The sequence below is a fragment of the Serratia sp. J2 genome (assembly GCF_046269175.1).
Taxonomy (GTDB): Bacteria; Pseudomonadota; Gammaproteobacteria; order Enterobacterales; family Enterobacteriaceae; genus Chania; species Chania fonticola_C.
This window is the reverse complement of record NZ_JBKABN010000016.1, coordinates 1-115343: the sequence shown is the minus strand read 5'-3', so window position 1 is coordinate 115343 and position 115343 is coordinate 1. Positions and strand designations below refer to the sequence as shown.

The 115343-nt window shown below is 52.5% G+C and carries 87 protein-coding genes and 1 tRNA gene (1 of these 88 running past the window's edge); 26 read left to right on the top strand and 62 right to left on the bottom strand.

The features are described from left to right. The 4 genes in view from gspF to gspC are tightly spaced (at most 18 nt apart) and all read right to left on the bottom strand, a layout consistent with a single transcriptional unit that may run on beyond the window. Positions 1 to 918 carry the 5' portion of a type II secretion system inner membrane protein GspF gene (gene gspF, locus ACKWMY_RS17185; protein WP_308870778.1) on the bottom strand. Its footprint begins 306 nt before the window's first position, so 918 of the gene's 1224 nt are visible here — the first part of the coding sequence; the start codon lies at positions 916 to 918; the stop codon falls past the left edge of the window. Between the two features lies 1 nt (position 919). Continuing rightward, positions 920 to 2425 carry a type II secretion system ATPase GspE gene (gene gspE / locus ACKWMY_RS17180; protein ID WP_409486669.1) on the bottom strand — a complete coding sequence of 502 codons (1506 nt, stop codon included), beginning with the start codon at positions 2423 to 2425 and terminating at the stop codon, positions 920 to 922. Further along, positions 2422 to 4386 (bottom strand): type II secretion system secretin GspD, encoded by a 1965-nt coding sequence (gspD, locus tag ACKWMY_RS17175; RefSeq protein WP_024530058.1) that lies wholly within the window; start codon positions 4384 to 4386, stop codon positions 2422 to 2424. Before gspD ends, gspE begins: the two co-directional genes overlap by 4 nt. Positions 4387 to 4404: 18 nt before the next feature. Next, on the bottom strand, positions 4405 to 5217 hold the full coding sequence (gspC, locus tag ACKWMY_RS17170) for a type II secretion system protein GspC (RefSeq protein WP_409486668.1): 813 nt from the start codon (positions 5215 to 5217) through the stop codon (positions 4405 to 4407). A gap of 507 nt (positions 5218 to 5724) precedes the next feature. Between gspC and pulA the strand changes: the two genes are divergently transcribed. Then, positions 5725 to 8988 carry a pullulanase-type alpha-1,6-glucosidase gene (gene pulA, locus ACKWMY_RS17165; RefSeq protein ID WP_409486667.1) on the top strand — a complete coding sequence of 1088 codons (3264 nt, stop codon included), beginning with the start codon at positions 5725 to 5727 and terminating at the stop codon, positions 8986 to 8988. A gap of 210 nt (positions 8989 to 9198) precedes the next feature. Continuing rightward, positions 9199 to 9753 carry a type II secretion system assembly factor GspB gene (gene gspB, locus ACKWMY_RS17160; RefSeq protein WP_024530056.1) on the top strand — a complete coding sequence of 185 codons (555 nt, stop codon included), beginning with the start codon at positions 9199 to 9201 and terminating at the stop codon, positions 9751 to 9753. 49 nt (positions 9754 to 9802) lie between these two features. Here the strand turns inward: gspB and gspS are convergent, their stop codons facing one another. Further along, positions 9803 to 10195 (bottom strand): type II secretion system pilot lipoprotein GspS, encoded by a 393-nt coding sequence (gene gspS, locus ACKWMY_RS17155; protein ID WP_029711496.1) that lies wholly within the window; start codon positions 10193 to 10195, stop codon positions 9803 to 9805. Between the two features lie 666 nt (positions 10196 to 10861). On the opposite strand from gspS, the gene ACKWMY_RS17150 reads away from it, so the two are divergent. From ACKWMY_RS17150 to ACKWMY_RS17120, 7 genes are all read left to right on the top strand, one after another. Continuing rightward, a complete protein-coding gene (locus ACKWMY_RS17150; RefSeq protein WP_409486666.1) occupies positions 10862 to 13561 on the top strand; it encodes a GH32 C-terminal domain-containing protein in 2700 nt (899 codons plus the stop codon). A 761-nt stretch (positions 13562 to 14322) separates the two neighbouring features. Next, complete coding sequence (locus ACKWMY_RS17145; protein ID WP_233169484.1) at positions 14323 to 15933, top strand: ABC transporter permease subunit; 1611 nt, start codon at positions 14323 to 14325, stop codon at positions 15931 to 15933. Positions 15934 to 15947: 14 nt separating this feature from the next. Next, the gene (locus ACKWMY_RS17140) at positions 15948 to 16739 is read left to right on the top strand and encodes an ABC transporter ATP-binding protein (RefSeq protein WP_074028114.1); all 792 of its coding nucleotides are present in this window, start codon (positions 15948 to 15950) and stop codon (positions 16737 to 16739) included. Between the two features lie 46 nt (positions 16740 to 16785). After that, complete coding sequence (locus tag ACKWMY_RS17135; RefSeq protein ID WP_409486685.1) at positions 16786 to 17862, top strand: porin; 1077 nt, start codon at positions 16786 to 16788, stop codon at positions 17860 to 17862. Between the two features lie 770 nt (positions 17863 to 18632). Then, positions 18633 to 19421, top strand: coding sequence for an ABC transporter ATP-binding protein (locus tag ACKWMY_RS17130; protein ID WP_409486665.1), 789 nt, complete (start codon positions 18633 to 18635; stop codon positions 19419 to 19421). Between the two features lie 166 nt (positions 19422 to 19587). Then, positions 19588 to 20280: an MgtC/SapB family protein gene (locus ACKWMY_RS17125; RefSeq protein ID WP_143182182.1), complete on the top strand. Its 693-nt coding sequence runs from the start codon at positions 19588 to 19590 to the stop codon at positions 20278 to 20280. 59 nt (positions 20281 to 20339) lie between these two features. Beyond that, positions 20340 to 21215, top strand: coding sequence for a LysR family transcriptional regulator (locus ACKWMY_RS17120; protein WP_309048121.1), 876 nt, complete (start codon positions 20340 to 20342; stop codon positions 21213 to 21215). A 232-nt stretch (positions 21216 to 21447) separates the two neighbouring features. On the opposite strand, the gene ACKWMY_RS17115 is transcribed toward ACKWMY_RS17120, so the two are convergent. The 12 genes from ACKWMY_RS17115 to ACKWMY_RS17060 form a co-directional block, all read right to left on the bottom strand. Next, a complete protein-coding gene (locus ACKWMY_RS17115) occupies positions 21448 to 22467 on the bottom strand; it encodes a LacI family DNA-binding transcriptional regulator (protein ID WP_024530047.1) in 1020 nt (339 codons plus the stop codon). 163 nt (positions 22468 to 22630) lie between these two features. Further along, a complete protein-coding gene (locus tag ACKWMY_RS17110) occupies positions 22631 to 23983 on the bottom strand; it encodes an MFS transporter (protein ID WP_024530046.1) in 1353 nt (450 codons plus the stop codon). A gap of 111 nt (positions 23984 to 24094) precedes the next feature. Next, positions 24095 to 25138: a sialidase family protein gene (locus ACKWMY_RS17105; protein WP_409486664.1), complete on the bottom strand. Its 1044-nt coding sequence runs from the start codon at positions 25136 to 25138 to the stop codon at positions 24095 to 24097. A gap of 14 nt (positions 25139 to 25152) precedes the next feature. Beyond that, positions 25153 to 26094 carry a dihydrodipicolinate synthase family protein gene (locus tag ACKWMY_RS17100; RefSeq protein WP_409486663.1) on the bottom strand — a complete coding sequence of 314 codons (942 nt, stop codon included), beginning with the start codon at positions 26092 to 26094 and terminating at the stop codon, positions 25153 to 25155. Positions 26095 to 26101: 7 nt separating this feature from the next. Next, entirely contained in the window at positions 26102 to 27748 is a 1647-nt protein-coding gene (locus tag ACKWMY_RS17095) for a signal transduction protein (protein WP_024530043.1), read from the bottom strand. A 932-nt stretch (positions 27749 to 28680) separates the two neighbouring features. Further along, on the bottom strand, positions 28681 to 29172 hold the full coding sequence (locus tag ACKWMY_RS17090) for a hypothetical protein (RefSeq protein WP_409486662.1): 492 nt from the start codon (positions 29170 to 29172) through the stop codon (positions 28681 to 28683). A 217-nt stretch (positions 29173 to 29389) separates the two neighbouring features. Then, on the bottom strand, positions 29390 to 29938 hold the full coding sequence (locus ACKWMY_RS17085; protein WP_409486661.1) for a hypothetical protein: 549 nt from the start codon (positions 29936 to 29938) through the stop codon (positions 29390 to 29392). Between the two features lie 61 nt (positions 29939 to 29999). Further along, entirely contained in the window at positions 30000 to 30320 is a 321-nt protein-coding gene (locus tag ACKWMY_RS17080; protein ID WP_409486660.1) for a hypothetical protein, read from the bottom strand. A gap of 8 nt (positions 30321 to 30328) precedes the next feature. Further along, entirely contained in the window at positions 30329 to 30871 is a 543-nt protein-coding gene (locus tag ACKWMY_RS17075; RefSeq protein ID WP_179253186.1) for a recombinase family protein, read from the bottom strand. A gap of 346 nt (positions 30872 to 31217) precedes the next feature. Then, positions 31218 to 31571: a DUF2787 family protein gene (locus tag ACKWMY_RS17070; protein WP_409486659.1), complete on the bottom strand. Its 354-nt coding sequence runs from the start codon at positions 31569 to 31571 to the stop codon at positions 31218 to 31220. Next, complete coding sequence (radC, locus tag ACKWMY_RS17065) at positions 31568 to 32002, bottom strand: RadC family protein (RefSeq protein ID WP_409486658.1); 435 nt, start codon at positions 32000 to 32002, stop codon at positions 31568 to 31570. The genes ACKWMY_RS17070 and radC overlap by 4 nt, the downstream gene beginning before the upstream one ends. 421 nt (positions 32003 to 32423) lie before the next feature. Continuing rightward, positions 32424 to 32888, bottom strand: coding sequence for a hypothetical protein (locus ACKWMY_RS17060; protein ID WP_409486657.1), 465 nt, complete (start codon positions 32886 to 32888; stop codon positions 32424 to 32426). Positions 32889 to 33042: 154 nt separating this feature from the next. Between ACKWMY_RS17060 and ACKWMY_RS17055 the strand changes: the two genes are divergently transcribed. Next, a complete protein-coding gene (locus ACKWMY_RS17055) occupies positions 33043 to 33288 on the top strand; it encodes a hypothetical protein (protein ID WP_409486656.1) in 246 nt (81 codons plus the stop codon). A 226-nt stretch (positions 33289 to 33514) separates the two neighbouring features. Here ACKWMY_RS17055 and ACKWMY_RS17050 read toward each other — a convergent pair whose 3' ends face one another. The 7 genes from ACKWMY_RS17050 to ACKWMY_RS17020 form a co-directional block, all read right to left on the bottom strand. Further along, the gene (locus tag ACKWMY_RS17050) at positions 33515 to 34756 is read right to left on the bottom strand and encodes a type II restriction endonuclease (RefSeq protein WP_409486655.1); all 1242 of its coding nucleotides are present in this window, start codon (positions 34754 to 34756) and stop codon (positions 33515 to 33517) included. Beyond that, complete coding sequence (locus ACKWMY_RS17045; RefSeq protein WP_409486654.1) at positions 34753 to 35199, bottom strand: very short patch repair endonuclease; 447 nt, start codon at positions 35197 to 35199, stop codon at positions 34753 to 34755. The genes ACKWMY_RS17050 and ACKWMY_RS17045 overlap by 4 nt, the downstream gene beginning before the upstream one ends. Before the next feature lie 5 nt (positions 35200 to 35204). Further along, positions 35205 to 36470 carry a DNA (cytosine-5-)-methyltransferase gene (gene dcm / locus ACKWMY_RS17040; RefSeq protein ID WP_409486653.1) on the bottom strand — a complete coding sequence of 422 codons (1266 nt, stop codon included), beginning with the start codon at positions 36468 to 36470 and terminating at the stop codon, positions 35205 to 35207. 211 nt (positions 36471 to 36681) lie between these two features. Beyond that, positions 36682 to 36945 (bottom strand): hypothetical protein, encoded by a 264-nt coding sequence (locus ACKWMY_RS17035; RefSeq protein ID WP_409486652.1) that lies wholly within the window; start codon positions 36943 to 36945, stop codon positions 36682 to 36684. Between the two features lie 244 nt (positions 36946 to 37189). Next, complete coding sequence (locus ACKWMY_RS17030; protein WP_409486651.1) at positions 37190 to 39034, bottom strand: phage/plasmid primase, P4 family; 1845 nt, start codon at positions 39032 to 39034, stop codon at positions 37190 to 37192. Next, positions 39024 to 39665, bottom strand: coding sequence for a hypothetical protein (locus ACKWMY_RS17025; RefSeq protein WP_409486650.1), 642 nt, complete (start codon positions 39663 to 39665; stop codon positions 39024 to 39026). Before ACKWMY_RS17025 ends, ACKWMY_RS17030 begins: the two co-directional genes overlap by 11 nt. A 53-nt stretch (positions 39666 to 39718) precedes the next feature. After that, positions 39719 to 40336, bottom strand: a complete 618-nt coding sequence (locus ACKWMY_RS17020; protein ID WP_409486649.1) for a hypothetical protein — start codon at positions 40334 to 40336, stop codon at positions 39719 to 39721. A 200-nt stretch (positions 40337 to 40536) separates the two neighbouring features. Here ACKWMY_RS17020 and ACKWMY_RS17015 point away from each other — a divergent pair, with 200 nt between their 5' ends. Continuing rightward, complete coding sequence (locus ACKWMY_RS17015; RefSeq protein WP_409486648.1) at positions 40537 to 41598, top strand: hypothetical protein; 1062 nt, start codon at positions 40537 to 40539, stop codon at positions 41596 to 41598. On the opposite strand, the gene ACKWMY_RS17010 is transcribed toward ACKWMY_RS17015, so the two are convergent. The 6 genes from ACKWMY_RS17010 to ACKWMY_RS16985 form a co-directional block, all read right to left on the bottom strand. Then, a complete protein-coding gene (locus ACKWMY_RS17010; RefSeq protein ID WP_409486647.1) occupies positions 41575 to 42747 on the bottom strand; it encodes a DUF6538 domain-containing protein in 1173 nt (390 codons plus the stop codon). The genes ACKWMY_RS17015 and ACKWMY_RS17010 overlap by 24 nt on opposite strands. 84 nt (positions 42748 to 42831) lie before the next feature. After that, positions 42832 to 42919 (bottom strand) — tRNA-Ser (locus ACKWMY_RS17005). Between the two features lie 157 nt (positions 42920 to 43076). Then, positions 43077 to 43406, bottom strand: coding sequence for an osmotically-inducible lipoprotein OsmE (gene osmE, locus ACKWMY_RS17000; RefSeq protein WP_409486646.1), 330 nt, complete (start codon positions 43404 to 43406; stop codon positions 43077 to 43079). Between the two features lie 79 nt (positions 43407 to 43485). Then, entirely contained in the window at positions 43486 to 43902 is a 417-nt protein-coding gene (locus ACKWMY_RS16995; protein WP_024530041.1) for a VOC family protein, read from the bottom strand. Between the two features lie 154 nt (positions 43903 to 44056). Continuing rightward, entirely contained in the window at positions 44057 to 45172 is a 1116-nt protein-coding gene (gene ompC / locus ACKWMY_RS16990) for a porin OmpC (protein WP_409486645.1), read from the bottom strand. A 536-nt stretch (positions 45173 to 45708) separates the two neighbouring features. Beyond that, positions 45709 to 46014, bottom strand: a complete 306-nt coding sequence (locus tag ACKWMY_RS16985) for a hypothetical protein (RefSeq protein ID WP_074028101.1) — start codon at positions 46012 to 46014, stop codon at positions 45709 to 45711. Between ACKWMY_RS16985 and ACKWMY_RS16980 the strand changes: the two genes are divergently transcribed. The 3 genes from ACKWMY_RS16980 to rcsB are packed head-to-tail and all read left to right on the top strand — an operon-like array spanning position 46013 to position 50531. Continuing rightward, positions 46013 to 47164 carry an MFS transporter gene (locus tag ACKWMY_RS16980; RefSeq protein ID WP_211136573.1) on the top strand — a complete coding sequence of 384 codons (1152 nt, stop codon included), beginning with the start codon at positions 46013 to 46015 and terminating at the stop codon, positions 47162 to 47164. The two genes, ACKWMY_RS16985 and ACKWMY_RS16980, sit on opposite strands and share 2 nt — an antisense overlap. Positions 47165 to 47185: 21 nt before the next feature. Continuing rightward, the gene (gene rcsD, locus ACKWMY_RS16975) at positions 47186 to 49888 is read left to right on the top strand and encodes a phosphotransferase RcsD (protein ID WP_409486684.1); all 2703 of its coding nucleotides are present in this window, start codon (positions 47186 to 47188) and stop codon (positions 49886 to 49888) included. Then, positions 49881 to 50531 carry a response regulator transcription factor RcsB gene (rcsB, locus tag ACKWMY_RS16970; RefSeq protein ID WP_021178490.1) on the top strand — a complete coding sequence of 217 codons (651 nt, stop codon included), beginning with the start codon at positions 49881 to 49883 and terminating at the stop codon, positions 50529 to 50531. The genes rcsD and rcsB overlap by 8 nt, the downstream gene beginning before the upstream one ends. Positions 50532 to 50612: 81 nt before the next feature. On the opposite strand, the gene rcsC is transcribed toward rcsB, so the two are convergent. Next, a complete protein-coding gene (rcsC, locus tag ACKWMY_RS16965) occupies positions 50613 to 53486 on the bottom strand; it encodes a two-component system sensor histidine kinase RcsC (RefSeq protein WP_409486644.1) in 2874 nt (957 codons plus the stop codon). Positions 53487 to 53653: 167 nt separating this feature from the next. Beyond that, a complete protein-coding gene (gene gyrA / locus ACKWMY_RS16960; protein WP_024529616.1) occupies positions 53654 to 56305 on the bottom strand; it encodes a DNA topoisomerase (ATP-hydrolyzing) subunit A in 2652 nt (883 codons plus the stop codon). A 222-nt stretch (positions 56306 to 56527) separates the two neighbouring features. Here gyrA and ubiG point away from each other — a divergent pair, with 222 nt between their 5' ends. The 4 genes from ubiG (at position 56528) to yfaE (ending at position 61437) form a co-directional block, all read left to right on the top strand. Beyond that, positions 56528 to 57253, top strand: a complete 726-nt coding sequence (gene ubiG / locus ACKWMY_RS16955; RefSeq protein WP_021178493.1) for a bifunctional 2-polyprenyl-6-hydroxyphenol methylase/3-demethylubiquinol 3-O-methyltransferase UbiG — start codon at positions 56528 to 56530, stop codon at positions 57251 to 57253. 432 nt (positions 57254 to 57685) lie between these two features. Then, positions 57686 to 59974 (top strand): class 1a ribonucleoside-diphosphate reductase subunit alpha, encoded by a 2289-nt coding sequence (gene nrdA, locus ACKWMY_RS16950; protein WP_065683116.1) that lies wholly within the window; start codon positions 57686 to 57688, stop codon positions 59972 to 59974. A gap of 71 nt (positions 59975 to 60045) precedes the next feature. After that, a complete protein-coding gene (nrdB, locus tag ACKWMY_RS16945; protein WP_409486643.1) occupies positions 60046 to 61176 on the top strand; it encodes a class Ia ribonucleoside-diphosphate reductase subunit beta in 1131 nt (376 codons plus the stop codon). Next, the gene (gene yfaE / locus ACKWMY_RS16940) at positions 61177 to 61437 is read left to right on the top strand and encodes a class I ribonucleotide reductase maintenance protein YfaE (RefSeq protein ID WP_021805960.1); all 261 of its coding nucleotides are present in this window, start codon (positions 61177 to 61179) and stop codon (positions 61435 to 61437) included. It begins immediately after the preceding gene. A gap of 222 nt (positions 61438 to 61659) precedes the next feature. Here yfaE and ACKWMY_RS16935 read toward each other — a convergent pair whose 3' ends face one another. Further along, positions 61660 to 62856 (bottom strand): nicotinamide mononucleotide deamidase-related protein YfaY, encoded by a 1197-nt coding sequence (locus ACKWMY_RS16935; RefSeq protein ID WP_409486642.1) that lies wholly within the window; start codon positions 62854 to 62856, stop codon positions 61660 to 61662. Between the two features lie 245 nt (positions 62857 to 63101). Between ACKWMY_RS16935 and tyrP the strand changes: the two genes are divergently transcribed. Then, positions 63102 to 64310 carry a tyrosine transporter TyrP gene (tyrP, locus tag ACKWMY_RS16930; RefSeq protein ID WP_372513694.1) on the top strand — a complete coding sequence of 403 codons (1209 nt, stop codon included), beginning with the start codon at positions 63102 to 63104 and terminating at the stop codon, positions 64308 to 64310. A 51-nt stretch (positions 64311 to 64361) separates the two neighbouring features. On the opposite strand, the gene ACKWMY_RS16925 is transcribed toward tyrP, so the two are convergent. Further along, positions 64362 to 64901, bottom strand: coding sequence for a YfaZ family outer membrane protein (locus ACKWMY_RS16925; RefSeq protein ID WP_024529611.1), 540 nt, complete (start codon positions 64899 to 64901; stop codon positions 64362 to 64364). A 337-nt stretch (positions 64902 to 65238) separates the two neighbouring features. Here ACKWMY_RS16925 and katA point away from each other — a divergent pair, with 337 nt between their 5' ends. Continuing rightward, positions 65239 to 66675, top strand: a complete 1437-nt coding sequence (gene katA, locus ACKWMY_RS16920; protein WP_024529610.1) for a catalase KatA — start codon at positions 65239 to 65241, stop codon at positions 66673 to 66675. 56 nt (positions 66676 to 66731) lie between these two features. On the opposite strand, the gene menE is transcribed toward katA, so the two are convergent. The 6 genes from menE to menF all read right to left on the bottom strand — a co-directional run bounded on the left by menE (position 66732) and on the right by menF (position 73946). Then, a complete protein-coding gene (menE, locus tag ACKWMY_RS16915; protein ID WP_409486641.1) occupies positions 66732 to 68114 on the bottom strand; it encodes an o-succinylbenzoate--CoA ligase in 1383 nt (460 codons plus the stop codon). Continuing rightward, positions 68102 to 69085 (bottom strand): o-succinylbenzoate synthase, encoded by a 984-nt coding sequence (menC, locus tag ACKWMY_RS16910; RefSeq protein WP_024529608.1) that lies wholly within the window; start codon positions 69083 to 69085, stop codon positions 68102 to 68104. The genes menE and menC overlap by 13 nt, the downstream gene beginning before the upstream one ends. Next, entirely contained in the window at positions 69085 to 69942 is an 858-nt protein-coding gene (gene menB / locus ACKWMY_RS16905) for a 1,4-dihydroxy-2-naphthoyl-CoA synthase (protein WP_024529607.1), read from the bottom strand. The genes menC and menB overlap by 1 nt, the downstream gene beginning before the upstream one ends. Then, positions 69926 to 70714 (bottom strand): 2-succinyl-6-hydroxy-2,4-cyclohexadiene-1-carboxylate synthase, encoded by a 789-nt coding sequence (gene menH / locus ACKWMY_RS16900; protein WP_199062416.1) that lies wholly within the window; start codon positions 70712 to 70714, stop codon positions 69926 to 69928. Before menH ends, menB begins: the two co-directional genes overlap by 17 nt. Further along, positions 70714 to 72387: a 2-succinyl-5-enolpyruvyl-6-hydroxy-3-cyclohexene-1-carboxylic-acid synthase gene (gene menD / locus ACKWMY_RS16895; protein ID WP_199062417.1), complete on the bottom strand. Its 1674-nt coding sequence runs from the start codon at positions 72385 to 72387 to the stop codon at positions 70714 to 70716. The genes menH and menD overlap by 1 nt, the downstream gene beginning before the upstream one ends. Before the next feature lie 257 nt (positions 72388 to 72644). Beyond that, positions 72645 to 73946 carry an isochorismate synthase MenF gene (menF, locus tag ACKWMY_RS16890; protein WP_211135524.1) on the bottom strand — a complete coding sequence of 434 codons (1302 nt, stop codon included), beginning with the start codon at positions 73944 to 73946 and terminating at the stop codon, positions 72645 to 72647. A gap of 288 nt (positions 73947 to 74234) precedes the next feature. On the opposite strand from menF, the gene ACKWMY_RS16885 reads away from it, so the two are divergent. Next, the gene (locus tag ACKWMY_RS16885) at positions 74235 to 82886 is read left to right on the top strand and encodes a GH36-type glycosyl hydrolase domain-containing protein (protein WP_409486640.1); all 8652 of its coding nucleotides are present in this window, start codon (positions 74235 to 74237) and stop codon (positions 82884 to 82886) included. Between the two features lie 199 nt (positions 82887 to 83085). Here ACKWMY_RS16885 and elaB read toward each other — a convergent pair whose 3' ends face one another. The 4 genes from elaB to ACKWMY_RS16865 all read right to left on the bottom strand — a co-directional run bounded on the left by elaB (position 83086) and on the right by ACKWMY_RS16865 (position 86513). Next, positions 83086 to 83397, bottom strand: a complete 312-nt coding sequence (gene elaB, locus ACKWMY_RS16880) for a stress response protein ElaB (protein ID WP_024529602.1) — start codon at positions 83395 to 83397, stop codon at positions 83086 to 83088. Between the two features lie 143 nt (positions 83398 to 83540). Then, positions 83541 to 84035, bottom strand: a complete 495-nt coding sequence (locus ACKWMY_RS16875; RefSeq protein WP_024485129.1) for a DUF1097 domain-containing protein — start codon at positions 84033 to 84035, stop codon at positions 83541 to 83543. 235 nt (positions 84036 to 84270) lie between these two features. Further along, positions 84271 to 85512, bottom strand: coding sequence for an MFS transporter (locus ACKWMY_RS16870; RefSeq protein WP_409486639.1), 1242 nt, complete (start codon positions 85510 to 85512; stop codon positions 84271 to 84273). 137 nt (positions 85513 to 85649) lie between these two features. Next, entirely contained in the window at positions 85650 to 86513 is an 864-nt protein-coding gene (locus tag ACKWMY_RS16865) for a DMT family transporter (RefSeq protein WP_024529599.1), read from the bottom strand. A 247-nt stretch (positions 86514 to 86760) separates the two neighbouring features. Between ACKWMY_RS16865 and ACKWMY_RS16860 the strand changes: the two genes are divergently transcribed. Beyond that, on the top strand, positions 86761 to 87627 hold the full coding sequence (locus ACKWMY_RS16860; RefSeq protein ID WP_074028090.1) for a LysR family transcriptional regulator: 867 nt from the start codon (positions 86761 to 86763) through the stop codon (positions 87625 to 87627). A 56-nt stretch (positions 87628 to 87683) separates the two neighbouring features. Here ACKWMY_RS16860 and nuoN read toward each other — a convergent pair whose 3' ends face one another. The 14 genes from nuoN to lrhA form a co-directional block, all read right to left on the bottom strand. Next, positions 87684 to 89141 carry an NADH-quinone oxidoreductase subunit NuoN gene (gene nuoN, locus ACKWMY_RS16855; RefSeq protein ID WP_021805986.1) on the bottom strand — a complete coding sequence of 486 codons (1458 nt, stop codon included), beginning with the start codon at positions 89139 to 89141 and terminating at the stop codon, positions 87684 to 87686. 6 nt (positions 89142 to 89147) lie between these two features. Next, positions 89148 to 90677, bottom strand: coding sequence for an NADH-quinone oxidoreductase subunit M (gene nuoM, locus ACKWMY_RS16850; protein WP_024529597.1), 1530 nt, complete (start codon positions 90675 to 90677; stop codon positions 89148 to 89150). A 98-nt stretch (positions 90678 to 90775) separates the two neighbouring features. Then, positions 90776 to 92623: an NADH-quinone oxidoreductase subunit L gene (gene nuoL, locus ACKWMY_RS16845; RefSeq protein WP_024529596.1), complete on the bottom strand. Its 1848-nt coding sequence runs from the start codon at positions 92621 to 92623 to the stop codon at positions 90776 to 90778. Next, positions 92620 to 92922 (bottom strand): NADH-quinone oxidoreductase subunit NuoK, encoded by a 303-nt coding sequence (gene nuoK / locus ACKWMY_RS16840; RefSeq protein WP_021178516.1) that lies wholly within the window; start codon positions 92920 to 92922, stop codon positions 92620 to 92622. Before nuoK ends, nuoL begins: the two co-directional genes overlap by 4 nt. Then, entirely contained in the window at positions 92919 to 93479 is a 561-nt protein-coding gene (gene nuoJ / locus ACKWMY_RS16835; protein ID WP_024529595.1) for an NADH-quinone oxidoreductase subunit J, read from the bottom strand. Before nuoJ ends, nuoK begins: the two co-directional genes overlap by 4 nt. A gap of 13 nt (positions 93480 to 93492) precedes the next feature. Then, positions 93493 to 94035 (bottom strand): NADH-quinone oxidoreductase subunit NuoI, encoded by a 543-nt coding sequence (gene nuoI, locus ACKWMY_RS16830; protein WP_021178518.1) that lies wholly within the window; start codon positions 94033 to 94035, stop codon positions 93493 to 93495. A 14-nt stretch (positions 94036 to 94049) separates the two neighbouring features. Continuing rightward, positions 94050 to 95027 (bottom strand): NADH-quinone oxidoreductase subunit NuoH, encoded by a 978-nt coding sequence (gene nuoH, locus ACKWMY_RS16825; protein WP_021805990.1) that lies wholly within the window; start codon positions 95025 to 95027, stop codon positions 94050 to 94052. After that, positions 95024 to 97759 carry an NADH-quinone oxidoreductase subunit NuoG gene (gene nuoG, locus ACKWMY_RS16820; RefSeq protein ID WP_409486638.1) on the bottom strand — a complete coding sequence of 912 codons (2736 nt, stop codon included), beginning with the start codon at positions 97757 to 97759 and terminating at the stop codon, positions 95024 to 95026. The genes nuoH and nuoG overlap by 4 nt, the downstream gene beginning before the upstream one ends. Before the next feature lie 98 nt (positions 97760 to 97857). After that, entirely contained in the window at positions 97858 to 99210 is a 1353-nt protein-coding gene (gene nuoF, locus ACKWMY_RS16815) for an NADH-quinone oxidoreductase subunit NuoF (protein ID WP_021805992.1), read from the bottom strand. Further along, positions 99207 to 99758 (bottom strand): NADH-quinone oxidoreductase subunit NuoE, encoded by a 552-nt coding sequence (nuoE, locus tag ACKWMY_RS16810; RefSeq protein WP_021178523.1) that lies wholly within the window; start codon positions 99756 to 99758, stop codon positions 99207 to 99209. Before nuoE ends, nuoF begins: the two co-directional genes overlap by 4 nt. Positions 99759 to 99760: 2 nt before the next feature. After that, positions 99761 to 101557 carry an NADH-quinone oxidoreductase subunit C/D gene (gene nuoC / locus ACKWMY_RS16805; RefSeq protein ID WP_024529593.1) on the bottom strand — a complete coding sequence of 599 codons (1797 nt, stop codon included), beginning with the start codon at positions 101555 to 101557 and terminating at the stop codon, positions 99761 to 99763. A 96-nt stretch (positions 101558 to 101653) separates the two neighbouring features. Continuing rightward, positions 101654 to 102328, bottom strand: a complete 675-nt coding sequence (locus ACKWMY_RS16800) for a NuoB/complex I 20 kDa subunit family protein (protein ID WP_024529592.1) — start codon at positions 102326 to 102328, stop codon at positions 101654 to 101656. A gap of 15 nt (positions 102329 to 102343) precedes the next feature. Further along, positions 102344 to 102784, bottom strand: coding sequence for an NADH-quinone oxidoreductase subunit A (locus ACKWMY_RS16795; protein WP_024529591.1), 441 nt, complete (start codon positions 102782 to 102784; stop codon positions 102344 to 102346). A 703-nt stretch (positions 102785 to 103487) separates the two neighbouring features. Beyond that, complete coding sequence (gene lrhA, locus ACKWMY_RS16790) at positions 103488 to 104426, bottom strand: transcriptional regulator LrhA (RefSeq protein WP_024529590.1); 939 nt, start codon at positions 104424 to 104426, stop codon at positions 103488 to 103490. A gap of 837 nt (positions 104427 to 105263) precedes the next feature. Between lrhA and ACKWMY_RS16785 the strand changes: the two genes are divergently transcribed. Together ACKWMY_RS16785 and yfbR are read left to right on the top strand one after the other, a co-directional pair. Next, entirely contained in the window at positions 105264 to 106478 is a 1215-nt protein-coding gene (locus ACKWMY_RS16785; RefSeq protein ID WP_074028088.1) for a pyridoxal phosphate-dependent aminotransferase, read from the top strand. 89 nt (positions 106479 to 106567) lie between these two features. Beyond that, complete coding sequence (yfbR, locus tag ACKWMY_RS16780) at positions 106568 to 107167, top strand: 5'-deoxynucleotidase (protein WP_025122801.1); 600 nt, start codon at positions 106568 to 106570, stop codon at positions 107165 to 107167. 441 nt (positions 107168 to 107608) lie between these two features. On the opposite strand, the gene ACKWMY_RS16775 is transcribed toward yfbR, so the two are convergent. The 4 genes from ACKWMY_RS16775 to yfbV all read right to left on the bottom strand — a co-directional run bounded on the left by ACKWMY_RS16775 (position 107609) and on the right by yfbV (position 111355). Further along, a complete protein-coding gene (locus ACKWMY_RS16775; RefSeq protein WP_161712405.1) occupies positions 107609 to 109441 on the bottom strand; it encodes an SLC13 family permease in 1833 nt (610 codons plus the stop codon). Positions 109442 to 109537: 96 nt separating this feature from the next. After that, positions 109538 to 110194, bottom strand: a complete 657-nt coding sequence (locus ACKWMY_RS16770) for a sugar phosphatase (protein ID WP_098930389.1) — start codon at positions 110192 to 110194, stop codon at positions 109538 to 109540. Between the two features lie 21 nt (positions 110195 to 110215). Then, entirely contained in the window at positions 110216 to 110710 is a 495-nt protein-coding gene (locus ACKWMY_RS16765; protein WP_021178532.1) for a YfbU family protein, read from the bottom strand. A 189-nt stretch (positions 110711 to 110899) separates the two neighbouring features. Further along, entirely contained in the window at positions 110900 to 111355 is a 456-nt protein-coding gene (gene yfbV, locus ACKWMY_RS16760; RefSeq protein ID WP_024485138.1) for a terminus macrodomain insulation protein YfbV, read from the bottom strand. Positions 111356 to 111758: 403 nt separating this feature from the next. Here yfbV and ackA point away from each other — a divergent pair, with 403 nt between their 5' ends. Continuing rightward, positions 111759 to 112961 (top strand): acetate kinase, encoded by a 1203-nt coding sequence (ackA, locus tag ACKWMY_RS16755; RefSeq protein ID WP_065683095.1) that lies wholly within the window; start codon positions 111759 to 111761, stop codon positions 112959 to 112961. 101 nt (positions 112962 to 113062) lie between these two features. Then, positions 113063 to 115222: a phosphate acetyltransferase gene (gene pta / locus ACKWMY_RS16750; RefSeq protein WP_024529584.1), complete on the top strand. Its 2160-nt coding sequence runs from the start codon at positions 113063 to 113065 to the stop codon at positions 115220 to 115222. Positions 115223 to 115343 lie beyond the last annotated feature (121 nt).

The following is a 115343-nucleotide window of genomic DNA, read 5'->3' as shown; positions in this document are numbered from 1 at the left end:
GCGCGCATATTCATTGGTTAATACCTCTCCGCTGATGCGCATCGCTTGCAGCAAGGGCACTGCACTGGCATTGAGAATGCTCAGCGTTCTGGCGTAACGGGCAGTATTGAGCCCTCGTGCGATGCGTCCGATCACCGGGAGGCGCAGCAACTGCCGATGGAAAGCAATGCGCCGCGCTTCTTGGCGCAGCCACAGGCGCATCAGCATCGGCGCCAATAACAGCAACAACAGCACCCAAGGGCCAAAAGCTCGAACTCCGTCACTCAGCCCCATCAGCACACGCGTTGATAGCGGAAGTGCCTGCTTCATGTGAATAAACTGTTCCACCACCTTGGGCACGACGGCGGAAAGTAAAATGGCGATCACGCTGATGGCTACCACCGTCAGCACGCAGGGGTAAATCATCGCCTGCAGGATACGAGCTCGCATTTGCTGGCGCTGCTCGGTGTAATCCGCCAACCGGTTCAGAACCAGATCCAGGTGACCAGAAGCCTCACCCGCCGCCACCATCGCACAGTACAGCCGCTCAAAACTGGTGGGATAACCGCTCATGGCCTCCGCCAGGGAATGTCCCTCCAGTACTTTGGTGCGCACTGCGGCCATCAGGCTGCGCTGCCGGGGTTTTTCACTCTGTTTTGCCACGGTCTCAAGCGCCTCCTCCAAGGGTAAGGAAGCGGCAACCAAGGTCGCAAGCTGACGAGTCAACAACGCCAGATCGGCACTGCTAATCCCCCGCCCCCATGAAAGACGCCGCCCGCTTTGGGCCTGCTGGCGTTCATCCTGTCCTTCGTCCAGGCTTACAGGGACCAACCCCTGCTCGCGTAAAAGTTGACGGGCATGGCGGGCTGAATCCGCTTCCTGCACTCCCCGCCGTTTTTTGCCGCGCTCGTCTAACGCCTGATAATGAAATAAGGCCATGTCATCCCTCTTCCTGAGACTGGCTTTCGGTCACGCGGATCACCTCTTCCCAACTGGTCTCGCCCGCCAATACTTTTTCCAATCCCCCCTGGCGCAATGTTTTGTATTCATTACGTAATTGACGAGCAATCGTGAACTCACTCTCTCCCTGGTGGATAGCCGTACGCACTCGGTCATCAATCAACAGCAGTTCATGAATACCAGTACGCCCACGGTAACCGGTAAAATTACACTGCGAGCATCCCTTCGGTTGCCATAATGGGGTTCCGGGTAAAATCCCCATCTGATCGGCCAGGACCGGATCGGCTGCATAAGTTTGACGACAATCGGGGCAGAGTGTACGAACCAGTCGCTGTGCCAATACGGCCAGTAATGAGGTGGAGAGCAAAAAAGGCTCAATGCCCATATCCTGCAGCCGCGATAAGGCCCCCAGCGCGCTGTTGGTGTGCAGCGTGGAGAGTACCAGGTGCCCAGTCAGTGAAGCCTGAACCGCAATCTGAGCGGTTTCGCTGTCGCGGATCTCCCCAACCAGCACCACATCAGGATCCTGACGCAGAATGGCCCGCAAACCGCGAGCAAATGTCATATCTACCTTGGGGTTTACCTGCGTCTGGCCGATACCCTCGAGTTCATACTCGATCGGGTCTTCGACCGTCATGATATTGCGTTCGCTGGCATTGAGGCGGCTCAATGCTGCATAGAGGGTGGTGCTCTTACCCGACCCTGTCGGACCGGTGACAAGGATAATGCCATGTGGCCGCTGGATCAGTTCATCGATCTGCCGCCGATTAGGTGAAGACATGCCAAGCGCGGCGAGATCCAGACTGACGCTGTTTTTATCCAGTAAACGCAGAACAATTCGTTCACCATAATTAGACGGTAAGGTCGAAACCCGCACATCAATGGCTCGGCCACCGATTCGCAGTGCCATGCGCCCATCCTGCGGGATCCGCTTTTCGGCAATATCCAGCCGTGCCATGACTTTGATGCGAGAGATCAATAAAGAGGCCAACCGCCGCTGAGGGCGCAGAATTTCACGCAATACGCCATCGACCCGGAAACGGATCTGCAAGTGGCGTTCATAGGTTTCGATGTGGATATCCGATGCTTTATCCTTGATGGCTTCAGTCAGCATCGCATTGATCAGGCGGATAATAGGGGCATCATCATCGGCATCCAGCAAGTCGTCGCTGTCGGGTAGCTCTTCTGCCAAGGTATAAAAATCCATTTCATTGCCGATATCGGTCATCATGCGTCGCGCCTCTTTCGAATCGCGCTGGTAGCTGATCACCAGTTGTTTCTCAAACTCGTCACCCGATACCGTGCTGATAGTCAGCCCACACCCGGCAACCCTACGTGCCTCAAGCAATGCTGTGGCGGTGGTTTCCGCCAGACGGAGCACACGGCACCCAGCATGATCCCGCAACAGCAAAATGCGTTGCGCACGCGCATAGGCAAATGGCAGCTGCGGGCGCAATTCACTCAGGTCCTCTGGGAGGGTATTCATCGTCCCCCCGTTGAATAGAATGCGCTGATCGCGGCATTAACCTGGCGGAAAGTGGCACCGTTTTGATCGGGTGGCAACTTCAATACCTCATTGTTCAGCGTGGCTACGCTCCCTTGTTTGCCGCGCTGTTGGTCTTGTTCCTGATTAAAGGCCTGATACTTTTCTGAGGAGGCATGGCGATACTGGTCACGATCCCGGATAATCGATGGGCGGATGAACAGCATCAGGTTGCGCTTGGAAACCTGTTTGCTGTTGGAGCGGAACAGATAGCCCAGCACCGGAATATCCCCCAACACCGGAACCTTGTCGCTGCTGTCGCGAACGGTTTTATCCAGCAAGCCACCCACTACCACGGTTTCGCCGCTGCCTACCAGCACCGCGTTATTGACCGTGCGGGTATTAAAGGTCGCCCCCAGATTAGCGCTGCTGCTGGAAGCCGCATCAGCCACACTGGAAACCTCCTGCTCGATCTCCAGCAGCACGGAATCCCCTTCGTTGATCTGCGGTTTGACCTTCAGCTTAATGCCGACGGTTTTACGCTCCACCGTGTTGAAGATATTATCGCCCGACGTCGTTTGCGAGCCGGAGAGGACAGGAACTTCCTGGCCGACATTGAACGTCGCCTCCATGTTGTCAAGCGTGACAATGCTCGGTGTCGCCAGAATGTCATTCTTGCTACTGCTGGAAAGCGCGGTCAGCAGCATAGCCCAATTGCCCTGATAAAAACCGGCAGCAATACCGTTAAAACTGCTGAGAGCGCTGGCCAGGGTACTATTAACCGTCCCGTCCTGATTGTATTGATTGGCTCCGGCAATCGCCGTGGTGATAGGCAAACCGGTATTGGTGAACTGCGTCACTCCGGCATTCTTGTTAGCCCACTGTATTCCCAGGTTCAAACCATCGGCGTCTTGTACCTCTGCGATAATCGCCTCTACCAGTACCTGTGCACGGCGAATATCCAACTGAGCTATCACCTTCTCCAGATCTCGCATGACATCCGGAGCCGCCGTCAGTATCAGTGAATTGGTTTGCTCATGGGCTTTGATGGTGATGTCTTTACGCAGTGCTTCCGCTGGCTTGGCATTCTGTTGCTCACTTTGAATACTGGTACTGACGCCAGTCAACACCTCAACCAGATCGGTGGCTTTGGCATACTTCAGGTAAATCACTTTGGTATTACCTTGCACGGCCTGCTCACGATCCAGTTGCTTGATCATGGCGATAATCCGCTGGCGGGAGTTGGGTTCTCCGCTGACCAAGACCGAGTTGGTTCGCTCATCCGCAACAAGATTGGCTACCATCAGGCTTGGCATCGCTGATTTGCTGGCATCCTTGGTTAATTCGGTGACCAGCTTGACGACTTCAGCAGCAGACGCATAGGCCAGCGGTACCGTGACCACACTACGGTCACCGACCTTGTCAACGCGTTCAACAATCGCCATCAAGCGTTTGATGACCGCTGCACGCCCGGTCATCAACAACACGTTGGAAGGCTCATAATGCACAACACTGCCAGCCCCGGCGTTATCGTTCAATTGACGGAGTAACGGGGCAAGATCGCGTGCCGCCACGTTATTGACCGGCACGACACGTGTCACCACTTCATCACCCTCGCCCGGCTGGGCATCGCTGGCTACCGGCACCGCCGCAGTTTTCGCATCCTTGGAACGCACCACTTTCAACACGCCGTTACGCATATCCACCACGGCAAAGCCATAAACGTCCAGCACGCTGAGGAAGAACTGGTAATACTGCTCCTCATTGAGCATGTCATAGCTGCGTACCGTGATAGTGCCGCGTACGGCAGGATCGATAATCACCGTTTTATTCAGGTTTTTGCTGACCGTGTTGATAAACTCCTGAATATCCGTTCCCTTGAAGCTGGCAGAAAACTCGGCACTCCAGCCCTGCCGAGTACCAAGCAGCATCACCGCCAGTAGCACAATGCGTAAGCTCCTGATTATTTTTGTATTCAACAATTAGTCATCTCCAAGAGCCAAATAGATATCCTGTAACTGACCGCCACGCTCAACGGTAAGATTCAGTTCACTGAGTTCTGAAAGCTGTTTCAATGCCTGTTGAGCCTGCTGTGCATCGCGCAGATCCAGGCCATTAAGCGCTACGGCAAGATCGTTTTCATGCAGCCCGACCTTGCGGAATAACTCCCCTTCTTTGCCCGGATTGAGCCGATAGCCGATGAGTTTGTCATCCACCATCACCGGTGAGATATTCAGGTAATTGAGAATGCTTTGCGGCTGCTTTTGCAACTGTGCCTTGAGCTGCGACGCTAAGGGTTTTTTTTCACTTTTAGCGGCCTCGGGTTGCTCGCTGAACAGCAACAACGATTCATAATTGCCCTGATAGGAGATCACGATACGATCGGCAAAAATTGACGCAATTCGGGCGTCATAACCAGGCACCTGCTCCCCCACGCCAAGGCTGAACTGTTTGCTATCTTTGGCGATAATGGCGATGGAACGCTCTGAACTGGGGCTGGCGACAATGCCGGTCAGGTTTAGCTTGAGAGAAGAAGGCGGTGCATTACGCAGGGTTTGGTCAGAGACCGAATGCTCAGTGGCGGAAGATGAGGGTGCCGAAGTACCAAAGAGGGTGAAGCGGTAACGTTCAGACTCACCTCCACCTCCCGTTGTTACTGGTGCAAAGTCTGCTTTGGATAAGCGTACGGGGGATATTTCAGGGGGCAGGAGCCCATGCCAGGTAAGCAAGGCGAGTTGATTGCAAATCAACAGTGACAGCACGCATAAAGCCCATCGCGGCGTTAACAGCCTCAAAGTAGCCTCTCTGCACACCGATAACATTACAGAAAATCGCATCTTGCCTTCCTTTGCCTGCTTCTCTGTTTACGCCAGCTAGAAGTTCACCGATATCAGTCAATCGGTGGGCATATCGTTGGGGGCATTGTCGTTTGAGAATATGTAAGATTATGACTAAAACCTTACAACTCATTACCGCTGTCAGCCCTTACGTTTCTGAATACATCCTCTCAGAACTGTTTACTTTATACATACTCCCCTAAATAATAAATCATTATTTTTGCTTATCGAAATAATTTATCTTTCTGTTTTTATAGCTATTTATTTCTTAATCTCGCTAGCATAAAAGCGCTTTAACCTGTTTTATCTCCCTCCTCTAAACTTCGGTTCCTCCTTCCACCTACGCCCCTCCTCCTCCTAAAGCAGGAGGATGCTCCTCCTCATCATGCAATATCTAATACCACTGCTTTACACATTGATACCATTTTTTACTTTCTATAATGTAAGCCTGATAGGGAATTTAGAATGCTGAAAAATACCTGTAATGCCCTACTTTTCGGCTCGCTTGTCATATTAAGCGGCTGTGATAATAATAATTCTTCAGACGTTAGCCCTGACACCAACAACCAAGAACCGATTGCACGCCTACCTGACATTGCGATGCCTAGCGAAGCCGTCATGGCAGGTGAAAACCAGGCGGTAATTCATCTGGTCGATATTGCTGGTATCACCAGCGGCTCCGCCGCTGATTACAGTACCAAGAACCTGTTTTTATGGAATAACGACACCTGTGACGCCCTGGATAACCCCTCTGGGGACTGGAATGACACCAGTACAACACCGACAGGCAGCGACAGTTATGGCCCGTATTGGGTGCTCCCACTGACCAAAACGACTGGATGTATCAACTTCATTTTGCGTGATGGCACCAACAAGCTGATTGATGCGGATATGCGTTTATCGTTCAGTGACTTTCCGGACAGGACCGTTTCTACCCTTGCAGGTAGCAGCACGCTTTATGATACCCGTGCAGAAGCTTTCCGCGCGGCCTTTGGGGTAGCTCTGGCTGAAGCCCATTGGGTAGATAAACACACCCTGCTATGGCCAGCCGGGGAAGGGAAACCTATCGTACGTCTGTACTATAACCACAGTGGCAAAGTGGCCGCCAACAGCGAAGGGAAATTTACCGATCGCTATCTTTCTCTGACACCGACCAGCATCAGCCAGGAACTGGGATCGCGTTTCCCTCACCTTTCAGGTTATGCCGCCTTCAAGTTGCCGGATAATGCAAAAGTCGACGAACTGCTTAGCGGCGAGACCGTCGCCCTGGCTGCCAATCAGGACGGTATTCTTATTTCAGCGACTCAGGTACAGACCGCTGGCGTGCTCGATGATCGCTTCTCAGCCGCTGCGGAAAGCCTGGAATATGGTGCTCTGCTGACCGATTCTGGCGTCACTTTCCGAGTCTGGGCACCAACGGCCCAACAGGCAGAACTGGTGATCTACAGTGCGGATAAAAAAGTCATTGGTAGCCATCCGATGACCAGGGATAACGATTCCGGTGCCTGGTCATATCAAGGAAGTCACGACCTTAAAGACGCTTTTTATCGTTACGCCCTGACCGTTTATCATCCACAATCGCGCAAAGTAGAGCAGTATGAGGTCACCGACCCTTACTCCCATAGCCTCTCCACCAACTCCGAATACAGCCAGGTTGTGGATCTCGATGACAGCGCGTTGAAACCAGAAGGCTGGGACAGCCTGACCATGCCACACCCGCAGACCAGCCAGGCTGATATTGCCAAAATGGTCATCCATGAGTCGCATATCCGCGATCTTTCCGCCTGGGATCAGACCGTTCCTGAACAGGTGCGGGGCAAATATCTGGCGTTGACTGCCACCGATAGCAATATGGTGCAGCATCTCAGGCAGCTTGGGCAAGCTGGCGTAACCCACATTGAATTGCTACCGGTGTTCGATCTGGCAACCGTCAATGAGTTCAACGACAAAGTGGCGGATCTCACCCATCCATTCAGTCGGCTTTGTGAACTGAACAGCGCCGTTAAGCAAAGCCGTTTTGCCGGCTACTGTGGAAGTTCAACCTCCATCGGAGATGTACTAGAAGAACTGAAACAGAATGACAGCCAGGACAACCCGCAGGTGCAGGAATTGAATGGCTATGTGGCTCAGACTGACTCCTACAACTGGGGTTATGATCCGTTCCACTACACGGTGCCTGAAGGCTCTTACGCTACCAATCCCGAAGGCACTGCCCGCATCAAAGAGTTTCGTACCATGGTGCAGACCATCAAGCAGCAACTGGGCATGAACATCATCATGGACGTGGTTTATAACCACACCAATGCGGCTGGCCCAACGGATCGTACCTCGGTGCTGGATAAAATCGTGCCCTGGTATTATCAACGCTTGAACGAAACTACGGGCAGTGTAGAGTCGGCCACCTGCTGTTCCGACTCAGCCCCCGAACACCGTATGTTTGCCAAACTGATTGAAGATTCTCTGGTGGTCTGGAGCCGAGACTACAAGATTGATGCATTCCGCTTTGACCTGATGGGCTATCATCCGAAAGCACAAATCCTGGCTGCCCGGGAGAAAGTAAAATCGGTGAATCACAGCGTTTATTTCTTTGGTGAAGGTTGGAATTCTGGTCAGGACGATCGCTTCGAAATCGCTTCGCAGATCACGTTAAAAGGTACCGGCATTGGCACCTTCTCCGATCGCCTGCGTGATGCTGTTCGTGGAGGCGGCCCGTTTGACTCTGGTGATGCCTTGCGTCAAAACCAGGGGGTGGGTAACGGCGCTGGAGTATTGGCTAACGAGTTAACCCAGCAAAATGAGGATACCGTGCGCCATCTGGCCGATCTGACCCGTCTGGGCATGGCTGGCAACCTGGCTGAATTCCTGTTGATCGATAAAGATGGCTCCGTCAGGAAAGGCAGCGAAATTGACTATAACGGGGCGATTGGGGGTTATGCCAACGATCCGACCGAAGTGGTCAACTATGTTTCCAAACACGACAACCAAACCTTATGGGATATGATCAGTTACAAAGCCGCACGTGAAGCCGATCTCACCACTCGCGTCCGCATGCAGGCGGTGTCACTGGCCACGACGTTGTTGGGTCAAGGGCTGGCATTCGATCAACAAGGTTCAGAACTCTTGCGTTCCAAGTCATTTACCCGTGACTCATATGATGCTGGGGACTGGTACAACCGTGTGGATTACAGCTATCAAGACAACAACTTCAATGTTGGTATGCCACGCATCAGCGATGATGGTGACAACTATTCGCTGATCGCCAGCGTAAAAGATGCGGTTGCCACACCTGGTCAAACAGAGATCGCGCAGATGACCTCGTTCTATCAGGAACTCACCCAACTGCGCCAATCTTCGCCTCTGATTGCCTTGGGTAGCGGCCATGAAGTGATGAAGCGTGTCGATTTCCGTAACACAGGTGCAGAACAGCAACTTGGCTTACTGGTGATGACCATTGATGACGGGGTTCAGGCCGGAAACGATCTTGATCCCCAAGCCGATGCGTTAGTCGTTATCATCAACGCAGCGCCGGAAGCCAGAACGCTCAATGACTTTACCGGTGAAAACCTCACCCTGAGCACGATCCAACAAAACCTGGGAGACCGCTCACTCGCCTCCGGTGTCAACATTACCGCAGAGGGCAGCGTTACAGTACCAGCCTGGTCGGTGGCCTTGTTGGTCAAACAACAAGTCGCAGCCCAAGGCTCAGGATTGCCTGTAAGCAGTAAATAAAACGGTCCGCTTCGGGTCACTATCAGGTGGCCCGAAACGAAAGGTTAAACCAACGGAGTCACATCAATCCTGAATATAAGTACAAAGCTATTGACCCGAGTTTTCTGGCAGGATATACCCTTCATACTTTGGCGTTGCCACAGTATTGGCGACACGCCAATAAAACAACCTCTGGCTGTAGAAATCAGCGTTAATTAAAGGTTCAGGGATGTGGACAATAAATCGATAGTAGAGCCAGAAGTCAGCGTCCAGCCAGCCAAGGGGCTGTTTATTCCCCGCTATCTGCTGCCAGTATATGCATTGTTGTTAATAGCGATAGGTTGGTTTTCCGCACAGCACTGGCGTAACAACGAAGCTTTCGCAGCCCCCGCGTTAGCTCAAGTTGCCCCCTCTGCCGCGGTAAAAACAGTGGTGTCCAGGCAGACGGTCCCCAACGCTGATATAGAAACAGTGCATGATAAAAATAAACCGGCGCAACAAGTGGGATCAGATAAAAAAGCCTCCCCCTCCTTAGCCAGTGATGAATTAGCCCCTTTAAGATATAGCGCGCACATTTACGCATCGGAAGATGACAAACGCAGCATCACGCTGAACGGTCAGCGTTATCAGGAAGGCGACAGCCCGGCCCCCAACCTTACGATTGAGCAAATACAACAGGACGTGACTATCTTTAACTTCAATGGCGAAGTATTCACACTTGACGCGCTCGAGGATTGGCCGGGCGGCAAGGTTGATAGAGAAAGCACCGCCGAAGGATCAGAATAAACCTTACCACCATCCCGTCACTTGGCGCAGGATATCAAGTTGGTCTTCACTAACTGCTGCTGTCTGCACGCAGTTCGGCGGTAAAAGGTGCTAACAGGCTGTTAAAGCTGCTGCACTTGGTTTGTTCCGGCGTGTTGTCTCTCATCAGGCTTTGATAAATTTCCTCACTACGCTGCGGCAAAGCCCCGTAGCTAGAGCTATTCCAGCCCCGTTGCTTGGCGACTTTGTAGGCAACCTTGTCAATGACCGCATCGCTGGGTAAATCACTACGATTGCACTTATATTTTAAATACTTGGTACCAGCAACCACCGACGCCAGCTGTTCTACCTGTTCATTAAGGGGGGTCGGACCCTTTTGCAGAGAAGAACGTGGTTGCTGACACCCCGCAGTGGCCAGCAAAAACAACACGGGGACAAGACGAAAAACCAGAGTTAACTGCATGATAATAATAATCTTATTTTGATTAAGTGGTTCTATTTTAACAAATCCCTCAGCACTGTCACTGGCTAGAGAGAAAAGTTTTCCTTATTGCGATCCCGCTTGCAGATTCATTTTCAGTGCTTTGCATTTTACCTCGTCGCCACACAAGTAGAGCACTGCGCGCCAGGATTAACGATATCTATGATTGAGCGGTTATTAATCCACAGCGTCAATGGCTGACACTGAAAAAATGGCTTCAGCTCCTTTTCATTCAAGGTACTACATCTCTACATGACAAGATTGAAGCCTAATGGCCGCCCTTTTCTATCATAAAAGGATTGAAAGCTGAATCGATACATTAATCATGCAGCAAACTCAACCAATTATTCAACTTAAATCACAATAAAAAAGCAATGAAACGATAATAATTAAATTAATTTTGATTTGAGTCACAAACAAAAAATACCCTCTTGCTTGGCTAGCGGTTTTACTGCAGTTTCAATCCATAAGATTCAGTAATGCATAAATTTTTTTCGGTCTTATTTATAAAAAAGCTGAATCGTTTCAATTTTAAAGCAAAAAAACGCGTTAGATATAATATTTATATAATAGAAGTTAAATACAATGAGCGGATGAATATATTGTTCCCCCTCGTCCATTTTTAACAAAATTACTACAAGGAACGTTATGTCTTACGGTCATCCTATGAAAAAAAAACTTTCCCCTGGGTTAATCATCGCAGTCAGTGCCACACTGCTTTACGGTTGCGATAACTCAACTAACAGTAATCCCCCAAACGATGATAAGCATGTTCAATCCTCTTACCTGGAAAAGTATCGACCTCAATTACAATATACCGCAGCTAAAAACTGGCAAAACGATCCTAACGGATTAGTTTATTACGATGGGGAGTATCATCTTTTTTATCAATACAACCCTAACGGTAATGGCTGGGGCGACATGTCCTGGGGCCATGCCATCAGCACCGATCTGGTACATTGGGAAGAGCTACCCGTGGCTTTAGCCGTTGAGAAAGATGCTGAGGGAAAGGCAACTCAGATGTTTTTCTCTGGCAGTGCTGTCGTCGATATCGATAACACCAGCGGCTTGGGTGAGCCAGGCAAACCCGCCATGGTAGCCATGTATACCAGCTATTATCCGGCAAGTATGACATTGGCAAACGGTAAAACCGTTGAGGCAGGCACTCAGGCACAATCTCTCGCTTATAGCCTGGATAAAGGCCGCACTTGGCAGTTGTATGCCAATAATCCAGTATTGCCTTTGCCACCAACCGGCTATGAAGATCAATTCCGAGAGTTCCGCGATCCTAAACTGTTCTGGTTCGAACCGGAAAAAAAATGGGTAATGGTCGCAGTACTCGCCACCCAGCATAAAGCAGTCCTGTATTCTTCTAAAAATCTACGCGAATGGGCGTTTATGAGTGAATTCGGGCCAATAAATGCCACTGCTGGCGTGTGGGAGTGCCCTGATTTATTCGAACTCCCCGTCGATGGTGATCCCGCAAACAGGAAGTGGGTGATGGTCATCAACCTTAACCCTGGTGGGCCGGTTGGCGGTTCGGGCTCGCAGTATTTTGTCGGTAATTTTAACGGTACCACCTTTGAGGCTGATGACAACAATGTCTTTGACAGTACGCCTCCAGAGGGCGCCGTTGTTGAGAACTTCGAAGGTGACTATAACTCACTGGGATGGACCGCAACGGGAGATCTGGTTGATAGCTATGTATCGCAAGGTAATAATCCAGGTCAGAATGGAGTAAGCCTTTATCAGGGTGAGAAGTTGCTGAATACCTTCGTCAATGGTGACGCGGCAATCGGCACCGTAACGTCCCCGACGTTTAAAATTACCGATAACTATATCAACCTTATGGTTGGCGGAGGCAACCATCCCCACGTTGCTGACAGTACCCTGAAAACCGAATTGCCAGCGGGAGATCTATTGTTCTCAGGTGCAGATTTTGAAGGTGATGAAAAGGTGACCTATAGTCAACTCGGATGGACAGCTGAAGGTGATTTTGTCAATCAGCAGGTTGCCACTGGCACCATTGGCGATCAGCAGCAAGTCACCGGCTTCCTGGGCTCACACCTGGTAAACAGCTTTTTTGGCAAATTAATCAATAAAGAAGATGGAGATTCGGCAATAGGAACATTGACCTCTCCCGCGTTTACCCTTGAAAAACCCTATATCAACTTCCTGATCGGCGGCGGCAATAATCCCTATGGCAAAAGTGGGGCTACGGCGGTGGTGCTGTTGGTAAATGGAGAGGTCATGCGGAGCGCAACCGGAAATGGCAGCGAAGCCCTGAACTGGGTCAATTGGGATGTCGCCGAATATCAAGGGCAGCAGGCCAGGATCGCCATTATTGATGACAACAGCGGCGGCTGGGGCCATATTCTGGCCGACCACTTTATTGCCTCAGATCTACCGGCCAAACCGATTTCATCCGAAACCACGGTAAATCTGCTGGTTAATGACAACATCATCTATAGCGAGACCGGCTCAAATTCTGAAGCCCTTGGCTGGCGGTCGTGGAACGTCGCATCACTCAAAGGGGAGAATGCTCAAATCCAGGTTATTGATAATAATACCGGTGGCTGGGGTCATATACTGGTTGACCAAATCCTCTTATCTGACCAACCAAAACAAACCGCCAACTGGGCAGATTTTGGCTCCGATTTCTATGCTGCCGTTTCCTGGAACGGCGCTCCTGATGGTAAACGTTATTGGGCCGGTTGGATAAGCAATTGGGATTATGCCGGTAGTATACCCACCACTCCTTGGCGCGGTGGACAGACCTTGGTCAGAGAGTTGAAGCTGCAAACGGTGGGGGACCACGTCAAACTCACCCAGGCCCCGGTTGAAAGCATGACAAGCCTGCGTGGTAAACCGCTCTACCAGTTAAAAGAAGAGACGGTGCTCTCGGCAGGAGACACTCTGTTGGCAGATTTTGATGTGCAAGGACAAGTGTATGAAATAGAGGCGCAATTGAAACCGGAGCATGCTACAGAAGTCGGTTTCAAAGTCCGTAAAGGTGCACAGGGTGAAGAAACCCTCATCGGTTATGATGCAGTGGCAGGCGAACTCTATCTGGATCGGACAAAATCGGGTGAAAGCACATTCTTTTCAGGTTTTGCTGCCAAACACCGCGCCCCACTGCCACTTTCAGATGACGGCATACTGAAATTACGCATTATTGTTGATACATCCTCAGTCACCGTTTTTTCCGGTAAAGGTGAAGTAGTTCTGACCGATCTGATATTTCCCGATCCTTCCAGCGCAGGCATTGAGGTTTACAGCCAAGGCAACTCAGCGACGATTGCTACGATGACCATCTGGCCGCTGAAATCAATTTGGGCTGATAAGTAGCCCTGCCCCCGCCCCCGAGGTTCCTGTAAGCTCGGGGGTAATTCATAATGTTGCGGTGCCCCTTCCGTCAAGAATAATCGTAACTCAAAGAAAATTAATTATATTTACTCAATTTTAAAAATACATTCAAATTAACTATATAGGCTTCAGTTTTCTGATGTCTTGTCTATCTAACAATATCACCTCTCCATTTTAATTTATGGATATATCGTTTAAAAATGATATTTTCATCCTGTTACATATGTAGTAATGAAAACCATCACATCTACTTGCTATTTATTATGTTCAAGCATTACTATCTCACCGCTTTATTCTCATCACGGGGGCCTTATGGACGATGGAAGTTTTAGTTTTAGCTTAGTACTACTGGATAAATTTCAGTAATGTAGTTCGTGCTACATTCTGAAATAAACAGAATGTAGACAATCAATCAACGGGTTATCAGCAACGGCCTGGCACTACCGATGTGCCTTGGCATCTGATAATACCGGCTTGTCATGCCTGTTCCTGTAGTATTCATCGTTCACCATCAGCGTAACAATCAGCAAATTAATTTATCTCAAGCTATATGCTTGTTTAAAACGGAGGCGCTCGGCTTAATTAAGCTGACGTTCCCGCCGGTTTTTTGAGAAATTTATGGGATTGGCATTATGCAAAAAAGCAGAAGTACATCTATTTCTAGAAAGTACTATCTAAATGACCTCATTGTTTTTGTAATAGCATCATTGGTCATCGTCTTTCTTATCCGTGCCTGGGGGGACATGCACGGCTCGTTCGATGAACACAGCGTGGGCACCATTAGTCTGGACACCTGGAATCTTTTCTATTACTCACTAAGAACGACAATGCGGTTTGCGATCGGCATGATTTGGTCATTGTTATTCTCCATTGTCTTTGCCGTCTTAGCAGCTCGCTATGTGCCATTACGCAGGGTGATATTACCTTTCGTCAACTTTATGGAGTCAGTACCTTTGGTGGGTTTTTTAACCTTCACCACGGTATATTTTCTTGACCTGTACCCACACAGCGTAATGGGGCTGGAGTGTACCGCTATCTTTGCGGTATTTACCGGCCAGGCATGGAATATGATGTTAACGCTGTACCAGACGCTGCGTATCGTTCCAAGTGAACTGGATGAAGCCGCACGCAGTTTCAACTACAATCCATGGCAACGCTTCTGGCGGTTAGAGTTTATCTATTCCGTACCCGGGTTATTGTGGAATGCCATGGTGTCACAATCGGCTGCATGGTTCGCTCTGGTGGCGTCGGAGGCTATCCCGGTCAGCGATAAATCAGTGGAGTTGCCTGGTGTAGGCTCCTATATTGCCGAAGCGCTGGCGCAGCAAAACCTGCACGCTATTCTGTTTGCCGTGATCACATTGGCAGCCAATATTATCGTGCTCGACCAATTGGTTTTCCGCCCGTTGGTTCGCTATACCTCCCGTTTCAAATACGAAGATGTTACCGCCAATAAAACTGAGGGCAGCTCATGGTTTTATAACTGCCTGAGCGATTCCCATATAGGATCAATGTTGTCAGCAGCCCTGCGTATGCTGGCTGATTTATGGCTGTTTAAACTGCCGCAGATCTGGTACGGCCTTGGCTTGCACAAGCTGTTTCGTATCACCGCCAAAGCCAACTGGCTGTGGCGCAGTACTTGGTATCTCGCGGTGGTCATGGCCTGTGCCTGGTTCGGTTATCAACTGTGGGAGTATTTCCCAAAGCAATACTTCGCCATGATGCCTGAATGGATGCTGCTGACGACTGCGCGTGTAGTGGCTGCAATGGTGCTCAGTATCGTGATTTTCACCCCACTCGGCGTCTGGATAGGCATGAATCCACGCCTGGTGAAATTCTTCCAACCGATCATTCAAATCCTGGCTGCTATCCCGCCGAATATTTTCTATCCTCTGATCGCCGCTTTTATCGCTGTTTATCATCAGGACCTTGGCTGGTGGGCGATTCCAATGATCATGCTCGGCACGCAGTGGTACGTGTTGTTTAACGTCATTGCTGGCGTCACGGCAATCCCATCACATATCACCGAAGTCAGCGAAACCTTCGGTTTACGGAGTTTCAAATGGTGGCGTTACTATATGCTGCCCGCGATTTTCCCCTACATCGTTACCGGCATTATTTCTGCAGCAGGCGGTGCCTGGAATAGCGCCATTGCAGCAGAGGTCATTCAGTGGGGAGCTACCACGATCAGTACTACCGGGCTAGGCGCTTTTATTTCAGTCGTGACCGATGCTGGTAAAAACCCGGAATCCGCGCTGGGCTGTGCTGCCATGTGCTCGCTGGTGGCGTTATGCGTAATCTTTATCTGGCAGCCGCTGTATCGCGTAGCAGAAACCAAATTCAAATATGATTAACGTGGGAAAATTAAATGACTATTCAAGAAGTGGTGCTCAGCGCCAAGCAGGTAAACAAAGCCTTCATTGGAGAAAACAAGCTCCCTAAGGAAGTTCTGCGCGACGTGAATCTGAATATTCACAAGGGTGAATTCGTTACGATCCTTGGGCAGTCAGGTTCTGGTAAATCAACGTTGATGCGCATATTTGCCGGCCTTATTTTCCCTGATACCGGCACGGTATCGCTGGCTGGAAAACCTATCGAAGGACCCGATGCCGATATCAGCATGGTATTCCAGTCTTATGCTCTTTATCCGTGGCTCACAGTGTATGACAACATCGCCTTTGGCCTGCTCGCGCAAGACTTGCCAGCGCCCTTGATCGACAAAAAGCTGAAAGCATTACTCACGCTGGTTGGCTTGAATGGGTATGAGAAAGCCTGGCCCCGTGAACTTTCCGGTGGTATGCGCCAGCGCGTAGGTTTTGCCCGAGCATTAGCCGTGGAGCCCAAAGTTTTACTGTTGGATGAACCCTTTTCTTCTCTTGATATCTTCACCGCGCAGAAACTGCGGATGGATTTAATGAATATCTGGACGAGCAAAAAAAATAATACCAGCGCCATCGTCATGGTGAGCCATGACATAGAAGAGGCGGTCATGATGTCCGATCGAGTCGTCATTATGGATGCCAATAGCCGACAGATCACCGATGAGATCGTTATCGACAGACCACGAGGATCACGGGGCAGGCAGAATATGGCATCCATTATTGATGAAACCAGCGATCGTTTGTATAAGAAAATTGCGATATCACAAAAAGCGTCATAACTTTCAACGTATTTATTAACATCAGGTTATTGAAATGAAAAATAAAATGCACTTGGCTGTATTGGGGCTACTATTGCCAGTAGCCAGCACCACGTTGGCCGCAGAAATCGTAAATAAAGACGGCAATAAATTGGATTTATATGGGCAGATTAATGGCGTTCATTATTTCAGTGATAATGCTGGCAGCAGCGGGGATCAGTCCTACACTCGCTTTGGCTTTAAAGGTGAAACACAAATTAATGATGACATCATAGGATACGGCCAATGGGAATATCAGATTGGGCTGAACGAAGCGGAAAACGGCGAGCAAAGTGGTAACTATACGCGGTTGGGTTTTGCCGGGGTGAAATTCGGCCCGTTTGGCAGCATCAGCTATGGGCGCAACTACGGTTTACTCTATGATGTGGGAAGCTGGACCGATGTATTACCCGAGTTTGGTAATGACAGTTATGAAGCTGCTGACAACTTTATGACCAGCCGGGGCAACGGGATGTTGACCTATCATAATCAGGGTTTGGGAGGGATTATTGATGGCCTGAATATCGGCATGCAATATCAGGGAAAGAATCGGGGGGACGACGCTCATCGCACGCAAGACCTACAGACACAAAACGGCGATGGATATTCCTTCTCCACGACCTACGACATGGGTTGGGGGCTAAGTGCTGGCGGTGCCTACGCCAATTCGGATCGTACACAGGCACAGCGTAGCTTTGGTCTGGCCAATGGCGATCGTGCCAGAGCCTGGACTCTAGGCCTGAAGTACGATCGGGATAACCTCTATCTGGCAGCAAACTATACCCGCACTCAGAACATGACCTACGTGGATGGTGGCAACTACACCGGCTTTGCACCAAAGGCCGATGCCGTCGAGGCCGTGGCGCAGTATCACTTTGATTCTGGCATCACCCCTTCTCTTGCCTATTTGCAATCACGTGGGCGTGACCTGCGTGGCATCGGTGATACCGATCTGGTCAAGTATATAGATATGGCGCTGGGTTATAGCTTCAATGCCAATATGTCGACCTATGTTGAGTACAAACTGAACCTGCTGGATAAACACAATGCGGCCGGTTTAAGTGCAGATGATGTCGTCGAGACGGGGATTATGTACCAGTTCTGAGAAGTTAGCACTGAAACACATGCCCAATGAGGTTTGGCCTCATTGGGCTTTTTTATCGTTTTTGAACGGATAAAAGGCAGCAAGCGGACAGATGAATGAAAGTTAAAAACAGTGAATACAATCATGCTAGCCGTTTTTTCTGCATTCCGCATTGCCAATCGGCATTTCCCTCTGAAATTATAGTATTTATCATAGCGAAGCCAAAGAGAATAATCACCACATTGACTGCATTGCAATCATTTAACGGTTTAGTTTCACTCCCATTTCTTCGGGATTTATAGCCAGCCACGTATTTAAACTACAACCTCGTTGACGCTATGTTTAGTTTAAACAACCCTTGCGACACCCATTAATATTAAATTACATTTTGCAGTTCTAAAATACCACTCAGTTATTGAGCTTCCAGAGCCTTGTGGGTACTATGAGACTCCGATTTGATACAGGATAAAATTATGGACACCGACGGTTCGTTATTCATTGGTTTGTTGAGCCTGCTGGAGGCTTAGGCGCAATAGTCATTTTACTGCGTCCTGAATAGTATCCGGATGTGACGTACTCACGTCACAACTGCACTTTATTCTTACTTCCTTCAGCGCCTTATACTAGGCGATCCCTAGCTGACAGCACCTCTCAATAGCCAGAATTCAACTTATTAATCAGACCAATAAGGCCGCTGGCATTCTCCCGTGTAAATTTTCACGTCTGGATGTTCCTGTGCAAAACTCAGCGGCATATCCTATTCGCCAATTTTTAAATATAACCAAGGAAATATGATGGCCAAGAAAAAAGTATTACTTACTGTCAGCAACGTTAGCAAGAGCTTCCAACCTACGGCCCAAAAATCACATTTGGTCCTTAGTGATATCGACCTCAAAGTCTATGACAATGAAGTGATCAGCGTATTAGGAAAGTCCGGATCGGGCAAATCCACTCTACTGCGGATCATCTCAGGTTTGATATCTCCTGATTTTGGTGATGTCATGCTGGGTGAGGACAAAGTCTCAGGCCCTAACCCACAAATCAATATGGTTTTCCAGAACTTTGCTATTTTCCCTTGGTTAACCGTCTATCAAAACATCGCCTTTGGATTGCAGGCACAGCATTATTCCCAAGACACCATCGACAAACAGGTGATAAAAATGCTGAACCTGATTGGTCTGGAAAAGTATCGCAATGCTTTCCCACGAGAACTTTCCGGTGGTATGCGCCAACGGGTTGGGTTTGCCCGTGCACTCGTCGTCGAACCTGAATTGCTGTTACTGGATGAGCCTTTCTCTTCCCTGGATATTTATACCGGAGAAAATCTGCGCAGTGACCTAATGCAGATTTGGTCGACGCGGCAAATAAAAACTCGCTCCATGATTTTAGTAACCCACAGCGTAACAGAAGCCGTAATGATGTCAGATCGGATTATTTTGCTTGGTTCAGAACCCGCTACCGTTACTGGCAATTATGAAATCACCCTGCGGCGTGAAGAGCGGAACAAACGCTCAATGCAAAGCCTGATCGAAGAAATCAGCGCGGAGCTAAGCCAGCAAATTGCCACTTCGGCCTATTAAAGCCAAGCCCTGTGTAAACGCCGCTGATCCGCGTCTGCCAAGGCATAATATCGAATTTTAATCGCTGACTGGCAGATGAAAAGTCTGCCATTTTAACTACCTGTTTATCAAGAGTTACCTTTTATTCGGTGTTTCATGATAAGCAGATACCATGTTGAGTTTTATCATGCATTTTTTTCAAACATTATTAACGTTGTCAACGGCATCGTTACTTGGCGCAATTATTGGCTATGAAAGACAGTTCCGGCAACGCACCGCCGGGTTACGCACCAATACGCTTGTTGCCACCAGCGCAGCTATTTTTGTACATCTGGCTATGACCATTGATGGCAGTGGGGGTGCGGTAAGAGTGATTTCTTATGTGGTTTCTGGCGTCGGTTTTCTTGGGGCCGGGGCAATCATGAAAGAAGGAATGAATATCCGCGGCCTGAACACAGCAGCTACGCTTTGGGGGTCGGCAGCCGTTGGTACCTGTGCGGGTTGTGCATTATATGGAGATGCACTGGCCGCTACCTTATACGTGCTGGCTGCCAACACACTGCTGCGCCCGATCGTCAATATGGTCAACAAGCAACCCTTCAGCGATGTTAACGGTGAATCTACCTACCAGATCTGCGTTATTGCATTTGAACACGAGCAGCGCGAAGCGTTAGCCAAATTCAAACAGGTGATGCAAGCCGAAAACTGCTTTATCTCGCACCTGGATATCGAGCCTTTTGGCGATGATGACGTGGAGATCACCGCAACTCTCATGCCCGCCTCTGTCACTACTACGGTACTTGATAAAACCGTCAATACTTTACTTGGCGATAGCATGATGAAGCAGGCCTATTATAGCCGAATTTGTGGCTCTGGTTAAAAAACGTCATGCAGGCCCCTTTTACACAGCTGATTAAAATATGAATGAAGAGACTTATTATGAAAAGTATGCCGAAATTATCCCACCTGACTACCTTTAAAGAAATTGTTTATTGCGGTAGTTTACATGAAACATCAAAAAAACTGGCTATTTCACAACCGACACTCAGCCGTATTATTAAAGAACTTGAAGAAAATATTGGATCGCGTCTATTGGAACGCAGCAACCGTGGTGTTCGGCTCACGGCGGTAGGTGAAGCTTTTTTTCAACGCATTGACGCTATCACCAATGAGTTAAGAAATACCATTTATGAATTCCGTGGACTGCAAGAAACCGGAGAGAAATTCTTGCGCCTTGGCATGAGCACCTATCCATTGCTATGTTATCTCCCCGACGCCCTTGAGATCTTTAATCAGCGTTATCCACACACCCGTATTGTCGTGATTGAGGATTGCCCCGAAGGGTTGGTCGCCAAGTTGAGAAATAACGAATTGGATCTGGTGGTCTGTAACCTCAGCGAGGGGATTAACTGTGTCGATCTGGTAACGCAGGACTTTAAGTGTGAAACGTTTTCGCTTTATCAAGGGAACAATCAATCCCCTGATGAGCTGCCGCTGGACGAAACCAAGTGGGTAGTCCCACATTCCTGTACTGCTGGCCGTTTAGCAATGCAAGACTCCTCTTTCCCGTGCACGCAGCAGGGTCATGTCGTGGAAACTGATTCTTTCCTCGCCACCTGGTGCCTAGTGAAACAACAGGGTTATCGCGCGCTATTAAGCGATCGTATCGTGACACAATACAGCCCGCAGCTGAACCTCAAGAAAATATCTGCTGAAGATATCAATATCAGCGCATGCTTTTATATTATTCAACGTGACGAGCCCATGACATCATCCATTACTAACGATTTTACCGAGATCCTGATGGCGATGTGAACGACAGGTAAACGTCCTCTTCCAGTTGGCTTTGTTGATTAAATCGAACTTCTGACTGCAATCAGGATCAGAACACCACATTCCTGATCCTGTAGCGGTGTCCCGTGGCAAAAAATTTAAAAACAACAACTGGGCGGCCTACAACAGAACTCTCGTCAATCTGGGGGCATTAATGAGGTTAATGTTGCCTAACGCCGCGGCGTTCACCGTTAAATAATGGCACGCCTAAAAGTTAAACCTCTCGGCTTTGGTTGGCTCGCTGTCGGTGTAGCAGCGTCATGGGGATAATCGCCCGCTGACTTTGCCCTTCTCCTTTTAACGCCTGCTGCATGGCTCCAAACGCCTTTTCGACCCAGGCATCCTCATTTTGGCGTACCGACCAGATGTTATTGGATAAAAATCCTAGCATCGGGTGTTCGTCGAAAGTTCCAATATTAATTTCCGAAGGAATATAGCCAAAATGCGAGCGCAGCACGCTTAATGCCCCTTCCAGCACCGGCAGCGAGGAAGCAATAAACGCAGGCGGCGCTGAGTGATGATGTTCCAGAAAAGTACGCATCAGCATTTCGCCATCTTCCCGGCGGTTATGCGCCGCCTCCATTATCCATTGGCGCGTATCTGCAATACCTCGCGTAGCCAGCACCGCCTCATAGCCACTCATACGCTCTTTGATCGTCGGTTGGCCGACGTCACCGGCCATGAAAAACAGTGGCATCTGGCCCGCGTCAAACATCGCTTCGGTCAGCGCGGCGCTGCCGCGCTGATTATCACTCACCACCAGCGATACGTCGGGTATGCCAAAGTCTCGGTCCAGCAATACCAAAGGTTTGGTTGAGCGTTTCATATGGTGTTTCTGCGATTGCAGCGAGGAAGGCACCACAAACAAGCCGTCCACGTTGCGTGCTACCAAGGCTTCCACCAGCCTGTTCTCATGTTTCAAATCGCTATAGGTACAGCAGATCATCAATTGATAGCCCGCCTCACGGCAGCGGATTTCCAGTTTTTCGGCCAGCGTTGAGAAAAATACGTTAGATAACCGTGGAATGATTAACCCAAGCGTTTCGGTTTTATTCAGTTTGAGGCTGCGAGCCGTATGGTTAACGGTGTAGCCATGTTCGGCCACGTATGCATTGATGCGAGCCTGGGTCTTGCTGCTGATACGGTATTGTTGCGCTTTATTATTCAGCACCAGACGGACGGTTGTGATGGAGATATTCAGTGCAGTGGCAATTTGCTCTACTGTTTTAGCCATGAGCAACAGCATCCATGAAAAACAATCAAGAACTCTAGTCTATCAGACTTAGCTACTTCGAGTCAGCGCGGGATCTAGCGGTATGAGCAAACACCGGCGGGGCACAAATTGGTGGTTGAAAGATACCTGCCAGAGCGGCGTAGTCGCCCTGGCAGGTTGCGGATTACAGCGTATCTTTCGTCAGATCACGTCTGGAGGTTTCTGGCGCCCGCCAGGCGGCATAGGCCGCGACCAGTGCCGCAATGACCACATAGCAGGCAACCAGTGTCCAGTCATTGTTATCGATTGCCGTTAATCCTTTAGCAATAAACGGCGTGAAGCCTCCGGCAACAATGGCCCCCAGCTGTGCGCCAATCGATGCCCCGCTGTAACGGACTTTTGGGCCAAACAGCTCCGTGAAGAAAGAAGGCTGTACGGCGTTAATCGAGTTATGGGCAATGTTAATCAGCAGGATATAGCCCAGCACCATCAGTACGAAAGAGCCGCTTTCCAGTAACCAGAAGAAGGGGAAGGCCATTGCTGCGGCAAAGAGTGCACCGAAAATGTATACCGGGCGTCGGCCAACCTTATCGGACAAAGCGCCGAACAGCATATGCATCGGGAACGCCAGCACGCAGGTGGACATAATCACGTTCAGCATGGTCTGTTTATCGACCCCAAGCTGAGTGGTAGCGTAGGACACTGCAAATACCGTGGTCATGAAGAACGGCACGCTTTCGGCGAAGCGCAGCACCATAATCAGCAGAATACTGCGCCACTGGTCGCGGACCACCGTGATCACCGGGCTCTCTTCTTTTTGCACAACCTTTTTCGGATTCAATTTCTGCTGTCTTTGCACTTCCTGGAACACCGGCGTTTCATCCAGGCGACGGCGCATGTACATGCCCACCAGCACCAAAACGACGCTCAGCATAAATGGAATACGCCATCCCCAGGACAACAGCTGTTCTTCCGGTAACTGGGTCACTAGCGCAAATATCCCGGTAGCCAGTAACTGACCAGAGAACCCCCCGGTCTGTGGGATTGAACCGAGCAGCCCACGGCGATTGGCGGGAGCACTCTCGACCACCATCAACATCGCACCGCCCCATTCACCACCGACCAGAAAACCCTGTACGAAGCGCAGCACCACCAGCAAAATCGGTGCCCAGATCCCGATACTGTTATATGAGGGCAGGCAACCAATCAGGAAGGTCGCAGCCCCCATACCGCCCAGCGTGATTAACAGGGTAATTTTACGCCCGAGCGTATCCCCCATGTGACCGAAGAATACTCCGCCCAGCGGGCGGGCAACAAAGCCCACCCCGAAGGTGGCGAAAGAGGCCAGCATCGCGGTCAGAGGGCTGACGTTGGGGAAGAAAACCTTACTGAAAACTAACGCACTCGCCAGGCCATACAGCAGGAAATCATAGTATTCGATGGTGTTACCAATCCAGCTAGACACCACTACGCGGCGAATACTGGATTTATCCAGTACGGCTTTTTGTGTTACAGGCATATCCAGAGAAACTGACATGGCATACTACCTCATTGAGTCGCGCCAGAACGTTTTAGGCACTCTGGCGTCACCGCACTGCTTACAGCCGGCGAATGTTGTAGGGTACTGTTATGGTTCGTCCGGGCTGCTTCAAGCCAGATGCAATGCGCAGTAGACGATATTTTTTCGGTTCCAGGTGTAAGTGAGGTGCAAAGTATCCCCCTCAAAAATGATTGCGGGGTAAGAAAACTCCCCTTCCCCGCTCTCTACATCCAGCGGGGTTGACCAGTGCTCACCGTTATCAAACGACAGACTGAGTGAAATCGGGAAACGCCGACCCCAATTGCCTTCGATCGGGTTATAGGCAAGTACCAGGACGCCCTGAGCCGCGCGTACCAGATCGATACCGCTGTTATTATTGGGCAGGCAGGTAGCGTAGGCCGCGCACCAACTTTTACCGTTATCCGTAGAATCACTGCGATAAACGCGCCCGCGAGTGCTACGCATCAACATATGAATATGGCCTGCGGCCGATTCCCACAGCGAAGGTTGAATCACCCCATCCCACTGAAAAACCCTTTCAAGATCGTTTTCCCATAGGGCATCGGCCTGTAACCCTTGCCATAGCTGACTGTCATCATGGCTGGCCTGCTGTTGATGCTTAATGGGCACCTGAACCATCTGCCAGTGCTGGCCCCCATCTTCACTACGATCGACAAAGGCATCCCAATGGCGATCGTCTTCGGTTGACCCTGGTGCCAACCAACACCCGTCGCTGGTCACCAACAATTTGTTTTTCACCGGCCCGCGTGGCAAAGCATCCCTCTTGACCAATTCCGCGGGTGCGCTCCAGGTAACGCCGTCATCCGATGATTTCACATAGCGGGTTTTCCATTCATGGACATTGGGGCCGACTTTATAAAACAGCCAGATATCTCCCTGTTGTTTGTGCAGTACAGGATTCCAATGTGCCAATCCCTCGCTGAAAATGGTTCTCTGCGGTGTCTGCCATATTCCCTGGTGTTGCCGCGATAACCAGATAGCCGTATCGCTACTACCTTCTTTCTGCCCGGCAAAATAAGCCACCAGCACGTCACCACTAGTTAAGGTAAGTAGCGTTGAGGCATGACAGTTGTTAAAACCCGACCAGTCTTGAGGCAATAAAAATTGCTGAACCCTGAGTGTCAAAGACATAGCTTTCCCCGTCATCAAAGCTGTAAATGAATTTGCAACATTTCGCCGAGCCGCAGCATGCTGTTAATCGCTTCGGGATAAAAACTTTCCGGATACGATTGGCTATTTTTAGAGCGGCAAGCGATGGCGCTGAAATTACCTATCTGTTGCTGATAAAACTTGGCGCACACCGGATAATCGAGATTCTCGACCAACGCAGCGGTAGAAAGGTAGTCGGCTAATTGAGCCGCTTTTTCTGGCTCGGCGCGCCAGTGTTCAAACAGCCAGATATATAGCGCAGGATGGAAGTTGGCCATCACCCCGCTATAGGCCTGACACCCGGCCTGCAGTGAGGCCAGTAAGGTCTGACTATTGGCATTGGCCAGATGCAGACGGCTACCCTGGCTTAAGCTCAGCCTTCGCTCAATCACGGGCAACGAACAGCAGGTGTCTTTGATAAAAGTGTAACGCCCGCTGCTGGCACACCAGGCCACCACCTCATCGGATAGCAACCGTTTAAAGGGGTATGGGCACTCGTAAATACCCAGATCTATCTCCTTGGGGAGCGCGGCGGTAAGTTGCTGCAATGAGGCCAATACCTGACTGTCCGGCTCCCCGGCCAGGGCCAGGCGGTTGCTTATCAGGATCTGGCCATCAATCCCCGTCTCACACATGGCGTTGAGCTGTTCCTGTTGCTGGCTGATGCCACTGGCGGTATGGCCAGAAGCCACCACGGGCACACGGCCGTCAACCTTCTCGACAATAAACCTGACTAACTGGCGGGCTTCGCCGTCGCTGAGGAAAAACATTTCGCTCGACTGGCAGGCAGCAAACAGCCCGTGGACGCCCGCATCCAGATACCAGTCCACCAGTTTTTCCAGTGAGCCCCAATCAATTTCCCGCCGTTCGCTAAACGGCGTCAGCATCACGGGCCAGATACCGGTGTACTTCTGTGCTTCAGTTCGCGTTTGCATCATCGTTTCCTTACAGCAATTTGAGAGCATCGCCTGCTACCTGCACGCGGATCCCCTGAGTCAGAGACTGGGCCACAAAAGCCTTGAAGACTTCCGCCAATACCGCTTCCTCTACATAGGCCACCGTCAGGTGATTACTTTGGTGACCCGCCATCAGGTCATCTCGCCCAACGCCGTCCAACACCGCATTCAATAATGGCCACTCGTAGTTGGTTGCCCGCCGACGGCGTTCAAACTCGGCTTCGGGCAGTTCCACCGCGTGGCCGGTACCGATGTGCATAATCACCTCAATGCCCTCATAATGTGCACGCGCCCAGATAAAGCGGCCGCCTTTGCCCTGGCCGGTAATAGTTGAGCCACCATATGGGAAGAACATCGCTGGCTGGCGATAGCCGGTAGCACCGGCGATCCCTCCTTTTAGATGTGCGAACGGCACCGCCCCGGAAATCTCCAGATCCCAATAGAACGTGCCCTGATACTCACTCCCCCAGCGAATATCGTGCAGCGTAGTTTCAGCTGGCATGCCCAAAGCATCCAGCAACTGCCACAGCATTGCCTGAGGGATCGCCGTACCCATATCGACTTCGTTGATGCAAGGAATGGCTTTGCCGGGCCAGATGATTTCGCCATTTTCGTCTGGGATCGGGAAACGCTCCGCATTACCGATAGCCCCTTCAGCGAAATCTGACGCCGCACAGCTGTCTTTCAAGCCCTGCTGATATTGCACTCCCACCGCAGCCAGGCCAAAACGCTTAACAAAGCGCGCCATGGCAATCATCATGGCGCATTGCTCCAGCACCTGCTCACGAGTCAGCTCCTGCTGGCTGTCGCTACCCAACTTAAAGTCCATCCCACGGTCTTCATACCACTGCAAACAGGCCTCGCGCAGCGCCTGCGGCACCTTGTTCATCTCGATCAGCAATGCCGATTGTGAAAGTGACTCGATAGGCATACCGATATTCACCATCGCTTGCTGCGGGAATACGCCATTTATCATTCCCATACAGAAAGTATCGAACAGCCCGATAATCGCCTTGTTGCGCAGCAGATATTCCCCTACCTGCCGCCCCTGCTGGCCTGCTACGCTGGCCATCACCGGGTGCGTTGGCTCAATGGGCCGCAAGTAGCCGGTAGGATGACTGACGGCCCCGTTACGTAGCCAGGTTGCCAACCCCTGTTCAAATAAATCGTCGTCAAAATTCACCGACCACAAACGAGAATATTGCTTGCCCAAGCTGGTCAAGCTACCTGCCATACATAGCATGCCAACCAGGCCAGGCCAGGTACCGTCAAAATTTGCCAGCAATAACACCGGACCACGGTGGTGGATCAGTGAAGGGGCGATATGGTGTGAATACTGCCAGGCGGTTAACAGCACGATCACTGGCGCATCAGCATCGATCTGCGCAAACAGGTCACTACCCTGGCGCTGGTTGCTAATAAACCCGTGGCCACGCTGAGCATCTACCGGGTGGGCACGCCGCATACGGTAACCATGCCGCTCCAACGCCGCCTGCAATTTTATTTCAAACTGCTGTTGTACCGGCCAACATGCCAGATTGGCGGACTCGCGCAGATCGGCGTTTGTCACCATCAGGATCTCTTGGTGTTGAGGCTCAATCGGCGCGGGTGCCGATGGAAGTTTTACTGTCAGCATCTTCGATTCCTTAATATTGATTAGTTAAGCCCATACCTGCATGACATCCGCAGCCAGCTGTTGATGCTGATACATCTGCAAATACAGTTGATATTTTGCCTGCCGGATTTCCTCTTACGACTGTTCCACCACCTTTGTGTGAGGATGAAACTGGCTGATTGGGCGAACAGCAAAGACCAGACGCTCCCCCCTCAGCGTTAAATATCCGCGCTCTGACGCTCGCTCTGCACCGACATCAATTACGATAAAACAGCTGCCGCATTGCTCCCGCCCTCATTGCTAACTCGAGTTAGCAATGTATGACCCAGAGAAAGAACAGACAAAGCCTTTAGATGGAATTTGTGACTCAGTTCATGGTGAATTATTTAATTCATTGATTTGTATTAACTAAAAAATCACGATTAGCAGAAAAACCAGGGGCGGTGATGAGCGGATTTTTATTCAGGATAATTAGTGCGGAAGGACAGATCTGCGACAGGCGTAAACCAGCTGGCATATGGTGTATTAGCGTATTGGCATAAAGCCCGTAACGGCCCCCTCAAATACCTGCTCAACACAAGGCAAACAAGGGTAACTACAGTCAACATCCAATGGCTTACTCAACATTGCCACAAACGAAAAACCCCAAGCTCTTACGAGCTTGGGGTCTGTATTTGGCGGAAGGACAGAGATTCGAACTCTGGGAGCTGTTACACTCGACGGCTGAAAAACCTTTCACTCTGATATTCCAATGGAAATCAACCGGTTGCCTTTCTATTCTCGCTACTTGAAACCCACTCACAGATGCAAGTTGTTAGTCCGATTTTGCTACACGTGGATAGCCTGTGTGTAGCACCTGTAATCAGTCTACAAGATGCCAGCAGGCCCGCCAAGAGCATCTTTTAATCCTACCCTATTGATTTTTTTTAGGTTTTAATTTATTTGTCAATGCTCTAACTATCAGACCAAACTTTAAGATTGCCCGTTCTCCAAAGCTCACCATCCCAGCAAATGACATCGGGGAGATCCGCATAAATCTCTTGTTGGTTTATCCTTGGAGAATTATCACATTTAAACCAGTTTGATATGATAGCTGTTGGCCGGGGTGGAGTATATTTTTTCCTTTCGTTAAGGTTTGGTTGCCAAAAATAAACGATAATAGATTCAGCTATCTCAAGATGTACTCTTGAAAATCCCAGAGGATAGGATATCTCGCCGAGCCAAATACCAAGGTCTTTTGTTATTTCATCAAGCTTATGGTGACGCCTAAATCGATTCCTAAACAAACCTCCAGTAATGCCGCAATACTGAATTTGTTTAACTCTTTCATAAGGCCTTTTCCCAGTCAAAAGATATAATCCATTACCAATATCAGAGTTCTGCACTTGTTCTAAAGTATACGGCCCTTTCCAGTTGATGCGAATGGTTAAGTTCTCGATTGACATGAGATTAACTTCCTTATTAAGAGGGTGAATTAGTCAAAGCACTGGTATTATACGAGAAAGTTAATATAAAAAGCAATCATACTGCAAACCTCTATTATTAATTAAAAAGGGCCACCGAAGCGGCCCATCATTTTATGCTCACCATTTAATCACTTAAATATAATCAGTTAACATCTATCCTTGTTTCAGTGATGCCAAGACATCTAGGGCAGGATCTTTAACTTTCTGCATTGTCAGCTCTAAATCTCTTAACAATATCCCCTTTAATCAGAACACCACTTAAAGACATCATAGCCATGGTTACTCCTATCCAAGCATACCAATAGTATTCAGGCACATTCAATCTATAAGTCATGGCAACGACTGACATAACCATAAGTGCAATACCGAAATATAGAGCATTATCATCAGGTAATGGCATATTATTATTCAGACAAGCACCAGCAACTCCTATTGCAAGCAACGTAGAGAGCACCAGAAGCATTTCGTTCAGACCGCCAACGTTAGATTTAGTAACTACAAATAATGCCCATCCTGACAACAGTGGTAGTAATGTACAAATAGTTCTTTCTAACATTACATCTTTGAAGGTAACACTCTCATAAACAATCCTACCTGCCATTCCTAATAGTGACCCAATTAAAGTAGTGGCTACACACATTACTAACTCAGTTGCTCCATTGAATAACACCGCTATCAGGATGCTATTCAATGAAAGTATTATTACCAGAGTTATGCCATTGGTTCTATCAATTGAAACCCTCATTTACCCCTCGTTATATCAGATAAACACAATGCTTCCATCGCGACGTAGAAAAATACATTCACTACTGTACACAAGGCTCCCAACTATTATTTTTAAAGTCACGTATATACACCTTACCGGAACCTTGTATATTAAGTATAACCTCTGTAACTTTTTTACCTTTTGAAACCAAGACGAATTTCATTAAGTTGGCATCACCATCCTCTTCGACTTCATCAAGAGCTAACCTTTCATCATTCAGCATTATATATGAACTTGAAGGAATCTCTGTATCAAGATGGAGAAGCAATGATGTTTTTGAACAAATGAAACCTCTATTTATTACTTGGGCACTACTTATTGTTGGAATCATTACGATAATGAAAAATATCAACCTCAACATAATTCCCTCTATTGTCTCCGTAGTATTCTCTGAACGCTGGAGATACTGATGCCAACACGCCTTGCAGCCTCAGCTTTCGGCAAGCCTTCATCAAGTAATCCCAGCACCTCATCTTCTTTTGCCATCGCTGTAGGCTTCCTGCCCTTGTATTTCCCTTTTGCTTTTGCGATTGCGATGCCTTCCGCCTGGCGCTCCAGCATCAGTTCTCGTTCGAACGTTGCTATTGCTCCTATCATGGTCAGCATCAGTTTTCCCGTTGGTGTTGACGTGTCGATCCCTAAGTTTAAGATCTTCAGTGATACCCGCTTACGTTGCAGGAATTCGGCAATCTCCAATAAGTGCCGAGTGTTCCTGGCTAACCGGTCCAACTTGGTGACAACAACCGTGTCACCTTCCCTCACGAATTCAAGCATCGACTTCAACTGTGAGCGATCATCTTTCGAACCACTGATGGTTTCCTGGAAGACCTTCTCACAGTCCTGTAGCGCCTTGAGCTGAGCTTCCAGACTCTGCCCAACGGTGCTGACCCGTGCATATCCAACTCGAGCCATAAGGCCTCCTATGGTCAATAGGCCAAGGTACACTGACTGAACCGGTCAAAATGCTGAAACCCGCTTAATTGACTGGTAAAATCACCGTCTTTTTCGGGCGTCACATGACCTTGGTCTATTGCACTTGCCTAGTGCTTATTAAGAAATCAGGCCTTCCGTTTTAGAAAGGCCCTAACGATGGCAGGCAGATAACGTCTGATTAAGATGTGAGCAATGAAGTGATAATTTGGAGGACCTCAAAGACCGTAATCTTCAGGAACGTAGTGGGCCATCAGTCCTCGAAAGAATACGGTGACAAAAGCGGCCACCCCGGCGAGCAGGGCTTCAAGCAGTAACACTCCCCAATTCATGACGCCACCCGATAGACGCCAGCACGGTAGTAGGCAATGAAGTTCTTCTGCCAGAGTTGAAAGAGTTCACCGTAGCGGCGAATATCGCTATAACCGGTAAACGGTTGAAACCCTGCCCCTTGACCGAAGTCAAAATCTAACGATTTTTCCAACTCAGGATACAGACCGAAATAGGCAAACTCGGTGACGTAGTCTAGAGTATCACCCAGTAACCGGATCTCTACTGGCCGATATCCTCCTTCCGGCGAGTAATCCGGTGAACGGAAGTTCAGGATTAATTCGTCGACAGGCTTATGGTATTTTTCCAGAATTTTGATAAATCCCTTCTGTAATGGCAGTGAACATTTCATAGCCATCCCCTTTCAGCAAAAGACACTGTTTTACCGCCACCAACAACGATGTGATCCAGCAATTGAACCTCCACCAGCCCCATTGCCTCACGAATCCGGTCAGTAATTGCCCTGTCGGCCTGTGACGGCTCAGGATTGCCGGACGGATGATTGTGAGAGCAGATAATGGCGGAAGCATTCAACTTAAGGGCCTTCCGGGCTATTTCTCTGGGGTAGACGCTGGTTTCCCTAATAGTGCCAAAGAACATCTCCTGGTACTGGATCACTTGGTTCAGGTTATTCAGAAAGATAACGGAAAATACCTCCTGTTCCCGCCCTCCTAATTTCAAGGCTAGAAAACTTTCGGTATCTTTTGGTGACAGTAATGATTCAGAGTGATATAGCCGTTGAGTTAATATCTCTCGGGCCTTGTTAATGATTTTATCGTGCATTATTTCCTCCTAAGTAGATCTGCACGTTTCTTGTACCGGTAAAGAGGACCAATATTGAATCAGGATGAGGGTATAAGAGAGATAAAAATCAATTTCTGGTTAGAAAAGCCTATGAGTCATTTGGTAGCAGTCTGGCAGGTATAAGAACAGTGCCGATTAATGCCGATTGCTGTTTTGGCACTTCCCTATCGGGGCAACAATAACAGAAGAATTAGAGTGGCAAATGCCGATTATTAGACTATTTTGTAAAACTCTCTATGAGAGCATTTACAGAAAAAGTTTACTAATATGCCGAATAATCGGCACTAAAGGCCCCCTTCTTTATTTTATCAGTTGACAGATAGCATATCCTACAACATTCACTTGGAAAAAATCGGCGTAGGGGAAAAACCCCTTACCCCAACCTTGACAATCTCGTCACTTACTTAAACGCAGATAAATTGCTGATCTTTCCGGCAAGGTATTTCCTGAAAATGACTTTATCAATCTCATTGATATCACACCAGTTTATAATTTTTATCCCCACGCTAGCATATGTCGAACCTTTACGGCTAAGAGTTGCATTTTCTATTCGTGTCGTAATATTAACTTCAGATAATATTTCTAGCCTTGCTTCGAATTCATCAAAGCTTGGGTAATGATTGTCACGCATAGCAACTCTAAAATAATCTGTAAGGCAAGCCTGTATACGGTGCGGATGCTCCACGATCAATGTATGCCCCATGAACCCGTCAGCCACGGAAATTATTGCCTCTCGGGAAACGAATCCGGTAAAACGCCCTTTTAAACTATTAGCAAGAGCATGCGTGAGAATTCCCCTCACTTCCGTTGCAGTAAAGTTACCCGTTCTAGCAGCAAATACCATCAGTTCATAGCAGTGTTCCATTTTGGCAACCATTGTTGCTAGTTCTCATCCATGAAAATCAATCAAGTTGCAATAAGACCATTTGTGATAATTTTAGTCAAACACTACTTTCTTTGTATTCCCAACAGAGAGAGTAAAATATAGATAGTGACAAAAAATGTCACTCGGAGGAACCATGGACTTAATTATTATTGAAGACGGCGAAGAATCCGCCGTAGACCTGGCCTTAAGCGAGTTGCCAGAAGAAAAGATTGAAAAACTGAAAAGACTGACCGAGGGCTTCAACTCGGCGGGCCTGAACTGTAAGACGCCCAAGGGCCTGTTCGTGCAGCAACTGTACGACTACGAAGCCAGATACTTGGCAGAGAAAATAATGAGGATCGTAAATGCACCAGTTCGAGTTATTACCCAGCGGTATTAAACGAAGTTGCTGGGAGTTGAGCAGAATGGCCGATGACGGGATCATACGGCCTTACCCATGTTCTGTGTCCCTTAGGCTTGCCAATCACTGTGACATCAGCCAGAGGACCGCCAAGAGGCATCTGAGGCTACTCCTTGCCAGTGGCTGGCTAGAGCGTCTGCCGGGACGGTTGGCATGGTATCGGTGTAACTTTTTTTCCGTAGAGATAGTCCTGTGATATATTCCATCACGGATTTTGTCGCAGACGTGCCAGCTCAAGGAACGAAGCAACATCCATTAGCCAGGATTGTTGCGCTACCGTATAGGTCGCATGCAACCCTCGAGGCAGAACAAGCTGCACTCGTTCATCCTTCATCTCGGTTGTCTGATTTTCACTGATGCTTGGCTCCAAGGTCAAAAGATGCTTGTCTGGTATGCGTGATGCTTCATTCAATATTTGCCTCCAGCGATCCTTGCAAGTTGATTTAGACGCCAGCATGGTCAACCGGGCTTGAGGAAATGACATATCATGGTAATTACTGATGAGCGGGAAAATGAAATCCGGTTTGAGGTTTCTTTCCGTGACCCCTGTTCTTGTGTACGTCACACCATGATCAGTAAAAATTTGTTCGAGATGATTTTCAAGTGCAGAACCAGCTCTTGACTTACGTCGCTGCAATGCACTCTGAACCAATTTTACGAATGGCTCTGTGTCCTCGATACCCGATTGCGTGAGGTTCCGCAATTTTTCTCCAAGCAGATGTTTCTCCAGCGTCCTGAAGAGGATTTCCTCACGCTCCATCCAGGCGATTAGTGCTGTATCCGGATCATCATGGCTTGAAAGATCTTGTATACTGCTTCTGGCATAAGCAGAAAATTCGATGGTTTTTGGGAATGAGCCGTTGAATCGATCAAGCATCTGATCAAGAAAATTAGGTGCTTCTTCTTCTATTTCAACGCCGATCTGCTCAAGGACGACCTGTGCTGCAAAGCCAATTCTGTCCTGTTCAGTTTCCAGTTCAGACTTTACGGAGAAACCTGGATGCGTAAGGTCCGAGAATCCAAACAGCCACATCAGTTGACGTTCAATAGTCGTATCTTTTTCAGCTACTATTGCTATCAATGTATCGTCTGAGCGCTTGGCAATAACAAGCAGATCCCCCTCTGCGGCACACTGAGAAACGAGATTGGTAGGAAAATAAAGCCTGTATTCCCATCGCATCACGTTGCGTTCAAGCCTTGCCTTCTGGCGGGAGTCATACCAAGTAAGGAAACCATCCTCAACTATAGGTTCATCGTCCTGATCAGTAAGATAGAGGAATTTGGCTGAAAAACGCACCTTGCCATCTGGTGGTTCACCAAGGATGTCCCGTAACGCGCCAACTCCGTTGAACTCATGCTGGTTCGAACAATTTACGTCAGCTTCCACAGCACTTAGGTGTTTGAGTGCTACACCTTCAAAATATTGTGACAGATACCCCTGTTTCATCCCTTTACCTCGATGGTTTCTTCTTCACTGTGTAGCCACTCGCTCAGACAAAGTGCAATGCTGTCAATATCTTTTCCCTTACCGCGTATAGCACATTCCCAGACAACGCCTACACGCCAGTTTGCAGCAATCAACGCTTCTCTGTTCTTTTGATCGTTAAATTGATTACGACCGATTTTTTCACTCCAGAAAGCCTCACGCGTTTTGGGCATTCGAAATAGATGACAATCATGCCCATGCCAAAAGCAACCATTCACGAAAATTACTGCATGGTAACGTGGGAGTACAATATCAGGTTTTCCTGGAAGATTGCGAACATGCAAACGAAACCGGAAACCATGTCGGTGCAGGATGCTACGCACCAAAATCTCCGGTTTGGTGTTACCGCCCCGGATACCTGACATCATTCTGCTACGGGTAGCTGCATCTACTATATCGGCCATAAGAGTTACACAAACAGTGACGGTTGAGATATCCCTGTACGTTCGAGGTCAATAGTTGACTGGATATGTGGGACCATGATTCGAGCAACTTCACGCATAACCGGCATAACAACACTGTTGCCAAACTGTCGGTATGCCTGCGTATCACTGACTGGAATTCTGAAAGTATCGGGGAACCCCATCAATCTGGCACATTCTCTGGGGGTTAGACGGCGTGGACGTTTCTTTTCACCCTGCCATACAAGAATTTCAGAACCATCTTTGTGGTATCTGGCCGAGAGAGTACGTGTCACACTATCAGGGTAAGACATACCAAAGCCGAAACCGTTACCAGCAGCACGGTGCTTCTCGGCATACGCTTGCAGATAAGCCCACAGATTTGGAGTCAATGTATATTTTGGCTGCACCTTCTGCTCTTCATGGTCGAAAAACCGGTTTCCATCCCACAAAAGCTCTGGTTCACTACCGTCTGTTTTGTGCAGGATCGAACCTAGACGTGGCCCTTCCCCTGATAATTGCAGGTCATCCCACGTAAAATCGGTCTTCTCACGAAAACCAACAATTATTATGCGTTCGCGGTGCTGTGGAGTGAAGTGCTGTCCATCGATAACACGATAATGGACATCGTAGTTCAACTCATCCCGTAAGGTTTGAAGGATCACCTGAAACGTATTGCCTTTGTCATGCGAAAGAAGATTTTTCACATTTTCCAGCAAGAATGCTTTGGGACGTTTAGTCGCAATTATACGGGCCACGTCGAAAAATAACGTACCTTGCGTTGTACATTCAAAACCATGTGGACGGCCAAGCGAATTTTTTTTGCTCACACCAGCAATGCTGAATGGCTGGCAAGGAAAGCCTGCAAGCAGAACATCATGATCTGGAACATCTTCAGCAGGGTAAGGTACTATATCGCCAATGAATGGGTGATGATCACCATAGTTTTCGATGTAGGTTTTCTTCGAAAAGTCATTCCATTCACTGGTAAACACGCATTCTCCGCCTTGAGCTTCGAATCCTAAACGGACACCACCAATACCAGCAAAAAGATCTATGAACCGGAAACTCTGGCTATCACCCTTGACAACCGGAGGGGGGGACTGCATCAGTAGGTTGCGGAGAACAGGTTCCAACATGGCAGGACATGGTGTTTCGCCTTTTTCCCAGCGTCTTACCGTCTTTGTGTCCTTGCCCACATATTCAGCAATTTCACGCTGTGTAAATCTGTCGCGAGCTTGCTTGAGTAACTCTAACGGTTGAATTTCTGACATATTTATAGCCCCTGGGTTATCTTACGGACATTATGACCGCAAAAAATCCCATTTTCCAGGGGAATCTGTAATTATTTACAGTATCAGGCAGAATTTATGGATTAGTGCAACACTTGAACAAAAGGCTCTATGTCATCTATCTCATACGAGTAACACATTTCTTATTGTTTCCATAGCAAAAAGGGGCAGGAGCCCCATGAAGAGTTGCCAGTCAACGGATCGGTTTTGTTAGGTCTGTGACCTTGACTAGCAGGTCAATGTGAGGGCTGAGCATCCTGATCAGTTCCCACATCAGTTGCCAAGCCTCTGACTCTGTTAATTCATGCCGATAGATAGGGCATAGACTTGTCAGTTCCGCCTTCACCTCCATTGGTAAGACATCGCTATAGACATCAACATCTACCGCATAGTTGTGCCCTTTCATAATTCCAGTGAAGGTTTTTTCCGGGTCGATAATTAACGTTAACGTATTCATTTGATCCCTCATGCCGATTCGTGCCGATTGTGATTCTGCTGACTTCACTATCGGGACAACGATAACAGCGAAAACAGGGTCCCCTAGTGCCGATTTTTAGGCATATTAGTAAACTTTTCCTGTGAAGAATCTCATAGGGACTTTTACAAAATAACCAATTAATCGGCACTGGAAGGACCGTTGATTGCATTATTTGTTGCCCCCTCAACGTAATCGTCAAGAAGGGCAACGGACAGAATCGGCACTAGCCGACAGAGCCAACCTGGTAGGTCACTGGCCCCATTTCTCGGTCCACAACAGCAATACCGGCAAAGCAGGCAAGATTGTTACGACGAAATTTACGGAAGCCCCTTTCCACCAGCTTTTTGTTCAAGACACGCTGCGTCATCTTCCACTCATTCCCATCACTAGCAAACTCACGGAATGCCCGGTAAATTTCAGAAGCAGGAGTATAAGCATCGGGTTCGAGCAGGCATTCAGCCAAGAATTCACCCAGTAAGTCACTTTCCTCACGGTACTCTTCGTTAGCCATCTGAATCATCGCGGGCAGGGATCTCTTGATCCCCTTGTCCTGCCACTCCAGAACCCCTCTCAGAGCCCAATTGAGGATACCCGGTAACTCCCGGTTCAGTTTTGCTGGCAGGTCAGGATCGGCCTGTTCAGCACTGAATTGAGCCATAAAGGGTATCAGGCACATCCTTCGCCACATGCCATGCGACATGTCGTGAATGACAGGTTTGTGGTTACCAATGATCACCAGAGAAAACTGGGCGGTAAATTCAATCTCATGCTTACCGTAAACCTGCCGGGCCACAAGAACATCACCGCCCGTCATGGACTTGATAAGGGTTTCATCGAACCTGCCGTTTTCAGGTAATTCATTGACGACAACCAATCGCTTGCCCGGTAACTTGGCTAGGGATGCGTTAGGTCCACCAGCGTTCCGGTTAACCATGAGGGCATCACTGTTGATCTGCGTTGCGTAGGCTCCGAATAGGTTCTGAATTGCCTGAATGAACGTAGATTTGCCATTGCTGCCGTGGCCGTAGAAGAAGAACATCAACTGTTCGTCAACACGTCCGGTCAACCAGTAACCAACACAACGCTGTATGAACGCAATCATCTCAGCATCCGCCAGGAAGATATCGCTGATGAACTTTTCCCAGGTTGGACATACTGCCAGTGGGGAGTAAGTTACCGGACTGTAGCTTGTGATCAGGTCATTACGACGATTCTCACGATACAGACCGGTCCCAAGTTCGATCACGCCATTCTGTACACCAAGAAGCATAGGATCAGCGTCGAACTGCGAAGTTGACACTTCTATCTTGGGCTTTACCAGTTCTGCCATCGCCTTGAGCTTTGGCAAACTGTGAAGCTTGTAAGCGTTTTCCACCAAAATATCGGCCTTAGCTGCACCATCTTGGTTTTCTGCTTCCCGCCTCATGCGGTAACCTTCACTTAGCATGTCAACCGCTGTCACTTCAGCGTATTTCATGATCTGAACACCAGCAGGTTGCCATTTTTCGTCTATGAAATGCCAGAAATCACCACTTTCACGAACATAACAAAGGTTACGACCAAGCAGACGACACATGTAATTGGCATTGCCGACATCATTGCCAGTTTCCGATCCACAAGCCCCCGCTTCCAAAGGAGAAATCACCTCTGCCAAGGGAATAAAGGGCACTACTGGCTCCAGAGATTGCCAGTCACCACCTTGATGTATGAACTCATCAATATCGCTCCCCCTCTCAGGAACCCTGTAATGTGTTGCCTGCGGAAACTTTGCTCGATATCCATCGCCTGCTTCGTCATTATCAAAAAATGTGACAACTGGACGCTCCATTGATAAGACATACTCAACCTGAGCCCTGCTGACTGAGCCTATCGTTGCCAGCACGGGGCCTGGATAGCCAGCATCGAGGAGACTGATAAGATCATTCTCACCCTCAACCAAAGCAACATCACCAGAACGGATTAGCGTCTGTTGCCCGTATACAAATGCACCAGGCAACCAGGCTTTTTTCCGTTGCTGGTACTTGAACTCTTTGGCTGGGTCCTTGAATGTAAATCGATTAATCCTCATTATTGACCTCCATATGGGGATAAACATAGATACCAGCCGGAGCAAAATCACGAAGTTCACCGGCCTTGTTCAAACGGAACATGCCAGTGTCAAGCAAATCCTGCTGCTGATATTTATCTTTGAATGACTGCCACATCTGTCCATCGGAATAACCGACCTGAGATTCCTTAATAATATCAAGACTATGACCACGAACATCCATTTGATAACTCAATACTTCTTCATTATTCAGCAGGTTGTTGTGGTAATACTCAGCGATCTCTTTATTCAGATTAACCATCAAGATAAAGTCTCGATAATCATCACCGAATTCCTGCTCTGGTTGCGACATTGCATATGAAGGGGATAACTGTCCTTCACTTAGTATTCTTGCCGCCTCGTAAATATCAGGGAGATCACTCAACTTCAAAACCAGATCGAGTACAGAGAGATTCTCATCACAGGAAAAACAGTGTGCCCTATAGCTATCGAGATATAAGCGGAAGCACTCTTTATGGCCGCACAAAGGGCAAGTCTTATCCTCAGGTTCAAAACAATCCTCTCCGATTAGCTTAACATCAACACCTGTCAAAGCAGTAAATACAGACGTAATCGGATACTGAGAATTAATCTCAGAAAAATTATATTTCATAAGCAACTCACAATAGATGAAAGGCCCCTAAATGGGGCCTTAATAAATGAAAATCACTCTCTAACAGTCTCGGTGTCAATTTTTGAAATCAACCCAGTCATATCAAAAGTTAACTTCATCAAGTAAATTGATGAATCAAAGAGAATAAAGTAAGTATCACTTACCCCTGAGTCGTGAATAGTGCCACCAGAAAACTTCCAATCAATCAACCCATATAGAATTTCACGATTGAGATCTTCAACTTCAGTGTCTACATTCATCTCAAAGCCAATCCCTCCACCGAAGATATTAATATCACTAAAGACACGAATGTCTCCATTAGCGTGAGTCTCCTCCAGACGATATATCACGTTTACCAGTTCATCAGGAAAGGGGAAATCGTTGTAACAGGATAATCCCCTAATACGCTCTTGATGAATCTGTTTGAATGACCGTTTCATCCTTTGTGAGAATGTCATCGCTTCGTTAGGAAAAAGCGGGTTATCAGTATAGTTTGGCTTGAACCAACCAATATTCTTGGCGATCACCAAGATATCGAGAGCCTGTTGACCAAGAATTGGCCCTTCAGCTTTATTAACGACATCTCGGGCTAGGTTCAAGTCAAGAGAACTGATAAATTTCTCTGATAAATCATTACCATTGTGAGCGTAAGACAGTGCCTTATCACCCATAGTAAACCTCCAGATTGTATAAAGAGCATGCGGTAAAGTGCATAATTAAGTACCTCGATACTGCTCAACCGGTTGACTGGTTGACAGCGGAGAGGATTTTGTTACATAAGGAGGCTGGGCAGAGTAAAGGCCGTAAGAAATTAAAATTATCTTTCTTTTTACCGAAAATCGTGCTTAAATGAAATGATGGGGTATTTTTTTTGAAAAACGAAACTAATGAGCAATTCTACGCACGTCGTGTTAATCGTTCAATTGAACAAATTCAACTTCTTAAAGGAGGTTCTTCTGACGCATATAGAGACAAAACTCTAACAATCGGAAATCCGCCAATATTTATTAACGAGCCGATAGAGTCAATCATTTCATATTACAGCATCCAATTATTGGAATTATTCAATGAAGGCGTGCGGCGAAAATTTAACATTCCGCCAGATTTGTTAGCTTACATATCCACAATATTTTCTCAGCATATAGAAAGTAAAGGTACAACAAACTTAAGTGAACTTTTTAATGCAACACCAGAAACCTTCAAGCAGCGTGAGAAAAGATGGGAAGGTATGGACCTAAAAAAAATAATTGCTTTATCAGTATGCTACCGAGGTTTTAGATGTGGATTTTCTTATCGAAGATTAGGAATATACATAGATGATTCAAAATTAAAAATAGATATGAACCACACCATGACAAGAAAGCATATAGTTAAAGAAATTAAAAACGCCCACTTTGAGATTAATATAGGGCAAAGAGCAATGATTAACAGTTTCCTCGCAGGGTATAGCAGTATAGATTCTGAACGTCAGAGCAGGCCCCCTTATGAACCTACCCCAGATATACTTTTAAAACTCGTCAGCAAGTTATTCTACTATCTTAAACATGAAAAAATCCCACAGGGTAATCAAGCGTCTAATTCAATCACTAAAGAAGACCTTTTAAAATTAAAACCCCTTTACTATCCAAAAGGGGAACAAACTATAAGATACATCACAAATAATATAGAAAAGAATATCAAATCAAAACATCCAGAAAGAGACTATCTAGAAATTAGAGATGAGGCTCATAATATTCTAAAAAAAAGCAACATCGACCTCTTAGGCGACTCCCCAAGGATAATAACACTATCCGATAACTATGACATACCGTTATTATTAGCCACTGATGAATTTTGGAGTAATGATCCGAGACATTTTTTTTATAACATTGAGTCATTCCTGTCCACCATCTCGGAAAAAATAGAAGCATTAAACCAAAATGTGAAAACTTAATCTTCCCACCGCCTCAACAAGCGGCCCCAACGGGTAGTTTAACCCACCGTAGTTACGAGAAACAGAGCTTGAAGAATGGCCGGTAAGAGCGTCATGCACAGCCTCATCAATACCGGCCAATCGGCACATGTCCTTGAAGGTGTGACGGAAGGAATGGAACACCATCCGTTTATCGGTAACACCACAGACATTACGCAGGTAGCGACCGAACCACTTTGACCAGTTACCTGTCAGGGTGCCAAATACGTCAGCTTTTAGCTGGTGGAAGATCCGATCACCTTTCTGCTTCTTGGCAAAATCGATGAAGCCGAGCTTGATCAGTTCAGGATGTACCGGTATCCGACGGCGGCTGCCTGCATTCTTGAGGTGCTGCCCCTCTTGTCGGTCATTAATTTCTATTATCCAAGCGAAACCACCCTGATAGGTCTCCTGATGGACATCAGACGGATGTAGTTGGCCGATCTCTTCCAGCCGAGCACCGGTATAGAGTGCTAACAGTGGCAGCCAGTAGGACGCCTCTCCGGCCCCTGCCTTTGGTCTATCGCCGTTGAACACCGGGGAAGTGAAAACTTTTTTGAGTGACGCCTCGTCAAACGGTAGCCGCTTCTCTTTGGAGTGCTGGGTATCCTTCAGGCTGAGGCCTTCTGTCGGGTTACGCTCTACTACCTCATCATCAACGGCAAGCGTAAACAGGCTGCTCAAGGCGGCCAAGTAGTTGTTTACCGTTTTGACACTCAGCCCCTGCTCTTTCAGTGCATCCCTGAAAGTACGGCAATCGGTTCTACTGATACTCTTAACATGGTCATTGCCGACAATTTCAGCAAAGCGCCCTAAGGCTCTGACATATAGATCTCGGGTTTTCGGGGCCTTCTCACCATTCGATAGCCATTGCTGGTGAAGATCGGCCAGTTTTGGCCCTGTGGGAGTGACTTCATAGTCTGGCAGACTATTTACAGTTTCACCTTGCAGACGAGCAAATTCGTTATCCCAGCGGCAACCTTCCAACCGGGCCAATCTTTCTGCTTCGGAGCGATTAGACGTGCCTAGAGCTTTGACGATTTCTGTTCGTTGGAAGTGAGGGATTAACGCTAAAGGAATGCGGCGACGGAAGTAGTAGCGTGAGCCACGTTTTGCCAGATGAGTACACATAAAAAAATCCCCTGTGTTACATCTGTGTGTAACAAGAGGGGATTTCAAGGTAAAAACCGTTATCAAACAGTCTTTAAGAGAATTTGGCGGAAGGACAGAGATTCGAACTCTGGGAGCTGTTACACTCGACGGTTTTCAAGACCGTTGCCTTAAACCACTCGGCCATCCTTCCAATGGGCGCAGATATTAACGGTACCGTTATGAAATGTCTATCGTTTTCACATAAAAAAAAGCGTCAAAATGCGCGTTCGCTTAAATTTCAGGCCGATTGTGGTAAAAAAAGCCAGAACCCCGCATCAGCGAGGCTCTTTTGAACACTAAATAGGCCGTTATTTAGGTTGGGTATCGTACTCTGAACAACTCTGATAGCCCTTGTTCATCACGTGGCCCGTGTCGTTGTAGCTGACAAAATAGGTCTGCACTTTGCCATCCCGTGGTGCCACGGCATAGGTATCACAGGTACCCTTCGCATGGATCAGGGTGGCTGAGGTGGATGGCGGCCCGGCAATGGCTCGCACCTGCTGCTTCGTCATCCCGACTTTGACATCGCTTACCACAGGCTCGTTCACATAGCTCGTGGCCCTGTCGTAAGTGGTACACCCAGTAAGTACGGTAAATAGCGCCGCAGTACATACGGTCAAAACCAGTTTCTTTGTCATCGCTTATCTCCTTAGCATGCTTATTGTTATCTAAGTGTAGATGCTAAAAGGCTTTTCTGCCAATAATGCTTTGCTGCCGTTAATAGTTGGCCCAGATACCCGGCGTTACCAGTTCCAACAGGTGGCCATCCGGATCGCGGAAATAAATGCTCTCTGCCCCCTGTTCCCAACGCATACGCCCCTCTATCTCAACACCGTGTTCGGCTAACTGCTGCTCCCACAGGGGTAACTGGGCCTCGCTCACGGCCAAACCAAGATGTTGTGGGCCACTGCCGTCATGAGGGGGAATATAGCCTCCCGGATAGTGAGCACCATCCAGCGAATCCCCGGCGACAAACAGCAGCAACACGCTTTGATCGGAGATGTTATAGGCCCGGAAACGATCATTTGCGACCATAGCTGGCAGTTGCAATACCTGCTGGTAGAAGGCAGCGGCTCGTTCGATATCATTGACATACAGCACCGTCTCAATCACGCGTTCAATCTTAAGTTCCATAACAACCTCCTGATTTATCAATTTATAAACAGGGTAGACAGGTACGGGCTCAGCAGAATAGCAATCAGTGCCGCGCGAAGATCAATCTGTGCTGCTGGAGAACGGGCAAAAAAAACGCGGCCCGAAGGCCGCGTTGTCACATTCACGGTATTGCTTAGAACTGGTAAACCAGGCCTACAGCAACCACGTCGTCGGTATTGATACCGGCATTGTCGGTAAATGTGTTGTCGTCCAGCAAGTTGATTTTGTAGTCAACGTAGGTGGACATGTTTTTGTTGAAGTAGTAGGTCGCGCCCACATCAACATATTTCAGCAGATCCTGGTCGCCGTAACCGCCACCAATGTCCTTGCCTTTAGACTGCAGGTACGCCACGGAAGGACGCAGGCCGAAGTCGAACTGGTACTGTGCAACCACTTCGAAGTTCTGTGCCTTGTTCGCGTAACCGTACAGAGAGCTATTGCTGTTGCCGAAACGGGTAGCATTGTAAGACTGAGTATACATCGCTGCCAGATAGACGTTGTTGGCGTCGTATTTCAGACCACCGCTATAGCCTTCGGCCTTACTACCACGACCCAGAATAGAAGAGGTGCCGTTAGGGCCACCGTTCTGATCGTTGGTACGGTCAGCATTGAAGAACGCACCAGCAGCACTGATGCCATAGCCCAGATCGTAGGAAACGGACATACCGTAACCGTCACCGTTCTGGTTCAGGACATCACGACCATTGTTGCTTTCTTCACCGTTGCCGTTTTTACCCTGATACTGCAGAGCAAAGTGCAGGCCATCAACCAGACCGAAGAAGTTGTTGTTACGATACGTCACTACACCGTTGGTGCGTTGGAACAGGAAGTTGTCTGCACCATAGGTATCGCCACCGAACTCAGGCAACACGTCGGTCCATGCGCCGATGTCATACATCACACCGTAGTTACGGCCGTAATCCAATGAGCCGTAATCGCCGAATTTCAGACCAGCGAAGCCCACACGGGTGAAGGCATCATTTTCAGCTTCGGTTTTATTCAGCTGAACCTGATATTCCCACTCACCATAGCCGGTCAGCTGATCGTTGATCTGAGTTTCGCCACGCAGGCCAAAACGCATATAAGACTGATCGCCATCGGTTTTATCGTTGTCGGAAAAATAGTGAAGACCGTCGATTTTACCGAACAAATCCAGTTTATTGCCGTCTTTGTTGTAGATTTCTGCTGCACCTGCAGTGCCTGCCATCAACAGAGCTGGGACGATCAGGGAGAGTACTCGAAGTTTCATCGTTATTATCCTCTTAATTATGTCGAGCTACGGCCACTGCTCTTCTGAGCATTATTAGCGCGACTGTGAATCACCATTCTGGTAACAAGGGCTATATTAATCCAGAAAGAAAATGATACCAAGTATCCGATAGTGTTTCATACCAATATTTAAAGGTTTCAAAATGTAAATACTGGCGAACTTTAACAAAAACTTACCGACAAATAAAATTAAGCACCGAAAGATAAAAAAATAAATTAAACCTTATAAAACAATGAAATATACAAATCTTTATAAAAATAAAGATATCAGTACAAAAGTATCAAACAATAAGCACGTTGTGCCAAAAATCGCTTCAACGCCTGGCGCTATAATCACCCCGCTATCATCATTATTTTCATTATTACCTTCATTATCCGTATGATAATTTTTGTAGTTACGACCGGCCTCTGGCCGGTTTTTTTATACCCAAAACCAGCGCGCAAATCGTTCCAATAAAGCATTTTATGCACAAATTTAATCACAATGAGATATCATAAACATGATCAATCACCGCACTAATAGCTAAATAAATAATAAAAATACCGACCACTAATTAACCAGTGAATAATTTTCAGGCGCTCATCGTTTAAATAGCCCACAATCACATACAAAATAACAATGAATCCTGCATCAATTCCCTCGATAATATATTTGTTACTTTGAGAAACTATCTCACCCTCATCAGCAAGTGATCTAACACAGCACCTCCCCCCCTGATGGGTTACAGGGTTAACGCGAATCCTTTCGACCCCGATCACAGATTGTGATAAAAACAGGGGTTCATTTAAGCCACTATCCAGAGCCGATCCCGATACCGACATGACAGTCACTTGCAACGAACAAAGTAAGCCCGGTGTGCCCGAGCAGAATGCTACCCGCCTGGCCTTTTTTATCGCCGGACTGGCAATGGCCACCTGGGCGCCGCTGGTACCTTTTGCCAAAACGCGTATCGCGATAGATGACGGCTCATTAGGCCTGTTGCTGCTATGCATCGGGGTTGGCTCGCTCATGGCAATGCCGTTGACTGGGCTATTGACCGGCAAATTTGGCTGTCGACGCGTGATCCTGCTGGCGGGCATCGCCCTATGCATCGATCTGCCGCTGCTGGTGCTGATGGACTCCACCTTGGGGATGGCATTGGCATTGCTGCTGTTCGGTGCGGCGATAGGTATGATTGACGTAGCCATGAACATCCAGGCCGTGGTGGTCGAACGCGCCAGCCATCGTGCCATGATGTCCGGCTTTCACGGTTTCTTCAGCGTTGGTGGGATCGCCGGTGCGGGTGGAGTCAGCGCCCTGCTATGGCTGGGGCTAGGCCCGCTGCAAGCCACGCTGATCGCCGTCGTCGCCATTCTGGCTCTGCTGCTGATTGCCAGTAAAAACCTGCTGCGTGAGAGCGGCGGAGATAAAGAAGGCCCGATGTTCGTTCTGCCACGTGGCTGGGTGATGTTCATTGGCCTACTGTGTTTTATCATGTTCCTGGCGGAAGGCTCAATGCTCGACTGGAGCGCGTTGTACCTGACCACCATGCGCGGGATGGATCATAGCCAGGCAGGCTTGGGTTACGCCTTGTTCTCCATTGCCATGACGATCGGCAGGCTGAATGGCGACCGCGTGGTAAATGCCATGGGCAGATATCAGGTACTGTTGCTGGGTAGCCTGTGTGCGGCCATCGGCCTGGCATTGGCTATTACCATAGACAACGCCATAGCCTCTTTGATTGGTTTTATGCTGGTCGGCGTCGGGGCATCCAATGTGGTCCCTATTCTATTTAGCGCAGCTGGAAACCAACGCGTCATGCCTGCCAACCTGGCCATCGCTTCGGTCACCACGGTGGGCTATGCCGGTATTCTGGCCGGCCCGGCGGTGATCGGGTTAATCGCCCAGATCTCCAGCCTGACGTTTGCCCTGGCCTGTGTGGCGGCATTACTGCTGATCGTCACTGCCAGCGCCAAAGCGGTCACTCGCTAATTTCAGGAATGCGTAGCCATGTTGCAAGATAGACAACTGACCATTAACTCCCGCTACATCACACGCAGCTTCTGGCTGTTTATCGTGCTGCTGGCCATGGCCATTGGGTTGTACAGTTACAACTACACCAACGCCTACCTGACGGAGAAAAAGCATGCCGTCAGTACCATCGCCAATATGCTGCAAAAGCGCATCGACAGTTACCGCTTTCTGACCTACCAAATCTACGACAAATTTGGTAATACCGCGGCGCTTCCCGTTGAAACCCATCTGCAGGAAACCCGTCTGCGCCCGGATGTTTATTACGTTGAGAAGCCACGCAGCAAAACCGATGCGGTCATTTTTGGCAACCACGACAACGCCACGTTGGCTGCGGTTGCCAGTATTTCGGACTTCCTGGATAACCGTTGGGGAACCGAAACCGAAAACTATGCGATGTATTTTCTCAACGGGCAAGATAACAGCCTGAGCCTGGTGACAACCCAATCGCTGAAAGACCTGACCTCGCGGTTGAAAGAAAACTACCTGACCACGTCGGTATCGGACCGCCGCACCGAAATGCTACAACAGGCCAATATGCTGGACGAACGCGAGAGTTTTTCCGGCCTGCGCAAACAACGCTTCCAGAACGCCTACTCGTTTTCTATCCGCACGACCTTTAACCAGCCGGGGCATTTGGCCACGGTGGTCGCCTTCGACCTGCCGATTAACGATATCATTCCGCTTAACATGGCCCGCTCCAACTTCCTGTTGCTGCCCGATGAGCAAGAGATCGACGATAGTGTGGTGCCAAGCGAAACGGCAATCAACGCCCAGGCCGCCTTGAAAGGCAGTTGGGTTGAATTCAGTGTTTCATTGCCCAACTCGCCTCTGCAGCTGATTTACCGCGTCTCAGCTTTCAATCTGGCGATTGACCTGTTGCGCAATAACATCTGGCTACTGGCGATCAATCTGCTGTTGCTGGCGCTATCGATGGTGGGTATTTATTTCCTCCGCCAGCAATACATCCGCCCCAGCGAAAATATCGCCGCCGAGCTGGATCTCCAACGCTCGCTCAACCAGGAAATTGTCGCCAGCCTGCCTTGCGGGCTACTGGTCTATGACTTTGCCGATAACAGCGTGATTACCAGCAACAAGATCGCCGAGCACCTGATGCCACATCTTAGCCTGTCCAAAATCGCCCATATGGCGGAGCAGCATCATGGCGTGATCCAGGCGACGGTCAACAACGAAGTCTATGAGATCCGCATCTTCCGCAGTCAGCGAACGGCGGAAACCTATCTGTTCCTGCTCAACGATCAGGATAAAGAAGTGATGGTGAACAAACGGCTGCAACAGGCCCGCCGCGAATACGATAAAAACGTTCAGGCCCGTAAGTTGATGTTGCACAACCTGGGGATCGAGCTGAATCAGCCGGTGCGACAAATGCACGAACTGACCCGGAGCCTGTGCCAGCCATCAGATGTCGAGCAGCAACAGACATTGCTTAAACAACTCAACCTGGCTTCTGCATCGGTATTGGATCTGATCGACAATATCACCCTGCTCACCCGGCTGGAAACACAGGATTGGCAGCCGGTACGTCAACCATTCAATCCCTCTGCACTGCTGGATGAACTGCTGCTGGACGTGCTGCCAGCCATCAACCAGAAAGGGCTGGCGCTATTCAATCACGTTAATCTGGACGTCAACCAACAGTACATTGGCGATGCTGGCGCACTGCGCAAAATCCTTTCATTACTGCTGCGCTACGCCATCATCACCACCGCCTACGGCAAGATCACCCTGGTGGTAGAACAGGAAGCCGAACGCCCTGAACACCTGGTATTTCATATCAATGATACCGGCACCGGCATTTCCAATGAGGAAATCAGCAACCTGACCTACCCGTTCCTAAGCCAAACGCTGGTCGATCGCTTCGATCACGGCTCTGGGCTGACGTTTTTCCTGTGTAATCAGCTGTGCAAGAAACTCAATGGCCAGTTGGATATCCGCAGCAAAATCGATATCGGTACCCGCTATACCATTCGTGTCACTATGGAGCAGGAGAACACCGAGGAACAGGCGACAGAGAAATTACTCGATGGGGTAACGGCGCTGCTGGATATCACCTCCGACGAGATCCGTCGTATCGTGACTCAGCTACTGGTGGGCTATGGGGCCAACTGCATCGTGGCCGAGGAGCACCAAAACAGCCAGGATTATGATGTATTACTGACCGATAACCCGCAGCAGGCCGACGACTATACGTTACTGCTAACCAGCGATGAAGCGGGCTGGCAGCAGCTTGATAAAGGCTATATTCGCGTCAACTATAACCTGCACAATGCCATGATTGACGCGGTTCTGATCCTGATAGAACACCAGATGGCGGCACAAGAGCAGGAAGAAAACCCGGTAGGATCGCTGGCCGATAGCGCCCAAGTGTATGAAAAACAATTGAGATCAAGTGATTACTATGGTTTGTTTATTGATACAGTACCCGACGATATCAAAAAACTGTATACTGAGGCGGGCAGCAGTGATTTTGCAGCGCTGTCTCAAACTGCACACCGCCTGAAGGGCGTGTTTGCTATGTTAAATCTGCTTCCCGGAAAGCTTCTGTGTGAATCGTTAGAACAGCACATCGCGGACGGTGATGCGCTCAAGATCGAGAATAACATCAGTCAGATTGATTTTTTCGTCAGTAGACTGCTGCAGCAAGGTAGCCAACAACATGAATAACTTGAACGTAATTATTGCCGATGACCACCCTATCGTACTGTTTGGCATCCGGAAGTCACTTGAGCAAATTGAGTGGGTGAATGTCGTTGGGGAGTTCGAGGACTCTACAGCACTGATCAACAATCTGTCCAAGCTGGACGCCAACGTACTGATCACCGATCTTTCGATGCCGGGTGACAAATATGGCGACGGCATTACGCTGATAAAATATATCAAACGCCACTATCCGCAATTGTCGATCATCGTTCTGACCATGAACAACAATCCGGCCATTCTCAGCGCGGTGTTGGATCTGGACATCGAAGGCATCGTCCTGAAACAGGGTGCGCCCACCGATTTGCCAAAAGCGCTGGCCGCATTGCAGAAAGGCAAGAAATTCACGCCGGAGAGCGTCTCGAAGCTGTTGGAGAAAATCAGTGCCAGCGGTTACGGTGACAAACGTCTGTCTCCGAAAGAAAGTGAAGTGTTGCGTCTGTTCGCCGAAGGTTTCCTGGTGACCGAAATCGCCAAAAAACTGAACCGCAGCATCAAGACTATCAGTAGCCAGAAGAAATCAGCCATGATGAAACTGGGTGTTGATAACGATATCGCACTGCTCAACTATCTCTCCTCCGTCAGTATGACGCAGTTGGATAAAGACTAGTGTTCAACGGGTGCAGCATGCGGCCCCCCTGAAACAACATTGTTATCAATCTAAAGGGCGCTCTTAGGCGCCCTTTGGTATTTATGCAGTTTCAGACTCAGCCCTAAGCCGCCGTACCCGTTGACTGTAATAGCCAAGCGACTGCTCCAGCGTCTCTAGCGTGACCGGTTTCGACAGGCAGTTATCCATCCCGGCCTCAAGACAGCGCTGTTTCTCTTCTGCCAACGCATTAGCCGTCACGCCAATCACTGGAGCCGTGAAGTTCGACTGACGCAGGCAACGTGTCAATTCATAGCCATCCATGTTCGGCATATTGACGTCGGTCAGAACTATATCCACCGTATTGCGTTCCAATACGCTGAGCGCGTCGACACCATCATTGGCAGTGATCACCAGATAGCCCAACGATGCCAGTTGATCGGACAGTAAGCGCCGGTTAATCGGGTGATCGTCCACCACCAGCAGGCGAATATCCCCATTATCGGCACTATTGGTCTTAACCGGTAACGGCAGTTGCACCAATGCCTTGTCGCTTTCGGTAGCCACACCAAACAGCCGGTTCAACAGCAGGATGGCATCCCGTGGCGTAGAGGTACTATGCAGCCAGTAACCCGGATGCGTTTCCAATGACGGCCCGATGTGCGCGATGGAGAACTCAACCTGTGCCAACAGCGGGGTATCCACCTGCAAAGGATAATCGCTGAGCAGAACATCCCCTGTCGCGGTTTGCTGCCCCTCATAACGTAATACCGTGGCACCGTAGCCGCCAAGGATCGCCTGCAGATAACTTTCCAACCGCTGATTACGAATTTGCAGCCACAGGTTTTTGCCTTGCCAGGTATCGCTGGCCTGCGGCGTCGGGAACAACGCCCCAAACAGCGGAATACGAATGGTAAACAAGCTGCCGAGGCCAGGCTCGGACTCCACCGCGATATCACCGTCCATCAGGTTGATCAGTTTTTCACAAATCGCCAGCCCAAGCCCAGTACCCTGGAAATGGCGCTGTACCCCGCTGCCAACCTGGAAGAAAGGATCAAACAGGCGCAGAACTTCTTTTTCTGGAATACCAACGCCGGTATCGCGAACGCTGAACTCCAGATAGCTGTCACGGGTGCAGACTTGCAGGATGATACAGCCGGTATCGGTAAACTTGATGGCGTTATTCAATAGGTTAGACAATACCTGCTGCAAACGCACGGGATCGCCATTGATACGCTCAGGCACTCCTTGTTCAATAAAACAGTACAAACCGAGCCGCTTTTTCACCACCAGCGGCAAGTAGTTGCCCGCGATGTGGGTAATGACTTCCAGGCAAGAAAACTCACGGGGCTCTATCTTCAACTGCTCCGACTCAATCTTGGAGAAGTCCAGAATGTCGCTGATGATCTTCAGCAACAGCCCCGAGGAGTTGCTCATCGCATTGACCAGGCGATCGACCCCTTGTGGCAACGCCTTGGTCTGCAGCAGATCCAGGTTGCCGATGATCCCATACAGCGGCGTGCGCAGTTCATGGCTGACGGTGGCCAGGAACATCGATTTAGACTGGCTGGCCTGCTCCGCCGCCGCGGCCATTTCCTGCAGCGACTCTTCCATTTTGACGCGGGCGCTAACGTCAACCAGCACGCAGATCGCCACGTCCTCATTGCGGTAACGGGAATGAACAAAGCTGATTTGCAGGTTGTTGTTGTTACTGGTCATCACATCAACAAAGTTGACCTGCTGTTCGCAGATAATACGCGTAATGCGATCGCGATCCTCGTTGGTCAACAGGTTGATATAGTTATGTGCCAGTTCATTACTCAGGATGTTGGTACCATCACTGATGCGCAGAATGCAAATGCCCACCGGCGCCGACGCCACGATCTTGCGGTTGAACTGTTCATGCTCCTCCAACCGGAAGGCATTCTCCTCCGCAGGCAGGAACATCTTGCGTTCGAACAGCCACGCCAGGCTGAACAACACCACGGCCGACAGCAGGTTAAGCAGCACCGCATTGAGGATCAGCACCTTGAAGCGCTCCACCACGCTCTTCACCGGCAAGGAATACACGATGCTGAGCGACGAAGGCGGCAGCGCCTTCTTCATGATTAGATCCTGGTAACTGTCGACATAGCCAAAATAGGTGTGTTCCTGCGGATAAACATTGAGCGAAGAGGCGTAACGATCGCCATTGGCCAGTTGCAACACAGATTCGTTGTTCTCATCCAGCAGATTTACCCCCACCGGCAAGTTGCTGGTGGTGACAAAGTCCTCCAGGCGGATCGTCTGTTCAATCCCCAGCAACGCTTCCAGTTTGTTACCGACATAGACCGGCGTCATCACATACAGGTAACCTACATCAGGCCGCTGCTGGCTGGGGCTGATCCAATAAAGGTTATTGTCTTTCTCCGCGCTGTTGGCGGCGTTACGGTATTTAAGGATGCGCTCATGCAGCGCCTTGAGCACCTTTTGCCGGTCGGTGATGCCGCTGCTGCTACCGAATTCCGTCATGCACAGGCTATCACTGCCGATGAAAAACACTCGGTTCAGGTCATAGGCTGCGACAAAGTTTTCTTTCCAGTATTGGATCAGACCGTTTAACGAGGTGATCGCGTCACGGTAGTTGGAGTTCAGCGCGCAGTTGGATTCCGGGTACAGCGGCTTCATCTCCGGTTGGCTGTCTTTGCCATTCATCATGCCGGTGAACAGCTCGAGGCTCCCTACCGTGCCGTTGAGGCGGTTTTCCGCCATGTATTTGATGTCGCGTATGATATCCGCCGAATGGCGAATGTAGCCCTGTGCCTGGTCAAAGTTGAGATTGTATTCCTGCCTGATATCGGATTCTTTCTCATGCACGATATCCAGGATATAAAACGTGGTCAGCAGTGCGCCCAGCGACCACAGCATGAACGCCAGCACCCGAAACAGATAGCGGGAAATTTTTAACGTGGTACGGAAAGAGGCTAAGTATTTCAAGCAGGTACCATGCCAGAGTAAGGGGTGACGAGCATAATCATAGCAAAACAACGATCCCGTGCAGCATCGACAAGTGATTGCAGCAATTAAACCATACAACTGAAAAAGGGCCTAGCATCGCTGCCAAGCCCTTTTTTATCCACCCAGATTGTACGAGATCGCACTATTTAGGCGTTCTCGTCATCCAAATCGTCTGCGGTGCCGGTATCCTCATCACCCTCATCGAGTGGTGTGGTATCTTCTTCCGCTTCATCGCTACCTGGTTCAAGGCTATCAAGCTCTTCATCTTCAACCGGTTCAGCAACGCGCTGCAGGCCGACGACGTTCTCGTCTTCCGCAGTACGGATCAGAGTGACACCCTGAGTGTTACGGCCAACCACGCTGACTTCCGCGACACGGGTACGCACCAGCGTACCTGCATCGGTGATCATCATGATTTGATCGGTAGTTTCTACCTGCACAGCCCCAACAACCTGGCCATTACGCTCGCTGACCTTGATGGAGATAACCCCTTGGGTTGCACGCGATTTGGTCGGATATTCCGTTACCGCAGTACGCTTGCCGTAGCCGTTCTGCGTCACGGTCAGGATATCGCCTTCACCGCGTGGAACAATCAGCGAAACTACACGATCGCCTTCACCGAGGTTGATACCGCGTACGCCGGTAGCGGTACGGCCCATCGAGCGCACCTGCCCTTCTGGGAAGCGCACCACTTTACCGTTGGCGGAGAACAGCATCACTTCGTTGCTGCCGTCGGTCAGGTCAACACCAATCAGCTCGTCACCCTCGTTGAGGTTAACGGCGATGATGCCAGCACTGCGTGGGCGGCTGAACTCGGTCAATGCGGTTTTCTTCACGGTACCGCTGGCGGTAGCCATAAACACATGGCGCCCTTCTTCGTATTCACGCACCGGCAGAATGGCGGTGATACGTTCGTTGGCTTCCAGCGGCAACAGGTTGACGATCGGCCGGCCACGAGCACCACGGCTGGCTTCCGGCAGTTGATACACCTTCATCCAGTACAGGCGACCACGGCTGGAGAAGCACAGGATCGTGTCGTGGGTGTTGGCCACCAGCAGACGATCGATAAAGTCTTCTTCTTTAATACGGGCTGCTGACTTGCCTTTACCACCGCGACGCTGTGCTTCATAGTCGGTCAGAGGCTGATACTTCACGTAGCCCTGATGCGACAATGTCACGACCACATCTTCCTGGTTGATCAGGTCTTCGATGTTGATATCAGACGTGTTGGCGGTAATTTCGGTACGGCGTGCGTCACCGAACTGATCGCGCATGGCCACCAGTTCCTCACGGATCACTTCCATCAAGCGGTCTGGGTTTTCCAGAATAAAGATCAGCTCAGCGATGATGTTCAGCAGCTCTTTATACTCGTCCAGCAGCTTCTCGTGCTCCAGGCCGGTCAGTTTCTGCAAGCGCAGATCCAGGATCGCCTGAGCCTGTTGCTCGGTCAGGTAATATTTACCGTCACGGATACCGAACTCTGGCTCCAGCCACTCTGGGCGTGCAGCGTTGTCACCGGCGCGTTCCAACATCGCCCCGACGTTACCCAGATCCCAAGGTTGCGCGATTAACGCAATCTTCGCTTCTGCCGGAGTCGGCGCGCGGCGGATCAATTCGATAATCGGGTCGATGTTGGCCAACGCAATGGCTAACGCTTCCAGGATATGGGCGCGATCGCGGGCTTTACGCAGTTCGAAAATGGTACGGCGGGTCACCACTTCACGGCGGTGGCGCACAAATGCACGCAGAATATCTTTCAGGTTCAGCAACTTTGGCTGGCCCTGATGCAGTGCCACCATGTTGATACCGAAGGTGACCTGTAGCTGAGTCAGCGAATACAGGTTATTCAGCACCACTTCACCCACGGCGTCACGTTTGACTTCAATCACGATGCGCATACCGTCTTTATCAGACTCGTCACGCAGCGCGCTGATGCCTTCAACGCGTTTTTCTTTCACCAGCTCGGCAATTTTCTCGATCAGGCGCGCTTTGTTCACCTGATAAGGAATTTCATGCACGATGATGGTTTCGCGGCCGGTTTTAGCGTCCGCCTCTACCTCGGCACGGGCGCGGAGATACACTTTGCCACGGCCAGTACGGTAGGCTTCTTCAATACCACGACGGCCATTGATGATTGCCGCCGTCGGGAAGTCCGGGCCTGGGATGTGTTCCATCAGCCCTTCAATGCTGATGTCTTCATCCTCGATATAGGCCAGACAGCCATTGATAACTTCAGACAGGTTATGCGGCGGAATGTTGGTCGCCATACCTACGGCGATACCGGACGAGCCGTTGACCAGCAGGTTCGGGATCTTGGTTGGCATAACGGCCGGGATCTGCTCGGTACCGTCATAGTTTGGCACGAAGTCGACGGTCTCTTTTTCCAGATCCGCCAGCAGTTCGTGGGCGATTTTCGACATGCGCACTTCGGTATAACGCATTGCTGCGGCGGAGTCGCCGTCCACAGAACCGAAGTTACCCTGGCCGTCCACCAACATGTAACGCAACGAAAACGGTTGGGCCATACGGACGATCGTGTCATACACCGCGCTGTCACCATGCGGGTGATACTTACCGATCACGTCCCCAACGACACGGGCCGATTTCTTGTATGGTTTATTCCAGTCGTTACCCAGTACATTCATCGCGTACAGAACGCGGCGGTGCACCGGCTTCAGTCCATCACGAACATCTGGCAACGCACGGCCGACAATAACGGACATCGCGTAATCCAGATACGAGCTTTTCAGCTCTTCTTCGATATTTACCGGTGTGATTTCTCTGGCAAGGTCGCTCATGGAGCTGCTATCCCTCATACTGAATGATTCATCTGCCTTGGCGTAGTGCCAAAGGTGTAAAACTATATCACAAAGCGCGCTTTACGGGGAAATTACCGGCGCTGTTTCGCTGAAATGTGCTGCCCTGCGGGCGAAAAATGCCCCGGTAACAACAGCGCTGCGCCAAGCGTGCCGGAACATGTATAATCTGCACCATAAGAGAACCAGGAGCTAATAACGCCCATGAATGCTGAATCATCCCGTCACGCGCCAAACGTTGATCACCAGGAAATCGCCAAATTTGAAGCTGTCGCCTCGCGCTGGTGGGATCTGGAAGGTGAGTTCAAGCCGTTGCATCGGATCAATCCGCTGCGTCTGAATTATATCATGCAGCGCGCAGGAGGCATTTTTGACAAACAAGTGCTCGACGTTGGCTGTGGCGGCGGCATTCTGGCAGAGAGCATGGCGCGTGAAGGTGCGTTGGTAACCGGGCTGGATATGGGGGCAGAACCGCTCCAGGTGGCGCGACTGCATGCGCTGGAAAGCGGTATGCAGGTGACCTACGTGCAAGAAACGGTAGAAAGCCATGCGCAGGCTCATCCGCAACAGTATGACATCGTCACCTGTATGGAGATGCTCGAGCACGTCCCGGATCCGGCCTCCGTCGTGCGCGCCTGTGCACATCTGGTCAAGCCAGGCGGCCATGTGTTCTTCTCCACCATCAACCGCAATACCAAAGCCTGGCTGATGGCGGTCATCGGCGCTGAATACGTGCTCAAAATGGTGCCACAGGGCACCCATGATCATAAGAAGTTCATCCGCCCTTCTGAACTGATCGGTTGGGTCGACGGCACCGAGCTGCGTGAAAAACATATCATCGGCCTGCATTACAACCCGATCACCGACCATTTCAAGCTGGGCCGTAACGTGGATGTGAACTACATGGTCCATACCCAGCACCAAGGTTGAAACGGCCACAACGTACCGGCGGCGATGTTTCCGCCGCCGGTACGACTAAGCGTATAAGATAAATACCTATTTATCCGTTTTCGATCAAAAAAGCCGATCTAAACCGTTTTTAAGAATATAAAAGCAGATCAATATGCGGTTTTTTTCTAACGTTTAATAAAGCGGCAAACGATCGAGGTTTTCACAAAATCAGCAAAATCTCCTCGCGCTTATTGACAACCTTGTCACCCCAGATAGGGCGCGCACTAGGAACAATTGGTAACATTTCACCCCCAAGTTATCCACAAGATCGGCAGGTTTTGTTCACTTGCAAACCCACCGCTTTATCACTATCTTGTTACCTCACCGACATACACCCCCTATATATAGTGTTTACATACTGAGCAGAGCGACTACACTTTCTGCTTAGGGGAATCTCACGGACAGGTAAAAATGAACCAAAGCCTACTTGTAACTAAACGCGATGGCAGTAAAGAGCGCATCAACCTCGACAAAATCCACCGAGTCATCGACTGGGCCGCGGAAGGTTTAAACAACGTCTCGGTCTCTCAAGTAGAGTTACGTTCACATATTCAGTTTTATGACGGCATCAAAACCGCCGATATTCATGAAACCATCATCAAGGCCGCAGCCGATCTGATCTCCCGTGATGCACCGGACTATCAGTATCTGGCCGCTCGCCTCGCCATCTTCCATCTGCGGAAAAAAGCTTACGGCCAGTTTGAGCCACCGAAGCTGCTCGACCACGTCGCACGCATGGTGGAGATGGGCAAATACGATAAACATCTGCTGGAAGACTACACCACTGAAGAGTTCGAGCAGATGGACTCCTTTATCGATCACTGGCGTGATATGAACTTCTCCTACGCTGCCGTGAAGCAGTTGGAAGGTAAATATCTGGTGCAGAACCGCGTCAGCGGCGAGATTTACGAGAGCGCCCAGTTCCTGTATATCCTGGTAGCCGCGTGCCTGTTCTCCAACTACCCGCGCGCCACCCGTCTGGACTACGTAAAACGTTTCTATGACGCGATCTCCACCTTCAAGATTTCACTGCCTACGCCGATCATGTCTGGCGTGCGCACCCCAACCCGCCAATTCAGCTCTTGCGTGCTGATCGAGTGTGGTGACAGCCTGGATTCCATCAACGCCACCTCCAGCGCCATTGTGAAATACGTTTCACAGCGCGCCGGTATCGGTATCAATGCTGGCCGTATCCGTGCCCTGGGTAGCCCAATTCGTGGCGGTGAAGCCTTCCACACCGGCTGTATCCCGTTCTACAAACACTTCCAGACCGCGGTGAAATCCTGCTCTCAGGGCGGCGTACGTGGTGGTGCAGCGACGCTGTTCTACCCAATGTGGCATCTGGAAGTGGAAAGCCTGCTGGTACTGAAAAACAACCGAGGGGTTGAAGGCAACCGCGTCCGTCACATGGACTACGGCGTGCAGCTCAACCGCCTGATGTATCAGCGCCTGATCAAGAATGAAGACATCACCCTGTTCAGCCCGTCTGACGTTCCAGGGCTGTACGACGCATTCTTCGCCGATCAGGACGAGTTCGAGCGCCTGTATACCCTGTATGAGAAAGACAGCAGCATTCGTCAGCAACGAGTGAGAGCGGTAGAGCTGTTCTCACTGATGATGCAGGAACGTGCTTCTACTGGCCGTATCTACATCCAGAACGTCGATCACTGCAACACCCATAGCCCGTTCGATCCGCAGATCGCCCCGGTACGCCAGTCAAACCTGTGCCTGGAAATCGCTCTGCCGACCAAACCGCTGGATGACGTTAACGACGAAAACGGCGAAATCGCGCTGTGTACGCTGTCCGCATTCAACCTGGGTGCGATTGAAAGCCTGGACGATCTGGAAGAGCTGGCCACGCTGGCCGTACGTGCGCTCGACGCCCTGCTGGATTATCAGGATTACCCGATCAAAGCCGCTCACCGTGGCGCGATGGGCCGCCGTACCCTGGGTATCGGCGTGATCAACTTCGCCTATTACCTGGCGAAGAACGGCGTACGCTATTCCGACGGCAGCGCCAACAACCTGACCCACAGAACCTTCGAAGCGATCCAGTACTACCTGCTGAAGGCCTCGAACCGTCTGGCTCAGGAGCAAGGGGCTTGCCCGTGGTTCAATGAAACCACCTATGCGCAAGGCATCTTGCCAATCGATACTTACAAGAAAGATTTAGACGCGATCTGTAACGAACCGCTGCATTACGACTGGGAAAGCCTGCGTAAAGAGATCAAAGAGACCGGCCTGCGCAACTCAACGCTGTCTGCCTTGATGCCGTCGGAAACTTCGTCGCAGATCTCCAATGCCACCAACGGCATTGAGCCACCGCGCGGCCATATCAGTATCAAAGCGTCCAAAGACGGTATTCTGCGCCAGGTCGTTCCTGAGTATGAGCGTCTGAAAAACGACTACGAACTGCTGTGGGAATTACCGAATAACGACGGTTACCTGCAACTGGTTGGCCTGATGCAGAAATTTATCGATCAGTCGATCTCGGCAAACACCAACTATGACCCAACCCGTTTCCCGGGTGGCAAGGTGCCGATGAAGCAGTTGTTGAAAGACCTGCTCACCACCTACAAGTTCGGTGTCAAAACGCTGTATTATCAGAACACCCGCGACGGTGCAGATGATATCCAGGAAGACATGCAGCCTGCTCAGGGCGGCGATGACGACTGTGAAGGCGGCGCCTGCAAGATCTAACGTTTGATACAGCGGGCCGGAACTCTTCCGGCCCCTTTACTTTTCAGCTCGGCACTAATGGATCCAAGCTCATGGCTTACACTACTTTTTCTCAAAACAAAAACAACCAGTTGCTTGAGCCGATGTTCTTCGGCCAGTCGGTCAACGTGGCGCGTTTCGACCAGCAAAAACATGAAATCTTCGAAAAGCTGATCGAAAAGCAGCTCTCCTTCTTCTGGCGTCCGGAAGAGGTTGACGTCGCGCGCGATCGTATCGACTATCAAGCGCTGCCGGAACACGAGAAGCACATCTTCATCAGCAACCTGAAGTATCAGACGCTGCTGGATTCCATCCAGGGCCGTAGCCCTAACGTGGCGTTTCTGCCGCTGATCTCCATTCCGGAGCTGGAAACCTGGATCGAAACCTGGTCATTCTCAGAGACCATTCACTCGCGTTCCTACACCCATATCATTCGTAACATCGTTAACGATCCGTCGGTGGTGTTTGACGATATCGTCACCAACGAGGAGATCCTCAAGCGGGCAAAAGATATCTCCGGCTACTACGACGATCTGATCGAAATGACCAGTTACTATCATCTGCTCGGTGAAGGTACGCACCAGGTCAATGGTAAAACGGTGACCGTTAACCTGCGCGCCATCAAAAGGCAGCTGTATCTGTGCCTGATGAGCGTCAACGCGCTGGAGGCCATTCGTTTCTACGTTAGCTTTGCCTGTTCGTTTGCTTTCGCCGAGCGTGAGCTGATGGAAGGCAACGCCAAAATCATCAAGCTGATCGCCCGCGACGAAGCCCTGCACCTGACCGGTACGCAACATATCCTGAATCTGATGCGCTCAGGTGCCGATGACCCAGAGATGGCCGAAATCGCCATGGAATGCCAGCAAGAGTGCTATGACCTGTTCGTCCTGGCGGCACAGCAGGAGAAAGAGTGGGCCGAGTATCTGTTCCGCGACGGCTCCATGATTGGCCTGAACAAAGACATCCTGTGCCAGTATGTGGAATACATTACCAATATCCGCATGCAGGCCGTTGGCCTGGGCTCACCGTTCCCTACCCGCTCCAACCCAATCCCATGGATCAACGCCTGGCTGGTGTCGGATAACGTGCAGGTGGCTCCGCAGGAAGTGGAAGTCAGCTCTTACCTGGTCGGCCAGATTGACTCTGAAGTCAACGCCGACGACCTGAGTGATTTCGAGCTGTAAGTGGCTGCACCAACCATCACGCTGCGTGCCACCGGTACGCAGCTCTCCTGCCCCGAAGGTGAGAAATGCCTGCTCGACGTGCTGGAACTGCATGAGGTGGAGGTGGAATACCAATGCCGCTCCGGCTATTGCGGTGCCTGCCGAGTGAAATTACTGAAGGGTGAGGTCGCTTACCACCAGCAGCCGTTGGCATTTATCAATCATGGCGAGATCCTGCCCTGCTGCTGCATGCCCGCCATGGATATCGAGCTGGAAATCTAACTCAATAAAATAATCATCAAACACTGAATACCCTAAGAATTTCAAGTTGCAGCTAGGCGGCAAGGGGGTAAACACCCGCAGCCAACAACGCTGCAGCTTGAAAGGCGACCGGTATCAATGCCCAACACGAAGAGTCTCAAACACCCGCAAAGCGTGTAACAAGCGAATACCCCTTATATTGTTATGATCCATAAGGGATATCTCACCGCCATGAACGAGTTTCTACTCGATAATTTCCACAATTTCCAGCCAGCCGTTTTTGCCGCAAACCTGGCCGCCATTCAGCCAACGGCGCAGCATATCCAGCGCCAGCATCGCGACCGACTCCTGGCGTAAACGCAGGCCATGACGTGAAGCACGATAGCTCACCGTCTGGCCAATACCGCCTTTTGGCGTATGCAGGGCAACACTGACACGATCCCCTGCCATGGCGCTAACCGCCAACGCCAACTGCGCACCGGTGAGCTGCGCCAAAGACTGGGCACGCGCCAGCACTGTTGCCAATGCCTCGGAGCAATGCGCAGGTAGCAGTTCGCCACCGGCCAGCGGGGCAGCTTCGCTCTGCAACTGCAGGTTGATTAGGCCGGCGGTAAATTGCTCGCTCAGCGCCAGCGTCAAGTTCTGCTGCTGTAAGCGTTGCGTCAGCTCTGCCGGTAGCCCAGCCGTTCCTTCAAAAATCGTATTGTCACCCGCAACCTGCCGCACTCGCTGCCAGGCTTGTTCCATCGCGGCACGCTGAACCTGTGGGCCAGTCAACTTCAATTCAATAATCGGACTGGAAGAGCGATAGCCCAGTACGACGCCCGTCGGCAAAGGCATGCCGTCCAGTTCAGCGGCCAAGTCGCTTTCCGAAGTCCCGAAGGTGGTAAGGCGAAGGCACAATGGCGGCTCAGGCAGAGTAAAGCTCTGTCGCAGACGTGGCAGGATCTGCTCTTCTACCATCACTTTAAATTCGGAAGGCACGCCCGGCGTAAAGAACATCCGGCACTTATTCAGCGTTAAGGTGAAGCCGCAGGCGGTACCTACACGGTTATCCAGCATTTCCGCATTAGCCGGGATCTGCGCCTGTTTACGGTTTGAAGCCGCCATTGGGCGGCCACGTTCCGCAAAGTAGGCCTCCATACGGGCGATCCATTCAGGATGTTCGACCAATTCGGTATCACAAGCCTTGGCCGCTGCCAACGCACTGAGATCGTCGCTGGTTGGCCCCAGACCGCCGTTGACGATCAGCACGTCGGCAATATGGCTACGCTCCTGCAGGATTTCGATCAGCGAAGAAAGGCTATCCCCCACCGTTTCGCGCCCGCTCATCGGTAAGCCTTGCTGGAACAGGTAATCTGCCAGCCAGGCGGCGTTGGTATCAATAATTTGCCCATGCAGCACCTCATCACCGGTACTGAGCATCTCCACCCTTAACATTGATCTCTCCCTTATGTTCAGATCCCTCCACTATAGAAGCCCGTAAACAACTTTTCACTACGCAGCGAACGATATTGCTGTCTAAAGGCATTTTTTATTACCGCCGCCCTCCCACTCACAACCGTAAATTTAAATGTACACCAGACGTAACGTCGGTTTGACACAAAATCGGCAATCAACTATTCTGCCGCACTAAAAATAGGCCCCCTAAAACGCCTATAAATCATCCAATAGCAGAGAAAAACGTGAAGAATCGTACGCTGGGCAGTGTTTTTATCGTGGCAGGCACCACCATTGGTGCGGGGATGCTGGCTATGCCCCTGGCGGCAGCGGGCGTAGGTTTTGGCGTAACGCTGGCATTGCTGGTCGGGCTGTGGTTATTGATGTGCTATACCGCGCTGTTGCTGGTCGAAGTTTATCAGCATGAGCAGGCGGACACCGGCCTGGGAACGCTGGCCAAACGCTATCTGGGCGGTGGTGGCCAGTGGCTTACCAGTTTCAGCATGATGTTCTTGATGTATGCGCTGACCGCTGCCTATATCAGCGGCGCTGGCGAACTGCTGGCTGTCAGCATCAGCCAGTGGACTTCTCAGGACTTCCCGACTTACCTCGGCGTACTGCTGTTCACCTTGGTCGCAGGGGGGATCGTCTGCATCGGCACCCATTCGGTAGATCTGTTCAACCGTATTCTGTTTACCGCCAAGTCAATTTTCCTGATCGTCATGCTAGGTCTGATGATGCCGCACATCCAGCAAACCAACCTGCTGACGCTCCCGCTGGAACAGGGGCTGGCGCTCTCGGCAATCCCAGTGATCTTCACTTCGTTTGGTTTCCACGGCAGCGTACCCAGCATCGTCAACTATATGGGCGGTAACATCCGCAAGCTGCGTTGGATCTTCATCATCGGCAGTGCCATCCCGTTAGTGGCTTATATCTTCTGGCAGTTGGCGACGCTGGGCAGCATCAGTTCCACCACCTTTGTCGGTATTCTGGCACAACAGGCCGGGTTGAACGGTTTACTGCAAGCGGTACGCGACGTGGTCGCCTCGCCTCATGTCGAGCTGGCGGTACACCTGTTTGCCGATTTGGCACTGGCAACGTCGTTCCTGGGGGTTTCGCTCGGGTTGTTCGACTTCCTGGCCGATCTGTTCAAACGCCGGGATAACGTGCGGGGCCGCTTGCAGACCGGTGCCATCACCTTCCTGCCGCCATTGGCATTCGCCCTGTTCTATCCGCGCGGTTTTGTGCTGGCACTCGGGTTCGCGGCAATCGCGCTGTCCGTGCTTGCTCTGTTGCTGCCTTCATTGCTGGTCTGGAAAACTCGTCGTCGGCATCAGGCCAGCTATCGAGTCTGGGGCGGGACACCAGCGTTGGCGTTGGTGTTTGTCTGTGGGGTGGCAGTGATCGCCATTCAGATCAGCATCGCCAGCGGTCTGTTACCGGCCATCGGCTAACATAAAAAAATGGGCGCAGCCTATGCGGCGCCCGTTGAAAATCAGGCAGGATTAGAAGCCCACGCCCACGCCAATATAAGGGCCATCGGCTATCGCGTTGTCGCGGTTGCCGTCTTTACCTTCGATGTTGATGTAACGATAACCGACATCCACATTGAACGGACGAACGTTTAAGCGCACCCCGCCATTGGCCTCGTTATAAGCTTTTGCCCCGCTGGTCAAAGACTCCGGCGCAAAATAGCCTTCACCATACAGGCTGAGATAGCGGTTGAGCTCCCATTGCAGACCGCCTCCTAATGCCAATGCTCCGCCATTTTTGCCATCTTCCGGGCTAAGATAAATGGCCTTGCCGCCCACGGTAGCCGTCAAAGGCCCAACCGGCAGGCCGAAGCTCAATCCCAGGCTACCAATGTCACCATCATGATCGCTACGGATCCAGTTGCCGCTGATCCCCAAGCCCGCCGTTGTGCCCCCCAAGCCTACACCAAGGTTGGTGTAATGTTCCCCTGCCTCACCGCTCACGCTGATCGCATTGGCAGAGCCAGCCACAAACAGCAAACCTGCTGCGCACGCGACTAAAGTTTTGTTCATTATTGATCCTTTTCATTCTTCATCATCAAGGAGTGATGATGTCTATCACCGCAAAAAACACACGGGTCAGTGTAACCGAGTTGTCATCAATTCCCGGCTAATTTAAAGCAATAAACTGTTAATTTTTCAATAAACTGTAAATAAATAACCATCCGTCACCGCCAAAATTGCAACGATAAGTGCTGCCTATTTGCCGAGGAGTGCGAATGAGTCTACAACTAGTAGTGTCTTTGATGGAGGTCAGCAGGGCAGGCCTTTTCATTAGTTAACATGATGAAGATCTACAGCACCCGAAACTGAGCTATCAACTTAACTGCAACAGAGTAAGGAGCAATTGATGAGCAAGAAAGGATTAACTACCGCGGCTGGCGCGCCCGTTGTTGATAATAATAACGTGATCACCGCCGGTAAGCGCGGTCCGATGCTACTTCAAGACGTTTGGTTCCTGGAAAAACTGGCCCACTTTGACCGAGAGGTGATCCCAGAGCGTCGTATGCATGCCAAGGGGTCCGGAGCTTACGGCACCTTTACCGTCACCCACGATATAACCCAGTACACCCGCGCAAAAATCTTCTCTGAGGTTGGTAAGCAAACCGAGATGTTCGTCCGCTTCTCTACCGTTGCCGGTGAGCGCGGGGCTGCCGACGCCGAACGTGATATCCGTGGCTTTGCCATGAAGTTCTATACCGAGGAAGGTAACTGGGATCTGGTCGGTAATGATACCCCGGTGTTCTACCTGCGCGATCCACTGAAATTCCCTGATCTGAACCACGTGGTAAAACGAGATCCGCACACCAACCTGCGCAATCCGGTGTACAAATGGGACTTCTTCTCCCATCTGCCTGAATCACTGCACCAGTTGACCATCGATTTCAGCGACCGTGGCCTGCCTAAATCCTACCGTCATATGCACGGTTTCGGCAGCCACACCTTCAGCTTTATCAATGCCAATAACGAGCGTTTCTGGGTCAAGTTCCACTTCCGCTGTGAGCAAGGCATTGAAAACCTGATGGACGATGAAGCAGAAGCCATCATCGCCAAAGATCGTGAAAGTTCGCAGCGCGATCTGTTCGACTCCATCAAGAACGGTGACTTCCCACGCTGGAAACTGCAAATCCAGATCATGCCAGAGCATGAAGCGTCACAAACCCCGTATAACCCGTTTGACCTGACCAAAGTCTGGCCGCACGGTGACTATCCGCTGATCGATGTCGGCTTCTTCGAGCTGAACCGCAACCCGGATAACTACTTCTCAGAAGTGGAACAAGTGGCCATGAACCCAGCCAACGTGGTGCCTGGCGTCAGCTTCTCACCGGATAAAATGTTGCAGGGCCGTCTGTTCTCCTATGGCGATGCGCACCGCTACCGCCTGGGCGTCAACCATCACCAAATCCCGGTCAACGGTGCCAAATGCCCGTTCCATAACTATCACCGCGACGGGGCGATGCGGGTGGATGGTAACAGCGGCAACGGCGCAACCTATGAGCCAAACAGCTTTGGGGTGTTCCAGGAGCAGCCAGATTTCAGCGAACCACCATTGAGCATCGAAGGTGCCGCCGATCACTGGAATCATCGTGAAGACGACGATTACTACAGCCAACCGCGCGCGCTGTTCAATCTGCTGAGTGCCGAGGAGCACCAACGTATGTTCACCCGTATCGCCGGTGAGCTGTCGCAGGTGCCAGAACAGATCCAACGCCGTCAGGTTGAGCTGTTCACCAAGGTACATCCTGATTACGGCAGCGGCGTTGCCAAGGCCCTGGGCCTGAAATAATCGGTTACACCAATAGCAAGGCCGCCCTCGGGCGGCCTTTTTTGCAACGCTACAGATTATGCCTGCAGTTGGCTACTCGCCCACTGTTGTAGACGACGGCGCGAAATCTTGATGCCGCCGTTTTTTAGCTCGTCGGGCAACGCCAATGCGGCAATCGGCCGCTGGAAGTTCGCCAGCCGGTCCTGCGCCCAAAGCATTAACCCCTCCAGCGTCAACTCGCCTTCCAGATCGACCACCGCTACCGGCCGTTGGCCAAACTCTGCATCGTCAATCGGCACGATAAACACCTGCAACACCTGTGGATGCGCGGCAAACACACGTTCCACATCTTCCGGCTGAACGCCTTCCCCGCCGCTGAAGAACAGGTTATCCAGCCGGCCAATAATACGCAGTTCACCCTGCTCCATCGCGCCACGATCGCGGGTATGGAACCATCCTTGCTCGTCGGTAATGGGCACTAGCTCGCCCCGCAACCAATAACCCAGCGCCAAGCTGGTGGAGCGGATCCAGACCTCCTGATCCACCAGGCGTATTTCACGGCCTGGTAAAGGTGCCCCAACGCCGGGCAGCTCGTCGGCACGCTTGGCGCAAACCGTTGAAGCCAGCTCCGTCAAACCATAGCCGCACCAGCAGTGGATCCCTACCGCCTCGGCCTGCTGGGTGAGTGACACCGGGATCATCGCCCCGCCGAGCAGCACTTCTTTTAGCGCATGCTTGGCCATCGGTTCAGACAGCAAGCGCCAAAGTTGAGTTGGCACCAGCGAAGCATGGGTACATCCCGCCAACGCATCGGCCAAGGGTTGCATTTCACGCACCACAAGCTGTGCACCCACCGCCAGCCAGCGCCAGATAATGCCCTGACCAGACACGTGAAACAGCGGCAGCGAGAGCAGCCAGCTGTCCTGCGGCTGAAACTCCAGCAGTTGCAACACGCCATCGGCACTGGCAAGGTGGCCGGCATAACTATGGGCGGCGGCTTTTGGCAAGCCACTGGAGCCGGAAGTCAGCGTCAACGTCGCCAGTCTTTGTTCATCCCACGGTAACAACCGCAAGTGGCACTCATCAACGCCCGGCGGCGACAAGACGATCGCGCCAGGGGGCAACTCAGGCAAGCCATCCGGGCTGAAAGCAAAGTCGATATCCAGATCCGGCAGCAGAGCCGCCAGCATCGGCGCAGGCAGCGTCGGATTGAGCGGCAGCAGGCGCGCACCGCACTGCAAAAGCGCCAGATAGGCTAACAGCAGCGGATAGCTGTTTTTCCCACACAGCAGCACACCGCTACCGGGTAACACGCCCTGGCGCTGAAAGTCGGCAGCTAACACTTCCACCTGCCGTTGCAGCATTAACCAACTGACCGGCTGTTGTTCAAAGATGACCGCGGTCGCCTGCGGGCGCTGTTTGGCCCAATGCCGCCACGGCCAATCACTCAACTGCGCCATACACACTCCAAGGTATCAATGCCTAATAGCGGCAAGGTGCTCTCTGGCCAGTTGCGTATCAACTGGGCTTGCATCAGGTTCAACGTATCCAAACCTGGCACCGTGTGCGGCGTCAGCCAATGCGCAATGCGCGCCAGTTGTGTCAACCCCAGACTGGACTCAATGCTGGAACTGATCACCGCCACCAATCCGGCCTGATGCGCCTGCATCACCAGTTCACGGCAGCGGGCCAGGCTACCCACCAAGGTCGGCTTGATCACAATCGCTGCCACGCCCGGCTCGGCCTGCACGACAAAATCGGCTTCACGCACGCTTTCATCCCAGGCGATGGCAATCCCGGTTGCCTGAGCAAACTCACGGGATTCGTCACGGGTTTTGCAGGGCTCTTCCAGAAACGCGATGCGATCGCGCCACGCTGGGTTAACGTATTTGGCAAAACCGTCCGCTTTGGCACGACTCCAACTGCGGTTGGCATCCAGCCGTAGCTTGAGATCGGGCAAGGCTTCCAGCAATACGTTGACGACCATGCCATCCCGTACCGCCTCATACAGCCCCACCTTGACCTTGGCCACTTTCTCCCCCGGCAGCGCAGCCAACAGATCGAACAGCTCGTCGGGATCGCCGGTGCACAGCGGTGCCTTGCGGTAGTCGGCCTGCGTTGGCAATTGCCCGGCCAGCTCTGCCAAGGCACAGCTGGTGCCGAAAGCCACCGACGGCCACTCGCTTTCCACAGGCAGTTCACCCGCAACCCAAGCCTGCACCCAGGCCAAGGTAGCCTGCTGCGCCTGGTCGAGCGTCTCTTGGCTGAACTCCGGTAAGGGAGCTATTTCCCCCCACCCTTGCTGCCCATCCTGCTGCAGATGGATCAGTAAGCCATCTCGGGTTTTCAGCCGCTGGTTGCGCAGCACCACGCCCGCCTCCATCGGCAGGCTATAGCGATAGATCGCAGCAACACGGGTTAGTGCCGTCATTACGGGTTACGCTTGAATTTGCTGAAGTCAGGCTGGCGTTTTTCGATAAATGCGTTGCGCCCTTCCTGGCCTTCATCGGTCATATAGAACAACATGGTGGCGTTACCCGCCAGCTCTTGCAGCCCGGCCTGGCCATCGCAGTCGGCGTTCAGTGCGGCTTTCAGGCAGCGCAAGGCCATTGGGCTGTTCTGCAACATTTCACGGCACCAGCGCACGGTCTCTTTTTCCAGATCGGCCAACGGCACCACGGTGTTGACCAGGCCCATCTCCAGCGCCGCAGCGGCGTCGTATTGGCGGCACAGGAACCAGATCTCACGGGCCTTCTTCTGGCCGACGATACGCGCCATGTAGGAAGCGCCCCAGCCGCCGTCAAAGGAGCCGACTTTCGGCCCAGTCTGGCCAAAGATGGCGTTATCGGCCGCAATAGTCAGATCGCACATCATATGCAGCACGTGACCGCCGCCGATGGAATATCCGGCCACCATCGCCACCACCGGCTTAGGGCAGGTGCGGATCTGACGTTGGAAGTCCAGCACGTTCAGGTGGTGCACGCCGCTGTCATCACGATAGCCGCCGTAGTCACCGCGCACTTTCTGATCGCCACCGGAACAAAAGGCTTTATCCCCGGCACCGGTAAGAATGATGGTGCCGATGCCGTCGTCATAGCGCGCGTTCGACATCGCCTCGATCATTTCCTTCACCGTGTGCGGGCGGAAGGCGTTACGCACCTGCGGGCGGTTGATGGTAATTTTGGCAATGCCATCGCTGGACTTGTGATACAGGATGTCTTCGAAATCACCCGAGCAGTCCTGCCAGTCGATCGCGGCGTACAGTTGTTCTTCATTGGGATACAGCATGTTTGGTTCCTTTTTTTGCAAGAAATGCATCGAGCGCGGCGGCAAAATCTGCCGGATTGGCCAGATGAGCGTTATGACCCGCTTCTGGCACGGTTTGCAATGGCAAACCGGCATCACGCGCCAACGCCTGAAACTTGTGATCGTCGGCACCGCATAACACCATCACTGGCAGTGCCAACTGTTGTAATTGTGGCACCAGCCAAGGTTGGCGCCCAAGAGACGTCGCCTCCAGCATATCGGCGATGGCCGGGCCATGGTTGTCGGCACGGGCGGCGATCAGCGCCTCGCGGTGTACCGGGCTGAGGTTGGCAAAAACCGGTTGTAAATACCAATCGGCCAACACCTTTCTGATCCGCTCCGTGCGGAAACGCTTCGCCCAGGCGGCATCGTGGGCACGCCGCTGGGCACGTAAATCTTCGTTCTCCAGCCCTGGATTACCGCCCTCGATCACAATGCCTTGCAGCCCTTGCGCTTCGCCGCAGCAAGCATGGTACATGGCAATGCGCCCACCGAGTGAATAGCCCACCAGCCAGTAACGCTCAATATTATGCTGTTGCAGCGTGGCGGTGATTTGCCTGCTGACGTCGGCAAAGTCGAGGCAGGATTGATCGGCAGAATCACCATGACCGGGTAAATCAATTGCCAGCGAGGGCCACTGTTCACAGCGCGAGGCGATCACCCGCCACTCATTGTTGTTTCCCAGCAAGCCATGCAGCCAGATCAGCCAAGGGCGTTGGCTTTCGCCTTGTTGTAACACGCGGGAAGCCAGCATCAGTTTGCCCCCATTTTTTGCACCAGATGTTGCAGAGTTTCTGCTCCATCGCTCGGCGGCACCTGCAACTCAATCAGCGTGGCTCCGCTGTGACGCCAGGCCTTTTCCACTGCCTGCTGCAACTGTCCCCAGTTTTCCGGGCAGGCATAATCAAGCTGGAACATGGCTGCCGCCTGGCTGAACTCCACATCCTGCGGCATACAGTAAAACCGCTGGCGCTCAGGTTCCGGCGTTGGCAACAGCGAGAAAATCTGCCCGCCATTGTTATTCACCACGATCAGCACCGTGGGTGCCGAACATTGGCGCAACAGTGCCAGAGCGTTCAAATCGTATAGCGCGGAGAGATCGCCTACCACGGCCAACGTCGGCTTGGCGGTAGCACGCTGGACCCCAGCCGTGGTGGAGATTAAGCCGTCGATACCGCTGGCCCCACGGTTGCTGAACACCGGATAGCCAGCAGGCAACTGGGTTAAGGCATCGATCAGGCGCACAATCAGGCTATTGCCGAGAAACAGCTGGCCGTTCTCCGGCAACAGCTCAGGCAGGCGATGGGCCAGTTGAGCCTCACCAAACCGGTTAACCAGGTATTGCGACGTCGCATCAAGGGCATCATCCGCCAACGCGGACAGATCGCCAGCCCAAGGTGAGCGAGGCTGCGCCGGATGCAGATCGAGCCACTCGCCAACAGTAGAACGAATACGGCGGCCACGATGATGCGCAGGATCGAGACGCCCAGGCAGATCGTCAATCAGCCAGAACTCCTCCGGCTGGCAGCGCTCCTGCCACTGCAACAGGCGTTTTCCCGTTAGACTGCTGCCAAACTGCACCACCAACTGCGCGCTTGCCAACAGATCGCGAGCCTGGGGGTTAGCCAGCCATAAGTCGGCACAGGGCAACGGTTGCCCCGTTTGCGAAAGGGCATCGCCGATCAACGGCCAACCAAGCATGCCCGCCCATTCAGCCAGTTGCACGCCCTCTTCCGCCCCCATCCTGCCAGCGATAATCACGCCGCGCTTCTGCCGCCAGAAAAACCAGTCAGGCTGCTTAATAACCTGATGGGGATCCATTTCACGCAGCCAAGGGTGCGTATCCTGCCACCAGTCCCCTAACTCTGCCGACCACTGCTCATACAGCTGTTCATCTCCGCCATATAACGGCTCCGCAAACGGGCAGTTGATATGCAGGGCACCCTGCCGTAGGCGCGCCATCGCGCTGTCCAAGGTAGATACCAACCAGCGAGCCGGAATATCCGGGCTTGGGCGTGGCAAATCGATGTTCAAGGTGGGGTGGCTCGAGTAGAGGCCGTTTTGGCGGATCGCCTGATTGGCGCCGCAGTTAATCAATTCCGGCGGACGATCGGCGGTGAGAAACACCAGCCGCTCCCCGGTTAGCCCAGCTTCGATCAGGGCAGGATAAAGATTTGCTGCCGCGGTACCCGAGGTGACGATCACCGCCACTGGCTCACGCGTGGCCTTTGCCAGGCCGAGCGCTAAATGGCCCAGGCCCCGCTCATCGAAATGAGTATGACAGACAAAAGCGCGGTTCGCGGCAGCGGCCAACGTAAGAGGCGTGGAGCGCGATCCCGGAGCGATACAGACATGCCGCACTCCATGGCGGACCAGCGTTTCCAGCAACAACGCCGCCCACCGGCGATTAAAAACACTTGTCGACATATTTCGCTCATCAGTAGTAAACAGAGGTTACGCGCCGAAGCCTACCCAAAGGAGGTAGCGAACCGGGGATCATAACTCTGAATTATATAAGTAATTATCTTTACGGCTTTTGCGCTGGCGCAAAAACGCCGTATTTCCCTGTGGCAGGGGGCCTGCAATAAATCAATTTCGACCCACCCATGCCAAATAGCGCCCCAAAATAGAACAAAAAAGAAACATATAAGACACAACAAGTTTACACACGAAGATCGGCCTGCTCAATGCGCCTGCCCAGAATGTTCTGACTGCAACAGAGTGCGTAAGCCCGCCGCCTTGTTTTCGATCTCTTGCCACTCCTGCGCCGGATCGGAACCGGCCACAATCCCCGCACCGGCATACAGCTCAACCCGAGCATCCTCGATCTGGCAGGAACGCAGCGCAACGCAGAACTCAGCCTGTGCCGCAGAAAGATAACCCGCAGAGCCGGCATACCAACCGCGGGAAAAAGGCTCATGCTGGCGGATAAACTCACGCGAGGCCTGGCGCGGCAACCCGGCCACCGCAGCCGTCGGCTGCAGTCTTTGCAGGCAATCGGCATCATCACCCTGGTTCAGTTGCCCTTCAATACGCCGCCGCAGATGCTGTACCTTGCGCAACCGCACCACTTCTGGTGGCAACACATCGACCGCTCTGGCACCGCCTTGCAAACGCTGGCAGATATCATCGACCACCAGCAGGTTTTCCTGTTGGTTCTTGCTGTCTTGCAGCAACCACTGGGCCAGTGCCTGGGCCTGCCGCTCATCGGGATGGTTGGCAACCGTGCCCGCCAACGCTTCGGTCAGCAAATGTTTTCCCTCACGCAGGTACAATCTTTCCGGGCTGGAGCCAAGAAATGCGGAATGTGCATCAAAGCGCAGCATAAAGTGGTAGCATTGGTGATTCACCCTGCGGCTGGCGGCCATCATCGCAGGGGCAAACAACGGACTCTCCAGCGTCAACACTGAGCTGCGCGCCAAGACCACCTTATCCATCTGCTGCCGATTTATCGCCTTCAGCGCATCGCGCAGCATGATTTCCCACCCGGAACGTTCCGGCTGATGCTGCACCGACAGCACTTTCACCTGTAAATTCTCGATCGGTTTGATCACCAGCAGATTTTCAAGCCAGGCAAGCGCCGCTTGGGCATCATCACTCAATGCCTCTTCAGAAAACAGGTTTAGCGTCAGTTCACATTTGCCTTGGCGATTAAGAATTTCCAGGCGCGGCAAAAACAGCTGGGCGTCACCGTCAAAGGCTGTCAGCCCCCATAAACGGGCCGCAGGATAGGCATTCACGAATGCCTGCGCCATCGAAGGGTGTGAAAACTGCCGCAAAGCGCCGCACACCGCCGCCTCCTGCCGCCCTTCGCGATGACGCCAGTAGAATTGAGGGAACAGCACCTGCGCCGCCAGCCACTCCAGCAGCACATCGCTCAGATGGCCGGGAACCACCAGCGTAAGCTGCCGAAATCCGGCTTCACGGGGAAAGCCGTGCCCAAGCTGCTGACGTAGCCGCCGCAGCAATCCCGAAAGTTGTTCCACTACCACCTCATTAACCAAACGCTATGTGGGGAATTATACGGTAAATCAACCCTCACGGGCGGAAAAAAAGCGCTTATTAACCCATACCTTCCGCCGCTAATTATTTATTAAAATTGAAGTTTAAGATTAAAAAACGACCACACGCGCGCGACGGAACTATACTTAGAAGTCATGTTCCTGCCGCAGTGAAATCTTGTCATATCAAATCGATAGTTAAATCAAGATGTTCACAGCCTCCCAACGGTATTAACCCGCTGTCCTTTGGGTCAGATGTAAGGAGCTTTTTGCGTGAAAGAAATACTTATCAATTGGTTAAAGAAGCAGCGTCGCCGTCCCAAAGTGGCCCGGTTGCCCTTACGGCATAATCGGGCTACTGCAGAAACCCCTCCCGCCAGCAACATCAAGGCAGAGCTGTTTTCGGTCGATCAAATGGAACGCTACGGCCAGCGCCTGGCACGCTCCCATAAACTGGCAACCCATAAAACGCCCTACTATTTGCTCAAACGTCTCGATAACAACGAGCGGGTATTGACGGACAGTTGCCGCAGGTTGAGCAACGATAAGAAAAACACTATGACCCCGGCGGGCGACTGGCTGCTGGATAATTTTTATCTTATCGAGGAGCAGATCCGCGTCGTTCGGCACCATCTGCCGAAAACCTTCGGGCGTGGGCTGCCACAGTTAGCCGCCCCGCACAATTGCCCACGAATTTTCGATATCGCCACCGAAGCTATTGCTCACGGCGACGGGCGATGGGATGCCGAGAGCCTGACGCGCTATATTGCTGCCTACCAAAAAGAGGCCAATCTGACCCTGGGTGAGCTTTGGGCGTTGCCGGGCATGCTGAGGCTGGCGCTGATTGAGAACCTGCGCCGCGTGGCGGTAGAAGTGGCCCAGGCGCAAGAAGAGCGTAGCCTGGCCGATAGTTGGGTGACCAAAATGCTGGAGTCGGCGGAAAACGATCCGGCCAATCTGATCATTGTCATTGCCGATATGGCACGCTCCAACCCGCCCCGCACCAGCGCCTTCGTAGCAGAACTGGTGCGTCGTCTTCAGGGGCACGGGACCATGCTGGCGCTACCGCTGACCTGGGTTGAGCAACGACTGGCCGAAGTCAGCCTGACCTCCGATGAGCTTATCCATCGTTTCAACCAACAACTTGCAGTCAGCCAACTTTCCGTCAGCAACAGTATCGCTGGCCTGCGGCAACTGAGTGAAATGGATTGGGCGGAATTTGTTGAGACCATGAGCAAGGTCGATCAGACGCTGCGCGAAGACCCAACCGGGATTTATCCTTTAATGCATTTCGATACCCGAGACAACTATCGTCATGTGATCGAGAGGCTGGCTCGCCACTGTTCTTATAACGAGGTTGAAGTAGCGCAACACGCACTGAATATGGCACGGATCGCCGCCGAAGATCCCCGCAACGATCCACGTACTCATCACATCGGCTATTACCTGATTGACCATGGGCGCACGCAGTTAGAACAACAGCTCGACGTTCGGCTTAGCCGTATTACGCGCATCCGCCAGGCGCTCAGCCAATCCCCACTGCTTTCCTGGCTGGGCAGCATCAGCCTGCTCACAACGGCCTGCTGGGCCTTGCTGTTACGCCATGCCCACCAAACCGGGCTCACCTGGGGATTGTTGATCTTGCTGTTCCCCTTGGGGATGGTGCTCGCTCAGTTCGTCATTAGTCTGCTCAGTGAGATCACCACCCGTAGCCGTTCTCCGCAGCCGCTGCCAAGGCTGGATTTTTCCTGTGGTATCCCGGCAGAGTTCCGCACGCTGGTTGCCATTCCTACGCTGATAAGCAGCAAGCCGGGCATTGACCAGTTGATCAACACGCTGGAGGTTTGCTACCTGGGCAATGCCATGAAGCACCTGCATTTTGCCCTGCTCACCGACTTTAATGACTCGCCTCGACAACAACACCCCGACGATGCCGAACTGCTGGCCTATGCCAGCCAAAAGATGAGCGAGCTCAATGCGCAGTATGCCTGCGAAGGGCCAAGCCACTTTTTCCTGTTCCATCGCGATCGCCAATGGAATGAGAAACAGCAGAGCTGGATGGGGTTGGAGCGTAAACGTGGCAAGCTGAACGCGCTGAACGATTGGCTGCGCAACCGTGGCAATGCGTTTACCACCCAGATTGGCCAAGGGCTGGAGGTGCTGAAAAACGTCAAATACGTAATCACCCTGGACAGCGATACCGTGCTACCGCGTGAAACCGCACATCGGCTGATCGCCGCCATGGCCCATCCCCTGAATCAACCCCAGTATGATGCCAAGCTGCAACGGGTGGTGGAGGGTTATGCCATCCTGCAACCCCGCATGGCCGAAGAGATCCCCACTTATGGCCAGAGCCGTTACGCCGCCCTTTGCAGCAGTACGCCGGGCAACGATCCTTATACCCAGATGGCTTCAGATATCTATCAGGATCTGTTTGGCGAAGGCTCGTTTATCGGCAAAGGGATTTATGATGTTGACGTCTTCTCCCACAGCCTGAAGGGCACCTGCCCAGAAAACCTGGTGTTAAGCCACGATCTGCTGGAAGGTTGCTATGCCCGTTCCGGTTTATTGAGCGACGTCTTGCTCTATGAGCAGTATCCGAGCAACTATCTGGTCGATGTTGCCCGCCGCACCCGCTGGATCCGCGGCGATTGGCAGCTATTGAACTGGTTGCTGCCCCGGGTCACCACTGAAGACGGTTCGCGGGCCGCTAACCCATTAAGCCCTTTGTCACGCTGGAAACTGTTCGATAACCTACGCCGCAGCCTGGTAGCCCCCTGCTTCCTGTTGCTGCTGTTCTTTGGCTTAACCTGGCTATCGGATACCGCATACTGGTTGGCGGTGTTCGTCATTATTCTGCTGTTGCCCACGCTGCTGGCGCTGTTGCAGGATGTGGTGCGTAAGCCCCCGCGTCGGCCCGTTATTCAGCACTTACAGCTGGCACTGAAGGGTTCACTGCATCGGCTGTGTCAGATTGGTCTGCGTCTGGCCGAGCTACCTCATGAAGCCTGGTACAGCCTGAAGGCTATTGGCATCACCCTGTGGCGTTTGTTGATCAGCAAACGTAATCTGCAAGAGTGGACCAGCTTCGACCGATCCAAACACCATCTGACCGTCACGCTGGCGAATTTTTACCGCAACCTGTGGATCAACCCGTTTGCTGGCGTTTCATTGTTGCTGTTGGCCGCCTTTTCCAGTCCGATAGCGCTGTTAGCCGCTATCCCGCTAGCCGCCTTGTGGATCCTGTCACCGTACCTGCTTTATTCGCTCAGCCTGGAGCCACAGCGCAGCAAAACAGCCATCGACGATCGCCAGCGCCGCTTCCTACGCCAGAGCAGCCGCGAAACCTGGGAGTTTTTCGCTACCTTTGTCACCCAGCAGGAAAACTGGCTACCGCCGGATAACTACCAGGAAATTCCAGAGCCGGTAGTGGCGCACCGCACGTCACCCACCAATATCGGGCTGGCGTTGTTGGCCGACCTCACCGCCTATGATTTCGGCTATATCACCCTCAGTGCAGCCTTGCAGCGTATTACCCTGACGTTGAATACGCTCGATCGCATGGAGCATTATCGCGGTCACCTGTACAACTGGTACGACACGCGCACCCTGGAGCCCCTGAATCCACGTTATGTTTCAAGCGTGGATAGCGGTAATTTCGCGGGCCACCTGCTGACCCTCAGCTCTGGCCTGCCAGCATTGACTATGCAGCCAGTTATCGAACCAGCCCGCATTCTGGCCGGAGTGGAAGATACGTTGCTGATACTGGAGCAGCACTGGGGTAACGCCGCACCGAAAGGATTAACCAAGCTGCGTAAACACTGGGAACAGGCGCAAAACGCCCATCCGGCGGCACTACAGGCTGAACTCAATGAAATGCGTAACCACTGTAACGGATTGCAGGAACCTGCTCTGCAACAGGGCGACGAGGTCAAACGCTGGGCCGGTAACCTGCACCAGCAGCTCAACGATCTGTGCACCGAATGGGCATTATGGTTTAGCTGGCTGAGCGACAGCATGCCGGAGCTGGAACAAATCCCTAGCTTGCATTGGTTGGCCAACCCACCTGAACGGCTAACGCTGTCGACTGAACAGCAAACACAGTTGGATGCCGTGCAGCAGTTGGCAGCGGAACGCCTCGAACAGTTGGCGCAGTTGGCACGGCGCCTGACAGCAATGGCGCAAATGGACTTCAGCTTCCTGTATGACGAAGCCACCCATTTACTGACCGTCGGTTTCAACTGCGATCAAAACCGTGCCGACAGTGGTAAATACGATCTGCTGGCCTCGGAAATCCGCCTGACCAACTATGTAGCGATTGCCACCAACCAAATTCCGCAACGTAGCTGGTTTGCGTTAGGCAGGCTGTTTACGGTGATCGACAAGGAGCCAGCGCTGATGTCCTGGAGCGGCTCAATGTTTGAATACCTGATGCCGCAACTGGTGATGCCGGCCTATCCCGATACGTTGCTGGTGCAAATGTGCCGCTCTGCAGTCGAGCGGCAAATTGCCTGGGGCAAGGAGCGCGGTGTACCGTGGGGGATTTCCGAGTCCGGTTACTTCGGCTTTGACGCTTTGCAAAACTACCAGTATCACGCCTTTGGTGTGCCGGGGTTAGGGCTGCGGCGTGGGCTGGGTGACGACATGGTGATCGCCCCTTACGCCACCATGATGGCGCTGATTGTCGATCCGGACAGTGCCTGCAGCAACCTGGTGGAGCTGGAAAAAAACGGTGCCAAGGGCCGTTATGGCTTCTATGAAGCGCTGGACTACACCACTTCACGCCTCAGCCGGGGGCAGTTGTATGTCATCGTTCGTTCCTATATGGCTCACCACCAGGGGATGAGTTTCCTGGCGCTGTCACACCTGCTGCTGGATGCACCGATGGTGAAACGCTTTGCCAGTTACCCCGCCTTCCAGTCAACCCGCTTGCTGTTGCAGGAACGGGTGCCTGATGCGGTTGAGCTGTACAGCACCCGCCGCCACTTCGAAACCCATGACGGCGCGATTACACCGGCCAGCTTCGCCGCGCGTGAGTTCACCCGTGTGGATACACCGATCCCGGAAGTACAGCTGCTGTCGAATGCCAACTACCATCTGATGATCACCCAAACCGGCGGCAGCTACAGCCGCTGGCAAAATCTGGCGCTGACCCGCTGGCGTGAGGATGCCACCTGCGATAACTGGGGCGCATTCTGCTACCTGCGCGATCCGCAAACCGGTGAAGTGTGGAGCAATACCTGGCACCCTACCGGCGACACCGAGAAAGGCGGCTATCGCGCCGTCTTCAACGATGCCGGGGCAGAATTCCAACGCAAGCAGGGGCTGCTGTCGGTGAAAACCCAGGTGGTGATCTCCCCTGAGGACGACATCGAACTGCGGCGCTTAACCTTGGTGAACCGGGGCAAACAGCCGCGGACCATAGAGATCACCAGCTATGCTGAAGTGGTGCTGGCCCCGGCCAGCAACGATTTGGCCCACCCGGCGTTCAGTAATCTGTTTGTCCAAACCGAGCTGTTGCAGGAACAGGATGCCATTCTGTGCCATCGCCGCCCGCGTGAGCCGAAAGAAAAATCGCCGTGGTTGCTGCATATGATGTCGGTCCAAGGTTCCAGCAGCAAAACGTCCTTTGAAACCGACCGGGCCAAGTTTATCGGCCGTGGCCGCACGGCAGCCAACCCGCAGGCGCTATATCAGAATCAACCCCTGACCAATAGCGCTGGGCCGGTGATCGATCCGATCATCGCCATCCGTCAGCGGATCCGGCTGGAACCCAACGTGCCGCTGACGCTGGATATCTTCTACGGCGTGTGTGAAGACCGCGCCACCAGCCTGGCGATGTTGGAGAAGTACCGCGACCGCCATATGGCCGACCGTATTTTCGAACTCGCCTGGTCGCACAGTCAGGTGGTGTTGCGCCAGTTAAACGCCAACGAAGAAGACGCCAATCTGTTTAACCGCCTGGCCAGCGCGGTGGTGTTCCCGGCGCAGGAAATGCGTGCCGCCAGCAATGAAATCATCAATAACCGCCGCGGACAGTCCGGCCTGTGGGGCTATTCGATTTCCGGCGATCTGCCGATCGTGCTGCTGTCCGTCACCGACATTGAGAATATCGGGCTGGTGCAACAGCTCATTCAGGCACACAACTACTGGCGACTGAAAGGATTGCTGGTCGACCTGGTGATCCTCAATGAGGATTCCGGTGGTTACCGGCAAGATCTGCAAAATCGGATCATGGGGCTGATCGCCGCCGGGATGGAGTCTTCCCTGACGGACAAACCCGGAGGGATCTTCGTACGCTCCAGTGAACATATGTCACCGGAGGATCACACCTTGCTGCTGAGCGTAGCGCGGATCTATCTGGATGACCGCCGCGGTGGCCTGACGGAGCAACTCAACCAAAGGTTGCAACTGCCGCAAACGCTGCAACAGCCATTGGGGCCGCCGACTGCCTCCTCCAAACTGGCGACCATGGCCAATTTACCGCGTAATCTGCATTCACCGCAGTTGCCGATCATTGACAAGCTCCAGTTCTACAACGGGTTTGGCGGATTCTCGGAGGATGGTAGCGAATATGTGATCGCCATGAACGAAAGCAAGGTGACGCCGGCTCCGTGGTCAAACGTTATCGCCAACCCGATGTTCGGCTCGGTGATCTCTGAAAGCGGCCAAGCCTACACCTGGTATGAGAATGCGCATGAATACCGCCTGACGCCTTGGGATAACGATCCGGTCAGCGATCGCAGCGGCGAGGCTTTCTATCTGCGTGATGAAGAAAGTGGTCACGTCTGGTCACCAACGCCGCTGCCCGCCCGTGGGCGCGGCCATTACCTGACGCGTCACGGTTTTGGTTACAGCGTGTTTGAACACCGGGAAGGCGGTATCGACAGCCAGTTGACGATGCTGGTTGCCAAAGACGCCCCGGTAAAACTGTTCCTGCTGACGCTCACCAACACCTCTGGCCGTACGCGTAAGCTTTCGACTACCGGCTATGCCGAGCTGATCCTCGGTGATTTACGCCAGAAATCGGCCATGCACGTGGTCACCCGCGTAGCCACCCCGCCTGGCGGCTGTGGCATCCTCGCCACCAACCATTACACCAGCAGCGGATCGCCACGTACTGCGTTCTTCGGCGTTACCGGAGTCCATTGTTCGGTCACTGGCGATAGGCGGGAATTCATTGGCCGTAACGGTTCGTTGGCCGCTCCTGCCGTGCTTAAGCTGCGGCGGTTATCCGGCAAGACCGGTGCCGGGTTGGATCCCTGTGGCGCGGTGCAATCCGCCATCAGCATGATCGATGGCGATCAGCGCAGCTTTGTGTTTGTGCTTGGCCTGGGACAAGATGGCGACGAAGCCGAATCCCTGCTGCGCCAGTACCTCAACGAGGAGGCTTTGCAACACGAATTGCAGCAGGTCGATGCCCATTGGGACAAGATCCTCAACAAGGTGCAGATCGGTACGCCTCATCCAGCGGTTAACCTGCTGGCTAACGGCTGGTTGCTGTATCAAACCCTCTCCTGTCGCATTCACGCACGCAGCGGTTATTACCAGTCCGGCGGCGCATTTGGCTTCCGCGATCAGCTCCAGGATACCTTGGCCCTGACGCATGCCTTGCCTGAGCGGATGCGTGAGCAGATCCTGCTGTGTGCTTCGCGCCAGTTTGTTGAAGGCGACGTTCAGCACTGGTGGCATCCACCACAGGGCAACGGGGTGCGCACCCGCTGCTCCGATGATTACCTGTGGTTGCCGTTGGCGATTTGCCACTACCTCGACGCGACGGACGACTCATCGATCCTCGAAGAACAGGTGGGTTATCTGGAGGCCCGTATACTGGCACCAGGTGAGGAGTCTTCTTATGAACAGCCGGGCATCAGCCCGAAACAGGAAAGCCTGTATCTGCACGGGGCCAGGGCGCTGAAGCATGGCCTGACCTTTGGCGAGCATGGCTTGCCGCTAATGGGGGCCGGTGACTGGAACGACGGCATGAACATGGTGGGATTGGAAGGCAGAGGCGAGAGCGTTTGGCTGGGCTTCTTCCTGTTCTATATTCTGCAACGCTACGGCAAACTGGCCACCCACCGCGGCGATCTGGAGCTGGCGGAACTGTGCCGCGAGGAAGCAGAAAAACTGCGCGCCAACCTGCACAATAACGCCTGGGATGGCGAATGGTATCGCCGTGGTTACTTCGATAGCGGAGAACCCCTGGGTTCACACCAAGCGGCGGAATGCCGCATTGATGCCATAGCCCAGAGTTGGTCGATCCTTTCCGGTGCGGGTGACAAAGATCGCAGCGCACAGGCAATGCAATCTCTGGATAAGCACCTGGTGGACGACCAGGCCGGCATCATCAAACTGCTGACCCCACCTTTTGACGGCAACGGCCCGAACCCTGGCTACATCCGGGGTTACCTGCCCGGCGTGCGGGAAAACGGCGGTCAATACACTCACGGGGCGGTATGGGCGGTGATGGCGTTCGCCGAGATGGGCAATATCGAGCGCGCCTGGGAATTGATGGCGCTGATTAACCCCATCAACCACAGCCTGGATAGCACCGCAGCGGAACGCTACAAGGTCGAACCTTATGTCGCCACTGCCGATATTTACGCGGTCGCCCCACACGTTGGGCGTGGGGGATGGAGCTGGTATACCGGCTCGGCGGGCTGGATGTATCGGCTGATCGTCGAGTCGCTGTTGGGGCTAAAACGCCACGGCAATACGCTTTCCATCCACACCCGCTTACCGGCAGATTGGCCGCCGGTCACCCTAACCTATCGTGAAGGGGAAAGCGAATATCACTTCACCCTGCGCCAAGGGGAAGGAGAAACGCAGGTGATTATTGATGGTGTGTTGCAGCAGGAAGCGGTGATTAACTTGGCTGATGAGGCTAAAATCTACCAGGTGGAGGTAATTCTGGGAAAGCAATAAGGGACACAGTAGCTAAATAGCGGTGTTTAATACCGCTACACCCGAAGCTTGAGACAGGAGGGAGTCATTGCAGGTTAGCCGACCGTTAAGCGCAGGGATGCGCGATTGCGAGCCCCCTGGGACGGGTTTACGGCGTGTCGGCGTTCTGCATGACTCCTTCCTGTGACACTATTCAGCAGCTTCCACTGCCTTACTAGTTTTACTTACGGGCCAGCAATAGCCCAAGCACCAAACCTACTGTGGCACCAATGCCGACACTGTGCCAAGGTTTGCCACGGACATAGTCATCGGCGCGACATGCCACCTCTTTCGCCCGCACGTAGTAACACTCCGAGCTATTCGCCAGGCGCGACTTTACGTCTTTTAGCGCCCGCTCGGCATGGGATTTGATATCCGTATAGGCCTGATCGGCTCGATCGCCAGAGTAATCCAACACGTCTTGTAGCGTGTCGCTCAGCATTCTCAGATCGTCATCCAGCGTCGTTTGGTTCTCGTCTCGGTTTTTCGCCATCTTTAAGCTCTCCGTTAGTAGTCAATTCAACGTTGCTTAGCTATCAACAACCCTTGGTCGTAGTCCCATGGTAGGACACGACCTGAATACACGCCATCGGAATGTTGATGAAAAAGGAGGCAGGACAAGAAACTGACGCCCTTTCAGGCGTCGGTGGAGGCCTGTTCGGCCAGCGCTACAGAGGGGGATTTACGGCGTGCGGCCAGCCACAAGCCACTGTTTTTCATCGCGTAGCCAAACAATAGCCCGACCAGCAGTGAGGCGGTGATCAATGGCCAGTTACCGTCACCGGCGAAGGTGGCGCAGGCACCGATAAAAGTCCCGGGAACAAAACCAAGCCATTGCTGTTTAGCCTGAATGCACATCAGGAAAGCGACAACGCCGGTCAGCAGGTAGCCCAGAATGCTCCAGGCGGGTTCCAATGCGCTACCGTGAATAATGACCATCGCCCAGAACACGCCGCTCAAACAGGTCAGTGTGCTGATTGCCAGGCCCTTGAGGCCACCTTGCGGACAGGCAAAATAGGCCGTGCAGCCAAGAAAGCCCGCCCAACTGATTAGCCCAAGGCTGATGGCAACCCAGCCCCATACGCCGGAGAGAATACCGGTAGTTACCGCAATGGCAAAAATGACGTTCATAATCCTGATCCGCTAAAAATAATCCACCTAGTTTACGCGAAACCAGACCGCCATATGTGATAAAAATCACATATAAAATGCAATTTGATATATGAAAATCACAATAATGAGATTTTAATCACAAAAATAGCGTGTTTTTTCATCATGTAAGGCGTGAATACCTGTAGCCACATTACTGAGTTAACGCGGTAATACCGATCTACCATCGACCAGCAACGTTAAAAAATAACCAGGTTCAGCGCGGGAAGCCCACTCGCGTAACCCATATGCCCAACCCTACACACACCATGGCGCTGACCAGAAATAGCAGGTTAACCGCCAGTTGCAGGCTGGCATGATCGATGATACTGCCAAGCAAAATAGGCACCCAGTTGGCAACATAAGCAATCACATAGAACAGTGAGATCAGGCGTGCATGGCTGGCTTTGGGTGAAATCAGGTTAACCAGTGTCGCACTGCCGACAAAGATGGCTCCGTAAGCATAACCGGCAATAACCATCCCCGCAGCGGCCAGCCCCAGCGAATGGATCTGAATGGCTTCGGCAAATACCACCACCGCTAACGCCTGTGCCAGGCAGCCAAACATCAGCGAATGCCGCGCATTAATTTGGCGGCTCAGGATCTGGCTGGCTCCGGCAATCAGCAGATAGACCGCAATCACGTAGCCGAAACTGCTGCGGTTTTGCATGCCCAACAGCGTTTCCGCCACGTTGGGGCCGATAGCCAGAATGCTGGCAGCCAATGCCCAGCAGATAAATAGCGCACCGGCACACACCAAGAATCGGCTCCCGGTCGCACGCAGGCCCGCAGCCAAGGTATTTTCCCCTGCCCCTGCCTCCTCTGCCAAACTGACGCTAGCTTTGACCACCACGCGCGCAGGCCAGCTCAGCATAATCCCCAAAGCGGCCATCGTTGCTACCACCATGATGATCACAAACGGCATTGAGGTGGTATGAAAACCGGTCTGCAACGCTATACCGCTAAAAATCGGCCCCAATGCCAACCCGGCAGTAAAGGACAGGGTAGCAATTAACGCCGCCTGCTTGCCGCCGTCCGTTGGGCCAAAACGCACCAACGCAATATTTGCCGCACCGGTCAACGCCCCTGTGCCTACCCCGGCCAGCAAGCGAGCCATCAGCAGCAGAGAAAATGAATCGGCCAGGGCAAAAAGCAATGCCCCCAGCAACACCACCAGTAGCGCCGGGACGATCATGCTGCGTAAATCTTTTACCTTGCCAGCCAGGTTGCCCACGGCGAACAGGGAAATCAGTACGCCAGCAGCATAGGCCCCGTAGATCAGGGTCAAGCTGACCGACGTCAGTGCCAGTTGCTGTTGGTACAAGGGATAAAGCGGCGTTGGCGCACTGCTGTTGAGCAGTGCCGACATCAATGCCAGTGCCAGAAACAGCACAATGGCTCCAGCCGAGGAAGTCGTATTGGCTCGCGCGGTTTTATCAGCGGCTACACCGTCGGTCATGATTTTCTCCCTAAATACGCAGGCAAATCACCTCACCCGCAAAATATCAGGCGCTCATCATACCGTTCAGAGCTGACCGCCCAAACCACCAACAATGCAGCACTATGATGCATTGTTGCAGGTGGCCGGCGGCAAAATCACACCGAAGCCGTTGCTACCTTTTTAGCGGGTGCACGACGCAAAATGGCCAACGCTCCGGAAAGGATGATCAGCACCATGCCCGCCGCGGCAATAAACGACAGGGTCTGGGCAAAAATCAGGTAGCCGAGCAGCGTGGAGAAAATGATCGTGCTGTAGGAAAGAATGCCGACGGTGACCGCATTGCCACCGCCATAGGCGCGGGTCATGGTGATCTGCCCCAGGCTGCCGAATACACCGATAGCGCAGACGTAAAGCAAACTGGTCGCATCCAACGCCGCGAATCCGACAATCGAACTCATCACCACGCCGAACAAGGTTCCGACCAGCGAGAAGTAAAACACCACACGCAGCTCAGGCTCCCCGGTACGCACCAGTTTGCCGACGTTGAAATAGGCCAACGCCGTCAGCAACCCAGACAGCAGGCCAATCAGGGTGGCGGTATATTCCCCGCTCGGTACATCTGGACGCAACAGGATCAGGATGCCCACAAAGCCCAGCAGCACCGAGAACAGCAACCTGCCGGTCAGTTGACCTCTGGCCGTGACGAAGGTGATCACCGATTGGAAAATCGGATTGGTATAGCCCAGCGTGGTTGCGGTGGCGATAGGCAGATGGATCAGCGCATAGAAGCCGCAATACATGGCCGCATTGCCAATCGCGGCACGCTTCATGTGCAAGCCAAGATGGCGGGTACGAAAACCGATATTTTTGATTTTTATCAGCGCCGCCACGATGGCCACGTTGATCAGAGAGCGGTAAAAAATAATATCGAAGAAACCGACCTTGGCCGAAGCCAGTTTGATGCAGGCCCCCATCAGCGCGAAGAACACGCTGGCAGCGACCATCCATAAAGCAACCATGATTTCCCCAGAATGCGGCCCAGCCGGCCTGCAGATAATCCCTTGCTCGGCGGCTTTCACCGTCGGAAATGTGTTAGCGACACCAACCAAGAATACCAGTATTTTTGCGCAAAATGGATTGCCTGCTACAAATAAGCTTGCTCCACAACCTCACGCAGATGCATTTACTTACCGCTTACCAGATAATAACTCTCTCAACCGCCGCTGGCGGTCAAAATAAATCGGATGCCACCAAGGACACTGCACAATGAATTGGGATGATGCACGCTTCTTCCTGGCGGTGGCACGCTGCGGTACGTTACGCAAGGCCGCCCATGAGCTTCACGTCGATCAAGCTACCGTTGGGCGGCGGATCACCGCTTTCGAACAGGCGTTGGGTTCAAAGCTGTTTATTCGCACGCCAAAATCCTTCTCGCTCAGCCCGCTGGGTGAAGCCATGCTGGCAGAAGTGCTGGCGATGGAAAATGCGGTTCAGGCTATCGCCCGTAAAGCCAGCAGCGGCGATCAAAGCCTGGCGGGCGAGGTGCGCATTGCCACCACCGATACCTTGGCCGAGGCCTTTGTGATACCGGCACTGAAACGGCTGCGCGAGAAATACCCGCATATCACCATCACGCTAGTGACGGCACTCAATATCTCCGACATCTCCTATCGCGGAGCCGATCTGGCTATCCGTGGTGCTCGCCCTGAATCTGATGAACTGGTCATCAAACGTCTGGCAACTATTGAGATGGGATTATATGCCACGCAGGGTTACCTGGACCAACACGGAACGCCGAGTAAAGGCGACCATCTGCGCGGCCACGATTTGCTGATGTTCCCACGCGACCTGGTGCCGCGCCATTGGGAAAACTTCGGCGGCGAAGCGCTAAATGAGCCAAATGTGGTGCTGCAATGCAACTCACAGCTGTTACTGCGTTCGGCAACGCGCAACGGATTGGGCATCGGCCTGCTCTCTTGCTTCCTGGCCGATAGCGATCCCGATCTGGTGCGTATCCTCCCGGAGAATCAGGACTGGGTAGATATCTGGCTGGTGTTACATCCGGATCTGCAACACACGGCAAGAATACGCGCGGTAGTTCAAGAACTGGAAGACTCGTTTAACAGCGTCTAACCCACAAAAAACAAGGGCCGCCATTTGGCGACCCTTGTTGTCTAGCTCGAGATCAATCAGAACATCGGCTGTGCCATCTGCACCAGCGTGATCAGCGGCTGCGGGTAGATACCCAGCAACAGCACCAACGCGGCAGAGATCAGCACCACCACACCACCGGCGGTCAACGCCCAGTTGTTTGGCGTATCACGAACCAGCGTTTCAGGCGCACTGAGGAACAGGCTGACGGTCACACGCAGGTAGTAGTACAAACCGATCGCACTACCCAGCACTACGGCACCGGTCAACCACCACAGGTGAGCACTGACGCCCATCGCAATCACGAAGAACTTACCGATAAAGCCCAGCGTCATCGGGATACCGGCCAGGGACAGCATCATCACCGTCATCACCGCTGACAGGATTGGCTTGTGCCAGAACAGGCCGCGATAGGAGAACAGCGAGTCGGCGTCCGGACCACGGTACGGGCTGGACATCAGGCTAACCACACCGAAGGCACCCAGGCTGCTGAACAGGTAACCGGCCAGATAAACCCCGGCGGTTTCCAGCGACAGCTGGTGGGTTTGCACCGCAACCAGCGCCACCAGCAGATAACCCAAGTGAGCGATCGAGGAGTAACCCAGCAGTCGCTTGATGTTGGTCTGGCTGATCGCCATCAGGTTACCGAACAGGATCGAGCAGACGGCGATGATAGACAACACCATCCGCAGCGCTTCGTTGTCCGCAGCCGGTGCGTACAGGAACAGACGCATCACGACGGCGAAGATCGCAATCTTGCTGGCAGTAGCCAGGAAGGTTGAGACCGGCGCTGGCGCCCCTTGATACACATCCGGCGTCCACAGTTGGAAAGGTACCAGGGAGAGTTTGAAGCCCAGACCGACGATCATCATGCCCATGCCTGCCAGGATCAGCGGCTGATGCATCATGTTCTCCTGCATGCTCTTGCCCAGGCCTGCCAGTGACAGGTCACCGGATTCGGCATACAGCAGCGCCATGCCGAACAGCAGGAAACTCGAGGCCGCCGCAGACAGCACCATGTACTTGATGGCCGCTTCCAGCGAACGCTTCTGGCGATAGGCATAACCTATCAGACCAAACAGCGGCAGCGAGATCAGCTCAATACCCAGGAACAGTGAAGCCAGGTGGTTGGCGCTCGCCAGCAGAATGCCACCCATGGTAGCAATCAGCACCAGCAGGTAGAACTCTTCGCGGTTATCCGGGTAACCCACCAGCCATGGATAGGCGAAGGTACAGGTTGCCAGACTTGCCAGCACCACCAACCCGGTATAGAACATCGAGTAACCGTCAACCCGCACCAGCGGGGTGACGTCCATTGGGCCTACCTGGCCAACAAAGTAGAGTGAAAGCAGCGCCAGGTTAAGACCGATCACTGTCAGGGTGGCGTTGATAAAGTGGTCGCGTCGCCACGCAATGCACAGCATCACAACCACCACCGTCAATCCGACGATCAACAGCGGTAACAGTGCGATCAGTTGTTGAGGAGTTATTGTCATGGCGAATTACGGCCTTGTTGTTGAAATTGCTGAAACTGACGGACCAAACCAGTGTTGCACGTTGCTCATCGCCGCACTTGAGGTATCGAGGATTGGCTGAGGATAAACACCCAGCAGCACCAGCAGTACCACCAACAGCAGAATGATAAACAGTTCACGTGCGGTCATGCCCGGCAACGGTTGATCAGATTTCGGGGTGCCGTAGTAGGCACGCTGCATCATGATCAACGAGTAAACCGAAGCAAACACCAGACCGAAGGTAGAAATCACGGTGATCACCGGCACAACCTGGAAGCTGCCGAACAGGATCATGAATTCACCGACGAAGTTACCGGTACCCGGCATCCCCAGGGTTGCCACCGCGAAGAACAGCGACAGCGCAGGAAGGTACTTGATACGTCCCCACAAGCCGCCCATCTGACGCATATCGCGAGTATGCAGACGCTCGTACAACTGGCCACAGATGATGAACATACCGGCGGCAGACAAGCCGTGGGCGATCATCTGGATCACTGCGCCCTGGTAAGCCAACTGGCTACCGGTGTAGATGGCGATCAGTACGAAGCCCATATGGGAAACGGAGGTGTAGGCAATCAGACGTTTGATATCGGTCTGCGCGAACGCCATCCAGGCACCGTAGAAGATACCAATCACACCCAGCCACATGGCGATAGGGGCAAACTCGGCGGACGCGTTCGGGAACAGCGGCAGGCTGAAACGCAGCAGGCCGTAGGCCGCCGTCTTCAGCAAGATCCCCGCCAGGTCGACAGAACCCGCCGTTGGTGCCTGGCTATGCGCATCCGGCAACCAGCCGTGCAATGGCACCACCGGCATTTTCACCGCAAATGCGATAAAGAAGCCCAGCATCAACAGGTATTCAACGTTGTGCGACATCGGGGTTTTCAGCAGATCTTCGTAGTTGAAGGTCCACACACCGGTCGCATTGTAGTGCACGAATACCAGACCCAGGATCGCAATCAGCATCACCAGACCGCTGGCCTGGGTATAGATGAAGAACTTGGTTGCTGCGGTGATACGGGTTTTACCATCCGATGCCTTATGACCCCACAAGGCGATCAGGAAGTACATCGGCACCAGCATCATTTCCCAGAAGAAGAAGAACAGGAACAGGTCGATGGCCAGGAACACGCCGATCACGCCGCCCAGGATCCACAACAGGTTCAGGTGGAAGAAGCCCTGATACTTCTGGATTTCACGCCAGGAACAGAGGATCGCCAGCACGCCCAGGAAACCGGTCAGCACTACCATCAGCAGTGACAGGCCGTCCAGCGCCAGGTGAATGCTGATGCCAAAGCGCGGGATCCACGGCAACATAAACTCAGACTGCCACTGCGGCACGCCCTGCGGTTTTATCAACGAATAGCCCCCCTGCAACCACAGTTGCAGAGAAAGCGCCAACGTCAGCCCCATTGCGATCAACGCTATCCAGCGCGGCGCCTTAGTACCGAAACGCTCGCACTGCCAGCACAGCAGACCGCCGATAAAGGGGATAAGAATTAGCCAAGGTAATAGCATGGCGTTTTGTGTCCCTTATATGAATAATCTAAAAAACTTGTATCGGGCCCTTGTTCGACAAGGGCCGAACCCAAAATGCGTCTGTTTAAATTATTCAGTTAAACCAAAATCAACAGAGCCAGTACCAGCACTGCACCCACACCCATAGACGCGATATACCAGCGGATCTGACCGTTCTCACTCACCGTCAGGCCACGGTTCCCCCAGCGGGAGAACAGCGCAGGCAGATTCATCAGCGAGTTCAGCGGATCGCTTTGCAGCAGCTTGGCGATGCCCAGGTATGGCTTGACGAACACTTTGTCATACAGCCAGTCGAAGCCCCAGGCATGGAACCACCAGGTCGAGAAGAAACGACCCGGAGCGCTGTTCGCGATGCTGTTTACCAGGCGACGTTGGCCCAGCCACAGCGCAGCTGCCAGCAGGATCCCGACGATAGCGACCACGCCAGAGGCGATCTCCAACGTCAGAACGCTGCCGTGTGCCAGTTCAGTGGTTTCCGGCAGTACACCCTGCAACGGCGGTACAATCATCGCGCCGACGAAGGTGGACAGCACCATCAGAACCAGCAGTGGCAGGTGGTGAGTAATACCTTTGCCCGCATGCGCTTTGATTTTCTCTTCGCCGTGGAACACGATGAAGATCATGCGGAAGGTATACAGTGAGGTCATGAATGCACCAATCAGACCGGCAATCATCAGGTTGACGTGGCCGTTCGCCATAGCGCCCGCCAGGATTTCATCCTTACTGAAGAAGCCCGCGGTGACGATAGGCAGAGCAGACAGCGCCGCGCCCCCCACCAGGAAGCATACATATACCAGCGGAATGCTCTTGCGCAGGCCACCCATCTTGAAGATGTTCTGCTCATGATGACAGGCCAGGATCACCGAACCGGAGGACAGGAACAGCAGCGCCTTGAAGAACGCATGAGTCATCAGGTGGAAGATGGCCGCATCCCATGCCTGCACACCCAGCGCCAGGAACATATAACCAATCTGGCTCATGGTAGAGTAGGCAAGTACGCGTTTGATGTCGGTCTGCACCAGCGCGGCAAAGCCCGCCAGCAGCAGCGTAACGCCACCAACGATACCGACCAGATTCAGCACTTCCGGCGTCATCAGGAACAGGCCGTGCATACGGGCAATCAGGTAGACACCTGCGGTAACCATGGTTGCCGCGTGGATCAATGCAGATACCGGGGTTGGACCCGCCATCGCATCTGCCAGCCAGGTTTGCAACGGCAACTGAGCCGATTTACCGACCGCGCCACCCAGTAACATCAGGGTTGCCCAGGTCAACGCCGTATCGCCAACCGCCAGTTTCTGCGGAGCCAGCACCATCAGTTCACGGATGTTCAGCGTACCCAGCTCGTGGTACAGGATGAACAGCGCAATGGCCAGGAACACGTCGCCCACGCGGGTTACGATGAAGGCTTTCATGGCCGCCGCGCCGTTGGCCGGATCTTTGTAGTAGAAGCCGATCAACAGGTAGCTGCACAGGCCCACGCCTTCCCAACCCAGGTACATCAGCAGCAGGTTGTCTGCCAGTACCAATACCACCATGCTGGCGATAAACAGGTTGGTGTAAGCGAAGAAGCGGGAGTAGCCCTCTTCACCACGCATGTACCAGGAAGCATACATGTGGATCAGGAAACCAACGCCGGTGACCACCGACAACATGGTCAGCGACAGGCCGTCCAGCACCAGGGTGACGCCGACGTTGAAGTCGCCAACGCTCATCCAGTTCCACAGGCTTTGCTCATACAGCTGCACGCCAGCGGCTTTTTGACCCAGAAAATCGATCGCCACATACACTGTGACCAGTGCCGCCAGGCCAATCGACCCTACGCCAACGGTAGCCGCGGTATTTTCAGACCAGCGGCCACGGGAAAATGCCAACAGCAGGAACCCGATCAGCGGTAGCAGAATAGTTAAATATAATAGGTTCATCCGCGCATCTCACTGACAGTGTCAATATCCAGGGTATGCCGACGACGGTAGAGCTGTAGCAGCAACGCCAGGCCGATACTGGCCTCGGCTGCCGCCAGACTGATGGCCAGGATGTACATCACCTGCCCGTCGGTCTGGCCCCAATAGCTACCCGCCACGATAAACGCCAACGCCGCAGCGTTGATCATCACTTCCAGACTGATCAGCATAAACAGCAGGTTACGGCGTAACATCAAGCCGGTCAGCCCCAGGACGAACAGGATCGCCGCCAGGATCAGCCCATGTTGAAGAGGGATCATGCTTGCTCCTCCGATTTTCTTTTCGCCATTTCGCTGCTTGCCGGGGTATTACTGAACACTTCACCCGGTTTGTGCTCACGACCAATGTGGAAGGCAACGACCAGGCCCGCCAACAGCAGCATTGAAGCCAGCTCAACCGCCAGCACGTAAGGACCAAACAGGCTGATCCCGACCGCTTTGGCGTCCACCATCTCACCGGTGATGCCCTGATCGGACACGCTGCGGATCGCCACAATCAGCACCACCAGCAAGATCAGTGACAGCAGACCAGGGCCAATCCAGACGGAAGGCTTCAGCCAGTCGCGCTCTTGCTGCTGCACCGCGTTACCGAGGTTGAGCATCATGACCACGAACACGAACAGCACCATAATGGCACCGGCGTAGACGATGATTTCCAGAGCACCCGCAAAGTAGGCACCCAGTGAGAAAAAGACTGCCGAGATCGCCAGTAAAGAGACGATCAGATACAGCAGCGCATGCACAGGATTGGTATGCGAAATGACGCGAATGGTCGCGATAATCGCAATGAACCCTGCCAGATAAAAGGCAATTTCCATGCTTGCTGGCTCCTTAAGGCAACAGACCTTTGACGTCGATCGGTTTGGCTTCGTTTTCGGCTTCGCCTTTGGCTTTGCCGTCAATCGCCATACCGGCCATCCGGTAGAAGTTATATTCCGGATATTTACCCGGCCCCGAGATCAACAGATCTTCTTTTTCGTACACCAGATCCTGGCGCTTGAACTCACCCATTTCGAAATCCGGCGTCAGCTGGATCGCGGTGGTTGGGCAAGCCTCTTCGCACAGACCGCAGAAAATGCAGCGTGAGAAGTTGATGCGGAAAAACTCCGGATACCAGCGGCCATCTTTCTGCTCTGCTTTTTGCAGGGAGATACAGCCAACCGGGCAGGCAACCGCACACAGGTTACAGGCCACGCAGCGCTCTTCACCGTCCGGATCGCGCGTCAGCACGATGCGGCCACGATAGCGCGGCGGCAGGTAAACCGGTTCTTCCGGATACATCTGGGTTTCGCGTTTGGCGAAGGCGTGCAGGCCAATCATCCAAAGGCTGCGCACCTGGGTGCCGAAACCAACCACTAACTCTTTCAATGTCATGGTTTATTCACCCCTTATTGAGCGTTGTACAAAATGACCGCGGCGGTTGCCAGCAGGTTCAGCAGCGTCAACGGCAGGCAAATCTTCCAGCCGAATGACATCACCTGGTCATAACGCGGACGCGGCAACGAAGCACGGATCAGAATGAACATCACCATGAAGAAAGCCGTTTTCAGTGCGAACCAGATGAATGGCGGCAGGAATGGACCCTGCCAACCGCCGAAGAACAACGTCACAATCAGGGCGGACACGGTCACGATACCGATGTATTCCCCCACGAAGAACAGACCGAATTTCATACCGGAATATTCAATGTGGTAACCGTCGGCCAGTTCCTGCTCGGCTTCCGGCTGGTCAAATGGGTGGCGGTGACATACCGCCACACCGGCAATCGCAAAGGTAATGAAACCAAAGAATTGCGGAATGACGTTCCAGATGTGCGCCTGTGATTCAACAATCGCCTGCATGTTGAACGAGTCGGCTTGCGCCACCACGCCCAACACGGACAGGCCGAGGAACACTTCGTAGCTCAGGGTTTGTGCCGAAGCACGCATCGCCCCTAACAGCGAGTATTTGTTGTTACTGGACCAGCCGGCGAACAGCACGGCATACACCGCCAGGCCAGCCATCATCAGGAAGAACAGAATACCGATGTTGAGATCGGCCACCGACCAGGTCGGGCTGACCGGCACGATGGCAAAGGCCAACAGCAGCGAGGTAAAGGCAATCACCGGGGCCAGAGTAAAGATCATGCGGTCGGCGAAGGTCGGAACCCAGTCTTCTTTGAAGAACATTTTGATCATGTCGGCGACCAGCTGCAGCGAACCGCCCCAGCCGACACGGTTTGGTCCGTAACGGTTCTGGAACAGCCCCAGCAGACGGCGTTCGCCGAAGCTCATAAATGCCCCGCAGGTGACCACGACCAACAGGATCACCACCGCTTTCAACACGGCGATCAGGATGTCGATCACCTCAGGTGTCAACCAGCTCATAGTGCCGCCTCCCGCAGATTTTCAACCTTCGCACCCACCAGTACCGGCGGGATCCCTGGCAAGCCGAGCGGCAAACCAACCTGGCCTTGGCTCAGGGTTTCACTCAGGCGTACCGGCAAACGCAGCGTTTGACCGGCACAGCTGAACTCGACCCAGGCACCGGCATTGACACCAAGCTGCGCGGCATCGGCAACGTTGATCATCACGTAGGCCTGAGGCATACGCTGCTGGATCACTTCGGAGCGCTGTGACATCTCGTCACTGCCAAACAGGTGGTAATACGGCGCAACACGCCAGCCTTCGGCTTTAAACGCCGTAGGGATAGCGGTGAAGTAACCGAGGTTGCCCTCCCCTGCTTCGATCAGGCGGATACCCGGATCGCCATGGCGCAGTTTGCCACCCACTTCGGCCTGGAACTTGTTCCATGCCTGCGGTGAGTTCCAACCTGGAGCCCAGGCAAATGGGATCTGCTGACGGTCAGCCAGCGGGCTGTTGTTCCCTTCCATCGAGAAGGCGAACATGGTGTCTTTATCCTGCGGCTGACGCGGTTCATGCACGCTGATATCGGCACGCATCGCGGTGCGGCCACTGTAGCGGTGCGGTGAACGGGCCAGTTTCTGGCCACGGATGCGGAAGGTCGCATCTGGTGCAGCTTCGACAATACCTTGTAACTGCGGCAATGCGCTCACGCAGGCGGCAATCACGTCATCTAGCTGAGTCCAGTCAACCTGGCGGCTGGTGTAGGTGGAGTGCAGCGAGTGCATCCAACGCCAGCTTTCCAACATCACGCTATAGATATTTTTCTTGGCATCATCGTAATAAGCCGGGTCGTAGACCTGGAAGAAGCGCTGTGCGCGGCCTTCCTGGCTGACCAAAGTCCCATCGCTCTCTGCAAAACTGGCCGCAGACAGGATCAGGTTGGCTTTGTCCATGATGGCGGTGCGCTGGTGATCGGCAACGATCAGGTTACTGATCTTGGCCAATGCGGCATCCACTTTGGCCGCCGGGCCGTGACGATAGAGATCGTTTTCCATCACGATGGCGGTATCAGCGGCACCACTTTCCAGTTGCACCAGTGCCTCGTCCAGCGAGCCACCACCAATCATCGCCAAGCCCATGCTGTTAGCAGCGGCTGCGACGAAGGTGATACCAACATTGGCACCGCGACCTTTCAACGCCTTGGCAATGTTGGCCGCAGCTTCAATGATAGCTGTGCTACCCGCATTGCTGCCGGTAATGATCAATGGCTTCTGCGCACCGGCCAGGGCCTGTACGATCACATCAATTTTCTTGTTCAGGTCTTCGGCCAGATCGGTCACCGCGGGAGCGGAATCATCCAGCGCGTGGGCAATGGCGAAGCCTAAACGGGCTTGATCATCCACCGGCGCACGATAGTTCCAGGCGGCGATGTCGTCCAAGCGGGTGTTATCGACGTTAGTGACGAACAGCGGGTGTTTGGCGTGCTGCCCGATGGTTTGCACCGCCGCGATCTGCCAATCGGCAACGCGGTGTGCCGCAGCCATCGCGCGGGCTTTACCTTTCACTGCCTGACGCACCGACAGCGCGATACGAGCGCCGGTTTGGGTCAAATCTTCACCCAGTACCAACACCGCGTCGTAGCTTTCGATTTCGCGCAGGTTAGGCGTATAAACGCCGCTGTTTTTCAACACGTTGAGCATCAGGTTCAGGCGCTGTTGTTCAGCCTGATTGATGCCGGTATAGAAGTTCTCGGCGCCGACCAGTTCACGCAACGCAAAGTTGCTTTCCAGGCTGGCACGCGGTGAACCGATACCGATGGTTTTGTTGGCCTGACGCAGAATATCTGCCGCGCCCTGCATCGCCTGCTCGGCGTTCAGGGTGATCCAGTCGTTGCCACGCAGTTGCTGCGGCTGACGAGGGCGATCTTTCTGGTTCACATAGCCATAACCAAAGCGGCCGCGGTCACACAGGAAATAGTGGTTTACGCTGCCGTTGTAACGGTTTTCGATACGACGCAGTTCGCCATAGCGCTCACCCGGGCTGGTGTTACAGCCGATGCTGCACTGCTGGCAGATGCTCGGAGCAAACTGCATGTCCCACTTACGGTTGTAACGCTCGGAGTGGGTTTTGTCGGTGAATACGCCGGTTGGGCACACTTCTACCAGGTTACCGGAGAACTCGCTTTCCAGCGTGCCACTTTCCGGACGACCGAAATAGACGTTGTCGTGCGCGCCGTACACACCGAAATCGGTGCCATCCGCGTAGTCTTTGTAGTAACGCACACAACGGTAGCAGGCGATGCAGCGGTTCATCTCATGCGAGATAAATGGCCCCAGTTCCTGGTTGTTATGGGTGCGCTTACTGAAGCGATATTTACGGAAGCTGTGGCCGGTCATTACTGTCATATCTTGCAGGTGACAGTTACCGCCCTCTTCACATACCGGACAGTCGTGCGGGTGGTTGGTCATCAACCACTCGACTACGCTTTCACGGAACTGTTTGGCTTCTGCGTCATCGATGGAAATAAAGGTTCCATCGGATGCCGGTGTCATACAGGACATCACCAAACGGCCACGCGTATCGTCCGCGTTTTGGTATTGCTTTACCGCACATTGGCGGCAAGCGCCGACGCTTCCAAGCGCCGGATGCCAGCAAAAGTAAGGAATATCGAGGCCTAGGGAGAGACACGCCTGCAACAGGTTGTCGGCTCCATCTACGTCGTATTCTTTGCCGTCTACATGAATCGTAGCCATAGTCAGCATGCTTCCAAGTGGCCTGCCATAAGGCAGGCGTTAATCAAAAATTCTGGCCGTGTTTCAGGGCGCGCTCACCGCACCCAGGCAAAGCGGGATTACCAGCGTTGCTTCAACAAGTTGTTTGGCTGAATGCCGCCAACCGCCTGGAGATTGCCCAAGTACTGTGGGGAAATCCCGGCTTCAAACTCTTCACGGAAATATTTAATCGCGCTTTGCAGTGGCTCTACGGCACCTGGCGCATGGGCGCAGAAGGTTTTACCTGGGCCAAGGGAACGGCACAGTTGCTCGAGGGTTTCGATATCCCCCGGCTGGCCTTCGCCTCTTTCCAAAGCACGCAGGATCTTCACGCTCCACGGCAAGCCGTCACGGCACGGTGTACACCAGCCACAGGACTCACGGGCAAAGAACTCTTCCAGGTTACGCACCAGGGGAACCATGCCGATTTCGTGATCTACCGCCATCGCCAGCGCCGTACCTAAACGGCTGCCCGCTTTACCGATGCTTTCGAAGTCCATTGGCAGATCCAGGTGGTCGGCGGTCAGGAAATCGGTACCCGCCCCGCCCGGCTGCCAGGCTTTAAATTTCAGGCCATCGCGCATGCCACCGGCGTAATCTTCCAGAATTTCACGCGCGGTAGTGCCAAACGGTAGCTCCCAGACGCCTGGGTTTTTCACCCGGCCAGAGAAGCCCATCAGTTTGGTACCGGCGTCGTTACTCTTACCGGCGGAGATCCCTTTGTACCAGTCCACACCATGCTCGAGGATGGCAGGCACGTTACACAAGGTCTCAACGTTGTTCACGCAGGTTGGTTTGCCCCATACGCCCACAGAAGCGGGGAATGGCGGCTTGGAGCGCGGGTTGGCGCGGCGACCTTCCAGCGAGTTGATCAGCGCCGTTTCTTCACCGCAGATGTAGCGGCCAGCGCCGGTGTGGACGAACAGCTCGAAGTCAAAGCCGCTGCCCATGATATTTTTGCCCAGCAGGCCTGCTTCGGTAGCTTCCGCAATCGCACGGCGCAGATGCACTGCGGCCTCGACGTATTCGCCACGCAGGAAGATGTAACCCCGGTAGGCTTTCAGCGCGAATGCCGAAATCAACATGCCTTCCACCAGCAGGTGCGGCAGTTGCTCCATCAGCAGACGGTCTTTATAGGTGCCCGGCTCCATTTCATCGGCGTTACACAGCAGGTAACGGATGTTCATGGATTCGTCTTTCGGCATCAGGCTCCACTTCAAACCGGTGGAGAAACCTGCACCGCCACGACCTTTCAGCCCGGCATCTTTCACCAGGGTGACGATGTCGTCGGCGGCCATGCCTTTCAGCGCTTTTTCCGCGCCCTGGTAGCCGTTTTTGCTGCGATATTCATCCAGCCATACCGGCTGTTGGTCATCGCGCAGGCGCCAGGTCAGTGGATGCATTTCGGCAGTACGTTTGATATCAATCATCATTTATACCGCTCCAACAGTTCGACCGCGTTTTCTGGCGTCAGGTGAGCATGAGTATCTTCATCGATCATCATGTTCGGGCCTTTGTCGCAGTTACCCAGACAGCAGGTCGGCAGCAGGGTGAAACGACCGTCGAAAGTAGTCTGGCCCGGCTTGATGTTGAGTTTCTTTTCCAGCGCGGCCTGAATGCCCTGATAGCCGTTGATGTGACAAACTACGCTGTCACAGTAACGGATCACGTGGCGTCCTACCGGCTGGCGGAAAATCTGGCTGTAGAACGTGGCCACGCCTTCTACGTCGCTGGCTGGGATGCCCAGCACTTCAGCGATGGCATAAATCGCCCCATCCGGAACCCAGCCACGCTGCTTCTGCACGATCTTCAGTGCTTCAATGGAGGCGGCGCGTGGATCCTCGTAATGGTGCTTTTCGTGCTCGATCGCATCACGTTCTTCCGCACTCAGCACAAATGCATCAGCGCCGCTCTGTGGAGCGGCTGCATTGGTGGCCTCAAGCGCATCGTGACTCACGTGAGTGTCTTTAAGATCATGCATAGTTAGCGGTCCACATCTGACATTACAAAATCGATACTACCCAGATAGACGATCAGGTCAGAGACCAGGCTGCCACGGATCACCGCAGGGATTTGCTGCAGGTGAGCATAGCTTGGCGTACGGATCCTGGTGCGATAGCTCATGGTGCTGCCGTCGCTGGTCAGGTAGTAGCTGTTGATCCCTTTCGTGGCTTCAACCATCTGGAATGATTCGTTGGCTGGCATCACCGGGCCCCAGGAAACCTGCAGGAAGTGGGTGATCAGCGTTTCAATATGTTGCAGCGTGCGCTCTTTCGGCGGCGGCGTGGTCAGCGGATGATCGGCCTTGAACGGGCCTTCCGGCATGTTGTTCAGGCACTGCTCAAGAATGCGCAGGCTCTGACGCAGCTCTTCCACTTTCAGCATCACACGGGTGTAGCAGTCGCTGTTGCCGTCGCCGACCGGAACTTCGAAATCGAAGTTTTCATAGCCGGAGTATGGACGCCATTTACGCACGTCAAACTCAACGCCGGTAGCACGCAGGCCAGCACCGGTCACACCCCATTCCAACGCCTCTTTCGCGTTGTAAGAAGCGACGCCGACAGAACGCCCTTTCAGAATGGTGTTGTGCAGTGCGGCTTTCACATAGGAGTCGAGGCGCTTCGGCATCCAGTCCAGGAAGTCACGCAGCAGGCGATCCCAGCCACGCGGCAGGTCGTGTGCCACGCCACCAATACGGAACCAGGCCGGGTGCATACGGAAACCGGTAATCGCTTCCACCAGATCGTACACTTTCTGCCGATCGGTAAAGGCGAAGAACACCGGGGTCATGGCGCCCACGTCCTGGATAAAGGTACTGATGTACAGCAGGTGGCTGTTGATGCGGAACAATTCAGACAGCATCACGCGGATGGTGTTGACACGATCCGGCACCACGATCCCGGCCAGTTTTTCCACCGCCAGTACGTAAGGCATTTCGTTTACGCAGCCGCCGAGGTATTCGATACGGTCGGTATACGGGATAAAGCTGTGCCAGGACTGGCGTTCGCCCATCTTCTCTGCGCCACGGTGGTGGTAGCCCACGTCCGGCACACAGTCGACGATGTCTTCACCGTCCAGCTGCAGAATAATACGGAATGCACCGTGTGAAGACGGGTGGTTCGGGCCGAGGTTGAGGAACATGAAGTCCTCGTTCTCGGTGCCGCGCTTCATGCCCCACTCTTCCGGCTTGAACTTCAGCGATTCCATCTCCAGATCTTCTTTCTGCTTGGTCAACACAAAGGGATCGAATTCGGTAGCACGCGCCGGGTAGTCTTTACGCAGTGGATGGCCTTCCCAGGTCTGCGGCATCATGATGCGCGTCAGGTGCGGGTGGCCGTCGAAGGTAATACCGAACATTTCCCAGGTTTCGCGCTCATACCAGTTGGCATTCGGGAAAATCTTGGTTGCTGTGGGCACGTGCAGGTCTTTTTCAGACAGCGCCACTTTCAGCATGATGTCACGGTTACGTTCAACAGAAATCAGATGGTAGAAAACAGAGAAGTCCGCGGCAGGCAAGCCTTCACGGTGGGTACGAAGACGCTCGTCCATGCCATGCAGATCGAACAGCATGACGTACGGCTTCGGTTGTTTTCTCAAAAACGTCATCACTTCCAGCAACTGCTCAACTTTAACCCATACCACGGGCATTCCGGTACGGGTGGGCTGAACAGTAAAGGCTTCCGGCCCAAAACGGTTGCGCAGTTCGCCGATCACCGGATCATCGAGATGATCGCGGGTATGCCAAGCAGGCAGAGCTTCGTGCGTCGTTAAATCTGTCATAATTTTTTTCACCACACTAAAGGGTTATTTCGCCGCAAGTTCAACTTTTCGCTGTGTTAACCAATAGCGCACTAAGATGGACGTTAAATGAACGTCTTAAATCTCGTCAGGCGACCGAAGGTTGGTTACCGCAATACGCTCGGCGTGCTTACGTTCTTTTTCTGATGGCATATTGGCGCGGTACACGCCCTGATCGCCAACGACCCACGACAGCGGGCGACGTTCTTTGCCAATGGATTCTTGCAGCAGCAACAGTGCCTGCATGTAAGCTTCCGGGCGCGGCGGACAGCCTGGGATATACACGTCGACCGGCAGGAATTTATCCACGCCCTGAACAACCGAGTAGATGTCGTACATGCCGCCGGAGTTGGCGCAGGCGCCCATCGAGATCACCCATTTAGGCTCCAGCATTTGCTCGTACAAGCGCTGAATAACCGGGGCCATCTTGGTAAAGCAGGTGCCGGCAACGACCATAAAGTCTGCCTGGCGTGGGGAGGCACGCAATACTTCCGCACCAAAACGCGCCACGTCGTGAACGGCGGTAAACGAGGTCACCATTTCCACATAACAGCACGAAAGGCCGAAGTTATACGGCCAAAGAGAGTTTTTACGCCCCCAGTTCACCATGTCATGCAAAGCATGTTCGAGTTTACCCATGTAAACCGTACGGTGAACCTGCTGCTCAAGGGGATCGCCAACGATCTCCTGTTTTTGCAGGGGATAACGGTCGTTCTCACCGTTCGGGTCTATGCGGGTGAGCGTATAGTCCATCTTAATGCCTCGCTGTTACTGCGGATGACTGTTGCTAGCGTTCTTGATGGTACCTGGCTTGCTCAAACGCTTGGAACGCGTTGGAGTCCAATCCAATGCGCCGATACGCACCAGATAAACCAGACCAGCCAATAACACCAAAATGAAAATGGCGGCTTCGATAAAGCCTACCCAACCGCTCTCACGAATGGAGACCGACCAGGCATACAGGTATAAGGCTTCAACATCGAAAATAACGAAGAACATGGCCACCAGGTAAAACTTGGCGGACAGACGCAGGCGCGCCGTACCGACCGAGTCGATCCCTGATTCATAGGGGGTGTTTTTCGAGCGAGCCTGGGCTCTCCCACCCAAGAAGAACGCACCCAGCAGCATTAAGCCGCAGAGCCCGATAGCCATGATAAGAAATACGGCGAACGCCCAGTGATGAGCGATGACTTCAATGGTTGTTGACATACTCTATGCTTACTCATCAAAAGTGGCGTCGATCGCTCTGCTCTTGTAACTGGCAGTTAGTGCACCACATCGATTTAAGGGAAGGATAAATAACCACACAAACAGACTGCTTTTACAGAGAGTTAGGCAGTGTTTTACTGTGGGCTTTTTACTCCTTTCTATAACCTTCTGTCAACTTTGACAAAAGTATCTACACACTAATTTACATACGAAGCATTTAATTAACATATGATGCGCTTGGCTTAGGCTAAATCGTGTCAGTTGATTGCTCAACGGAAACAGATAGATATAACCCCGCAGGCACATTTCACTTTTACTATACCATTCTCTCAGGAATTCCCTGTTGTTCCACTCACTACCTAGGGGTATTTTTTTGATCCAGGACACGTTTCAGGCAGAAATCCTCAAAAAAAGTGTGGCAGTTTAACAATTTTTGTCAATTTCAGGTAAAAAAACGTCAGCGTAAAATAGCAAAATAACCCTACCAACTCCAGGCATTTACTCATCGTTATCACTGCATAAAAAACGAGCAATACGAAGAAATGAGGGTTTCATCGGCTAGAAACCATGAAGAAATACCCATTTAGCATCGAATTTACCTTCAACAGGCCAAAATCCTTAATATCCCTTTTTTTAAGCTAAAAAAAACCTCCGCCATGGCAGAGGTTTGTAACTTTCAATACGGCAAGCTTAGGGTAAAACGCTACTCTTCGCTATCCACCAGGCTGGAACCTTCATCGATCACCGAAGATTCACCGCCACCGAAGTGGTAAATCTCACTGCCGTTTTGTACGGCACTGAAGATCGCCATGGCCAGTTCATTTTCGCACTTCATGTCTTTGCACAGCGCATACTGAGTATCAGGAAGATGCGGTAAACCTTCCGTCGCCCCCAGGACTCGCAGATCTGGGCTCATCATCTCGATTGGCCGTACGGTGATCCCCAAACCTGCCCGGCACGCCGCGCGCACCGCAGACAGCGTAGAGGCCACGTAGGCAATACGCCAAGGAATACCGGCAGCGTCAAGGTGCTTGATCGCCATCGCACGGAACGGGCTTGGCTCATCCATCACCACCAGAGGGATCGGTTCCCCCGCCTGGTAATGGTAATCCGCCGAGCAGTACCACAGCGTTGGAGACGTGCGCAGAACGATGTGCGGATGCCCTTCGGTATCCACGGTGGTGATGGCCAGATCCACTTCGCCGTTCTTCAGCATGTCAATCATGAACGGACTACGCTTCACCCGCACATCAATCGCCAGCTTGGGATAGACCGACGTCACGCGGTTTAGCAAGAAGGGCAAAATGCTATCGGCGGTGTCATCAGAAGCACCGATAGTCAGGACACCCTTGATATTGTTGTACATCAAGGAGGCACAGGCTTCGTCGTTGAAGCGCAGGATTTTCCTGGCGTAGCCGAGAAGCTGGATACCGTGTTCGGTTAACAACTTATTGCGCCCATGACGGGCGAACAACTCTTTGCCAACCAATTGCTCTAACCGCTGCATTTGTTGACTGACTGCGGACTGAGTACGACAAACGGCAACGGCAGCCGCCGCAAACGTATTCAAATCAGCAACAGCAACAAAGGTTCTTAGCAGATCGAGGTCGAGATTAAGTATCGGACGATTTGCACTTGTCATAGTGTTTTCTTCACTTTTTAAATTCTAATTTACAAACTACCCTGGTGTATTTCTAAGACGCAGCTGAAAAGGGCATGCGCCACTTATGACAGTACCCCACTCATTAGAAGAGGGCAAAAAAATTACTTATATTTCGTTATCTGCATCGCTTTTTATCCATGATCTATCGCAACGGCTTATTGATAGTGGTGAAAGTTACGACGAAAAGTGCTTACCCTTATAAGCATTGATAATCCTATGCGGGCAAAATCCCCCCTTTCCTCCCGGTTACCTCGATCTCTGGCCGCCAGAGACCATGACAGCATTGTTGTTTTCTGTACAAAATATTAACAACCCCCTCGTATATCCAACGACTCATCGATTAGGGAATTTAATAAATTCAAGCAGTAAGTCTTTTGATTATTAAAAGACACTGACCATTACTTAAATAAAATTTAAGTTAATTACTGAAGTGGGTCTAATGTAATTCTACTTCAACTCAGTGTGGTATTGTCAGTACCGACAAGAAACCAGATTAATCCCATATTACTATTTTTATGCGGCTTTGGTGTTTTTCTGGCGCTTGGCGCACGTCTTTCAGCGGTTAACTGATAAAAACCCCTTACGTGATGCGCTCATCATCCGACATATAAATCTTAAAATAAATACAAATTCAGACTTAATCACTAAAAAATCGATCAATTCAGACGGTTATTATCTTAAAAAGCGATTTTTGCCGATCGTTTTCACCAAAGCAGTGCATAACCCTTCAAAAGCCCGGCCTCCAGGAGTACATTGGACGGATTGCGGTGTTCCACGGTAGGAACGACCCTATCTTAGCAAAAGGCTCAACTTTCTATGTCCCCCATTGAGAAATCCAGCAAACTGGACAACGTCTGTTATGACATTCGTGGCCCGGTGCTCAAAGAAGCGAAACGTCTTGAAGAAGAAGGCAATAAAGTCCTCAAGCTGAACATTGGCAACCCTGCCCCATTCGGCTTTGATGCCCCCGATGAAATTCTGGTCGACGTGATCCGCAATCTGCCAACGGCACAAGGCTACTGCGATTCCAAAGGGCTGTACTCGGCGCGCAAGGCGATCATGCAGCACTACCAGGCACGTAACATGCGTGACGTGACCGTTGAGGATATCTACATTGGCAATGGCGTTTCTGAGCTGATCGTGCAGTCCATGCAAGCGCTACTGAATATCGGTGATGAAATGCTGGTGCCTGCGCCAGACTATCCGCTGTGGACCGCCGCCGTGTCGCTTTCCAGCGGCAAGGCCGTGCACTATATGTGCGACGAGGAAGCAGGCTGGTTCCCGGATCTGGATGATATTCGCAGCAAAATCACCCCACGCACCCGTGGCATCGTGATCATCAATCCTAACAACCCAACCGGCGCGGTCTACAGCAAAGAACTGCTGGAACAGATCGTCGAGATCGCCCGCCAGCATGACCTGATCATCTTTGCCGACGAAATCTACGACAAGATCCTCTACGACGAGGCAGAGCATCACTCCATCGCCGCACTGGCCCCAGATCTGCTGACCGTCACCTTTAACGGCCTGTCCAAAACCTACCGCGTTGCCGGTTTCCGTCAGGGCTGGATGGTGCTCAACGGGCCGAAGAAGCATGCCAAAGGCTATATTGAAGGGCTGGAGATGCTGGCTTCCATGCGTCTTTGTGCCAACGTACCAATGCAGCATGCGATTCAGACGGCACTGGGGGGTTACCAGAGCATCAGCGAATTTATTCAGCCTGGTGGCCGCCTGTATGAACAACGTGACCGCACCTGGGAACTGCTGAACGATATCCCTGGCGTTTCCTGCGTGAAACCTCAGGGTGCGCTCTATATGTTCCCACGCATCGACGCCAAGCGCTTTAACATCCGCGACGACCAGAAGCTGGTGCTGGATCTGCTGTTGCAAGAGAAGGTGTTACTGGTACAGGGCAGCGCGTTCAACTGGCCTTACCCAGACCACGTCCGTATCGTTACTCTGCCCCGCGTGGATGAATTGGAAATGGCGGTGGGCAAACTGGGCCGCTTCCTGGAAACCTATCACCAGTAATTTTTGCCGGGCGCTGCGTGCGGCGCCCGTTTCTCTGATTGGCACTGACGCAGTATACTGCTCTCCTACAGACCCAAAGAGAGAACATCATGAGCCAGAGCCACTTCTTTGCCCACCTGTCCCGTTTGAAACTAATTAGCCGCTGGCCGCTGATGCGCAATGTGCGTACCGAAAACGTTTCCGAACACAGCTTGCAGGTCGCCTTTGTCGCCCATGCGCTGGCCGCGATCAAAAACCGCAAGTTTAACGGCAACCTGAATGCCGAACGCGTGGCGTTGTTGGCGATGTATCACGATGCCAGCGAAGTGCTGACCGGCGATATGCCTACTCCCATCAAGTATTACAATCCGCAGATTGCCCACGAATACAAAAAAATCGAGAAGATTGCCCAGCAAAAGCTGTTGGAGATGCTGCCGGAAGAGTTACAGAACGATTTCCGCTCTATCCTGGACGAACACCATCACAGCGAGGACGAAAAGCTGATCGTGAAGCAGGCCGATGCGCTATGCGCGTATCTGAAGTGTCTGGAGGAGCTGTCGGCGGGGAATAATGAATTCAAGCTGGCTAAGGCACGCCTGGAGAAGACGTTGCAGCTGCGTCATAGCCCTGAAATGGATTATTTTATGCAGGTATTCATCCCAAGCTTCAGCCTTTCGCTGGATGAAATCAGCAGCGACTCCCCCCTGTAAGAATAGAGCCAGGTGCTTATGCACCTGGCAATCTGAGACACCTTAGCCGCAGGTCGTACTTCCGGCATTTCCACTGTGAATTCCTGCTCCACCACCGAGCGTAAATCGATACGCTGGAAGGTTTGCGTGACCAGGAAACGGTAAATTTTATCCTGTGGGCCTTGTGAGAGAGCCACTCATGTATCTCGCACAACCGGACAGCAACAACAGAGAAGCTAAAGTAAGGGTTATAAATCCATGTTTCATTTTCATGGCAACTCCAGAAGGATCGCTAAACTAAGCTAGGGCGACACGGGTCGCCGTAAAGCCTCAACGAGCTGCTGCATGAGCCGATAAAATGCCAAAACGCTTTATGGTTTCGGTGGTTAGCTACTTCATCGTATTCTCAAAAAAAGATAAAGCGCCTTTTCTTAATCCTGATATAAAACGCAAACCGTGTGCTTAAAACGCATACAACCAAGGCACCAGGATCACACTGACAATCATCACCAGCACGGTGAACGGCACCCCAATTTTCAGAAAATCGCCAAACTTGTAGTTCCCCGGCCCCAACACCAGCGTATTGACCGGCGATGACACCGGCGTCATAAAGGCGGCGGAGGCGGCAATCGCGATAATCATGGCAAACGGATAAGGCGAAACGCCCATTTCGCGGGCAGCGGCGATAGCGATAGGGGCCATCAACACCGCCGTGGCGGTGTTAGAGATAAACAGCCCAATGGTGGCGCACAGGACAAACAGACAGGCCAGCATGACGTGTGGCCCGGCGTCACCGGCAACGTCCATCAACCCACGGACGATCAGGTCTACCCCGCCCGTTTTCTGCAACGCTTGGGCAAAGGGCATCATACCGACGATCAAAATGATGCTCGGCCAATGGATCGCTTTATAGGCACTTTCCATATCGATGCAGCGAAAGCGCCCCATCAACAGGCAAGCGATCAGCGCGGCGATCGGATTCGGGATCTCGTCGGTCAGCATCATAGCCACCATCAGCGCCAGGCAGAACAACGCGTGAGGAGCCTGGGTGATAGCCGGTGCCACTTCGTCCACTTCGGCTGGCAGGTTCAAGACGATAAAATCATGGGTTTTGGCCTGTAACTGGCGGATTGCTTTCCAATCGCCGATCACCAACAGAATGTCCCCCAGGCCCAGCGGTTCATCCACCAGCTTGCCTTGCAGGGTTTCGCCATTGCGGCGGATGCCGACTACGTTGAGATCGTAACGGCTACGGAAAGTGGCATCGCGCACGCTTTTCCCCAGCAGGGCCGACTCAGGGATTAGCGAAACTTCGGCCATCCCCACGTTGCGTGACTGTTCGGAGAAATATTCCCCCCGCAGCACCATGGGCTCAAGTTGTTGCTCACTACAGAACTGACGCAGATCGATATCGCAATCCGTCATGTCGATCAGCAGTACGTCCCCTTCGCGCAGTTCCGTGCTGCCAAAGGCGCTGATCATCACCCGGCGAAAACGCTTCCAGCGCTCGATGCCGATAACGTTGGCGCTGTAACGCGCGCGCAAATGCAATTCATCCAGCGAGCGGCCAATCAGTGGCGAACCGCTACGCACCGCCAAACGACGCGCCCGGCCGGTGAGCTTATAGTCGCGGATTAAATCGCGGAAAGTCCGGCGCTCCCAGGCCGACTTGGTCTTGGTGCCGCCGCTGTCGCCGAGCCAGCGGCGCGCAACCAGCATGTATCCCACGCCCAACAGCAACACCACCAGGCCAATTGGCGTAACGCCAAAGAACCCGAAACCATTGATGCCTTCACGCACCAGTTCGCTGTTGACCACCATATTCGGCGGCGTGGCAACCAGCGTCATCATGCCGCTGATCAAACCGGCGAAGCTCAACGGCATCATCAGCCGCCCTGGGGAGATTTTCATGCGTACCGCGACGCTGAGCACCACGGGAATAAAGATGGCTACCACCCCGGTTGAGCTCATAAAGGCCCCCAGTCCGGCAACGGTAAACATCAGCAGCATCATCATCTTGGTTTCACTGCTGCCCGCCACTCTCACCAGCCAGTCGCCAACCTGATAGGCCACCCCGGTGCGCACCAGCCCTTCGCCAATGACGAACAGAGCGGCAATCAAAATGACGTTAGGATCGCTGAAGCCAGCCGTTGCCTCTTGCAAGCTCAAGGTTCCACTGAGCACAAACGCGATGATCACCAACAGTGCCACCACATCCATGCGCAGCTTGTTGGTGGTAAACAGCACTATGGCTATTAACAGTAAACTCAAGACCCAAAGTAATTCGCTGTTCAAAACGGCCTCATTCTGCAGTGATCCCGGCATAAGAAATTAGCATAAAAAAACCCCGACGATGCGGGGTCTAATCAAATTGAGGTAAGAATGTGCAGATTAAGCAATAAGTTCGATGACAGCACCCTGCTCGGACTTGGCGATCTTGAGCTGTTCCAAGGAGGAAAGGATCAGATCCACCTGGTCCAGTTTCGGCGTGTCTACCGGTGCATTTACCGCAATCACCTGACAACCTGCAGCCAAACCAGAAAGGATCCCGGCAGGAGCATCTTCCACCACCACACAATCCTGCGGTGCCAACCCAAGACCTTGAGCCCCTAACAGGTAGGCGTCTGGATGCGGTTTACCCTGTTTAACACGCTCACTGGTGATAAACACCTCAGGAAGCGGCACCCCACCGGCAAGGCGGCGTGCGTTAGCCACTGGCACGGAACCCGAGGTGACGATTGCCCAAGGTATCCCCAACGCATTGATCCGCTCCAGCAAGGCCAATGCACCAGGCAGAGCGTTGACGCCGCCGGTATCCTCTGCTTCCACCTGCTCAAGCAATGTGAACTCATGCTGTAGTTCAGCCTCGGTGGCATTCGGCATAAAGTGACGCAGCGAGGTGATCGCCTGTTTTCCGTGGATAAAGTCCAGCACCTGTTGCGGGCTGATGCCATGGCGTTCTGCCCATTGCGTCCAGGCTCGCTCTACCGCCGGTAATGAATCTACTAACGTTCCATCAAGATCGAACAGAAAACCCTTACACTCCACGGGAAACCCCTCTACGTTTAATCAGGCATTGATGATTTGCGCAATCTCGACGGCGCTCAAATGATACTGGCGTGGGCAGGATAGCCAGATACTCAGCATGCGCTGGTATTTTTCCCACATTTTGGTTTGGGCGTTAAAGCCGTGGCTACCAGAATCGAAATGAGTATACCGCCCTTCCGTGTTCACCAGGAAACGCACATAGCTCAGGTAACGCGCTTCGGTTGCTGCATCAAAACCAAGGAATGCCAGGCGACGCGCGTCCAGCCCCTGGCGATCCTTGAGGTTCTCCCAGGAAACCTGGAGCGCATGGTGCATTTCCATGATGTTGATGATGGTGCGGCACACTTCTTCGCTCATCTCACCAAAATCACGATCCAGCTCGCGCATTTGCAAACCAAAACCGCGCTCGATGATCGTCTGCAAGCGGCGGTAGCGCTCTGCATTGTCCGGATCGAGCATGGTCATCATCTTGTATTGATTCGACAAAATCAGCCGTTGGGCGTGAGTCATTTCCATTTCATTGTCCTCAGTTCTGCAAATTAACCAGAGCATCGCATGACTTCAGTATGGCGTGGAATCACAACTAAACCTTTCTTTGATTTGAACCGGGATATTGGTCAAATGTGGGGCGTGGCCAGACATGATCAGGGCACGAATTTGCGGCATAAAGCAAGCAAGGCCGGTGAGTCCCCGGCCCAGTAGCGCTTAAAGATCGTCGAGGAAGGTTTTGTCCAACTGCTTGAAGGCACGCTTCAGCACGTCCGCCAGCGCCTGGTAGGTTGGCGTCCCTTCAACGGGGGCAATCGCCTGCCCGGCTTCCGCCAGCTTGTTACGGACCTCATGGAACCATTGCAGCAAGGTTGGCGGCAACGGCGTCACGGAACGTCGGCCCAACCACCACAGCCCCTGCATCGGCAGGCTACAGGCGAACAGCGCGGTGGCAATCGCCGGGCCAAGCTGACCACCGAGCGCAATCTGCCAGGTCAGGGTAAAAATCGCCAACGGGGGCATAAAGCGAACGGCAAAGCGGGTAGCGCGCGCCACGCGGTTCTCAGGGAAAAGCGGTGCCAGCCGTTTGTCTGCTGGCCAGGTTTTCATGTAATGCTGCCCGCGCTGGAATATCTGAAACCAGCTTACGGAACCGGATGGTCTGCTCGTCATTGCGCACCTCAACTTCACGTATAAAAAATAAATTATTCTTGCAAACACACTAACAAAAAAGTTGAAGCTTTAAATTTATTTTGTGTTTGTGGCGGGCTATCGGTATCCTAAGCCGGCCATGTGCCGGTAGAAGATGACAGAAGATTTGTCAACTTTTAGCCCTATCTCCCTAATCCTGCCGTTGGCGGCCATGTGGGGCTAGGAAGCGGTAAAAATCAGGATCGCTTAAACCGCAGAGAAATCATCGGTTTTTTCATCATTGTGTCCTTTGTATCACTGACATGATGTTAATCATAAATGTCAACGGCATTATGCGCTACGCTTGTTGTCTGATTGACGTTTTATTCACCACGTGTTTTTGGGTCTTCCTTAATACCAACACGAACTATAAGTAGGTACTTCCATGTCGAGTAAGCTAGTACTGGTCCTTAACTGCGGCAGTTCTTCCCTGAAATTCGCCATCATCGATGCAGCCAACGGTGAAGAATACCTCTCTGGCCTAGCCGAGTGCTTCCATCTTCCTGAAGCCCGTATCAAATGGAAAATGGATGGCGGTAAACAAGAAGCGGCACTGGGTGCCGGCGCAGCGCACAGCGAAGCGCTGAACTTCATTGTTAATACTATTCTGGCACAAAAACCAGAGCTTTCCGCCCAGTTGACCGCTATCGGCCACCGCATCGTGCACGGCGGCGAGAAGTTCACGGCTTCTGCCGTCATCAACGACGAAGTCCTGCAGGGTATCAAAGATTCGGTACCTTTTGCACCACTGCATAACCCGGCTCACCTGATCGGTATTGCTGAAGCGTTGAAATCCTTCCCTAATCTGGCTGATAAAAACGTTGCCGTGTTTGACACCGCGTTCCATCAGACCATGCCGGAAGAGTCCTACCTGTATGCCCTGCCGTACAGCCTGTACCGCGACCATGGCGTTCGTCGCTACGGCGCACACGGCACCAGCCACTTCTACGTGACGCAAGAAGCCGCGAAGGCGCTGAACAAGCCGGTTGACGAAGTTAACATCATCACCTGCCATCTGGGCAACGGCGGTTCCGTAACCGCAGTACGCAACGGTAAGTGTGTTGATACCTCCATGGGTCTGACCCCGCTGGAAGGCCTGGTAATGGGTACCCGCAGTGGTGACATCGATCCAGCCATCATCTTCCACCTGCACGACGCCATGGGCATGAGCGTTGACCAGATCAACAAGATGCTGACCAAAGAGTCTGGCCTGCTGGGCCTGACCGAAGTCACCAGCGACTGCCGTTACGTTGAAGACAACTATGACACCAAGGCCGATGCCAAGCGCGCCATGGACGTCTTCTGCCACCGTCTGGCCAAGTACATCGGTGCCTATAGCGCCCTGATGGAAGGCCGTCTGGATGCCGTGATCTTCACCGGTGGTATCGGTGAGAACGCTGCGATGGTACGTGAGCTGACCCTGGACAAACTGGGCCTGCTGGGCTTTGAAATCGATCATGAACGCAACCTGGCTGCCCGCTTCGGCAAATCAGGCAACATCACCAAAGACGGCAGCCGTCCGGCACTGGTGATCCCGACCAACGAAGAATTGGTCATCGCGCAAGACGCTTCCCGTCTGACCGCTTAATGCTCTCCACACCGTCAGCCCAGGCTGGCGGTGTTGTTTTGAGCCTGTCATCTTTGTCTGCGCCCCCGTTGCAGGCAGAAAACCGTGAAGAGGACTATTCTGTGTCACGTACAATTATGTTGATCCCCACAGGCACCAGCGTCGGTCTGACCAGCGTCAGCCTGGGTGTCATCCGCTCCATGGAGCAAAAAGGCGTTCGCCTGAGCGTGTTCAAACCTATTGCCCAACCGCGTACCGGCGGCGATTCCCTCGACCAGACCACCACCATCATCCGCAGCAACTCGACCATTCCGGCGGCCGAACCCCTGCGTATGAGCTACGTTGAGGGCCTGTTGAGCTCCAACCAGCAGGACGTGCTGATGGAAGAGATCGTGGCTCGTTACCACGAAAACACCAAAGACGCAGAAGTGGTGCTGATCGAAGGCCTGGTGCCTACCCGTAAGCATCAGTTCGCCAACTCGCTGAACTACGAGATCGCCAAAACGCTGAACGCAGAGATCGTCTTTGTGCTGGCACTGGGCAACGATTCTCCAGCCCAGTTGACCGAGCGCATCGAACTGGCTCGCTCCAGCTTCGGCGGCAGCAAGAACAAAAACATTACCGGCGTGATCATCAACAAGCTGAACGCTCCGGTGGACGATCAGGGCCGTACTCGCCCAGACCTGTCCGAAATCTTTGACGATTCCACCAAGGCCAGCGTAGCCAACGTCGATCCTGCACAGCTGTTCGCCAACAGCCCGCTGCCGGTGTTGGGTTGCGTACCGTGGAGCTTCGAACTGATCGCTACCCGTGCCATTGATATGGCCCGCCACCTGAAGGCGCGAGTGATCAACGAAGGCGACATCATGACCCGCCGGGTAAAATCTGTGACCTTCTGTGCGCGCAGCATTCCGCACATGCTGGAACACTTCCGCCCAGGTTCCCTGTTAGTCACTTCTGCCGACCGTCCGGACGTGCTGGTTTCAGCCTGCCTGGCCGCGATGAACGGCGTGGAAATTGGTGCCATCCTGTTGACCGGCGGCTACGAGATCGATGCCTCCATCAACAAGCTGTGTGAGCGCGCCTTTGAAACCGGCCTGCCGGTGTTCATGGTTGACACCAACACCTGGCAGACCTCGCTGAGCCTGCAAAGCTTCAACCTCGAAGTGCCTTCAGACGACCATCAGCGTATTGAGAAAGTACAGAACTACGTGGCCAGTCACATCAACGCCGAATGGATCGAGTCCCTGACCGCCACTTCTGAGCGTTCACGTCGTCTGTCCCCACCGGCGTTCCGTTATGAGCTGACCGAGCTGGCACGCAAAGCGGGTAAACGCATCGTGCTGCCGGAAGGCGACGAGCCACGCACCGTGAAAGCGGCGGCCATCTGTGCCGAACGTGGTATCGCGGAATGTGTGCTGCTGGGTAATCCGGAAGAGATCAAACGCGTTGCCGCCGCGCAGGGCGTTGAGCTGGGTAAAGGCATCGAGATCGTCGATCCGGTCGCCGTGCGTGAACTCTATGTGCCGCGTCTGGTTGAGCTGCGCAAGAGCAAGGGCATGACCGAAGTGGTTGCGCGTGAGCAGTTGGAAGACAACGTGGTTCTCGGCACCCTGATGCTGGAGAAAGGCGAAGTTGACGGCCTGGTTTCCGGTGCCGTTCACACCACCGCCAATACCATCCGCCCACCGTTGCAGTTGATCAAAACCGCACCGGGCAGTTCCCTGGTTTCCTCCGTGTTCTTCATGCTGCTGCCTGACCAGGTTCTGGTCTACGGTGACTGCGCGATCAACCCGGATCCAACCGCTGAACAGCTGTCTGAAATCGCCATTCAGTCTGCCGATTCCGCAGCCGCATTCGGTATCGAACCACGCGTAGCGATGATCTCTTACTCTACCGGTAATTCCGGTGCAGGTAGCGACGTTGAGAAAGTGCGTGAAGCGACCCGTCTGGCACAGGAAAAACGCCCGGATCTGATCATCGATGGCCCACTGCAATATGACGCAGCGATCATGGCCGACGTGGCCAAATCTAAAGCGCCTAATTCGCCAGTAGCCGGTCAGGCGACCGTGTTCATCTTCCCGGATCTGAACACCGGTAACACCACTTATAAAGCGGTGCAGCGTTCTGCTGACCTGGTATCTATCGGGCCAATGCTGCAAGGCATGCGCAAGCCGGTGAACGACCTGTCCCGTGGTGCTCTGGTTGACGACATCGTCTATACCGTAGCCCTGACGGCGATCCAGTCGGCTCAGGCTGATGCACAGGCAGCTAAAGCCTGATGAGACAAAGGTGCCACTACGGCACCTTTAGACTCTGGTAATACCGATAACGGCCTGGTGATCATCACCGGGCCGTTTTATTTTTGGCGTCAACAAAGAGTAAGCAATGCACCTCCTGATG

Coding starts and splice junctions, on each gene's coding strand:
- gspE (WP_409486669.1), bottom strand. CDS start 2,425: ATGAATACCCTCCCAGAGGACCTGAGTGAATTGCGCCCGCAGCTGCCA.
- pulA (WP_409486667.1), top strand. CDS start 5,725: ATGCTGAAAAATACCTGTAATGCCCTACTTTTCGGCTCGCTTGTCATA.
- gspS (WP_029711496.1), bottom strand. CDS start 10,195: ATGCAGTTAACTCTGGTTTTTCGTCTTGTCCCCGTGTTGTTTTTGCTG.
- ACKWMY_RS17150 (WP_409486666.1), top strand. CDS start 10,862: ATGTCTTACGGTCATCCTATGAAAAAAAAACTTTCCCCTGGGTTAATC.
- ACKWMY_RS17145 (WP_233169484.1), top strand. CDS start 14,323: ATGCACGGCTCGTTCGATGAACACAGCGTGGGCACCATTAGTCTGGAC.
- ACKWMY_RS17140 (WP_074028114.1), top strand. CDS start 15,948: ATGACTATTCAAGAAGTGGTGCTCAGCGCCAAGCAGGTAAACAAAGCC.
- ACKWMY_RS17135 (WP_409486685.1), top strand. CDS start 16,786: ATGCACTTGGCTGTATTGGGGCTACTATTGCCAGTAGCCAGCACCACG.
- ACKWMY_RS17130 (WP_409486665.1), top strand. CDS start 18,633: ATGATGGCCAAGAAAAAAGTATTACTTACTGTCAGCAACGTTAGCAAG.
- ACKWMY_RS17125 (WP_143182182.1), top strand. CDS start 19,588: ATGCATTTTTTTCAAACATTATTAACGTTGTCAACGGCATCGTTACTT.
- ACKWMY_RS17120 (WP_309048121.1), top strand. CDS start 20,340: ATGAAAAGTATGCCGAAATTATCCCACCTGACTACCTTTAAAGAAATT.
- ACKWMY_RS17115 (WP_024530047.1), bottom strand. CDS start 22,467: ATGGCTAAAACAGTAGAGCAAATTGCCACTGCACTGAATATCTCCATC.
- ACKWMY_RS17110 (WP_024530046.1), bottom strand. CDS start 23,983: ATGTCAGTTTCTCTGGATATGCCTGTAACACAAAAAGCCGTACTGGAT.
- ACKWMY_RS17105 (WP_409486664.1), bottom strand. CDS start 25,138: ATGTCTTTGACACTCAGGGTTCAGCAATTTTTATTGCCTCAAGACTGG.
- ACKWMY_RS17100 (WP_409486663.1), bottom strand. CDS start 26,094: ATGATGCAAACGCGAACTGAAGCACAGAAGTACACCGGTATCTGGCCC.
- ACKWMY_RS17095 (WP_024530043.1), bottom strand. CDS start 27,748: ATGCTGACAGTAAAACTTCCATCGGCACCCGCGCCGATTGAGCCTCAA.
- ACKWMY_RS17090 (WP_409486662.1), bottom strand. CDS start 29,172: ATGTCAATCGAGAACTTAACCATTCGCATCAACTGGAAAGGGCCGTAT.
- ACKWMY_RS17085 (WP_409486661.1), bottom strand. CDS start 29,938: ATGAGGGTTTCAATTGATAGAACCAATGGCATAACTCTGGTAATAATA.
- ACKWMY_RS17080 (WP_409486660.1), bottom strand. CDS start 30,320: ATGTTGAGGTTGATATTTTTCATTATCGTAATGATTCCAACAATAAGT.
- ACKWMY_RS17075 (WP_179253186.1), bottom strand. CDS start 30,871: ATGGCTCGAGTTGGATATGCACGGGTCAGCACCGTTGGGCAGAGTCTG.
- ACKWMY_RS17070 (WP_409486659.1), bottom strand. CDS start 31,571: ATGAAATGTTCACTGCCATTACAGAAGGGATTTATCAAAATTCTGGAA.
- radC (WP_409486658.1), bottom strand. CDS start 32,002: ATGCACGATAAAATCATTAACAAGGCCCGAGAGATATTAACTCAACGG.
- ACKWMY_RS17060 (WP_409486657.1), bottom strand. CDS start 32,888: ATGGAACACTGCTATGAACTGATGGTATTTGCTGCTAGAACGGGTAAC.
- ACKWMY_RS17055 (WP_409486656.1), top strand. CDS start 33,043: ATGGACTTAATTATTATTGAAGACGGCGAAGAATCCGCCGTAGACCTG.
- ACKWMY_RS17050 (WP_409486655.1), bottom strand. CDS start 34,756: ATGAAACAGGGGTATCTGTCACAATATTTTGAAGGTGTAGCACTCAAA.
- ACKWMY_RS17045 (WP_409486654.1), bottom strand. CDS start 35,199: ATGGCCGATATAGTAGATGCAGCTACCCGTAGCAGAATGATGTCAGGT.
- dcm (WP_409486653.1), bottom strand. CDS start 36,470: ATGTCAGAAATTCAACCGTTAGAGTTACTCAAGCAAGCTCGCGACAGA.
- ACKWMY_RS17035 (WP_409486652.1), bottom strand. CDS start 36,945: ATGAATACGTTAACGTTAATTATCGACCCGGAAAAAACCTTCACTGGA.
- ACKWMY_RS17030 (WP_409486651.1), bottom strand. CDS start 39,034: ATGAGGATTAATCGATTTACATTCAAGGACCCAGCCAAAGAGTTCAAG.
- ACKWMY_RS17025 (WP_409486650.1), bottom strand. CDS start 39,665: ATGAAATATAATTTTTCTGAGATTAATTCTCAGTATCCGATTACGTCT.
- ACKWMY_RS17020 (WP_409486649.1), bottom strand. CDS start 40,336: ATGGGTGATAAGGCACTGTCTTACGCTCACAATGGTAATGATTTATCA.
- ACKWMY_RS17010 (WP_409486647.1), bottom strand. CDS start 42,747: ATGTGTACTCATCTGGCAAAACGTGGCTCACGCTACTACTTCCGTCGC.
- osmE (WP_409486646.1), bottom strand. CDS start 43,406: ATGACAAAGAAACTGGTTTTGACCGTATGTACTGCGGCGCTATTTACC.
- ACKWMY_RS16995 (WP_024530041.1), bottom strand. CDS start 43,902: ATGGAACTTAAGATTGAACGCGTGATTGAGACGGTGCTGTATGTCAAT.
- ompC (WP_409486645.1), bottom strand. CDS start 45,172: ATGAAACTTCGAGTACTCTCCCTGATCGTCCCAGCTCTGTTGATGGCA.
- ACKWMY_RS16980 (WP_211136573.1), top strand. CDS start 46,013: ATGACAGTCACTTGCAACGAACAAAGTAAGCCCGGTGTGCCCGAGCAG.
- ACKWMY_RS16985 (WP_074028101.1), bottom strand. CDS start 46,014: ATGTCGGTATCGGGATCGGCTCTGGATAGTGGCTTAAATGAACCCCTG.
- rcsB (WP_021178490.1), top strand. CDS start 49,881: ATGAATAACTTGAACGTAATTATTGCCGATGACCACCCTATCGTACTG.
- gyrA (WP_024529616.1), bottom strand. CDS start 56,305: ATGAGCGACCTTGCCAGAGAAATCACACCGGTAAATATCGAAGAAGAG.
- ubiG (WP_021178493.1), top strand. CDS start 56,528: ATGAATGCTGAATCATCCCGTCACGCGCCAAACGTTGATCACCAGGAA.
- nrdA (WP_065683116.1), top strand. CDS start 57,686: ATGAACCAAAGCCTACTTGTAACTAAACGCGATGGCAGTAAAGAGCGC.
- nrdB (WP_409486643.1), top strand. CDS start 60,046: ATGGCTTACACTACTTTTTCTCAAAACAAAAACAACCAGTTGCTTGAG.
- ACKWMY_RS16935 (WP_409486642.1), bottom strand. CDS start 62,856: ATGTTAAGGGTGGAGATGCTCAGTACCGGTGATGAGGTGCTGCATGGG.
- ACKWMY_RS16925 (WP_024529611.1), bottom strand. CDS start 64,901: ATGAACAAAACTTTAGTCGCGTGCGCAGCAGGTTTGCTGTTTGTGGCT.
- katA (WP_024529610.1), top strand. CDS start 65,239: ATGAGCAAGAAAGGATTAACTACCGCGGCTGGCGCGCCCGTTGTTGAT.
- menE (WP_409486641.1), bottom strand. CDS start 68,114: ATGGCGCAGTTGAGTGATTGGCCGTGGCGGCATTGGGCCAAACAGCGC.
- menC (WP_024529608.1), bottom strand. CDS start 69,085: ATGACGGCACTAACCCGTGTTGCTGCGATCTATCGCTATAGCCTGCCG.
- menB (WP_024529607.1), bottom strand. CDS start 69,942: ATGCTGTATCCCAATGAAGAACAACTGTACGCCGCGATCGACTGGCAG.
- menH (WP_199062416.1), bottom strand. CDS start 70,714: ATGCTGGCTTCCCGCGTGTTACAACAAGGCGAAAGCCAACGCCCTTGG.
- menD (WP_199062417.1), bottom strand. CDS start 72,387: ATGTCGACAAGTGTTTTTAATCGCCGGTGGGCGGCGTTGTTGCTGGAA.
- elaB (WP_024529602.1), bottom strand. CDS start 83,397: ATGGCGAAAAACCGAGACGAGAACCAAACGACGCTGGATGACGATCTG.
- ACKWMY_RS16875 (WP_024485129.1), bottom strand. CDS start 84,035: ATGAACGTCATTTTTGCCATTGCGGTAACTACCGGTATTCTCTCCGGC.
- ACKWMY_RS16870 (WP_409486639.1), bottom strand. CDS start 85,512: ATGACCGACGGTGTAGCCGCTGATAAAACCGCGCGAGCCAATACGACT.
- ACKWMY_RS16865 (WP_024529599.1), bottom strand. CDS start 86,513: ATGGTTGCTTTATGGATGGTCGCTGCCAGCGTGTTCTTCGCGCTGATG.
- ACKWMY_RS16860 (WP_074028090.1), top strand. CDS start 86,761: ATGAATTGGGATGATGCACGCTTCTTCCTGGCGGTGGCACGCTGCGGT.
- nuoN (WP_021805986.1), bottom strand. CDS start 89,141: ATGACAATAACTCCTCAACAACTGATCGCACTGTTACCGCTGTTGATC.
- nuoM (WP_024529597.1), bottom strand. CDS start 90,677: ATGCTATTACCTTGGCTAATTCTTATCCCCTTTATCGGCGGTCTGCTG.
- nuoL (WP_024529596.1), bottom strand. CDS start 92,623: ATGAACCTATTATATTTAACTATTCTGCTACCGCTGATCGGGTTCCTG.
- nuoK (WP_021178516.1), bottom strand. CDS start 92,922: ATGATCCCTCTTCAACATGGGCTGATCCTGGCGGCGATCCTGTTCGTC.
- nuoJ (WP_024529595.1), bottom strand. CDS start 93,479: ATGGAAATTGCCTTTTATCTGGCAGGGTTCATTGCGATTATCGCGACC.
- nuoI (WP_021178518.1), bottom strand. CDS start 94,035: ATGACATTGAAAGAGTTAGTGGTTGGTTTCGGCACCCAGGTGCGCAGC.
- nuoH (WP_021805990.1), bottom strand. CDS start 95,027: ATGAGCTGGTTGACACCTGAGGTGATCGACATCCTGATCGCCGTGTTG.
- nuoG (WP_409486638.1), bottom strand. CDS start 97,759: ATGGCTACGATTCATGTAGACGGCAAAGAATACGACGTAGATGGAGCC.
- nuoF (WP_021805992.1), bottom strand. CDS start 99,210: ATGATGATTGATATCAAACGTACTGCCGAAATGCATCCACTGACCTGG.
- nuoE (WP_021178523.1), bottom strand. CDS start 99,758: ATGCATGATCTTAAAGACACTCACGTGAGTCACGATGCGCTTGAGGCC.
- nuoC (WP_024529593.1), bottom strand. CDS start 101,557: ATGACAGATTTAACGACGCACGAAGCTCTGCCTGCTTGGCATACCCGC.
- ACKWMY_RS16800 (WP_024529592.1), bottom strand. CDS start 102,328: ATGGACTATACGCTCACCCGCATAGACCCGAACGGTGAGAACGACCGT.
- ACKWMY_RS16795 (WP_024529591.1), bottom strand. CDS start 102,784: ATGTCAACAACCATTGAAGTCATCGCTCATCACTGGGCGTTCGCCGTA.
- lrhA (WP_024529590.1), bottom strand. CDS start 104,426: ATGACAAGTGCAAATCGTCCGATACTTAATCTCGACCTCGATCTGCTA.
- ACKWMY_RS16785 (WP_074028088.1), top strand. CDS start 105,264: ATGTCCCCCATTGAGAAATCCAGCAAACTGGACAACGTCTGTTATGAC.
- yfbR (WP_025122801.1), top strand. CDS start 106,568: ATGAGCCAGAGCCACTTCTTTGCCCACCTGTCCCGTTTGAAACTAATT.
- ACKWMY_RS16765 (WP_021178532.1), bottom strand. CDS start 110,710: ATGGAAATGACTCACGCCCAACGGCTGATTTTGTCGAATCAATACAAG.
- yfbV (WP_024485138.1), bottom strand. CDS start 111,355: ATGACGAGCAGACCATCCGGTTCCGTAAGCTGGTTTCAGATATTCCAG.
- ackA (WP_065683095.1), top strand. CDS start 111,759: ATGTCGAGTAAGCTAGTACTGGTCCTTAACTGCGGCAGTTCTTCCCTG.